The following is an 83,458-nucleotide window of genomic DNA, read 5'->3' as shown; positions in this document are numbered from 1 at the left end:
TTGCAAGGACTCTACCAACTCCTGCAGAACAGCTCGGGCCATGAAGAGCGGATAGCGTTTAGAGTCTATGCAATCGTCCGGGATGCGACACTTAGATACTCACGGCATGAATCAAGCCAGTTCTCGTGCGCCGCCTTGTAGTTCTCGATCTTTTTCTCGGAAGCAGGCTCGAACATTTCCCGGCCGATGCCATAGAGTGCAGTGCCGCCCCCAGTCAGAGAGGCAGACCGGGGCGGCGCCTCTCTGGGGCCGAAGTCGCTTGCGACCGGATTCTCTTCGGCCAAGCAGGCCATCAGGCCTTCCACTTCCGCATCTGTTAGCGATGCGAAACACTGCATCGCAGCTTCTATTCGCTTCGACGCGGGCTCGATGACCGTCAACTCGAACTGCGGCTCAGCTTGCTTGTATCGTGCGAGCTGGTCGCGCAGTTCTTTCTCGCGCTTGTCGTTCTCGTCAGACTCTGGCTCAAGTAGCCAGTTCTCCGGCACCTCGACGAACTCGAGGCCCACCATGTTTGCGCTTGCCATAGGCCCTGTGTCGTTTGTCAACAAACGCACGGCAACATCCGGTCGAGCATTCTTGAATGCTAGGGCAATTCCTACGAACTGATCGTCGCGCTCGCTGTAGTCAAGGTCTTGAGCGGCGCTTTCGTCCCGTCGGAGGTCGTGGCGCAATATAAGTCGAACAGCAGGCGCGCGCTCGCGAAGAGCCTTCGGCTCGGCGAGCAGCTCGCGGATGACAGAAGAAGTGAGGCGCGAGCGCTTAGCCCTGCGAGTGTTTCCACCCTCTTTCAGCGCGTCGATTTCGCTCTGCACAGGCCTGCAGAGCACCACGTCTATCCGCGCCTAATCCGCGAACGGCGACCAGTCCACGTTCTCTAGTGGCTTGCATTGGAGGAACACGTTGGTGTCCGCGAAAAGGTAAAGGTCGGCGGAATTGCTCACTGGATGCTCAAAGGTGTTGTTCGCGCCAGTTTAAGCGGCTCGGGCTCGAGCTCGTCGCCCCACGCTACAGGCCACAGCCATGCAGCTCGTGGGTCTCTCACAGCTTCAGCTCAACGCAATTGCGAGACAATTGAATGCGACGCCGCGCAAGACGCTCGGTTTACACACACCGGCTGAGATGTTCAGCGAAAATGTTGTATCGACCGGTTGAATCCGCCGCCTGAAGTCGACTTTCAGCGGTTCCAGTCAGTCAGATTGTGGTGATTTCCCGGTAACGAGATGCTATAAAAGCCGTAGCTTGAATCGGAAGCGTGCCAATAGCGGGATTCTGCAAAACGAAAGACAGTGTCTTACGGAGTACGCCAGCCTATAAGGCCAAAAGTCATGGAGGAGGTTAGGCCTGGATTATGGAGAACATAGACGAACGCGATATCGACGCCGCTCGCTTTGAGAAGCAGATTTTGACTATCTGGCGCGGACTGCCTAGCCAGACACCAGCAGGAGGACTCAAACTCGCTGTATTTCTGCTGTTCACGCACCTGACCGCAGAACGCCCACAGTTCCCTTGGTCATGGGCCGATACAGAGACGACTGACGGCTTGGTGGAGGCCAAGTTTAGCGCCACCGCGTGGTTAGGTATTAGAGACGATGATGGAGCGCGGTCAGAATGGGGGCGCCTACCTCAACTCGCGCTGGATCAGCTACGTCACCTTGTATCTGATAGCGACAGTACCCTGGTGACCCTGAAGCGCTTGGATTTTCTTGTCACAAGCTTGGGGGTCATAAGGCACTCAAATAGCTGGGCACGGCGGGTAGAAAGCTTCGTCGCCGATTTTTCTCAGGGCTGGTCGGCTCGCGGTAGGTTAGTCGTCGACCTGAACACGATGACCTCTGGTGAACTCGGAGTGCGCCTCAATGACGTTGAGGCCGCCAACGATTACGTATTACCAGATGAACTTCAGCCCCATCTCTTCGAGGTCTGTCTTCGCCTTCGTGCTCATGGTGTGCGATTCAGTTTCTCCCGAGAACAGGGATCAGACAGTTCTTGGGTCAACGTTGGGGCAGCCTACAAGTTTGCTTGGCCAACTCGCAATCGTCTGACGAGGGACTCGTATGAGAGCGAGCGGCCCTTGCAACTCGGAGGCCTTGAGTTCGCTCAATGGTTCCTTGACGGCGGGGATGGCCTGCGCGTCACGATTGTGGTCCTTCCTACATCTGATCTACGAGCCAAAGGCTGGCGCGCGCAAGTTCGGCGTGATTTGCTACGGCGTAGGCGTGTTCTGGGTGTCGTAGATATTCCGGCTCGGGTTTCCGGTTCCGCACGACTTTCGATGATGATCATGGCGACCGAGCGGTCTAGTGTCGGTGATCCCGTCCTGATGATGAACGGTCGCGCGATCGACGGACTACGGGACGAACCTCTGGACCGCTTGGCGCGATTTCTCAGCGTCCCATTCATGGGGGCAATGATGCGTGACGGAACTAGCTCACGACGTCATGACGACTATCTTGGCGATGCGTTGTCAAATCGGGCTCGGAAGATGTATGGGTCAGACTCACGCGAAGTACCAGGACTTTTCCGCTACGTGATGTCGGAAGAAATTCAGGACAGCCAGCACGCGGTTCTCGACCCGTCTCAGTGGGTTCCGAAGCGTGAATCTATGGTCGCCAGCGATCTGCTGGATGGCTCCCCTGTATACAAGTTGCTGGAAGAAAGAGGACGAGCCTGCTGCGTGTACGTCATCGGCAACAACGGTGCAGGAAAGAGCATGCTCTTGCGTCAGCTTGCCAAGGCATATGGTAGTTCCGGGCGGCCCGTGCGTGCTATAGCCTCCGCGACCAGCGACAGATTCGAGTCCAGAATGGGGGCTACTGCCGACTACGTCTACTTGGGTGCGCGTACCAGCGAGACGTCCACGCAGCCACGTAGGCTTGGACGAAAGTTGGCAGAATTGATGGTCGCCATCCACGCCGATAGCGATAAAGTCACAACGGTGAACAGAGTCCTCGAGCAATTGTCATTCGAGGGTCAGCACTACCTACTGCCGGAGGCCGCTACCTCCGATGTCCTTGAATCTGTGCGTGCACTCGGTAATGAAGCCGCTCCAGCCAACCTGAGCGGATGGAAGCTAGGCTTTCGAAAAAAAAGTGAGAATTCGATTGTTCCCTTCGATCATCTCAGTACAGGCGAACAGCAATTGCTGCTTCTCACGGCACGGCTTGTTGAATACGCCCAACCCGGCGTTGTCTTTCTAGTCGATGAGCCTGAGACGAGCTTGCATGTCGCTTGGCAGCGAGCGCTGCCTTCGGTCTTTCAGACCATCAGTCGGGACTTCACCTGTCAGATTGTCATCGCAACGCACTCACCGATTCTGATTTCGACCTCACGCGGGAGCGACACCTTCCGATATATGGCAGACGGTGGTGTGCTAGAAGCCATCGGCGAGCAGGCCTCGAGCAGCGTCGAGCGAGTCCTTTTCCAGGGATTTGACACCTATACCGGGAACAACAGAGAGGTCCACGAACGCTGCGCCGAGTTGGTCTCGCGGGCGATCGAGCTTGTCAACACTGAGCGATCTGAAATGCTGCCGAACGTCTTGGATGAACTAGAGCAGATGGAGAAGAAGGTCGCTAGATCCGTCCCAGCGCTTGGCTTCGAGGTGCCAGCATTGCACCTTGATCTCATCCGAAAAGCTACGCTCGTAATAGCGGAACTGGCTCGCCCCAATCAATCCGAGGGGGCCAACCCGTGAACCCGTTGGTGATTGCGGAGAAGGATTTCGGAAAGAACGTGCTGACTTCAGTGGAGGCTCGCGCTTTCTATCGTGAATGGCGCAAACTCGCGTCAAGCAGAGCCGGGACGTGGTCAGCCATCCGAGATGCTAAGTTTACGGTAGCGGGCAAGAAGAGCTCCGGCATTGCTATCATTTCAGCGTTGCGCAGTCACCTTGCGGCGCTGCAGGCCGAACGCTGCTGCTACTGTCGGCGCCGTCTTGATGGAATCGCCTATGCGCGGCCCATCGAGCACATCCTGCCCAAGGATACCTTCAATCAGTACACGTTCACATACCGAAATCTTGCCGTGGCGTGCTTCGACTGCAACCACGTCAAGACCAACGACAACTGGTCAAACTGGCCACCAGCGCGTAGGCGGTACCTCAAGGAAAAGAGCTGTGGTGGCTTCTTTCATGCCCGCCTCCATGAATACGACTCCCACGTCCGATATCTTCATCTGGAGACGAACGGCGCTGCGATCAGCGTCTACGCTGGCTTGACTCCGCAAGGACGGCACCTATGCGTCGAGCTACTGAGGAAGTCTTCGGAAAGAACCCTCTCGGTAAGCGCCAACCCACGATTCTCTGCGGCCATGGACAAGCTTCGTGGCCAAGTTCAGCAGATTGCTGCCACTCACGACGACGTCAAGTTGTTGGACTTCATGGAAGCACTGGAACTTGCCGCTGACCCGACGTGATCGAGGAACAGCCTAACGGCGCCGGTCTCGGATGTCCGCTTCATGGCAGTCTGGACGGCAAGGCGACCTGCTTTCATGGGTCAATAGTTGCCAGTGAGAAGTGTCCCATCGAAAGACCGGATTCAACCTCAAGCAGACCAGCCAATGTCAAAGTCGGCGTAGCAGCGATTGCGGTCACCCGAACATGATGGACTCAGCGTCCTCTGTCCGGCGGAAAGCGGTCAGCGCCCTTCATACGCCATCGTGATCAGCGGCTTAACAGCATCAACGTCTATTTGATTCGCGAGCGCGATCTCCGGGTCGCCTGTTCCCCAGCGTCCAGCCTTGAGTTCGCGTTGCGGTTCACGTGAGAAATCACACAGACCTTCGTGACCCCAAGAATGAGAATTTCCTCAGCGCCTAAAGCAGCAATTTCACGAAGACGGTCCATAGGCACGATGCCATAAACGCACTTTCTGTGGAGCGAGACACTTTCGGCGCGCATATTCACTGAGGAACCATCATGAACACGACCCTTCGCATTCTTTCTATCTCTGCAATCGCGGTATTCACATCCTTTGGCGCTCAGGCTGACGAAGCAGATGCTTCGCAGTACGCGCTGAAATTTGAGACCCAACGCACGCGCGCGGAAGTCGCTGCCGAGGCCGCCACTGTGGTCAAGACACGTAGCGTGCATCCCGCAGGCTCTCAGGCTTTGGCATATCAATCAAAGGCTGACCGTACAGCGGTCAGCGCTGCTGCCGCCGAGGCTCTGCGACAGGGCCGGATTTCGTCCGGCGAACTTTGACCGGTACGTGAGAAGCGGGCTTTGGACCGCTTCTCACTGCCCGTACTCCACTCAAAGATTCTGAAGTCGCAGCTCCAACGCTGCTACATCGTTCAGCAAGAGTTTTTGGCGTGTGGACGTGATGAGACCCAGCTTGCGTAGCCGAGCCAATTCGCGACTCACCTCTTCGCGCGACGCCGCAATCCGGGTCGCCAGTTCAGAGTGGTGCGGCGCTGGCACGATGGCGGCACAGTTGTCCGTAATGCCAGTCTGTCGTGCCATCTCCAGCAAACAGCTATAGAGTCGCCCTGCGATGTTTAGGACGCCCATCTCGACAAGCCGACTCATCAATTGCTCTGCGGCGATCTGAAGCGATTCGCGCACACGCTCAGCCAACAGGGAATTCTGCTGAACCAGCCTCATGAAGTCGGCACGTTGCAGACAGGCCAATAACGACGGCTCCATGGCATGAGCCTGTAACGAGGCGGCACTCGCCCCCAGCACGCCGATGACCCCGAAATGCTCGCCTTGGTCAAAGTCCGCAATGAGTAGCTCCCGACCGTTCGGAGACAAGGCTGAAACGCGCATCTTGCCTTGGCAGACGATAAAGAAGGTTTCCTGTGATCGGCCTCTCGCAATGTGTCCCGTGTCTAGTTGTTGCCAACTGCACTGGCGAGCTACCTCGGAGAGCTTCGATTCATCCATTCCGGCGAAGAGGTGGCACACCTTGAGCCTGCGTACTGCAACCTCCAACGGACTGTCTTTCACGAATAGCATGGCTGTCTCTTGGCTGCCGAGCGAACTCCGGCTTGGCGCGTGGGGCGATCCGGGCACGAACGTGACGCCGGCCTAATAGACCAAATGCAAACTGCGCTAAGCATCGCGCTTCGACAAGTCGAAGACTAGGCATGTCGTCGTGGCGTGGGCATACAGTTTGCCGTGCTCATCCTCGACGCGGGCCTCGGCAGTCGCGAGCCGATCACCGCAATGAACCAGCCTGCCAGTGGCCCGCAGCGGGCCGGTTTTGTGGGACGCAGACCGCACGATCTTGATGCTGAGTTCGGCCGTGGTGTAAGACTGCCCCTCAGGCAGCGCGGACTGAATTGCGCAACCCAGTGCAGAGTCCAGGAGCGACGCAAACCAGCCCCCATGCACGCTGCCCAGCGGGTTGTAGTGCGCCAGCAACGGGATGCCCTGAAACACGGCGCGGCCATCGCCCACCTCCAGCAAAGCGAGGTTCATGGTGTCGCTCATGGGCGGGTAGGGCAGCTCGCCAGACACCATGGCTTCGAGGATCTGGCGGCCGCTCCTTCCTGCGATCTGCTCTGCGCGGGCCAGGTCTGGCTGGCCACCACCTTCGCGCATGCGGTGTACAGCGTCAGACTGCTGCGCCGCCCAGTTCATGGGCTCGTTTTCGTTGATCATGATGCTCTCCAGTTGAGTCACAAGGCAGTGCACTTGCCGCATACCGTGGCGGGCTTGCCGCCAGCGGCTGCGGGAGGGGATCGGTGTCAGCTCTTACGCCAGCCCGAAAGATTTGCGCAGGCCCTTTCCCACAGGGCCTGCAGGCATGAAACGGCGCAGCTTGGCCAGCAGCGATGCCTCGCCTTTGGGTGTGTGGCGCATCTTCCAGGCCCCGAGTGAGGCTCGGACGATGGTGTCGGCTACTCCCTGGGGCGGGGGCGCCTTCTGCACATTGCTCTGGATCGCTTTCGACACGATTTCCAGTTCGTCGCTGTAGTCAGCGATCCGGGCGACCGTTTGGGGCGCGTTCAGATCCAGGTTGGTCTTGGTGAAGGAAGGCTCGACCAGCGAGACGCGGATACCGAATTGGCGCACCTCATGGTCCAGCGTCTCGGCCAGCCCTTCAACCGCGTGCTTGGACGCCGAGTAGAGCGCCATGTAGGGCGCGGGCAGAAAGCCGAGCACCGAACTTACATTGACGATGCGGCCGGAGCGCTGTGCGCGCATGTGGGGCAACACGGCCTTGATCACGCGCAAGATGCCGAAGAGGTTGGTGTCAAACAGCGTCTTGGCTTCCTCGACCGAGGTTTCTTCCGCTGCCCCCAGCAGGGTCACGCCCGCGCTGTTGACCAGCACGTCGATGCGCTGGGCTTGCGCGATGATGGTCTGGATGCCGCGCTCCACCGATACCTCGTCGCGGATGTCCATTTCAATGAGCGTCACGTTGGGAATGGCGTGCGCTTTGGCCGTGTTGCGCACGGTGCCAAAGACCCGGCAGCCCTGCTGGGCAAACTGTATGGCCGCAGCACGACCGATGCCCGAGGACACGCCGGTGACAACGACAACTTTGGATTTCGACATGGCAGTTCCTTTTTTGTAGGAGGGATGTGCAGGGGGGAATCACACGGATGCTGGGGACGCGGAGGAAGAACGAGCGGGCCGGATACCGAACCAGATCGAATACATCGCAGGAAGGAACACGAGCGTTAGCACCGTGCCGGCCAGCGTTCCGCCGATCAAGGTGTAGGCCAGCGTTCCCCAGAACACTGAGTGCGTGAGAGGGATGAACGCCAGGATCGCGGCCAGGGCGGTGAGGATCACCGGGCGGGCACGTTGCACAGTGGCCTCGACCACGGCGCAGAAGGGGTCCAGCCCAGCCTCCTCGTTTTCTCGGATCTGCCCGATCAGGATCAGCGTGTTGCGCATCAAGATGCCAGACAGCGCAATCAAACCCACCAGCGCATTGATGCCGAAAGGCTGCTGGAACAGGAGCAGCGTGGGCACCACGCCGATCAGGCCCAGCGGGCTGGTCAGGAAGACCATGACCATGCCCGAAATCGAGCGGACCTGCAGGATGATGATGAGCAGGGTCGCCGCCAGCATGATGGGGAAGATCGGCAGCATGGCGACGGTGGCCTTGCCAGCTTCTTCGATGGAGCCCGCTTCGACGATGCGGTAGCCGCCCGGCAACTTGTCCATGATGGGCTGGAGCTGCTGGGTGATGGCGGTGGACACGTCTGGCGGCTGCAGGCCCTCGGCAATATCGCCACGCACCGTGATCGTCGGCGTGCGGTCGCGTCGGCGCAGGATGGGGTCTTCCATGCGCACATCGACCTTGCCCACCTGCGACAGCGGGATGCGCTGCCCGCCCGACCCCACCAGCGACAGGCCAGAAATCTTCGCGGGGTCCAGGCGAACATCGCCAGCGGCCCGGCCCATGACCTGCACCAAGCGGATGTCCTCACGCACCTCCGTCAGCGGTGCGCCGCTCAGCAAGAACTGCAGCTGCTGGGCCACGGCGCTGGAGCTGAGTCCCACGGCCGTCAGGCGGTCTTGGTCGAGTGTGAAGTGCAGGGTCGGGACACGCGGGCCCCAGTCTGTGTTGACCGTACGAATCATCGGGCTGGCCTGCAGCACGGCCTCAACCTCGGCGGCGATTGCGCGCAGCTTGTCGGGGTCGGGGCCCATGACGCGGTAAGCCACCGGGAAGGGCGAGGGTGGGCCAAACACGATTTGCGTGACCCGCACCTGCGCCTCTGGCGCCAGGCCATCGGCCACGGCATGGCGCAGCCTGAACTTGAGAGCTTCCCGCTCCTTGTCGTTGCCCGTGAGCACCACGACCTTGGCGAACGATGGGTCCGGCAGCTCGGGCGACATGGCCAGGAAGAAGCGCGGCGCACCCTGGCCGATGTAGGCGGTCACCACCTTGGCCTCGTCCTGCTTCGCGAGCCAGGCCTCGACCTTGGCCGTGGCGGCGCTGGTTTGTTCGATGGACGTGCCATAGGGCATCTGCACCTCGACCAGCACTTCTGGCCGGTCGGATGTGGGGAAGAACTGCTTCTTGACCACGGCCATGCCCAGCACCGACACCACAAAGAGCATGACGACAGAGGCCGCCACGATCCACTTGCGCGCAATGACGCGGCCAAGCAGCTGGCGAAACCGGTTGTAGCGCGGCGTGTCGTAGATGGCGTCGTGCCCGCCCTCTACCTTTTTGAGGTTGGGCAACAGCTTGACGCCCAGGTACGGCGTGAACACCACGGCCACCACCCACGACGCGATCAATGCAATGCCCACGATCCAGAACATGTTGCTGGTGTATTCACCTGCCGTGGAGCGTGCAAAGCCATTGGGCATGAAGCCAATGGCCGTGACCAGCGTGCCCGAAAGCATGGGCGCCGCCGTATGGCTCCAGGCATAGGCCGAGGCGGCCACACGGTCGTAACCCTCTTCCATCTTCACCACCATCATTTCGATGGCGATGATGGCGTCGTCCACCAGCAGGCCGAGGGCCAGGATGAGTGAGCCCAGCGTGATGCGGTCAAAGTTCTTGCCAGAGGCAGCCATGACCACGAACACTGCCGCCAGCGTCAGCGGCACAGCGGCTGCAACGACGATGCCCACACGCCAGCCCATGCTGACAAAGCACACCACCATCACCACCAGCAGGGCGACGAAAAACTTGACCATGAATTCGTCTACCGCCGAGGCGATGTTGACGGCCTGGTCGGTCACCTTGGTCAGCGTCATGCCCATGGGCAGTTGAGAGTTGATGTGGGTGACCTCGGCCTCCAGCGCCTTGCCCAGGTCGAGCCCGTTCCAGTCGTCACGCATCACCACGCCCAGCAGCAGGGCTGGCTCGCCACCGTTGCGCACGAGGAACGTGGCGGGGTCTTCGTAGCCGCGCTCGACGGTTGCCACATCCGACAATTTCAGCGTGCGCCCCTGCGCGACGATGGGGGTCTGCCTTATCTTCTCCAGCGTGTTGAGGGCGCCGTCCACGCGCAGGAAGACCTGCGGCCCCTGGGTTTCGATGGAGCCTGCGGGGGCCAGTACGTTCTGGCTGTTGAGGGCGGCAAAAATGTCTTGCGGTGACACGCCCAGCGTGGCCAGCCGGTCGTGGGAGAAGGAGACAAAGATCCGCTCGGACTGCTCCCCGATGATGTTGACCTTCTTGACGCCCGCCACGTGCAGCAGTTGCTGGCGCAGCACCTCGGCATCGCGCACCAGTTGCCTCTGGGGCTCACCCTTGGCCTTGAGGGCGAACAACGCAAAGGTCACATCGGCATACTCGTCGTTGACCATGGGGCCGATAACGCCCGCAGGCAGCCTTCGGGCCTCGTCGCTGATCTTCTTGCGGGCCTGGTAGAACTCTTCCTGCACCTGCGAGGGCGGTGCGCTGTCGAGCAGCGACACCATGGTGAACGCCAAGCCAGGGCGGGTGAAGGTTTCCGAGCGGTCGTACCAGCGCAGTTCCTGCATGCGCTTTTCCAGAGGTTCCGCGACTTGGTCTTGCATCTCCTGTGCTGTGGCGCCGGGCCAGGCCGTGACGATCGTCATCTGCTTGATCGTGAAAGGCGGGTCTTCTGCGCGCCCGAGCTTGGCGAAGGCCAGAATGCCTGCCGCTGAGATCAGGAAAATCAGGAACAGGGTGATGGCGCGCTCGCGCACTGCCAGCGCCGACAGGTTGAAACGGCCTTGGCTCACGGACGTGCTCCTTCGGTCACGGCGGCGGAAGCCGCCAGATCGGCCAGCCGAACCGCATCGCCTTCACGGAGCAGGTGCGCACCCAGGGCGACAACACGCTCCCCAGGCTTGATCTGGCCCGTTACATAAGCACCCGCATCGTCCAGGCGCTGGACGGCCACCGGCTGCCAGGCCACCTTGGCCGGTTCACCGCGAATCACCCACACACCCGGGCCCTTGCCCGCGTCGAACAAGGCGCCGATGGGCACTTGCAGGCCCGCCGCCACAGAGGCTTTGTCGTCTGCGATGCGCACCACCACCGTGGTGCCCAGGGGCGCGTTGGCCAAATCGCCTTCCAACACATAGCGCGCCTCGAAGGTGCGCGTCACCCGGTCTGCCGCGCTGGACAGCTGGCGCAGCCTGGCCGGCACGGCGAGGCCCTCTTTGCCGAACAAGGTGGCTTGCGCCTGCGAACCGATGGCGGGGCGCAAGGTCTCGGGCAACTGGATGAGCGCCTCGCGGCGGCCTTCGTGGGCCAGGCGGACCACGGGTTGTCCGGCGTTCACCACCTGACCGGGCTCGGCCAGTGTTTCCACGACAACGCCATCTCCATCGGCCACCAACTCGGCGTAACGGCTGGCATTGCGGGAGACATCGGCCTGGGCTTCAGCAGCGCTGAGCTGCGCCTGGGCGGCGTCTGCGGCTGCCTTCGCCTGGTCGTAGGCCGTGACAGAGATGGCACCCGTGCCGCGCAGGTCGCGGTAGCGCGCTTCATCGTCCGCCGTCTGGCGTGCACGGGCACGCGCAGCGGCCACGGCCTCTTGCTGCGCATGGGCTGCCAGCTTCAAGTCCGCCGCATCGATGCGCATGAGCGGCTGGCCGCGTTTGACGGTCTGCCCAGCATCCACTAGCCGCTCCAGCACCTTGCCCGGGACGCGAAAGCCCAGGTCGCTCTGCACCCGCGCCGCTACGGTGCCAGTGAACGCCCGGGTGGAAGCAGCGGCCTCCTGAACGCCGGCGGCCCGCACCAGCGGCGCCTGGGTGCGAGGATCGGAAGATGCCTTTTCGCCGCAAGCGACCAGCGCCAACGGCAAGGCTGAAACGAAAAACAGGGTGGCGAGGCGAGGCCGAAGCATGAAAGTCCCTTGTGCGAATGAATCGGGACTTTCATTGTGATTCTTGTGACCAATTTAGTCAATAGTCACAAATGATTTGTGGATCACGGGGAGAGGCTGCGCAGAACCAGACTGGACAACTGGGCGGGCGCCTCATTGGCGTAGTCCAGGCTGTGCTGGAGGATCAGGGGGTTGAGGTAGGGCCGCATCACCAGATGGATGGCGGCAGTGGTTTCATCCAGCGGCGTCTTGCGCTCGAAGTCGCCAGTCTGTCGGCCTTCCTGCAAAACATCCCGCAACAGCGCCTGAAGCCGCTCCTCGTAAACGATGGTGGACTGCCAGCGTTCGGTCGCCGCCGAGGTGGCAATCTCGTAGAGCTTTCTGTCCTGAAAAAAGAGACGCAGGCTCGACTCCACAATGGCCTTGAACATGCGCCGCAGCTTCTCGGGCGGCCGATCGGCCTGGGCCACGGCCGCCCGGACCTCGCTCTCGATATCGCTCAGGCAGTTCGCACAAATCATCTCGCCAATGGCCTGCTTGGACTCGAAAAACTTGTAGATATAGGCCTTGGAAAAACCGATTTCCTTGGCCAAGTCAGACACGGTGGTTTTTTCGTAGCCGTAACGGCTGAAGTGCTCTGTGGCGGCGATCACGATCTGGTTTCGCACCTCGTGGTCCGCAGGGCCCCGGCCTGCGGCGGTGGGATGGCTGGTTTTGGTCATGGGTGCAGCTTACGACAGTCTCACACACTAGACAACCAGTGACCATTTGGTATTATGGTCACAATTTAACGCACTGATGACCGGAAAACACCATGCTGCACAAACGCACCCTCGCCGCCCTTCTTGTGGCCAGCCTGTCCGCTGGCTGTGCCGTGGGGCCGGACTATGTTCGCCCCCCTATCGCCCTGCCTGGGCAGTTCCAGGAGCGGGCCATCAGAGAGCAACCGCTGGAGAAGGCACCCCCAGAGCTGGCCCACTGGTGGTCCAGCTTTGGCGACCCGCAGTTGACGCAATTCGTGTCGCTGGCGCTGCAGCAAAACCTGGATCTGGCGCAAGCCGCTGCTCGTGTGGCCCAGGCGCGTGCGGGACTGGGCGCTGCCGACGCCGCACTGCTGCCGTCTGCCGCCGCGTCAGGGCAGGCTGCACGGGCCTACCAGTCCGCGCAAACGCCTTTGGGGCAGGTCCTGAGTTCGATGCCAGGCTTTGACCGGTATGGCAGCGCCTACGAGGCCAATCTGGGCGCCAGCTGGGAACTGGATGTGTTTGGGGGCTTGCGCCGGGGGCGGGAAGCGGCCACGGCCGAATACCAGTCCTCGGAAGCAGGCGCGGTGGCCACCCGGCTGGCCGTGGCGGCACAGACGGCAGACATCTACATCACCGTGCGTGGCCTGCAGGCCCGCCGGGACGTGGCCCGCCAACAGGTACAGACTCAGCAGGACCTGCTGTCCAAAATCCGGCTGCTGCATAGCAAAGGCCTTGCGGCAGAACTCCAGGTGCGGCAGGCGGAAGGCGCGCTCTCACAAGCTCAAGCAGCCATTCCTGTGTTGGATGCGTCCCTGGACACAGCGATGAATGCCATGGATGTGATCTTGGGAACGCCCCCAGGCACCCACCGCGCAGAACTCATCGCACCGGGCAACATCCCCAGCACGCCCCAAAGCATCGCGACGGGGTCACCGAGTGACCTGCTCAGACGCAGGCCGGACCTCATCGTTGCCGAGCGCCGCCTGGCGGCATCCAATGCACGCATTGGCGCTGCCATCTCGGAGTACTACCCCAAGCTGTCTCTCAGCGGCCTGGTGGGTAGTGCAACGTCTGTCTCCAGCGGCAATTTGTTCTCGGGCGGCGCTAGCCAGGCCACGGGCGTGCTCGGGCTGCGTTGGCGCCTTTTCGACTTCGCGCGCATCAATGCGCAGATTGAACAGGCCAAGGGGCAAGAGGCAGAAATGCTGGCTGCCTATCGGCTGGCAGCGCTCAAGGCCACGGAGGACGTCGAGAACGCTCTGTCTTCCCTTGCCAGGCGGCAGGAGCAGGTGGCGGTGTTGACAAGCGGTGTTGACGCGCTGGGCCGCGCGCGCGCCGCATCATTCTCGGCGTACCAAAAAGGCGTCGTCAGCTTAATCGAGGTTCTTCACGCTGATGAGACCTTGCTGCGCGCGGCCGAGGCGCGCGTGCAGGCACAGACGGAATCCGCCCGCTCGGCCGTGGCCATCTTCAAGGCGCTGGGAGGCGGGTGGGAGGCAAATTTATATACAACAACGCCTCCCACGGTTGAGGTGCCCGCCTATTCGAGCGTCAAAACCCGCTCATGAGCAGCCGTTCGTAGTCCATGCTGCGAACGACTGCAATCAGCCTGAAGGCGACGGCTGAGATCAATGGGCGCCCAATTCAAATGCGATTTCCAACCCAGAAATCAGAACGAACATATTGTTGACGGGGAAGCGCTTGAAATCGGCTACTGTGTGGGGTCAAAAAATCCTGCATAGCAATCCGGATGAGTAACAGCCCCACCACAGAGACCCGCGTTGCGGTGCTGGTCGACTGCGACAACGTCTCGCCTGAAATCCTTGAACATGCGCTGCGCATGGTTGCCCAGTTTGGTCGTGTCGTGCTGCGTCGCGGCTATGGCAACCAGTCCACGCTGGCGAACAAATGGCAGGATGCCTTGGTGCGCCTGGCGTTCACGCCGTGCCTGCAGTACCAGTATGCGGCCGGCAAGAACACCGCTGACATCGCCCTGGCGCTGGACGCGCTGGAGGCGCTCTTCGATGAAAGGGCGGACACCTTCTGCCTGGTCACCAGTGATTCCGATTTTGCCTACCTGTGCCGCAAGCTGCGTGAGCGTGGAGCGACGGTGTGCATCGTCGGTGAGCCCAAGACGCCCGATGCGTTGCGCAACGCCAGCGACCAGTTCTTCGAATGGGTCCGTCCCGCGCCGCCGGTCGAGCAGGTCCTCGACTCCGCTCAAAAGCCCGCGGCGAAACCGGAGCCTCCCCACGCCGATCAGGCCAAGCAGGAGCCTCCCAAGTCCGTGGTCAAGCGCAGGCCACGCTTCCTTGTGGAAGCCGTGGCGCTTCTTGCCAGCGACACCTCGGAGGGCAAGGTGGGCCTTGGCGCCCTCGGCCAATACCTCAAGCGCACCGATCCGGCCTTTTCTCCACAGACTTACGGGCACTCCGGGTTGCTGAACATGGTCAAGACGTACGACCTGCTGGCGCCGCAGCAGGAGCCGGGAGGGCATTGGTCGCTGAGCCTGCAGCCCAAGACGGAGAGTGCGCCGGAGACGGAAGCACCGCGCGTGTAGGGCTCTGGCCTGGGTAGTGCTGGTGCGTTCTTTCTTGCCATGTCTGAGGAGATGTCGGTGAAGCGTTCAGAACTTTATGGGCTGGTCTGGAAAACGCCGCTCAGGCATCTGGGACCTCAATTGGGCCTGTCGGACGTCGGCCTGTCCAAACTCTGCCGCAGGTACAACATTCCTGTGCCGCCTGTCGGCTTCTGGACCCGCCATGCGGCTGGAAAGCCCAGTCTCCCCACACCATTGCCGCCGGCTGAAATGGACTCTGTGATCCCTTTGCCGGACAAGGACACAACGGTGGATCGGTCGGAGGACGCGACGAGACTCCAGCAGGTCCGGCAAACCTTCTCCCGCGCGAAAGACGGCATCGCCGTGTCGCCCATCGAAATACCAACCTCACTCGACAATTGCCATCCGCTGGTGGCCAAGACGGCCCGCTTTTTCCAGTCCATCGAGCGTGAGGAACAGAAGCGGGCGCGGGACAGGGAGCGTGCTGCGGCTCAGGGGAGGCCTTTCTTCGGCGGCATCACGGGACACCATATGTCGATGGGACGGTACATCACCGACGGAGGCTGCCTGCGCATCACCGCCACGACGGCCAACATTGACTGGATTCTTCGTTTCCACGAGGCGCTGCTTCGTGGACTCATCGCGGGAGGCTGCCAGATCGTTGCCAGCGGCAAGGGTTCCCGAAACACGGTCGAGATCCGCAGGGCAGGAGGCTCGATTTGCCTGAACTTCGCCGAGCAGGCGGAAAAGATCATCAAGCCCCCGCGCAAGGGCGTCCTCTATGAGCCAGCGGAGTACAGGGCCCTCGATGCCTACAAGCTGAAGCTGGAGCGAGACTGGAGCGCCATTGCCCGCCAGTGGTCGGGGACCCGGGAGCAGATGGAGAAACGTCTCCCCGAGATCACGCAGGCCCTGATTGCATTTCCTGAGGCAGAGGCGCTTCGCTCGAAGCTGGTGGCCGAGGAAGCCGCCATGCGGGCGAAGGCGCGGCAGGAAGCCGATCTCGCACGCCGTATCGCGGCCGCCGCCGAAGAGGCCCGCGCCAAGCGCCGGGAAGCCCGGGCATCCCAGCTACCGCGCGCGCTTGCCGTTGGGGAGGCGCTTGGAGACTATCACCGTGTCCTGGACATGCTGTCCTACTTGGAGGTGATCGCAGGTGACAAGTCAGAGGACGAGGCCCTGCATACGTGGATCGCCCTGGTGCGAAGCAGTCTTAAGGATCCCGTGCATGGGCTTGCCGACGCGTTGCGCGCCGAAGGCGTTGCGCCGGATCGGCCGCTGTGGTGGCCCGAGTGAGGTTTTCTGAGGTTTGCCTTGTGCACCTCTGCGGAACGGATCGGAGTCCGGTGCTCTCCCGTACGAGATGACCTGAGGTCCGGGCATCCGCCTGCTCCGGCGCCTGGCTGCAAGCCCTGGTTGGGTTGCTCTCTGGTGACGGGGGACGGGTCTCTGCGAAGTCTGTTCCCGTCGAGCCTGATGATTGCCGAGGCATCGACTGGCTGGTGATCGGCTGTTCCTGGCTGCGCTGGTCTTTTGCTGATGTGGGGATGCAGTGGTTCAAGGCACTCGGCGCTGCTCAGTCCTTACGGTAGCTCTCCCAGCACGCGCACCTCTTTGAGCGAGTGCTGCGTCTCGGCTTGGGGATTGCCAAACCGCCTGCGCACTTCGCGCTCCAGCTCGTGCGCCATGCCGCGTGCTTCCTTCTCCCCGCGCAACGCCCGCAGCCGCCATTCTTGGGCCTGGGCAATCAGTTCATCGTCCTGCAATTCTTGTATTTCCATGGCAGGTGTCATTGTGCCTAGGCGGAGAGCAAGTGACTCTCATACGGCTATGGTCCCATATCGTAGGGAGCCGGATGCATGGTCTGTGCGTCGCTGGCCGATCGCGCTGTCGTGCTTGCGCATCGAGCCACCTGCGGCGTCTCGCCCCCTACGGGCTTCCATCGTTCCCTCACTTCGCTCGGCTGACGCCTTCGGCCCGGCTCGTTGACCCGGGCCTGCGCGCTGCGCTTGCCTCCAGGGGATCGGCTTGCAGCCCATCCCCGCCGCGCTGGGCTTGGCGCCCCTGGGATACCGCCGAACCGGCCGTGTCGGATCGGCCTTCGCGCCTGCGGCGCTGCGCGCTTTCGCTTGCGTGGAGTCGGCGTGGAAAGCGGGCAGTTGCCTGTCCAGCCATCTTTCCTGAATCCATCACCTTGCTCGCGACTGTAGCCCGCAGCCGGGTGCCGTCAAGGCGCGCAGGGCCGTGTCCTCGGCTGCGCCTGCGGGCCGCACCAACCCTGCGCTTGTTTCCTTGACGGCACCCGGCAGCGCGCTCCTGACCGTCGCGGGCGATGAACTCAGGAAAGACGGTGGCAACGAGGCCAACCGGGTTCTTCGTGCCGACCCCACCGGAAGCCCGAAGAGGGCTCTGAATCTAGGAATCCGGTGAGGCTTTTTCGACAGCCAACTTCGTCAGGAGAAATCACCATGCAACTCGCATCCCGTTTCGCGCCGCAATCACCGGTGCTGCGTTCCGAGCATCCCTTGTCGGACGACCAGATCAGGGCCGTGGCCCCGTCCATCTTCGCGCAGGCCCCACATGGCAGCCGATCCGAGCGCTACAGCTACATCCCCACGGCCACCGTGCTGCAGGAGCTGAGGGGGGAGGGCTTCCAACCCTTCATGGTGTGTCAGACCCGTGTGCGCCAGGAGGGGCGGCGCGACTTCACCAAGCACATGATCCGGCTGCGCCATGCCAGCCAGATCAATGGCCGCGAGGCCAACGAAATCATCCTGCTCAACTCGCATGACGGCACGAGCAGCTACCAGATGCTGGCGGGCATGTTCCGCTTCGTCTGTCAGAACGGATTGGTGTGCGGCGACACCGTGGCCGATGTGCGCGTGCCCCACAAGGGCGATGTGGCGGGGCAGGTCATCGAGGGCGCGTATGAAGTCCTGAATGGCTTCGGTCAGGCCCGGCAATCCCGCGAATCCATGCAGGCGATCACCCTGGACGCCGGGGAGTCGGAGGTGTTCGCCCGTGCTGCGCTGACCCTCAAGTACGACGACCCTGCCAAACCAGCACCCATCACGGAAACGCAAATCCTGATGCCCCGCCGCACGGACGACGACCGCCGCGACCTGTGGAGCGTGTTCAACCGCACCCAAGAAAACCTCATCAAGGGTGGCCTGCGCGCCCGCGCCGCCAACGGACGCCGCCAGAGCACGCAGCCCGTGCAGGGCATCGACCAGAACCTGCGCCTTAACCGCGCCTTGTGGCTGCTGGCCGATGGGATGCGCCAGCTCAAAGCCTGAGTTCCGGCTGGAGGGGGCTACCCCTCCTGTCATCCCTTGTTTGTCTCGCTTCCCCTTTTTTTCCTTTTCCCTTTCTTTGACCGATAGGAGCTTCATCATGAACACCGCTACCTTTCAAGAAACCCAAGCTATCGCCACGGGCAGTACCGCCATCACCATGGCGGCTTCCCAGGAACTGCTGCTGATCCCGCTGTCCAGGCTGCGGCCCTCCAGCCGGAACGTGCGCAAGAGCGGCGGAACGTCGATTCCCGAACTGGCATCCAGCATCGCCCGTGTGGGCCTGCTGCAAAACCTCACCGTGGTGGCAGCGCCCAATGGCGAGCATTACGATGTGGTGGCCGGGCGGCGGCGCCTCGCAGCGCTCAAATTGCTGGTCAAGCGCCGCAAGCTGGCGAAGGACCATGAGGTCTATTGCCTGCTGGTGCAGGACGATGCGGCCCGCACTGTGAGCCTGACGGAGAACGTCCAGCGCGAGGCCATGTCGCCCATCGAGGAACTGTTCGCCTGGAAAGGCCTTGTGGCAGAAGGCCGCCCCGTGGAGGACATCGCTGCAGATTTTGGTGTGACGCCGTTGGTCGTGCAGCGGCGCCTGAAGCTTGCCAATGTCTCGCCCCGGCTGCTGGCGGATTTTGGGGTGCAGGCCGTGACGCTGGAGCAGTTGATGGCCCTGGCCATCACCGACGACCATGCAGCGCAGGAGGCAGCGTTCTACGACGCGCCGCAATGGCAGCGCAGCCCGGACGCGCTGCGCGACCACCTGACCAGCGAAGAGGTCGACGCGAGCCGCGATGCGGTGGCACGCTTCGTCGGGCTGGACGCTTATGAGCGGGCAGGCGGTGGCATCCGGCGTGACCTGTTCGCGGACGAACACAACGGCATCTTGCTGAGCGATGGGGTGCTGCTGGACTCCCTGGCGCGGGACAAGCTCGCCCCACTGGCCGAGCAGGTGCGTGCCGAAGGCTGGGCCTGGGTGGATGCGGCACCGCGTGCAACCGCAGCCGACCTGTACCAGTTCCAGCGGGCGCGCAGTACACGCCGGGAACCCACCAAGACCGAGGCCAAGCGCATTGCCAAGCTGGAAGACCAGCAAGCGAAACTGCAGGAGCAACTGGACGACGAGAACGAGGACATGTCTGACGAGCAGGCGCAGGCGCTGCACGACGCCATGGACGCACTTGGCAATGAACTGGAGGCCATGGAGCGCCAACTGGTCAAGTACCCGCCCGCCGTGGTGGCACTGGCTGGTGCCATCGTGTCGGTCGATTCCATGGGCGGGGTCGTGGTGCACCGTGGCCTGCTGCGGGAGGAACAGGCCAAGGCACTGCGGGATCAGGCGCGGCAGGAAGAGGGCGGGGCGGGCGGCAACCCGGATACCGACACCGACGAGCCCGCCAAGTCAGGAATCTCGGAGAAGCTGGCCAAGCGCCTCAGCGCGCACCGCACGGCAGCGTTGCAGGCCGAGGTGGCGCGGCATCCCCACGTTGCACTGGTGGCCCTGGTGCATCGCCTTGCGCTGCGGGTGATCGTGGAGAGCTATGGATCGGGTGATTCAGCGCTCAATATTTCTGCAACACCCCAGGATGGGCTTGGACTGCATGCGCCCGACATGGCCGATGCCCCCGCAGCCGTGGGCATGCGCAAGGTGCGGGAGGCCTGGGCCCACCGCTTGCCCAACGACTCGGACGCGTTGTTCGCGGAACTGCTGGCCTTCCCGCAGCAGGAGTTGCTGTCATTGTTGGCGGTGTGCGTGGCCTGCACAGTCAGCGCCTTGGCGTCGCAGGAAGGGGAAATCCCCGCCACCGCGCTGGCGCAGGCCGTGAATCTCGACATGCACGACTGGTGGACCCCGACCGCTGCAGGCTACTTCGAGCATGTCTCGAAAGCCAAGGCGCTGGAAGCGGTGCAGGTATTTGCGCCCGATCAGGTGAACCGGCTGGGCAAGCTCAAGAAGGCCGAGATTGCGAGCGAGGCCGAACGGCTGGCAGCAGGGATGGGGTGGCTGCCCCTGATGTTCCGGGCGCAGGCACTGGCAGTCGAAGTTGTAGCGGCGGCTCGGCGGGAACGCGAGACTGATGCCGATGCCAGCGACAGTGCCGATTCGGATGTCCACGAGGACGCACACGCTGAGGCGTGAACATGAAGCCCCGGCCGTTGGGCCGGGGCATTTTTTTGAATGGGCGCGACGCGCGCGGCAGGTCTGCCGCGCGCGTTGGGACTTCCGGCTCACCAGGTCCGCTGAGCCCGGAGCGGCGCGTTACGCCAGAACTCGCTGCGGTGGGTGGAAGGAGTCTGCGGGACACGGGAGCATCGACCAGCACCGATCACCCGCAATCCTGCGCTGATCTGGCTTGTGACAACGCACCCAGACAACCCATGAACCACCAAGGCGTCAGCGAAATATTCTTTGAAGAGTCCTATACCGTACCGGCGGACCAGACGGCGAAGTCGCTGTTTGCACGGCTGCCTCACGGCAGCGGGTATGCAGAGCGGCTAATTGAATGCCTTGCCACCGGCTACTTGGTGGCGGTGATCGAATCCATCTGCATCCGGGAGATGCAGCAGCATGTCGATGAAGCTGAAGTGGTGGTGGGCCGAACGATCCGCATCGACCACCGATGCCCGATCCCGCCGGGGTCTTCTCTGCGGCTGCGCGGATGGCTTGAACGGATGGGGGAGCGGAGCGCGACGTTCCGTGTGCAAGCCTGCGACACGGGCGAAGTCGTGTGCGAGGCCGCTGTCACGCTGGTGGCGGTGCAGCGGGCGACTATGGAGACGCGTATCGCGGCCAAGGTCGAGGCGCTGCAGCGTGGGCATTGGCCGGTGGGAGTGGTGGAATAGCCCGTGGCGGTGGGCATGCGTCCGTACTGCCAGGACGACTTCGTGACCTTCTACCGCAGCTGTGCGCAGGACATGCTGCCGTACCTGCCGCAACGTGAATTGCTGGGCGCTTGAGCGTCGGTGACGGCTGGCGTGAATCGCTTCGGGCGATGTGCCGTAAGCGCTGCGCGATGGTGAGATGGCCAGGTGCCGGGGGCCATGAACCCTTTCTGCACAGGATCACCCCCACAGCAGCCTTGTATTTGCCGTGAATCCTGACTCGGGCACGGCGGTGCGGCACTTCGTTTGCGCCGCCTCGGGCTTGTTCGCCGCAACCGTCCGGCCCGACAAATTTCCCCTCCGCTGCGCGGATTCCTCGCGCGGCAAATTTCTCGGGCCTCCCGGTCCTTCGCTGCGCTGCGGCCCCTGTGCTTCGCTGCGGGATGCGGCGCGCCCGACCCTCGCCCATCGGATCACGCCAAGGCCGCGATGGGCGCGACCTGGACAACCTCGAAAGGACTTCATCATGGCCAACATCGGCACCTTCACCGCACAGAACGGCAACTACACCGGCACGGTTCGCACCCTGACGCTCAACGTCAAAGTCAGGCTCGTGCCCAGCGACAAGGCAAGCGAGAACGCTCCGGACTACCGCGTCGTCGCTGGCAATGGGCTGGAGATCGGCGCGGCGTGGAAGAGGCTCAGCAAGGCGGAACGTCCCTACCTGTCCGTGACCCTGGATGACCCGTCGTTCCCTGCCACCCTCTATGCCCGCCTGGTCGAAGGCGAGGACGGCGCGCACAACCTGATCTGGTCGCGCAGCAAGGGCGACTGACTTCGCCCTCGGCGCCCCGCTTCGGCGGGGCGCTTTTGTCTCATGGCTTTGGAGAGGAGGGTGGTGCGTAAGTTGTTTCGCCCCGTAGTACGGAAGTACGAGAAAGCGTTCATCCGTCTTTGAGGGTGGGCGTATTTTTGGGTCTGTGGATTTGCTGCTTTGCGGGTTTCCGTAGATCCGTCGTGATGGGTTTACGGAACTGGGGTTTTGCGTCAATGTGTCTTTGTGGCTTTATGGAGTTGTGCGTCTCCGGCTTGGCCGGACCGCGCTGGCGTGCTCTGCACCGAGCCGCCGGTGGCGTCTCGTCCCTGTGGGCTTTCATCGCTGACGCCTTCGCACCTGCGGTGCTGCGCGCTGCACTTGCCTCCCGGGGATCGACCTGCGGCCCATCCCCGCCGCGCTGGGCTTGGCGCCCCCTTCGATACCGCCGAACCGGCTCGCCGGATCGGCAAGGAGGGCTGCGTCTCCGATGATCGGCTTGTGTGGAGGACGAGGCTGGCTTGCTGTTCCCTTCACCGTATCACGCCGTTCTCGCTGTCAAGGTCTGCGCGTGCGGTGCACGCTGGCGTCCTGGAGGCCGTCTTCGAACCCTGACGGCTGCGCTGCGCCGTGCTGCTTCCGGTCTCGGGCAATCCCGCCCTGATTCCTTCCAAGGAGAAGACCATGACGAAGCTCATTACGGACGAACAACGCGCGCAACTGCTGGCCAACGGCCGGCAGTCCCTCGAACAAGAAGGCTTCGACCCTGCTCCAGTGCTCAAGCTGTTCACCCCGGACGCCGGTGCGACCTGGCTGCTGAGCGAGATGGACCCCCATGATCACGACCACGTGTTTGGGCTGTGCGACCTGGGTCTGGGCTATCCCGAGTTGGGCTGGGTCAGCTTGGCAGAACTTGCGACTGTGCGCGGCCGGCTGGGACTTCCAGTGGAACGGGACCTACACTTCACTTCGCAGAAGCGGCTGAGTGCCTACGCGCGTGAGGCGCGCCTTGCGGGGCGCATTGTGGCGTAGCAGTCACGGGCGCCGCTTCGGCGGTGCCCCTTCACTGTGGAGTCGGCGGTCGCTTCGGTTCTTTGCAAAGAACCGAAGCGTTCGCAATGTTCGCTTGCTAAATGCCCGCAGTGGCAAGAAGCGTGGATGGGCGAACCTCAAGAGCATCGGCGATCTTGCTCAGGTTGATCACTGCCACGTTGTGCTCACCTCTCTCGATCCCACCCATGTAGGACCTGTCAATGCCAGCGAGGTCGGCCAAAGCTTCCTGAGAAATATTGCGGGTGGCACGTGTACGTCTGATCGCATCGCCTATTGCGATGAGGATCGGGTCCTTTGCGAAAGACGGAGACGGTTTGGCCACAACCGCCACTGTCTTTGGTGACGGGAAATAACACCACGGGATAAGATACCCAATATGGAATGCCTTTTGAAGTCCATTCGTAGGAGACGGTGGACGCACTTGGCATGAGATGAAGGTCACGCAAGCCCTTAAACGAGATAGCTGGTGAAGTGTTTGCGTTCTGTACTAGGATGTAACTCGACGATACGATCACAATGACCTTTCTCACCAACGAACAGCAAAGTCAGATGCAGGCCAACGGCACCGCGCGTGCGCGCGGTGAGGCATTGGATCCTCTGCCGGTCGTCAAGCTCTACACATTGGATGCAGGGGCCGTGTGGTTGCTGACGGAGCTGGATGCGGATGGAGACCGGGCATTCGGGTTGTGCGACGCAGGCACCGGGAGTCCCGAACTGGGGTATGTCAGCCTCTCCGCCCTTGAGGGCGTCCGGGGCCCACGAGGCATGCGCATCGTGGCCGATCCGCATTTCAAGCCGCGCCAGACGCTCTCGGGCTACCTGGCCGACGCGCAGCGCGACGGCTCGATCAACGACTGATTGACACAGTCCTTTCTCGATCGCCCGGCGCGCGACCTGACGTCGCCGCGACAGCGACCCTGTAACTTTCTCTCTGTGGCAGGTTTCCCCTTTTTCTAGGAGGATTCCGTGACCACGCCAACCCCCGAAGATCTTCACCATGCCCCGTGGGGTGTGTCGGCCGCCTATCTCTACGTGCTGGACCTCGACGATCCAGCCCTCGCTTGGGAGTACCTGCGTCGCCATCCCGGCTACCGCGCCGATTGGGCTCGACGCAAGCGCGTGGTGTCCTTTGCCCGCTGGGGGTTGCGATGTCGCCGAAGATCCAGAGTGGGACGGACGGGTTGCGCAACCGTTGTGGCTGTCGTCCTCTGACCGGCTGCTGCATGTGCGTGCCGTGCATGCGCACGGTGCGGCAACCCGCCGGTTCGATCTGTGGCGCATCCCCGGCCGCAAGCGCCTGGTGATGGACGGCCACGACCTGGCGCTCATTGCAGATCTCAGCGCGCTGCGCATGCGCTTGTCGCTCTCAGGCACTCTGGAGGATGGCGACGCCTATGTGAGTACTGTGCCGCTGACTCAGGGGCTTCGCGGTCAGCTCGACGGGTATCGCGAACAGGCACAGGCCCCGGAAGGCCTTGCGCCTCAGATCCCGCCCGTACGGGCTGCCACCCGCGCTGCTTTGCTGCACCTGCGCGCCCTGCAGGCGCTTGATGCTTCGCAAGCGGGCGCATCCCATCGCGACATCGCCCAGGCCCTGTTTGGTTTGGAATCCGTCGTCCTGCGCTGGCACGAGGACGGTGAACTGCGCGCGCAGGTGCGCCACTTGCTGCGGCGCGCCCAGGCGTTCATGAACGGCGGCTACATGGCCATGGCGGGTGTGCTGGAGCCTGCTCCCAAGGCCCCCGGAGACGAACCGGTGCGCTGAATCTCTCCCTGCCTGGATCCGGCCCGATTCACGAGACTGCCTCCATCGGGCTGCGAATGGTTTGCGGCCCATCGACAGCGATGGAGTCCGTCATGGCCATTGGCAGTTCTTTCCCGTCCCGCACAGCCGCAGCGGCTGCTCTCCAGCCTCCTCTGGGGGGTGTCCCCGCAGCTTCTGCAAATCCTGAGTTCCTGACGACCGAGGAAGCGGGCGCCTTCCTGCGGCTCTCGCCGCGCACCTTGGAGAAGCAGCGCGTTCTGGGTGGGGGGCCGCGCTTTCGCAAGTTCGGTGCGCGGGTGGTCTATGCGGCCACCGACCTGCGTGCCTGGGCCGATGGCCGTGCCTACGGCATGACCTCGGACCCCGGCTACGTGCAGCGCGACTCCGTCCGCTGATCAGATTGGACGAGGGAGCACCCACAATGTCGAAGCGAGTGGGCGAACGGGAACAGCTATCGCTGTTCCGCGCTCTGCCGGGCAGCGACATGGCGCTGCGCGACGTGCAGGATCTGATGGCCTATCCGTTCTTCTCGCTTGCCAAGTCGCCGCGTGTTGTGCCGATCCGATTTGAAGCGGGGGGAATTTCTCTCACGGTGGAGGGGGTGCCCGAGCACGGCATCGCCACTATCTGGGACGCCGACGTGCTGATCTGGGCTGCGAGCCAGATCATCCAGGCCAAGAAGGAAGGCATTGCACCTTCGCGCCTGATGGTGGCCACGCCCTACGAGATCCTGCGCTTTGCACAGCGGGGTACCGGCCGCAGCGACTACCTGGCGCTGCGCGCAGCGTTGGACCGGCTGCAGTCCACCACCGTCGCCACGACGCTGCGCCAGCGCGAGCGCCCGAACGGCGGTAAGCGCGTGCACCGCTTCTCCTGGATCAACGAGTGGAAGGAGTACGTCCAGCCCGGGGGGCGTTCCGACGGCATCGAACTCATTCTGGCCGACTGGTTCTTTACCGGCGTGATGGATGAAGGGCTGGTGCTCACGCTCGATCCGACGTACTTCCGGCTTTCCGGGGGGATTGAGCGTTGGCTTTACCGGCTTGTGCGAAAGCACGGCGGTCGGCAACAGGCGGGATGGCGCTTCGACATGCGCCACCTGCACCTGAAGTCGGGAAGCCTGCAGCGCCCATCCGACTTTGCGCTGCAGGTACGTCAATTGGCGCGGCGCCAGGCGCTGCCGGGTTATTGGCTGTCCATTGAACGCAGTGGCGGCATCGAGTGGCTGGCCTTCCTGCCCGATCCGGACAACCGATCCCGGAGCGACTTGTCCACAGATTCTGTTGAAGAACCTGTGGATGGTTTGGGGATGGGCTCGGTGGATCGCCCGCACGGCCCTCGGGGGATCACCCGCAGAAGTATCGGTGGATCGCACGCACCGATCGCCCGCAAAACCACGCCCAGCAACGGTTTGGGCCCTCCCTAAACATCTAAAGGGATACATAAATGGAAGTCACGCGCGCGCGAACAGCAGGTGCTCAAAATTTGGGCAATGGTTCTGCGATGGCAAATCAAGCAGGCCCAGAGCCCCAAAGCCTTCCACCAGGAAGGCAAGGCACCCGCCTCGGCAAAGTCATCGCCTTGCTCAACCAGAAGGGCGGGGCAGGGAAGACCACACTCGCCACGCACCTGGCGGGCGAACTGGCCCTGCAAGGCAGCCGTGTCACGCTGCTGGATGCCGATCCGCAGGGGTCAGCCCTCGATTGGGCACAGCGGAGGCTCCAGAGCGGGCAGGAGAGGCTGTACGGGGTGTTCGGGCTGGCCCGGGATTCCTTGCACCAGGAGGCGCCGCAGATCGCCCTGCAGGCGGATTTTGTGGTCATTGACGGACCGCCAAGGGTCGCAGCGCTGGCGCGCTCCGCGCTGCTGGCTGCCGACCTGGTGCTGATACCAGTGCAGCCGAGCGCCTACGACGTGTGGGCGAGTCATGAGGTGGTGCAGCTCATCGCGGAGGCCAAGGTGTTCCGGCCGCAGCTGCGCGCAGCCTTTGTGATCAACCGGCGCGTGGTCGGGACGGTGATAGGGCGTGAAGCGCGTGCAGCGCTTGCCGATCAGCCGTTCGCCGCATTGGAGACGGAAGTCTCGCAGCGCATCGTGTTTGCCGACAGCGTGGCTGCAGGGCGGCTGGCGTGCGAAGTTGCGCCGCAATGTGCAGCTGCGCGCGAGATCGCTGCGCTCGCTCAGGCCGTGCGGGAGGTGCTGCGATGACCATCCCCCAGCCAGCGGCGAAGCTGCACCGGGCACCGATCGGACGCAGGCCCGGTGCGGATCCTGCATCAACCTGGGTGCGGCAGGCGGATGCTCCCGAGATCCCCGTCAAGGCCTCCATCTACACCGCACGGCTCACCATCGATGTGACGCCGGTGCTGCGCGGGCGCATCAAGGTTGTGGCGTTCCGGCGCGGCATCACAGCGGCGGACATGCTGCGCGAGTTGCTGGAGCGCGAGTATCCGGAGGACGGGGCATGATGGCGCGGGGATCCCATCCGGTGTCAGCCATTCGGCAGGCTCCGCTGCAGGCGATGGTGCCGCAGCGCCCCACCCGCATGCGGGTGTCGCTTGCATTCGTCGAGGATCGGGTCAACATCTGGCTGCGGTTTGGCCAGCCGACGGTGGAGATCGTGCTGGACCGCTGGCGGCGCGTTGCGATGTTCGTGCCTGGCAACGTCTGCTGCCGCGTGAAGTGGATCGGCAATGTCTCTGGCACGGCGCTCTGGCAGCTCCTGGTGATGCAGGCGCCGGCACCCTTTGAGGACGCGCAGCGCGTGGCGGGTGTGCTGCCGGGTGCGCGCTTACTGTTGCGTTCAGATGGCGAGGCGCAGGTCGAGGCGGTGTTGGCGGTGATCGATGCCATTGAGGCGCTGGGCATCGATCCCTGCACTGTGGCTGCCAGCTACTGGCGCAAGGTGGGCCATCGGCTTGGTGCAGGCTTGCCGCTGCCGGTCTACACCGCCGAGCGGCACGCGGCGCACCTGGCGCGTGGAGGCAGGGAATGACGCAGCCCGCCGTACCGCTTCCCATGCTGCTGGCCGGCATGGCGACCGCCGTGGCCCTCGTGGTCGGGCCGATGCTGGTGCCAAGGGAGCCTCGGTTCGTCTACAACCCGAGCGCCAGCGTGGCACCCGGCTGGTACCACATTGAACGCATGGAGCGCGCGGACTTCTTGCATGTGGGCAGCATCGTGCTGGTTCGGCTTCCTGCCGATGTGGCTGCGCTGGCGGCGCAGCGCGGCTACCTGCCCAGCGGCGTGCCTATCCTCAAGCGCGTCGGCGCATTGGCGCCGCAATCCGTGTGCGTGCACGAGCAGACGGTGCGCATCGACGATGCCGTGGTGGCGGGCGTTCGGCTGCAGGATGGCATGGTCCGCCCGCTGCAAGCCTGGGGACAGTGCCGGGCTCTTGTGGAGGGGGAGATTTTTCTGTTGAGCGATACCCATCCGGCGTCGTTCGACAGCCGGTACTTTGGGCCAGTCCAGGTGTCGGCAGTGCTTGGCATTGCGCACCCTTTGTGGATCTGGAGTGCGCCATGAACCATCCTTTCCGGCGCCAATGGGCGGCAATGGACGCGGCGCTCGCACCGCAGTCGGCGGTGCAATGTGGAGGCCGTGAGCCCGCAGCATTTGCGCCGCTGCTCGGGCCGCCCTGGTGGTGTCATGGCGGCCGCGCAGGTTCGGCGGCAGGTGGGAGTTGGGTGCCAATATGGGAGACGCAGATGGAGTGCAAGATAAAAGGACCGGCACGTATGTGCCTGCCAAGCCAGTCTGCACGTGGGTTGGGCACGGCACCAGGCCGGGCGCATGCAGTGCCGTGCTGGGGCAGGACCCAGCCCGCAGCGGGGGCTTGGCGCGTGCCGTTCCCGATCCCTTGCGCCCTGGCGCGCTGGAGTGGGCACCATGGCCACGCGTAAGGACGGACCGGAGGAGGGGCAGTTCAGGGTCCGGCCGGGCGCGCCGAAGTCGCGTCCTGGACCACGGTCGCCGCGCCTGATCAGCCAGGTGCTGAAGGAGGTTTCCAGGGCCGGGGCCAAGGCGTCGGGGAAGCAGGGCATGCGTCCTGCATCCACGTTTGGCCGGGGGCGTGTGGCGGCTGGCATCTCGGGCCAGGGGCTAGGTAGGAACGCACGGCGTGTGGTCATCAAGTCCCGGTTTGTGGTGCTTAAGAAAGCGGGTGCTCGATCGGTTTCCACCCACCTGCGTTACATCGAACGCGACGGTACGACCCGTGATGGGCAGAAGGGGCAGGCTTACGGGCCGGACACGGACACCGCAGACCTGCAGGCGTTCGAGGAGCGGGGCCAAGGGGACCGCCACCAGTTCCGCTTCATCGTGTCGGTGGAGGATGCCGGGGAGCTGGAAGACCTGCGCGATTACACGCGCACGCTGATGGCGCGCATGGCCGTCGATCTGGAAACCCGCCTGGACTGGGTGGCCGTAGACCACTGGGATACGGACAACCCGCACACCCATGTCGTGCTGCGCGGGCGTTCGGGCGAGGGCAGGGGAGCGGACCTGGTCATCGCGCCCGACTACATGGCCCATGGGATGCGCCAGCGTGCCTGCGAGCTGGCCACGGAATGGCTGGGGCCGCGCACCGAACTGGAGATGCGGCAGAGCCAGCAGCGCGAAGTGGACCAGCAGCGATGGACAGGGCTGGATCGGCAACTGCAGCGCCAGGCTGTGGCGGATGTTGTGGACCTGACGGAGACTCCCGGCCGCATCCCTGTGCCCCAGGGAACGCAGCGCCTCAACCTGCTGCGCGCCCGGCTGCAGCGCCTTGAAGCCATGGCACTGGCCGAGCGCCTTGATGCCCACCGGTGGCGCCTGGTGCCGCGGATGGAGCAGACGCTCACCGCCATGGGGGAGCGCGGCGACATCTTGCGCACCATGCACCGAGCGATGAAGGGAGAACAGAGGGAACTGGTTACCGATGCGCAGATGGATGTACCCGTGGTGGGGCGCATTGCGGCCAAGGGGCTGGATGGCGAACTGCACGATCGGCCCTATCTGGTAGTCGATGGTATCGACGGTCGGGCGCATTACCTCCGGCTGCAGCCAAACACCGATCTGGCGGAGCTGCCGGTTGGTGGCATCGTCGAAGGCAAACCACAGGCGCTGGAGCGTGCTGTGGACCGCACGGTCCTGAACCTGGCCCAGGAGGGGATCTACACCACGGCCCATCATCGCGCGCAGCTCCTGCAGGCAGGAGATCGGGATCCACAGGCAACGGTCGAAGTCCACGTGCGTCGGCTGGAGGCGCTACGCCGCAAGGGGATCGTGGAACGCGTGGCCGATGGCGTTTGGGCCGTGCCACCGGACCTACTACAGAGGGCGCGGCAACAGGGGGCGCAGAAGGGCGCGGGGCATGCAGTCGAACTGCGCTCGCACCTGCCCCTGGAGCAGCAGATCCATGCTGTGGGATCCACCTGGCTGGACCGGGCGCTGGTGGTGAGCGGCTTACCCCAGCCAGTAGATCAAGGGTTCGGGGCGCAGGTGCGTGAGGCAATGTCGCAGCGCGTGGATTTCTTGGTGGGGGAGGGGTTGGCAGAGCGCCGGGGGCAGCGCGTTGTCCTGGCCCGCAGTCTATTGGCGACCCTGCGGGATCGTGAGCTGGGGGTGGTTGGGGAAAAGCTGCAGCAGGAGATCGGGAAGACTTGGAGACCGATGCGGGAGGGGGATACAGCCAATGGCTTCTATCGCCAGTCTGTTCAATTGGACAGTGGGCGGTTTGCCATGCTGGATGAGGGAAGGGCGTTTTGTCTTGTTCCGTGGAGGTCCGTCATCGATTCGCGGTTAGGCCAGCGACTTAGCGCCGAAATTAGGGGAGCGAATGTTAGTTGGAACTTGACACGTCCGCAGGAGATAGGTCGATGAATTCGAGCTTACCCGCAGTTCCGGCTGCACGGATTGAGGAAAGCAAGCTATCAACGGGGAATGGCCATTGCAGACTTCTGAGCAGGGGCGGGCTAGGGAAAGCCTTACATGGACGTCTCCAGAAGAGCAAGATTGGGCGGCGCGAGGGTCTGAACCCGAAAAGTGGATTGCGCAGGCATCAGGTGATCTGTCGGGAGTTCGGCATCGCTGTTCCTGTAGGTGCGCGCACGGGCATCGAAGTCATCGGCCGCGTGTTGGCCGACCCACAGTCTGCTGTGCCTGAGCTGATCCGCCACACGGCATCGCAATTGCTCGAAGAGATCTGGCTCTTGGAAGCTCGCATCGCCCAGGTGGAGCGGCAGTTGAGCCAAGCCTCACGGCAAAGCCCAGCCTGCACCCTGCTGCTGTCGGTGCCCGGTATCGGGCTGCTCACGGCCACTGCGATGGTGGCGGCCACCTCGGGGGATGTGACGCACTTTGCGGACGCACGCCACTTCTCCTGCTGGTTTGGCCTGACGCCCCGCGAGTACAGCTCGGGCGGCAGCCGTTACCTGGGCCGCATCTCCAAGAAGGGCGACCGCTACCTGCGTATGCTGCTCACGCATGGCGCGCGCAGTGTGCTGCGAGCAGCCAAGGTGGCGCAAGGGGCGGGCAAGGAGGTACAGGGTGTGCGCCGCTGGGCGCTGGATGTGCAGGGGCGAAGCAACCACAACAAGGCGACCTGCGCGCTGGCCAACAAGCTCGCGCGCATCTGTTATGGGACGCTGCGTGATCACAAGCCGTTTGATGAGGCAGCCCGACTGATCCGGAAAGAAAACCGCCAGAGCTTTGCGATGCCAGACTGATAAGGCCGCAGAGAACGTACACCACGCCAAAGCCAGTATTGATTCACCACTTGCGACGAGATGATCGACCATCATGGCCAATCGGGTTCCTCCCACACCGCGCTACGCCGATAACTCTTCCGGCAGCTTGCCTGCGGCTTGTAGCGTGTGGCGACGTGGTGATGCAGATTCCATGTCGGCACGGACCACCACAGAGTCCACGACAGATGCCGGATATACGACTGCAGGTGCTTTACCCGCTGGTCCCCAATCGGTCAGGCTCTTGTTGTTGTGGGGGAGTCCATATACGAAGGTTTAGGTCATGCAGACCGGCATGCGGTGATTCGGCGCATCTTGTGCATGCAGCCATGCACTCATCCCGAATGATGCCGCGACTCACCCTACAGACCTATCTTCAAACGAAGCGTTGCAAGTAGGGGGTGCGTTGTGTCAGTTCCGCGGCCCAGTCCACAAACGCTCGTACCTTGGCGCTGAGGTGCCGGTTGGGCGGGTACACCACATAGATCGGCAGCAGGGGGCGTGTCCATTCGGGAAGAATGCGAACCAGTGCCTTGTTCTCGAGGTGAGGCATGGCCTGGTCGCTCGTGATTTGGACGATGCCCAGGCCCGAGAGGGCTGCCGTCACGTAGGCATTGCTTTCGTTCACGCTCACCTTGTAGGGCCCATTGATACTGATGGACTCTTCGCCTTTCCGGAATTCCAGGGGGTAGTGGCGGCCGGTCTGTGGCGACATATAGACCACGACGGAGTGGTTCTCCTCGATCGCCAGCGGATGCTTCGGCGTGCCGTGGAGCGCCAGATAGCCGGGCGAGGCCACGGTGATGAATTCGAAGTTGCCGATGCGCCGCGCCACCAAGGACTGGTCGGTCAACTCGCCGGCGCGAATCACGCAGTCCACGTTGTCGCTGATCAGGTCCACCATGCGATCACTCACGCCCAGCTCCACCTGAATGTCGGGAAATCGCGCATGGAACTCTGCAAGGTTGGGCAATATGAGTAGCTGCGCTGTGGACGAACCCACGTCGACGCGCATTCGCCCGCGAGGGTTCGAACGGGCATTGCTCATGCTCGCTTCGATGTCATCAAGGTCCATCAGAAGGCGTGTCGTGCGCTCGTAGTAGGAAGCGCCCTCGGGAGTCACGGTGACGCGCCGTGTGGTGCGGCTGAGCAGCTTGACACGCAGCCGATCCTCCAGCACCTGCACATGCTTGGTGACCGTCGCCTTGGGCAGGCTTAACGAACCCGCAGCTTTCGTGAACGTGCCGGCCTCTACCACCCGCATGAATATGCGCATGGCCTGTATCTGGTCCATGGGTCTCCCTTAGTTAGCCATTTGAGATTGATTGATAAAACTTGTTTGAGGAGATTTGCAGCAGCAGGGGCTGACAAGTCCGCCATGTGCGCAGGTTGTGCTGCCGAACATGTGCGAGAAGTCAAGCGCTGGCACTGCGATGTGGCTTTTCACTTTGTTGCTCGATGGTGTGTCGTGTCAAAAAGAGAAGCCGTTGCCCGGCGGATGCCTCGGGACGATATCTCAGCATCCAACCTCAGAAACACCCAATCGGATCATTGACTTGCCTAATCGCCTCGAATTGATATTGACAAGCGTACCGGTTCCCGGGCTTGCCCTCTTCTCCGCCGTGCTTCGCGCAACTACTGACTGGCTTACGGCCAATGTAGGTTGGCGGCACGCGACCCTTGAAAGCTATTCATCTACGCCTGGATTCGCCGAATGAACGTGTCTCAACTGCACGCGCGCCCCTGGCTCCGAGCACTTCAACAAAATGACGATGTGAACAAGGTCGCAAGCGTGGATCCACGCCGCCTGTCCCAGGCAACATCTACAAGGCCTTGCGTTGGAAAATTTCGGACGTACAGCGGACGATGCGTGGAAAGTCGGCGGCTTGTGGTTGTTGCGCCGCCGGGCAGCCTGCAGAAAAACTAGGGCGCCGTGCAGGTGAAGCTTGATTCAGCGTTCGGATCTCCGCTCCCGTTGTACTTTGCGTATTGCGGGTATTTGCAAAGAGGTCGCTGCATAGCCTTGGTTCCCGGCGCTGCCAGGCTGTCGGTAGCGACAATTTTTTTGCTCGATGGCTTCACGCCTCTTTCGATCCAGTCGAACATTGGCCCCACTAGATCAACCGCGTCAGCACCCTGTCCCACGCCAATCCTGACGCCGGAGAATGCGTTGGAGCAGTGATCCACGCCAGGTGCCTGGTAGTACTCAACAAACTGATCCGCTGCGGCTTGGCCGCCCGCAGATGCAACCACTTTGTTGTAGTAGTCCGTGGTGTTTTGGGGCGTTATCAGCCAATCCGTCATGCCATGCCAAAGCAAGAGCTTGCCCCCGCGCGCGGTGAACTGTGATAGATCCGGATTCACTGCATCGATTAAGCCGACGAGATAGTCAAGCCGCGACGTGTACTGGGTTGGATCGATTTGCAAAGGGTCCGCTGTGGCGCTTTGCGCAACGAAGTACTTCATGAAGTCGCCGCCGAGTTGCATCTGACCGAATCCTCCCCAGCCTTGCAGGTGTGCAGGGTCGGCCGACTCTCCCCCAAAAGGAAATCCCGGCCATGTGTAGCGGCCACCAGCCACGCTGGTGGGTTCATACATCGTCTTGACCGATTCCAGTTGGGCATCCGTCAGGCACGAATCCGACTCAGCGCCCGTGCACCTGAGCGCGGACAGGTTGACCGTGCAAAGGTCGGGCCTGCCAATCACGTTGTCCTTGAGCCCGTCGAGTCCGTCGCACTGGCCCATCACCGCGTTCGCAAGAGTCTGCACCTTTGCTTTGGTGAGGCTCGAGCCAGGCTTGGCCAGTTGCTTCATGACCTTTTGGTAGTACAGGAACTGCGGCGTATAGGCGTTGGCAGGCGCGCGCGAAATGACACCATCGAATGCGTTTGGAAAGCGCTGTGCCTGAATCAGGCCTTGGCGGCCACCACCGGAGCAACCTTCGTACACCATCTTCGAGTTGGCTACTTCCGCGCTGCCCAGATGGGATTTCATGATCGCCTTTGCTGGGGCAAGCACACGCGGCACAGCCAGGTACGCATAGTCGTTGAGCATCTCGGCGTTCAGTGCAAAACTTCCATCGCCGAACGGCGGCACTGCGGTGTGCCCGTGGTTGGTGGCGATCGTTGCATAGCCCTGCTCGGCAACGCCGGGGCTATATGCGCTGGCGGTGATGACTCCATCGAATCCGCCGCCACCCATGAAGACAGTCCGATGGTTCCAGACCGTTGGCATTCTGACCTCGAAGACTAGGTCCTGGGGCATTTCGCCGCGTATGAGGCAGTTCTCGGGCATGTTGCCTGCCGTCGGAAAGAACTGCGCCTTGGTGACGATGGCGCCTTCGAAAGTTTGGCCCTGCAGTTGCATGCATGCGGCCTCGGCCGATAGCGCCGGAGTCGATGGTACCGAGGAGCCGCCGCCACAGCCGACCAGTGAGAGAGAGGTCATCAGCGTCAGGGCGAACGTGTTCACCGCAGTGAGTCCGGTCACGCGCCGGCCGTAGCGATAGGGTGTGGCGGCGACGGCCGCTGCGGAACCGCGAGGTGGTCTGTTGAATGCGATCATTTTGTCTCCGATAGCTCGTTTGGAAGTGAAGCAAACGCCTGCTTGCCCCCCGAGCAATGTGTCATTGATCAACGGGTCTGACTGTCCTGATACAGACATTTGAGATCAGCTCCAACCTGCACAGGCTGTCTTTAGAACCACTTCAACAGATGCTATTCGGCACACAATTCACCGTCGTGGGCGGGCCCAGCTTACTCCCCGAAATGCGTCGGTGAGCCGAGCGCAAGCTGGTCGTGGCTGCCCTTCCCGTGAGGAAATGCGATCAGTAATGGTTGATGGCCAAGCTATCTCCAAGATCCATTTGGGGAAATATTGGCGCCTCCGCCGCATGAGGTGGGGGGACAACCTCTGTCCGATGCGTCGCTTGGATTTATGGCAATCGAGGCAACTCATCGCGGACGTTGAGTGCTGGAACCCTGGAGAACGCTTCGGCGATGAAATCCATGAAGACGATGGCCCGCTTACCGAGAAGTCTGTTCGCCACATAAATGATTTGTATCGGCACCGGCGGGGCGTCATATTCTGTCAGCAGCAATTGCAAATTCCCGTTCTTCAGCCCGTGTTCAAACAACCATTCCGGGCCAAGGCCGACCCCTAGCCCCGCGTTGACAGATTCGCGTGCGGCCTCGGGTGAGCTGACCCGGATCCTGCCCGTGACCGGAACCTCGATATCCCTGAAACGCCAGGTGGCGCCAGACGACAGCAGGGTGTAGACCACGCAATCGTGCCCGCGTAGATCGTCGGGGGTAGCGGGAACTCCACGTTTGGCCAGATATCCCTTGCTGGCAACGCACACGCGCTTGAACAAACCGATGCGCCGCGCGCGCAGTGCGCTGTCTTCCAAGTGGCCGATCCGAATCGCGAGTTCAGCCCCCTCATCGACCAGATTCACATAGCGGTCACTGGTCTGGAGGTCCAGTGTCAATCCTGGATAGCGCTCCAGGAAGGCAGGCACATGCGGCAGCACAAACGCATAGCTCAGTGCGGTTGGACAGGCGACACGCAGCAAGCCGGATGGGGCGACGTTCTCCCTGAAAGAAGACTCGGATTCCTCCACGGCATCAAGAATTCTCCGAGCTTCCGCATAGTAGCGTTCCCCCTCTGGCGTGAGGGCTAGCTTGCGTGTCGACCGGTGCAGCAGCCGAGCTTGCAGATGGTCTTCCAGTGCCGCCACATAACGGCTGACGTTCGGTTGGCCCAGCCCCAAGTCGCGGCCCGCAGCGGAGAAGCTGCCTGTCTCTACGGCACGAGCGAAGCAGGTCATTAATAAGAACCGGTCCACGACAAGCCTCCAATTCATGCTTCCAATGAATGAAATATATTCGAAGTTGCAAACTTATCTTTCTTTGGGCATGAATTTATAGTTCTTCACAAGGCAAGTCAGCCAGTCTGCTGACCCCGAAAGAACTATAGGAAAACACCATGTCCCGCTTGCAAGGCAAACGCACTCTCATCACCGGCGGCACCAGCGGCATTGGCCTGGAAACGGCCAAACAGTTCCTGGCCGAAGGCGCCCGCGTCATCGTCACTGGCGTCAACCCGGATTCGATCGCCAAGGCCCAGGCAGAACTGGGGAGCGAGGTTCTGGTGCTGCGTGCCGACTCTGCCAACGTGGCCGCTCAGAAGGAGTTGGCGCAAGCCGTCCAGGCCCACTATGGCCAGCTTGACATCGCCTTTCTCAACGCCGGCGTCTCGGTCTGGATGCCGATCGAAGCGTGGACGGAAGAGATGTTCGATCGCTCGTTCGACATCAACGTCAAGGGTCCGTACTTTCTGATCCAGGCTTTGCTGCCGGTCGTTGCGAACCCCGCATCGGTGGTGCTGAATACGTCGATCAATGCACACGTCGGCGCGGCGAATTCTTCGGTTTATGCCGCGACCAAGGCCGCGTTTCTCAACATGTCGAAAACGCTTTCGAGCGAATTGCTAGGGCGTGGCATTCGTGTCAACGCCGTGAGCCCTGGCCCCGTCGAAACGCCGCTGTACGACAAGCTCGGCATTCCTGATGCCTACCGCGCGCAGGCCAACAAGGACATCGCCGCAACCATTCCGTTCGGCCGCTTCGGCACGCCGGAGGAAGTCGCCAAGGCAGTGCTGTACCTGGCTTCCGACGAGTCCCGGTGGACGGTCGGCTCCGAAATCATCGTTGACGGCGGCCGCATGCTGAACGGCTGATCTCCCACGACCCTGACACCACACGCAAAACGAGACGCTCCTATGAACACGCTTTCCACATCCGTACAGACCCACGAATCTCGCAAGAGTGCGCTGATCCTCATCGAATACCAAAACGACTGGGTGGCCGCTACCGGCAGCATCAATCCTCAATTCCAGGATCGCAAGCAGTTCGACGATTCGGTTGTGAATGCCAAAAAGGTGCTCGCCGAAGCCCGTCGCCGCAACTTGGAGGTGATCCACGTTGCCATGGTGCTGGAGCCCGGCTACAAGGCGCTGGGCAAAGGCAAGTACGGCCTGCGCACGATGATCCCCGCATACCAGTCCTTCCTCGGCAAGCAGACGGAGTTTTTCCCGGGCTTCGAGCCAGCTAATGGAGAGCATGTGATCAGCGAACGCACCGGAGGCAGCAGCGCCTTTGCAGCCACCACGCTGGACAGCTACCTGCGCAACAACAAGATCGAAGACATCTATCTGATGGGCTATGCGCTGCGCCAGTGCGTGGAATCCACGCTGCGCAATGCGCACGACCTTGGCTACCACACCAACGTCATCCACGACGCGTCGGCTGCTTTCACGCAGGAGCAGCAAGCCTCGTTCCTGACGGACATCTTGCCCTTTTACGGCAACGCGGTGACGACTCAAGAATTTTTGAAGTCATAAAACCAAAACTACCCGCTACCGGGCCACCCTCCCGCATGGGAGCTCATCTTTACAGGGCGTCTTCTTATGTCACAACCACAGCTGACACTTATCAGTCACCCCCTCTGTCCTTTCGTTCAGCGGGTCGCCATCGTGTTGCACGAAAAGGGGATCGCCTTCGAGCGGGTGAATGTAGATCTTCACGACAAACCTAGCTGGTTCCTTGCTATTTCGCCAACGGGCAAGGTTCCTTTGCTCAAGGTCTTGCACGCCAACGGGCGCGAGTCCGTTCTGTTTGAAAGCGTAGCGATCTGCGAATATGCCGAGGATGTGCAACCCAGCCCTGCTTTGCATCCGCAGGATGCGCTACTGCGTGCACAACATCGCGCGTGGATTGAATTCGCGTCTGCCACGCTGACGGATGCATGGGGATTTCTGAATGCCTCCGACCCCGAGACAGCCGGTGCCAAAGCTACTGCTTTCAGGAAAAAGCTGGAGCGGTTTGAGGCCGATATGTCGGACGGCCCCTATTTCGCCGGAGAAGGTTTCAGCATGGTCGATGCTGCCATGGCCCCGGTCTTTCGCTACTTCGACATGCTCGGGTTTGAGCCCAGACACCCTGTGTTTGATGGGCTGAAACGGGTGGCAAATTGGCGTCTCGCTCTGGCTCGGCGTCCGAGCAGCCAGGGGGCTGTCGGGAAAGACTATGCCAGCCTGTTCCGCCAGCATTTGCAGGAGAGGGGGGCACTTTTGGCGACTGCATAGGTATTGCATCCCCAAATGGGCGGAGGGTCGCTTTTTCGGAACCGAAGATCACGTTGGTGGCGGTGTTGATGCGAGGGGGGCGGCATGCATGGTTTCCGTGCAGACCTAGTCAAATCCACCCTGGGTTTGGCGTCGAAAGGTAAAGCAGAAACTTCTGGCGACGGAACTCAACGGCCTTGTAGAACGTCAGCTCAGCATTCTATCGGGCGAGAACTCCAGGCTTTCGATCGTTTGGCCTCTATTTCCAAGCCTTGGCCCAGGCGTCGGCCATGGTCGGCGTGTGGTAGCAGGCGGCCTAGAAGCTCTTGGTGCAGACTGCGCGCTCCAGCAGCTGGATGTCCGCCTCGTGCTGGCGCGCGACATGCAGATCCTCGAAGAACAGCGACCTTGTCGCAGCGCTGGGCGAGCACCAGCTCGGCAATCTGCGCATCGCCGCCCAGCAGACCGCTGCGCAGGGGCTGCACCCACGGCCGCTCCCGCGGCCAGCCGCGTGACCAAGCCATCTCTTTGAGCCTCCCGCCCGTGGTGCCGGTGGCAAAGCGCTCTTGCATTTGCGGGTGCAGGTCGAAATGGCGGTGCGCAAAGTCCACCATGGCCGACTTGAGAGATCGCTACATCTTTGCAAACTCATGACGGATCATTAAGCTGCCGTCATGTCTCTCACCTCTGACACTTGGCTGGCCTTCGTTGTCCGCCTTCCATCTGCGGCGGCCATGGTACGCATGCGCATTTGGCGTGCCGTCAAGGCTCTGGGCTGTGCCGCTTCAAACGCTGGCCGATGAGGCGTTACAGGACGGCGGGCAAGCTTGGCTGCTGGGAGTTCAAGCGAAGGACATGGCTGAGTAAGCAGACTCCAGGATCAATGGTTGCGAGAGCGGTCACTCTGGCACTTTGCAACTGAAATAGCGACATCGACCCCGGCTTTACGGGATGACGGCCACACGTCTGAGCCAGTGGCAGAGGTGGGCGGACCATGCCGTCTCAGAAACCGCGGCGATTCACTATTTTGGGTGTGACAAGATTGGCGCAAGCCGCTATCTGCCGCAAAATCTGAGCGAAGCACCGTGCGCTTGAATAAACATGACTCCAGACCCGCTTGACTCGTTTCTTTCCCAGTCGTCCTGGATGTCCTCTCTGACCGGCGAGGAAGCTAAACGCGTGCGCAGTGCCATCACGGTGCGCAGCTTTGCTGCTGGCGGCACGGTATTTGCACGCGGTATGCCCCCTGCGCATTGGGCCGGCGTGATGGAGGGCATGCTCAAGCTCGACAACATTACCGAAGAAGGTCGGATCGGCACGTTCGCAGGCGTGCCATCGGGCGCATGGTTCGGCGAAGGCTCGGTGCTCAAGGATGAGCCTCGGCCCTATGCGGTGACGGCATTGACCGACAGCGTGGTGGCACTGCTGCCGCGCACCGAGTTTTTGCGGCTGCTACACGAGAGCCATCCCTTTGCGCTGTGGCTGATCGGGCAGCTCAACGCGCGCCTGGCCCACTATGTAGCGCAGGTGCAAACCGATCGGCTGGGTGACACCACGGCGCAGGTGGCCTACAGCCTGTCGGGGCTGTTCAACGATGCGCTGTTCCCCAACACCGCGCGGCGCATCACGCTGTCGCAGGAAGAGCTAGGGCGCCTGTCGGGCGTGTCGCGCCAGGTGGCCAACCGGGCGCTGCAGGAGCTGCAGGACCGGGGTGCCATTCGCCTGGGCTATGGGTCCATCGAGGTGATCGACCTGAAGATACTGCAGTTGATTGCCCGCGAAGGCTGAACGCTCAGCCTGCAGGCTCGGTCTGAACTTGCGCCAGCTTTGTGATGGCCTCGCGGCTGCCCGCGATCTCGCGCAGGCGGAACTTCTGTATCTTGCCGGTGGCGGTCTTGGGCAAGACCTCGAATACGATCTGGCGCGGGCACTTGAAGCGCGCCAGATGCTCGCGGCAAAACGCGATCAGTTCGTCGGCGCTGACCGTGCCCACCGCATCGGGCTTGAGCTCCACGAAGGCGCAAGGCACCTCGCCCCAACGTTCGTCGGGCTGTGCCACCACGGCGGCCAGCAGCACGGCAGGGTGGCTGTGCAGCACGTCCTCTACCTCCACCGAGGAGATGTTCTCGCCGCCCGAGATGATCACATCCTTGGAACGGTCGGTGATCTGCACATAGCCATCCGGGTGCAGCACCGCGATGTCACCGGTGTGGAACCAGCCACCCGCAAAGGCCTTGGCCGTGGCGCCGGGGTTCTTGAGGTAACCTTTCATCACAGTGTTGCCGCGCAGCATGATTTCGCCGGCCGTCACACCATCGGCTGGCACGGGCTCCAGCGTGTCGGGGTTAAGCACGCGCAGGTGCTCTAGCGCAGCGGCTCGCACGCCCTGGCGCGCCTGCAACTGGGCGCGTCCGGTGTCCGGTAAGGACGCCCACCCCGACTGGCGCACACAACTCACGGGCGTGCCCGAGACCTCGGTGATGCCATAGACATGGTCCACATCGAAGCCCATCGCGGCAATCGCCTGCAGGATGGCGGCCGGCGGTGGCGAGCCCGCTGTGAGCACCCGCACCGGGCGCGGCAGCGCGATGCGCTCGTGCGCCGGTGCATTGGCCAGCATGGCCAACACCGTGGGCGCGGCGCAGAAGTGGTCCACGCCATGCTCGGCAATGGCCTCGAAGATGGCCTTGGCCGTGACCTTGCGCAGGCACACATGCGTGCCCGCCGCCGCCGTGATGGCCCAGGTGAAGCACCAGCCGTTGGCGTGGAACATGGGCAGCGTCCACAGGTACACCGGGCGGCGCGGCATCGCCCAGTCGGTCAGTTGCAGCAGGCTCATGAGGTAGGCGCCGCGGTGGCTGGGCACCACGCCCTTGGGGTCGCCCGTGGTGCCCGACGTGTAGTTCAGCGCGATGGGGTCCCACTCATCTTCGGGCCACAGGCCTTCGAAGGCCGGGTCGCCCTCGGCCAGCAGGGCTTCGTAGTCCATTGCTCCAATGGCCGGCTGCGCGGGTAGGCCCGCATCGTGTACGACGACCACCTGCGGCGGCTGGCCCAGGCCCGCGACGGCCTTGTCTGCCAGCGCCGCGAATTCGCTGTCCACCAACAGGGTGCGCGCCTCGCCGTGCTGCAGGATGAAAGCAATGCCCTCGGCGTCGAGCCTGCAATTGATGGCGTTGATGATCGCACCGCAAAGGGGAATGCCCAGGTGCGCCTCCAGCATGGCGGGCGTGTTGGGCGCCAGGATGGCCACGGTGTCGCCGCGCCGCACGCCGCGCTGTGCGAGTGCACTGGCCAGGCGGTAGGCACGATCGCGCGTCTGCGCCCAGGTTTGCTTGGCACCCGCATGTACCACAGCAATTCCGTCAGGGTGGACCAGTGCGCTGCGGTCGAGGAAACCGAGAGGCGTGAGCGGCAGGTGGTTGGCGGGTGTACGTTCCAGGCCATTCTGGTAGGGACTGCGTGAGGGGCTGCTTGCCGTAGTGGGGTTCATGCTGTTGTCTCCATAGCTGCTATTCGTGATAGGTGGTGAAGGATTCGACGTTCTCGCGCTCAGTCACCAACGTGTTCTCGATGCGGGCTGGATCGGCATGGCCCAAGCTCATGCCGCAGACCACCATGTGGGTGTCGGGTATGCCCAGCTCGGCATGGATGATCTGGTGAAACTTGGTGAACGCTACCTGAGGGCAGGTATCAAGCCCGCGTGCACGGGCTGCCACCATCACGCTCTGAAGGAACATGCCGTAGTCCATGAGGCTGCCAGCCTGCATGACACGGTCCACCGTGAAGATCAGCCCTACCGGCGCATCAAAGAAACGATAGTTGCGGCCGTGTTGCGCGTGCATGCGCGCCTTGTCACCCTTGGCAATGCCAAGCAGGCCGTACAGGTCCCAGCCCACTTTGCGGCGTCGATCCACATAAGGCGATACCCATTCGAGTGGGTAATAGTGGTAGGGCTCTGTGAGTGCCGTGGACGCTTCCCCATCGTTGTCCGCCGTAGCGATGGCTGAACTCAGCCGTTCCTTGGCGCTGCCCGCTAGCACATGCACGCGCCAGGGCTGGGTGTTCATGCCAGAGGCTGCATGGCGCGCCACGTCCAGGATGGCATGGACCTCTTCGCGGGGGACCGGCGTAGGCAGGAAGGCGCGAATGCTGCGCCGCGAAATGATTGCCCAATCTACGGCTTGGGCTCTTTGGGGTGAGGCACCAGGGGCAGCCAACCGCCGGTGGTTGGCATTTTCTGGCGCAGAGTAGGAACTGTTCATGCTCGCATGCTAGGCATTGAGGCCGATCATGACTGTCGATTCAACGACACTTACAAGTTTGGCCAGAGTCATTCACCGACGAGCTCCTTCTCTAAACGCCCTAGGCGGCTTGGGCCGTTCGTCGCAGGTCCTGGCTAGGGCTAACTTCGAAGTGCCTGAGATAGTCGCGACTGAACTGCGATGAACTCTCGTAACCAACAGCGAACGCCGCACCGGATACGCTGTGCTCGCCGCCGATCAGCAGGCGGCGTGCCTCCAGAAGCCGAAGCTGCTTTTGATACTGCAACGGGCTCAGACCCGTGATTTCCCGAAAACTGCGATTCAGGCTCGCCCGGCTCATCCCGCAGGCTGCGCCGACGTCATCGATCTTGATGGGCCGGTTGAAGTTCTGGCCAATCCAGCCGATGGCCTTTCGGACCTTCGGCAACGGCCCCTTGGCACTTGCAATCTGGCGCAGCAGCGTTGCCTGGGGCCCTGACAACAATCGATAGAGCAACTCCCGCTCGACCATCGGGGCCAGGATGGGGATGTCCTCTGGCCGCCCCATCAGCACCAGGGCGCGGGCCATGAGATCTTCAAGCTCCCGGGTCATGGGGGCGGTCGATAGCCCCGGCTCGCTGCTTTCGCTGCCGCGCGAATCCGGCATCGACAGGATCAACTCATTGAGAAGCGCCGGGTCCAGCACCAGCGTCAGAGCAACATAGGGCCGTTGGCGCGCATCGCTGTAGACCTGCCCCATGAGCGGCAAATCCAGTGCGCTGATCAGGTAGTGGCCCGCCTCGTAGCGAAGCACCTTGTCACCCAGAGAGACGCGCTTGCTTCCCTGCAAGACGAAGCACGCCATGGCACGGTACTGGCAAGGGCTCTCGCTTTCTTGCCCCTGATCGACATGCAGCTCGATGCGGGGAATGCGCGACTTCAAAGTCCCGGGTTGGATGTTGTGCAACACAGTTTCCAGTTGGGTCGAAAGGTGGGTTTCCATGGGGGACTCGGCGGGTATCAAGTGGGTGATTCGATCGTGCAAGAGAACAAGCGCATCAGGCAAGCCCTGAAAAGCGCTTCGCCATAAATTGTGAGCTCTTGGCGATATCCGCCATTTCAAACATGGAAATGAAATGAGTTCAGTGATGACTACAAAAAAAATTGCCCTGATTACCGGCGCAAGCCGCGGGCTCGGCCGCAACATGGCCCTGCATCTGGCCGAGCGGGGTGTCGGCATTGTCGGGACCTATCGCACGGGCCACAATGAAGCCGAGGCGCTTCAAAGGGAGATCGAGGCAAAGGGCGGCAAGGCGGTGATGCTCCGGCTGGATGTGGCCGACACCGCGTCCTTTGCAGCATTCGCCGAGGCGGTCAGCGCGTCCTTGCAAGATCGTTTTGAGCGCGCTCGCTTCGACCACCTCATCAACAACGCCGGCATCGGCTTGCATGCCCCGTTTGCCGACACGACCGAAGCGCAGTTCGACGCCCTGGTGGACGCCCATCTGCGCGCACCGCTGTTCCTGACGCAACGGCTGCTGCCCCTTCTCGAAGACGGTGGCAGCATCCTCAATATGTCCACGGGCTTCACGCGCTTTACGCTGCCCGGCTACAGCGTGTACGCGGCGGTGAAGGCCGCCGTGGAAGTGCTGACCCGCTACATGACGGTCGAACTGGGCGAGCGCCGTATCCGGGTGAACACCATTGCCCCGGGCGCTATCGCAACCGACTTCATGGGTGGAGCCGTGCGGGACAACGAAGGGGTCAACGCCTATGTGGCCCAAGGCATCGCGCTGGGGCGCGTGGGCCAGCCGGACGACATCGGGCGAGCGGTCGCAGCCATTCTTTCGAGCGACCTGGCGTGGGCCAATGGCACATCGTTCGATGTGTCAGGTGGGCAGCTGCTGTAGCACACGCATCGCATAGCAAACCTAAACCATCGAGAGGCCATTCAAATGAAGCATGTGCTGGCAGCAATGGCTGCCGTAATGTTCTCCACGGGTGCCTGGTCTCAAACCTGCCACACATTGAGCAAGGCCGGGGGCAAAAAAACTCCGACACCTATCGAAACCGTGACGGCCTTCAGCGCGGCCTTCGCCAAAGACAACGGAAAAGCAGCTATTCAGCGATGGTTCAACCCCAGCACTGTCTGGGTAAATGAAGGCGTATCTAGCACTACAGGCATTGAAGAGGCGATAGCTTTTCTAGAGCGGCCCGGCAGATCGCCGGACATCGCAGCAGTCCATTTCGACTTGCTTGCTATCGCTGCGGACGGCAATCGCGTGCTGACCGAGCGGCTGGATCGCTTCGTGCGCGCGGATGGGAGCGCGATCGCCGCAGTGAAGGTCATGGGCATCTTCGAAGTAGACGGTGATTGCATCGTCGCCTGGCGTGACTACTTCGACGTCAACTTTGCTAAAAAAATATCGAGAGATCAGCGATAGGTTCAACTGCGCCCCTAAAAGTCACCAGGTGAAAGTTTCGTCGAGCCATATGCTCCATATCATTCCACGACAACTGTCGTTGAATCCGCCAATGTATTGAAGCCTGCCATGTCGACCGATGCACTCGGCCTCATGAGCCACCCCTGTGTCCAAACGTACAACGCACCGCTATCGTGCTGCCGAATTGCACCGGGTGAGATTCACGAGACGCAACGAAGATCGCGTCCTGAGCCGGATCAGCTTAGGCATTTTTGAGCCGCCATCGCTTATGGAAGTTGTTGGCAACTACGAACGCAGAGAGGTACTTTTTTAGAACCGCGCTGGCATCGTTCTCTTGAGGCGCCGCAATCTTTTCGCTCGTGGTATTGGGCGGAGCAAATGCGGAGGTTCTTTGGGGAAATTCATAGAAATTGTTATTGGTATCGATTTGTGTATTTCGGGCTGACTTGTCGTTGATTCAGCTTTGAACGCCAGAGACGGATTTATAAAGTTGACGTCGCGACGTCCGTTGCGCAAAGGACCTGCACACGTCGCTGGCGTTTGCACAATTAGGTGTTGGCGGAATAAGACAATGGACATCCGACATTTACGCTACTTCATCGCTGTCGCTGAAGAATTGAGCTTCCGCCGCGCCGCAGAGCGCGTCCACATCGATCAGACTCCTCTCTCTCGCACAATCCGTGATTTGGAAGAGCGCCTGGGCGTAGTTCTGTTTGTCCGCAAGCCGCGCAGGTTAGAACTTACCCCAGCTGGCGAAAAGCTGCTCGACCATGCGCGCAGACTTCTCATACGAATAGAACGCACAAAACGTGTTGTGCGCGAAACCGATGCGCGGCACCGGGAGCCATTGCGCATCGGTGTGGACGAGAGCACTGCGCAGCCGAAACTGGCTGAGTGCCTGGTCCGCTGGCGGACGATTTCTCCAGACGTTCCTTTAGAGATTACAGAGATGCGCACGATGGAACTGATGACCGCGCTACGCAGCGAGGAAGTGGATGTGGGGTTTTCTTTCGGTTTTCCGGAGGAGGATTCCGTCGTTCAACAGCCTGCCTGGGAAAGCCTGGCCGTAGCAATTCTGTCGCCGAGACATGAGCTCGCTCGACGCGAAGAGCTTTCTCTCTCCGAGCTTCTGAGTTTTCCTGCCATTGCTTGCGATGCGGCATTTCATCCAGGTTTGTGTCAGCAAATGAACGAAATTCTTCGGCTGTATTCTCTTTCTCACACTCCAGTTGCTGAGGCTCGGACGTTGACCGGCTATCTGACCCGAGTGGCTGTCGGCCTAGGTGTGGGGGTCGCTAGCGCAGATCACATGCGAACTCTGAAGCGCACAGACATCGCGGTGGTTCGACTTGCTGAACCGATCCACTTCACCACCTACGTGCTGCACAAACCTTGGACGGCGTCTTCGCAGCCGGCTGTGCAACGGTTCATTACTCACGCTACATCTTTGCAATGAGAGTTACGGCGTAGTGCTCGCTCAGTCCGCCCCTCCGCGCCAATAGCTTTGGACGCAGCAGACGTCTACTGCGAAGCTCTGGCCGCTTGGCGGCTCATGCTTTGAGCTATATCGCGTCGCGAACCAGCTATCTCCGCCAGCGTACGCTGCCCCACGCCTCCATAGGTGTGAGTCGCGGCAGTTCGATTCCAGACTTGATGCCTGCATGCCGTTTGGCGCATGCGTTCTGGAAACCATACGCCAAGGAGGTGGCCCTTATGCCTACGGCAGCGACCGGCATCCTGTTCGGACAGATTTTCGTGGTGCTCGGCGTGGCCTTGGGCGGCGTGTGGGCGGCCACGCAATGGACGGCGAATGCTTTGGGCTATCAGCCACGGCTCGGGCTTGCTTGGTTCGACCTCTCCGGAATGCCGGTCTACGAGCCGTGGAGGTTGTTCGAATGGTGGTACTTTTACGACGCTTATGCGCCACAGGTCTTTGAACGCGGGGGAGTCATCGCCGCGTCGAGCGGAATGCTGGCGACCGGCGCAGCCATTGTGATGGCAGTCTGGCGAGCGCGTCTGGCCAAGCGTGTGACGACCTATGGTTCCGCGCGCTGGGCCGAGCCCGAGGAGATTGCGAAGGCGGGCCTGACGAAGTTCCGTGGTGTCTTTCTGGGCAGGACAACTTCCAAGAATGGCGAGTACCTGCGGCACGAGGGCTCGGAGCATGTGATGGCCTTTGCACCTACCCGCTCGGGCAAGGGCGTGGGCCTAGTGGTGCCCACGCTGCTGTCCTGGACAGGCTCGGCAGTGATCCACGACATCAAGGGCGAGAACTGGAATCTCACTGCAGGCTGGCGCGCGCGTTTCTCACACTGCCTTCTTTTCAATCCCACCGACGCTAGGTCGGCTGCCTACAATCCTTTGCTCGAAGTCCGGCGCGGCGATCACGAAGTCCGCGACGTGCAGAACATCGCCGACATCCTGGTCGACCCCGAGGGGGCGCTCGAGCGCCGCAACCATTGGGAGAAGACCAGCCATGCATTGTTGGTCGGTGCGATCCTACATGTGCTCTATGCAGGCGAAGACAAGACCCTGCGCGGCGTCGCCAACTTTCTGTCCGATCCAGCATGCCCCTTCGAGGTGACGCTGCATCGCATGATGACCACTCGCCATCTAGCGGAGAGCGTGCATCCCGTGGTGGCCTCTGCCGCCCGCGAGGTGCTCAACAAGAGCGAGAACGAGCGTTCGGGCGTGCTGTCCACAGCCATGAGCTTCCTGGGCCTGTACCGCGACCCCACGGTGGCCGAAGTCACTTCGCGCTGCGACTGGCGCATCGCCGACCTGATTGCCTCCGCACATCCGGTGTCGCTGTACCTGGTTGTGCCGCCCTCGGACATCAGCCGCACCAAGCCGTTGATCCGCCTGATCCTCAACCAGATCGGCCGACGCCTCACCGAGTCGCTCGATGGTTCCGACGGCATCGAGCGCCGGCACAAGCTACTGCTGATGCTCGACGAGTTCCCCGCCTTGGGGCGCCTCGATTTCTTCGAGTCGGCGCTGGCCTTCATGGCGGGCTACGGGCTGCGGGCCTTCCTGATCGCGCAGTCGCTCAACCAGATCGACAAGGCCTACGGTCCGAACCACGCGATCCTGGACAACTGCCACGTGCGCATTGCCTTTGCCACCAACGACGAACGCACGGCCAAGCGCATCTCCGACGCACTGGGCACGGCCACCGAACTGCGCGCCCAGCGCAACTACGCCGGCCACCGGCTGGCACCTTGGCTGGGCCACCTGATGGTCTCGCGGCAGGAGACGGCCCGCCCGTTGCTCACGCCGGGCGAGGTGATGCAACTGCCGCCCGACGATGCCGTGGTCATGGTCTCTGGCCACGCGCCGATCCGGGCGCGCAAGCTGCGCTACTACCAGGATCGGAACTTCCTGGTAAGGGTGCTGACTGCGCCGGTGTTGGTGGGCGGCGGCTATGCCGATCGCCCAGCGGGGCGGTCGGATGACTGGAGCATGTTGCCGGTGTTGGCGGCTGCTTCGGCCACCATGGGCGGTGGTGCGGGCGGTGTAGCCGATGAGGGTGGACACCAGCTCAAGCCGGAGCTGGAAGCCGCGTTCGCGCCTTCGCGCGACGACGGGGCGCAGGACCTGATCCTGCTGGACGATGAGCGCGATGACAATGGCGCGCCCTTGCTGCCGCGTGACCGGGATTGCCAGCTGGTGCGTAACGCGCGCCTGGCGGCTCTGGATCCTGACGACGGGATTGTCCTGTGACGCGCGCCCGCCTGAACATCTTCGTCGAGCCTGAGCACGCTCGGCGCCTGGAGGACTTCTCGGCCCACCGGGGTGTCTCCAAGTCCTCGGTGATTGCAGCGGCGCTGGCGTCCTTCCTGTCACCCGATGCGACGGACCAGCGTGAGGCGGCGACGGCCAAGCGCCTGGACCGGCTCTCGCGCCAGTTCGAGCGCCTGGAGCGCGACCAGGCCATCCTGATCGAGACCGTGGCGCTGTACCTGCGCCACTACCTGACCGTGGCCTTGCCGGTGCCCGAGCAGCAGCAGGAAGCCCTGCGTGCCCAGGGGCGCGCCCGCTATGCGCAGTTCATCGAACAACTGGCCCGCCACATCCAGCGCGGGCGCAGCCTGGTACGTGAGATCCATGAGGAGAACGCTCCCCTGGATGGGGATGTTCCGGCGCCATCGGCTTCGGTTTCGCCTCAGGGTGGGGAGGGCGGCGCATGACCGGCTCCCGCCCTTTATCCGCCGAACCTACGCAGCGCCGCATCCGCATGCTGCGCACCGCCATGGGGCCGGAGATCGCTGCCGCACTCGAAGACCTCGAGGTGGTCGAAGTGCTGCTGAACCCTGACGGGTCGCTTTGGGTGGATCGGCTCGGTTCCGGGCGTTGCCCCACGGGGCATCACATGTCGGCGCCGGTCGCCGAACGCATCATCCGCCTGGTGGCGGCCCATGTGCGCGCCGAGGTACATGCGGGTCTGCCCATTCTCTCGGCCGAGCTGCCCGAGACGGGCGAACGCTTCCTGGGCGTATTGCCGCCCGTTGTGCGCTCGCCTTCGTTCGCGATCCGTAAACGGGCGCTGCGCATCATGACGCTTGCACAGTACGTGGACGACGGCATCCTGACCGAGGAACAAGCGGCCTTCCTTAGCTCCGCAGTGCGCGAGCGCCTGAACATCGTCGTGGCAGGTGGCACGAGCACCGGCAAGACCACGCTGGCCAATGCGCTGCTCGACGAGATCGCCGACACCGGCGACCGCGTGCTGATCCTCGAGGACACGGTCGAACTGCAGTGCCGCAGCGACGACCACGTGGGCATGCGCTCCGAGCCGGGCGTCACCACCATGGCCGACCTGGTGCGTGCCACCCTGCGCCTGCGGCCTGACCGCATCGTGGTTGGCGAGGTGCGCGGCGCCGAGGCGCTGGACCTTCTCAAGGCCTGGGGTACGGGACACCCGGGCGGCATCGCCACGGTGCACGCGGGATCATCGGCGGGCGCGCTCACGCGGCTGGAACAACTGGTGCAGGAGGTCAGCCTGGCCGTTCCGCGCGCCCTGATCGCCGAGGCGGTGAATGTGATCGTCTTTATCGCCGGGCGCGGCCATGCGCGCCGGGTGCGCGAGATCGTGCGCGTCATTGGCCATGACCGCGATGGCTACCAGCTCGATGGCTCGCTCGGGCCGCCGTTTCCGCCAATTCAGCAGGTCTTCGCACCGCATTCGCCATCTTCAACTTCATCCACCAAGGGAGAATCTTCATGACGCATCCACGTCTTTCCGTACATCCGTGCCTGCGGGCAGCGGCCCTGGCCGCCCTGCTGCTGGCCCTTGCGGTTCCGGCGCAGGCCGCCGGCTCCAGCATGCCCTGGGAGGCGCCGCTGCAGTCCATCCTGGAATCCATCCAGGGGCCGGTGGCGCGCATCATCGCGGTGATCATCATCATCGCCACCGGGCTCACGCTGGCCTTTGGCGACACCTCGGGAGGCTTCCGGCGGTTGATCCAGATCGTGTTCGGGCTGTCGATCGCCTTCGCGGCCTCGAGCTTCTTCCTGTCCTTCTTCTCGTTCTCGGGCGGGGCGGTGCTGGCATGAACCTGCCCCACAGCCTGCCACCGGGTTTCGAGGTGCCGCTGCACCGCTCGCTGACCGAACCCATTCTGCTGGGCGGCGCGCCGCGCACCGTGGCGATTGCCAATGGCACATTGGCCGCTGCCGTCGGCCTGGGCTTGCAGCTGTGGGTGCCGGGCCTGGTGCTCTGGATCGCGGGGCACACGCTGGCGGTCTGGGGCGCGCGCATGGACCCGCAGTTCTTGCCGGTGTTCGTGCGCCACATCAAGCAGCGGCCGCTGCTGGACGTGTAGGGCGGGGAGGGCAGGCGATGCTGAACCTCGCTGAATACCGCAGGCGCCCCGCACTGCTGGCCGACTGGCTGCCCTGGGCCGGTTTGGTCGCGCCCGGGGTCGTGCTCAACAAGGACGGTTCCTTCCAGCGCACCGCGCGTTTCCGTGGGCCGGACCTGGACAGCGCGACACCGGGTGAGCTCATTGCGACCTCTGCCCGGCTGAACAACGCGCTCAAACGCCTGGGCTCGGGCTGGGCGCTGTTCGTCGATGCCGAGCGGCGCGAGGCTGCGGGCTACCCACGGTCCCGTTTCCCGGAGCCGCTGTCCTGGCTGGTGGACGAGGAGCGGCGCGCCGCCTTCGAGGAGGCGGAGAGCCATTTCGAGAGCGGATACCACCTGACGCTGCTGTACCTGCCGCCCGAGGAGGCGCGTTCGCGCGCGGGCAACCTGCTCTACGAGCACCGCAAGGCCGAGGGCGTGGACTGGCGGGAACGGCTGGGGGCCTTCGTGGCCGAGACGGACCGCTTCCTGGACCTGCTCGATGGCGTGGTGCCGGAGCTGGGCTGGCTCGCTGATGGCCAGACGTTGACCTACCTGCATGGCACGGTGTCCACCCGCTCCCAGGAAGTGGCCGGGCCCGAGGCGCCCATGCACCTCGACGCGCTGCTGGCCGACGAGCCGCTGGTGGGTGGACTCGCGCCCATGCTCGGGAACCAGCACCTGCGGGTGCTCACGGTGCGGGGTTTTCCGACCTCGACCTGGCCGGGGATCCTGGACGATCTCAATCGACTGGGCTTTGGCTACCGCTGGTGCACACGTTTTCTCTGCCTGGACAAGGCCGAGGCGGAGAAGGAATTGGCCCGCCTGCGCCGCCAGTGGTTCGCCAAGCGCAAGAACATCGTGGCGCTGCTGCGCGAGACCGTGTTCCAGCAGGAGAGCCCGCTGGTGGATTCGGATGCCGCCAACAAGGCGCATGACGCCGATGCGGCGCTGCAGGCGCTGGGCGGTGACCAGGTGGCGTTTGGCTATGTGACGGCCACGGTCGTGGTGTTCGATGCGGATGCCACGGCCGCCGACGAGAAGCTGCGGGCGGTGGAGCGGACCATCCAGGGGCGGGGCTTTGTGACCATCCCCGAGACCTTGAACGCGGTCGAGGCCTGGCTGTCCTCCCTCCCGGGCCATGTGTACGCCAACGTGCGCCAGCCCATTGTCTCGACGCTGAACCTCGCGCACCTGATGCCAGTGTCGGCCGTGTGGGCGGGGCAGGAGCGCAATGCGCACCTGGATGGCCCGCCGCTGATCGTGACACGCACCGACGGCGCGACGCCGTTCCGGCTGGTCACGCACATTGGCGACGTAGGCCACACGCTGGTGGTTGGCCCCACGGGTATGGGCAAGTCGGTGTTGTTGGCCACCCTGGCGCTGCAGTTCCGGCGCTACCCAGGCGGGCGCATCCTGGCCTTCGACATGGGGCGCTCGATGCGGGCAACCGTGTTGGGACTGGGCGGCGAGCACTACGACCTCGGGCCTGACGGGCGGATCGCATTCCAGCCGCTGGCGCGCATCGACCAGGATGGCTACCGCGCCTGGGCGGCGGAGTGGGTCGAGGGGCGCCTTGCGCACGAGGGCGTGGCCGTGGGGCCGGCCGAGCGCGACGCCGTGTGGTCGGCCCTGGCCAGCCTCGCCAGTGCCCCGTTGGAGCAACGCACCCTCACGGGCCTGTCAGTGCTGCTGCAGTCGAACGCCTTGCGCCAGGCACTGCAGCCCTATGTGCTGGGCGGTGCGCATGGGCAACTGCTCGATGCAGACGCTGACCGGCTCGGATCTTCGCCCGTGCAGTGCTTCGAGATGGAGGAGCTGATGCCCAGCCGCGCGGCCACGCTGGCCGTGCTGTCCTACCTGTTTGCGCGCTTCGAGGAGCGCTTCGACGGTGCGCCCACGCTGCTGATCCTCGACGAGGCCTGGCTGTTCCTGGACGACCCGGTGTTCGCGGCGCGCATTCGCCAGTGGCTCAAGACGCTGCGCAAGAAGAACGTGTCGGTGGTCTTCGCCACGCAGTCCTTGGCCGACATCCGCGATTCCAGCATCGCGCCGGCCATCGTGGAGAGCTGCGCGAGCCGGATTTTTCTGCCCAACCCGCAGGCCTTCGAGCCGCAGATCCGCGCGGTCTACGAGGGCTTCGGGCTCAACGGGCGGCAGATCGAGATCGTGGCCCAGGCAACGCCCAAGCGCGACTACTACTACCAGTCGCGGCTGGGCAACCGGGTGTTCGACCTGGGGCTGGGGCCCGTGGCGCTGGCCTTCGCGGGGGCGTCCTCGCCCGAGGATCAACGCGCAATGGACCGGATCCAGGAGTCCCTCCTTGATTCTGGCACGCCGTCCGGCTTCGCGGCCGCCTGGCTGCGCCACCGGGGCCTGGACTGGGCCGCCGACCTCATTCCCACGTTTCCACCGTTTCCAACCACCTGAAGGAGTCCTGCCATGCTTTTGAAGTCCCTGTTCCTTCGCCGCAAGGCGGCGCTGGCGCTGGCCGCCGCGCTGGCCCTCGGCACCGCCATGCCCGCCCAGGCCTTCCTGGGCGGCGGGCGCATCGTGTTCGATCCCTCGAACTATTCGCAGAACGTGCTCACGGCCGCGCGCACGCTGGAGCAGATCAACAACCAGATCAAGCAGTTGCAGAACCAGGCTCGCAATCTCGCGAGCCTGGATCACAGCGCGCTGGGGGAATTGCGTGCGGCGCTGGCGGCGACGAACGAACTCATCCGCCAGGCCCAGGGGCTGGCGTTCGATGTGGCCCACATGGAGGCCGAATTCCGCCGGCTCTACCCGAAGGAGTACGCCGCCACCGTCTCGGGCCGGCAGATGGCGCTGGATGCGCGTGAGCGCTGGCAGCAGTCGCTCGAAGCGCTGCGCACTGCCACCCTGGTGCAGTCGCAGGCGGTGCGCAACTTCGCGAGCGATGAGCGCACGCTCACGGATCTGGTGAACCGAAGCCAGTCGGCCGTGGGTGCGCTGCAGGCGATGCAGGCCACGAACCAGCTGCTCGCGCTGCAGTCGCGCCAAGCCATGCAGGCGCAGCAGCTGCAGATCACGCAGGACCGGGCCGCTGCGCTGGAGCAGGCCCGCCAGGTGGCGGTGCAGGAGCGGGCGCGCGAGGTGCGGCGGCGCTTCCAGGGCGAGGGCACGCCCTACACCCCGGTGGCCGTGGGTTTCTACGGGCAATGAGGGGAAGGCCATGAACAAGCTGTTCCTTCTGGGCGCTGTTGTGTTGGTGCTCGCCGGCTGCAGCAAGCCGGTCCCCATCGAATCCGCGGAGTCCCTGGTCGCCGATCCTGCGCGGCTCAAGGAACTGCGCGCGCAGTGCAAGACCAACCATGCCAAGGTGGGCGACGCCCAGTGCAACGCCGTGGCCGACGCTACGCGCCAGCGCTTCATGGGCGGAGGGACGCCGTACACGCCGGCTCAGGCTCCCGCGCCCGAGGCATCGGCCGCGCAGGACAAGGCTCCATGAACGACGTCGCGGTCATCGACCGCTTCCTGGATGTGTTCTCGCGCTACATCGACTCGGGTTTCGGGTTGCTGGGCGGCGAGGTGCGTTTTCTGACGGCCACGCTGGTGGTGATCGATGTGACGCTGGCGGGGTTGTACTGGGCGATGAGCCACGCGTCGGGGCAGGGCGACGACGTGATCGCGCGGCTGGTCAAGAAGGTGCTGTACGTGGGGGCGTTCGCCTACATCCTGGGCAACTTCAACCAGCTGGCCGGCATCGTGTTCCGGTCCTTCGCCGGGCTGGGGCTCACAGCCTCGGGTTCCGGGATGACACAGGCGCAGCTGCTGCAGCCCGGGCGCCTGGCCAAGGTCGGCATTGATGCCGGGCGGCCCATCATGGCGCAGATCAGCGAGCTGGTGGGGTTTCCCGAGGTGTTCGCCAACCTCGACACCATCGCCGTGCTGTTCTTGGCCTGGCTGGTGTTGATCGTGGCCTTCTTCGTGCTTTCGGTGCAGCTTTTTGTGACGCTGCTGGAGTTCAAGTTGACCACGCTCGCGGGCTTCGTGCTGGTGCCGTTCGCGCTGTGGAACAAGACCAGTTTCCTGGCGGAGAAGGTGCTGGGCAACGTGGTGTCCTCGGGCATCAAGGTACTCGTCCTGGCCGTGATCGTGGGGATTGGTTCGGGGCTGTTCTCCGAATTCACCACGGCACCGGGAGCCGAGCCATCCATCGACCATGCGCTGGTCATCATGCTGGCGGCGCTGGCGATGCTGGGCCTGGGGATTTTCGGGCCGGGGATCGCGACTGGACTGGTGTCCGGTGGTCCGCAACTGGGTGCTGGTGCGGTGGCGGGCACCGCGCTGGGAGCGGCAGGGTTGGCCGTTGCTGGTGGCGCGGCCGTGGCGGGTGCGGGTTCTGCGGTGGCTGCCGGTGCGCGCATGGCGCCTGGAGCAGCGAAGGCGGCCATCGGTGGAGGTGCCACTGTGGCACGGACCGCTCAGTCTGCGGCGGGCAGTGTGAAGTCGGCTTACCAGACTGGTGCCGCCGCTTCGGGAGCGGAGGGCGTCCGCGCGGCCGGTGCTGGCGTGGCCCATGCCGCGAAGACTGGCGCCAGCGCGGTGGGCCAGCGGGTGGCGGCCGGCGTTCAGGCGATGAAGGACCGGGCTGCGGGGTTTGTCACCGACGCTGCATCGCCCCCTGGGGAGACCGGTTTCGCAGGCAGTGCCGAAGAAGCGGCGCCACCGGCGCCTGTGTCTGAGCCGGGCTGGGCCCGGCGCATGCGGCGGCGCCAGCAGGCCACGCAGGCAGCCACCACGGCGGTGCATGCCATCCGTGCCGGCGACCATGCGGGCGGCGGTGTTGCTCCCAGCCTGCGCGATGAATCCAATCCTTGAGGAGGGCTGCCATGCGATTCCAACGACCCCAGCGGCGGTATTCGGAGACCCCCGAGCCCGTCACCCCCTACCAGGCTGCCGGACAGGCCTGGGACCAGCGCATCGGCTCGGCCCGGGTGCAGGCCCGGAACTGGCGGCTCATGGCCTTTGGTTCCCTGGCGCTGGCCCTTTTGATGGCGGGCGGCCTGGTCTGGCGCTCGGCCCAGTCCATCGTGACACCCTACGTCATCGAGGTGGACCAGGCCGGGCAGGTGCGCGCGGTGGGCGAGGCGGCCACGCCGTACCAGCCCAGCGATGCGCAGATTGCGTTTCACCTGGCGCGCTTCATCACCGACGTGCGCTCGCTGTCCATCGATCCCATCGTGGTACGGCAGAACTGGCTGGAAGCCTACGACTACACCACGGACAAGGGGGCGGCGACGCTCAATGACTACGCGCGGGTTGCGGACCCGTTCTCGCGCATCGGGCAGCACTCGGTGACCGTGGCCATCAACAGCGTGGTGCGCGCCAGCGATGCCTCGTTCCAGGTGCGCTGGACCGAGCGGCGCTACGTCAATGGCGAGGCGGCAGGGCTGGAGCGCTGGACGGCCGTGCTGTCCATCGTGTTGCAGGCCCCGCGCAGCGAGGAGCGCCTGCGCAAGAACCCATTGGGCATCTACGTCAACGGCCTGTCCTGGAGCCGCGAACTTGATGCCAGCGAAGGAGTGAAGAAACCATGAATGCACGAATCCCCTACCGCGCCCTGCCGCTGGTCCTGCTGGCTGTCCTGGCCACGGGCTGCGGAACCCAGGGTAAGCCTCCCCCATCGATCGCGCTCGATGAGCCCATCCAGGCCCAGGCCTTGCCCGAGCCGCCCAAGCCCATCGAGGTCGTGGCCGTGCCCGAGGTGCTGCCTCTGCCGGCGCAGATGAAGCCCCTGCCCAAGGGCGGCGAGGCCCAATCCACCCCCGAGCCCGCCGATGAAAAGGCCCGCGTAGCGCGCGCCAACGCCGAGGCCCGCGTGGCACCCACGCGCGAGGGCTACGTGAATGCCATCCAGGTCTGGCCCTACACCGACGGGGCGCTGTACCAGGTCTATGCGGCGCCGGGCAGGGTGACGGCCATCGCGCTGCAGCCCGGTGAGGAACTGGTGACGGTCGCGGCCGGCGACACCGTGCGCTGGATCGTGGGCGACACGGCCAGCGGGACTGGCGAGACGCTGCGCGTGAAGGTGCTGGTCAAGCCGATCCGATCCGGGCTCAAGACCAACCTGGTTATCACCACGAGCCGGCGCACCTACTTGGTCGAGCTGACCTCCACCGAGAAGGCCTGGATGGCCTCGGTGTCCTGGGAGTACCCGAAGGACAAGATGCTGGCCCTGCAGCGCCAGGCGCAGGCGGCCCAGGCGGCTGCGCCCATCGAGAGCGGTCTGTCGCTGGAGAAGCTGCGTTTTCGCTACGCCATCGGTGGTGGCAATCCGGCCTGGAAGCCGCTGCGTGCCTTCGATGATGGAGAGAAGGTCTACATCCAGTTCCCGGCGGGCATCGCCCAGGGCGAGCTGCCGCCGCTGTTCGTGATCGGAGCGCAAGGGGACGGGCAGCTGGTGAACTACCGCTTCCGGCCGCCGTACTACATCGTGGACCGGTTGTTCGGCGCGGCCGAGCTGCGCCTGGGTGGAGGCGGGGGCCGGGATGGCGACGTGGTGCGCATCGAGCGCACGGACGGTGTTGGTGGACGGCTTTGACCATGGACAGCCGCGACCCTTCCAACGCCGCCGCTCCGCCGCAACCCGCCAAGGTTGCTCCCGAATCGGTGGCGCTTCGTGCCGCGCCGCGACCCGTGACGCGGCTGAACCGGCGCATGCTGGCGGTTTTCGTGGGTTCCCTGGCTGCGGCCGTACTGGGCGCCACCATATGGTCGCTGCAGGGCAGCCACCGGCGTGGCGCGAATCCCTCGGAGCTTTACAACGTCGATCGGGTGTCGAAGTCCGAAGGGCTGGACCGGTTGCCGGCCGACTACGGCGGACTGCGGCCGTCAGAGGTGCCCAGGCTCGGGCCTCCGTTGCCGGGGGACCTGGGATCGGCCATCGTGAAGGCGCAGGGGCCGATGGAGCCGGGCTATGCGCCACCAGGTCATGATCCGGCGGATGCGCTGCGCAAGGAGGCCGAGGCGGCAGCGGGCTCGCCGGTGTTTTTCCGCACGGGGGGAGCGCAGGCGGGGCAGGGTGCCATGCAGTCCGTGGCGATGGTGGCGCCTGCGGCATCCGGGCTGGCGGGGTTCGATCCATTGGCGGCGGGGCCTGCCTCGACGGCGGCGCAGCCTGCGGATCCCGCGGCTGTTCAGAACCGGCAGGAGCAGAAGGAAGCCTTCCTGAAAGGCGGTTCCACGGAAACCCGGAATTCAGGAAACCTGCAGATGCCTGCCTCACCCTACCAGGTGATGGCCGGGACGGTGATTCCGGCGGCCCTGGTGACGGGGATCCAGTCGGACCTGCCGGGCGACGTGATTGCCACGGTGACCGAGCCGGTCTACGACACGGCCACTGGGAGGCACCTGCTGATCCCGCAGGGCTCGCGCATCCTGGGTCGCTACAACAGCCAGGTGAGCTATGGGCAGAGCCGGGTGCAGATGGTGTGGAACCGCATTGTCCTGCCGGACACTTCATCGCTCACGCTCGACAACCTCGTGGGCATCGATCCGGCAGGGCGCGCTGGACTGGAGGATGGGGTGGACTGGCACTGGGGGCGGGTTGTGGCGGGGGCGGCGCTGACGACCTTGCTGGGGGTAGGCGCTGAGCTGGCCGCTCCCGAGAACCGGCAGAACGGCAACCGCGTCGTGATCGCGGGGCGCGATGGGCTGCAGGACAGCGTGAATCAGGTGGGGCAGGAGATGACGCGACGCAATCTGAACCTGCAGCCCACGCTGACCGCGCGGCCAGGGCTTGCGGTGCGGGTGATCGTGAACCGGGATCTGGTGCTGCGGCCTTATCAGCCGTTGTTCGTCAATGGCGGCAGAGGAGGGGCGCGATGAGCACTCCGAGGAAATTGCGGCTGGGGCCGCTGCCCAGGATGGAGAGCATCAAGCTGACATTCACCTGCACAACAAGTCTCAAGGCGGATCTGGACCGGTACGCAGTACTGCATGCGCAGACCTATGGGGAGGCGGTGGATGCAATGGCACTCGTTCCGCACATGCTGGAGGCGTTCATGGCGCGGGACCGGGGTTTTCGCAGAGTGGGTCCGTCCAGCGAGGTGACTTCCGCGAAGCAGCAGCCCGATGAACAGGGGGAGGAGCGGCGCGAACTGGATGTGTAGAGCAATGCTCCATGCGTGCGTTCTGTACCCCTTGAGATGGACTATTAACCCCAGGCTTCCGCTTTAGAGGCGCAGGCATGCGACCCGCTCAGCGGGTGAATCGCCCCGCAACTCATTCAGTACTTATGTTGAGTTTTGCCTGGAGCTGTACAGGGCGCCGGGGAATTGCCTTGGCCGTTTGTGAGGCGCCCTTGCCGCATGGCAGCCAAGGTCTGCGCTTCGACTTGGGCCCGGGGTTCTCGCTTTTGAGGGTTCCGGGTGCTCGCTCAAGGCTGAGAGCGGAATCCACCAGCATCCGCTTTTCGGCGACGCGGTACTGGCCTGCGAATCCAAGGGACTGTGACGGTTAAATGAGCGGCAAGGGGATCTCCTGTCGCAGATAGCCATCGGCGACTACACTTGAAGCACTGCGAATTTTCCCCAATGCGCCCTCTTGCCTACAACCCCTCCTTTGCGCTAAACGCCATCTGCCCGTACTTCACGATGTTCCCTTTGGAATACCCGCTGAAGGTTCTTCGGAAGCATCGGGCGGCAAAGCCGGTAGTTGTGGATCCATTTTGTGGTCGGGGTACGACGCTATTCGCCGCACGCACTCTTGGACTTGAAAGCTGGGGCATCGATACGTCGCCGGTCGCTGTGGCAATCGCGAAGGCAAAGCTTTCCAACTCCACGGCCGAGGACGCGCTGTGTCTGGCCCAGTTACTGATTCTTGCGATCAAGCCCGAGCATGTTCCGCAAAGCAAGTTCTTCAAGGCGGCGTATCACCGCAAGACGCTGCAGCAAATCTGCGCGTTACGAGAGGGGCTTCTCGAGATCGAGGACACCGATGAGACGGTAATGCTGAAGGCCGCCGTCTTGGGGTGCCTGCACGGTCCGCTATTGGTTAGCGGCGCATCCTCGTATTTCTCGAATCAGATGCCGCGCACCTTTGCGCCCAAGCCCGACTATGCGGTGGACTTCTGGGCCAAACGGAATATGGTCGCCCCTGAGGTTGACGTTGTCGGGGTCCTTGAGCGCAAGCTAAAGCTCATCGCCGCATCCAAAGCGTTGCCCAAGGCCGCACACACTAATGTCGTGCGCGGCGACTCGACGGTTGCAGCGAGCCTTCCATCGGGTCGAAACCATTCAGTGGTGGTGACATCTCCCCCCTACTATGGAATGCGCACCTATGTGCAAGACCAGTGGCTGCGTAACTGGTTCTTGGGTGGACCTGCGACCGTGGACTACAGCGCTGGCGTGCAGCTGGAACACACGGGACAGGACGTTTTTGCCAGTTCCTTAGGCAAGGTATGGGCCAACATGGCGGACACGGACGCTGATGAGCTGCATATGTACATCCGCTTTGGTGTGATTCCTTCGGCGAAGGTCGATGCAAAAGTGTTGATGCACAAGTCGTTTGAGTCCTCAGGCGTTGCCTTCAAGGTCAAGTCAGCCCGAAACGCTTCCTCTGCGCACTCCGGCAAGCGACAAGCTCAGCAGATGCGTGCGGGGTCGGGTGCCTGCGACGAGTACGATTTCCACGTCGTCAGACATTGATTGAGCCGCACGGGGCATGCACGGCTACGGCGTCATTGCTCCTATTCGTCGAGAAGCTTCGGAAGTGAAGGTAGCGGGGCGTGTCCGAATTTTTGTGTAATCGGCTCGGACTTCAGTTGACGGAGATGCGATCTCCAAACTGAATGGTAAAGCGGGTCAGCGCTGCCTTCCAATCCCGGATGGGCATGGTCCACTTCTGGCTGATGTTGCGCAGGGCCAGATAGAACAGCTTGGTCAGCGCCTCGTCGCTGGGGAACGAGCCCCGGTTCTTGATCAGCTTGCGCAAGCTCATGTTCACCGACTCGATGGCGTTGGTGGTGTAGATGACCTTGCGGATTTCCGGCGGGTAGTCGAAGAACGGAATCAGCCGGCTCCAGTTCCTGCGCCAGGATTGACCTATTGGCAGGTATCCGCGTCCCATTTGACTTCGAATTCACCCAGGCGAAGCTCGGCCTGCTCGGCGGTCGCAGCCTGGTAGATGTGCTGCAGATCGGCGGCCACCTCGGGGCGGCGCTTCCACGAGACGTAGTTCAAGCTGTGGCGCACCATGTGCAGGATGCATAGCTGAACCACCGCCTTGGGGAACACCGCCTCGATGGCGTCGGGGAAGCCCTTGAGCCCATCGACGCAGGCGATGAAGATGTCCTGCACGGCCCCGGTTGCGCAACTCGGTCACGACCTGCAGCCAGAACTTGGCACCCTCGGTCTGTGCCAGCCACAGGCCCAGCACCTCCTTCTCGCCGTTCATGGTGATGTCGATGGCCAGGTACACCGCCTTGACCCGCACAGCGCCCTCGCGTACCTTCACGTGGATGCAGTCCAGGTAGACGATGGGATAGATGGGGTCCAGCGGCCGGGCCTGCTAGGCCTTGACCTCGTCGCTGACGGCGTCGGTCACCGAGGAGATCAGACTGGGCGAGACCTCGGTGCCGTACATCTCCTGCAGGTGGGCCTGAATCTCACGAACCGTCATGCCGCGCGCGTACAGCGAGATGATCTTGTCGTCGAAGCCGCCCCAGCGGGTCTGGTGTTTGGGGATCAGCTGCGGCTCAAAGCTGCCGTGGCGGTCGCGGGGTACCTCGATGGGCAGTTCGCCAAACTCGCCCTTGAGCGTCTTCCTGCTCTTACCGTTGCGGGTATTGCCGCCAGGGTTGGCCACCGTCTGGTGGCGTTCGTGGCCGAGGTGCTCTGTCAGCTCAGCGTCCAACGCCTTCTCCACCAGCAGCTTGGTCAACTGTTTGAGCAGGCCGTTCTCGCCAATCAGGTATTCAGGCTTCTTGTAGTCGGCCAGCAGGCTGGCCAACAGTTGTTCGGGTACTTCGTGCTTCTTGGATGTCATTGTGCTTACGGACAAGCCGGCTCGCGCCGGCGGTGGATTGTCCGTTTACACAAAATTCTGCACACCCTCCCACCCGGATTTGACCTTGTTGTTGGACAGCCGATCTTCGTGGATAGGCCATCAGGGGCCGCTAGGTGGGGCGAATTCAAAGTCTTCGGTTGCACGGGGCAGACCACGAAACAATTGCGGTAGGAACCCCGGCTCCGGATGGTATTGGGGTCGGCTTGGACTTCGCATGCCCAAAGATGGCCAATCCAGTCGTGTTTCTTGTGGAAGACGATTTGATCTGGGCTCCGAGGAGACAAGGCCGTCAATGACGGCGGTACATCCGTTTGAGTTGGAGAAGACTGCACTCGATCCCACTGCGTCGCAGACGTTCTGAGCGTTTGGCGTGCAAGGCGTCCAGCAACGGCTCTCTGGCAGTTTTGACAGCAAGGTGGATTTTTGCGTGACAGCCAGCGCAGAGCGCCACGACGTTCGCAGGCACATCGAGGCTCGCATCCGGAAAGCTTCCTTGCTGGCTCAACGGAATGAGGTGGTGCGCTTCGATGTACGGAAGTCCTGTGGCGCTGGCGACAAACGGACTGGTCCCGCAGTCAGCCTCGCAGCAGTGTCCAGCCAAGTGCAGCGCAGTCGCGGCGACTGACGGATTGCGCTGATACACAAAGCGAGAGTCAAGCATCAAGCGCTTGGGTGGTGGCTTGATCACATCTTGAATTTCGATTGACGGCACCGTGGACGACTTTTGATTCGCCATCTCCTGAAACACCCGCTCGTCGTCGGCTGCAGCGCCTACGGCGCCGGCAAACGACGGATCTTGGGCGAGTTCCAGGGGCATGGTCTCGTAGAGGCCAAGCAGGTTGCCCAACGCTTCTGCGAAGGTTCTGGCCCGCGATTCATCGAATCGCTCGAGCTCGAAGCAACGGCCATACACCGCGCCCACTTCATAGGCCTGGCCATAGGGGTATCTGGCAGCAAGGTCTACCGGGCCTCGATCAAAGCCGTCGGGCGCCGACATAAGCTCCGCAAGCAGGCTGGCCCCCTGGCGTAGCGCTTCGAACGACCGGCTTGGCCCGAAGCGATCCCGAAACTGAGAAATACCCTGGTTCAACGTGATCCAGAGGTGCCGGCAGTGCTCGTCGAACAACAGTGCGATGTAGACACCATGTGTCGGTGACTGGGTAACGTCCCGGCGCAAGATCATTGCATACGGGATAAGCGTATAGCGTCGGCCTAGCTGTCCAGCGGAGGACTTGACCACGTAAGCAGCGGCTCGCGAAGAAATGGAATCGCGTAACCAGTCTTGGAAGATACTTTCCAGGGCTAGGACACTGGATGGAGTGTCCTCGCCTCGGCGGCGCCATCTCTGTTGGCTGAGACCCGTCTCGTCAACCTGCCTTGTATCGGCAAGGTATCGGCTGCTGATGGTGTTGAGCGCCGTGACGAGGTGGCTCATGCTAGTGCCAGTGCTGGTAGCGGTGACGTCGTTCATGGTCGGCCCTGCGCTCAAGCTTTAAAGCGAAGCTTCCCCCCGCGCGTAGTGCCGTTCGGCAGTTGGATGTTGATGAGCTGCTCCTGGTTGCAGAAGTCGTCCACGTAGTCCTTGATGGCGTGAGCCGTCAGAAGCGCCTTCTTGTCCTGCGGCACGTGGCCAGCCAGGGTGGTCGGCATGATGACGATGCACTTGGCCATCGCTCGGGAGATCGCGACGTTCGTTCGTTGCAGCTGCATCAGGAACGCTTCTTCGCCGGCGATGACGTCGGCATCTGCGACTCCGAACGACACGATGATGACGTGGCGCTCCCCACCCTGGAACTTCTCGACGGTATCGACGGCTTCGTCAATCAGCGCCGCCTCGCCAGGCCACAGCTTCGTCAGCTCCCTGATGACCAAGGCACGCTGGGCACGATGCGGCGTCACGATGCCGACCGAATTTGCCCAGAACTGATCGGCCATTGGCGCGGCATGAGTCACGCTCGGCTTCTGCCCGTCCAGCTCAGCACTGAGCGTCTCACGCAGGCTCCAGACCAGCGAGGCAACAAGCAATGCTTCAACCTCGTTGCCTTGCGATGAAAGGTCGTCGTCGTGGAGCAGTGTCATTACCGCCGGTGCCGTACCCACCATCTTCTGCAGCTCCGGCCAGTAAGGCAGCGTCGCGGGGAACCCGAACGATGGACCGGGGACCACTGAAAGAGGATGGACTGCGGTCTGCTTAAAGTGTGCCGACAGCTGTGGCGGGTAACCGATGCCGCGTGCGTACGCGACGATGTCCTCGTGGGAGCGGTAGTTCTCGGTCAGGTTGCAGGTGGTGACCTTCGTACCGAAGTCGCGCCCGAGAAGGTACGCCTGGATGCTACCCACCAGGTATTCGGCTCCCACCGGAGGCTCGAGGGACGCGATCGGCGGCATTTGCAAATGGTCTCCGGCGATGACGGCTCGGCCGCCACCCTTCAGCGCGCCAAGCGGTGCGATGGCTCGGGTGACCTCCACCTGCGAGCTTTCGTCAATGACCACGACGTCGAAAACGGGCGCCACCATCTTCTTGTCGTACAGCGTCTGGCCGAACTTGTAGGCCTGCATCGCACCTGTTGCGATGATGGTGATTGCGCCTGGTGTCGCAAGGCTTGGTAGGCACTCGTCGTTATAGACCTGATCGTCTTTGTGAATATCCAGCGTCCTGGCTCTCAGATGTGCGCCGGTCGGGGAGAGCGACAAGTGCTGACGTCCCTTCGAGTAGCCGACAAACACCGAACTGTTGAACGAAGCGTCCGCGTCGAGGAGTTTGATGACTCGCCCCACGAGCTCTTCGACGGCCTTGAACGTGAATGCGCTCAGCAGAATCTTGATGCCCTTGCCGTTCGACGCAGCATGCGAAGCGAGTGCATGGACATACGCCGCAAGCGTCTTAGTCTTGCCGGTGCCAGGCGGTCCCCACACGACAGTGAGCGCGCGCTCAAGTGCATGGGCAATAGCCGCTTCCTGGCTGGGGTTCAGACCGTGTGTCAGTGCAGCAGCCTTGGCCAGTCCCCCGGCTTGTGCCGCAGGCAGCACTGCCTCGGCCTGCATGGTTGGCGCGTCCCACAAGATCCTGGCAAGCGGCTTTGCCCCGTCATTGCCGGACGGGCCTGTTGAAGTCGCCCCCATCGCCTTTGCTGCGATTGGGTCTGGCTTCGCGATTGCGGGCCTGCCAAGCTCCTTGAAGATCTTGGTGCTGTACTCCGACCAATCGAAGCTGGACTTGCCGGTCGTCAGGAAGATCTCTGACGACAGGTCAAGCACCTTGTGCTTCTGAAGGTACGGAAGCATCGCCCCAGCCCTAGGCGCTTGGAAAAGAACTCGCGCCCGCTTGGCAACCCGATCCAAGGATATGAGCGTTGCCTGGATGATGCTGTATAGCGGCATCGACATGTCCCCTTGCTCCCCGCCGTAGTAGGGATAGACCCCCTGGAAGTGGTCCTTCGCTGACGTCAGAGGGAAGCCTGGTCCGGATTCCAGGCCGATGGCCAGATAGCCCGTGCCGTCTTCCAGCTTGGTTTCGGTAGAGGTGGGCCGAACGTCAAACTCCCAGATGTCCGTATTTGGGACCCTGACGCCGTTGCGCAGTCGAAGAGCCTCGTAGTTCGCCTCCAAGGCCTGCGCGTCCAAGGCCAGTCGTTGATGAGCTTCGGCGCGTTGAGTGGCCAGGCTGAGCTTGTCCCACCAAATCCACATCTTTGCGTCGAAGGCCACGCTCGTTGCACCCTTGGGGTTGGACAGGTCAATCTTAGGGTTGCCAGCTTTGATATTTCCTTTGAAGTCGGCTCGCAGCTTGTCAGCAATGGTGGCGATGGAGGCAGACTGCCTGGCCAGTGCGCTGACGTACTCGGCAATGACCGTGTTCCGCGTCTTCATCTGCTTGCCGCGATGAATCTCCGGCTCGTTGCTCCAGATCTCGTAGATGCGCTCCCTGGGAATGCCGTTGGTCAGGAACTCCCGATAGAACGCGTCCTTCTCGACAGGGTTGAAGGTCGACGCGCGATAATGCTCTGCGGTGTCAAAGAGGGTGATCACATGCGGCACAGGCGCAAAGATGACCCGACGCACGATCTCGTCAATGAAGACGATGCAGGGCGGAACCGCTCCTGCCTCCTTCTCCATGAGATCTTCCGGCGGGAACATCCAAGCAAGGGCGCGCTGCTTCTGATCGGTCAAGGCCAGTACCTTGGGTAGATGCCGACCGACGGCGTTACACAGCTCTTGGTACTGACGGGCTTCCCAGAACGCGATCTGACCCTTCAGCGATGTCTTGCCGAGCCCGAGGACGTAGGTGTTGGCTTGGTCGATGTAGTCCGACAGGGTCGACAGGAAGGACTTCAGTTCGGTCCACTCGGCGGCGAGAGACTTCTGGTCGACCACGAAGCCCTGGTGCTTCCAGAATAGCGGCGACTTGCCAGGAGCGAAGGCGGTCGCTCCGCCACCAAGGCCGAGTCCCGTCAGCAGGCCGGAGCTTGGGTCGAAGTTGACCGCCACCGATAGCGTCAGGTTCGGGAAGGGCGCTAGCGTCGCGAGCAGCGCGGCAGTATCGACATCCAGGGTGTTGTTAGCCAGAGCGTTCGCTCGGGCTGGAAGCTTCGCGCCTTCCCGTTTCAAGAACGTGTGCATGGCGTACACGGGCTCCAGACCAGTGGTCGCCGCAATTGCCTGTGTCGTACTGATGGACGCGGTGTAGAGCATCTTGCGGCCACCGCGGGTCATGCCTGCAATGCGACTCAAGTGCTGCGTGAGCTCAGCGCCCGGATGGCAGTAGTGGTCTGGCTTCGCTGCGAGCTTGAGCTTGAAGTCGGATGGCACCCAGCGGGCATATCCAAGGAAGTCGCATGATGAACAGCGGGAGTCGACATGCCACTCCAGGTTCCTCCAGCCATCTGCCTTGGCGTCACCGGTGGACACGACCCGCGGCAGATCTTCGCGGAAGAAGCGCAAGACCGTGGGAAGGTAGAACCTCAAGTTCGCGTCTTCGCAGTCGGCCGTCAGCGCCTCGAGAAGCTTGGCCGCTGGCGGGACAGGAGTCTTGGAGCACTCCACGTCGAAGACTGACTCGCCTTCTTTGAACCGTGTCCAAAGCGCGCACCCGGTTGCGACGAAGAAGTGCTTGTCGTTGCCCGTCTCCTCCAGCCAGTTCGCGATCATCACGGCGTAGAGCGCGACCTCCGCCGAGTAGCTGGGGTTCGCTTCAGAGGTGTGCTTGACGTCGATGACGACGAGCGCTCGGCGGTTGTTGTCGTCAGCACCAAGGGGGCGGCGCCCACCTTTGGGCGTGACTGCCTCTTCTCCAGGCCGGGGCTGTCGAACGATGACGATGTCCGGAATCAGGCCGTCCATCGGCGGAATCAAGCCCTGCTGATGCGCAGGAACTCCTAGGTTCGTGAGTACTCTTGTCTGGAAGTGCTTGGGCTCAATCTTCCCCTGCAGCAGGAAAGTCGGATTGGCGGACGCCGAGGAAAGCAGGTCGCCCAAAGGCTCCTGTTTCGGTTGGCCGTTCTTGCCCTTCGAGAACAATACTGCGGAGCCGAAAGCTGCGATCAGCTTGTCGTTTCGCAGCTCCTCGAAGTTCCGACCCTCGGTCTGCAGCACGCCCACGCTTGGACGAGCTGGCATCGGCTCGGGAAGCCCCGCATCCTCGAGTACCTTGGGAATGTGCAGGGACAGGAAGAGCTGCCTGTCGCACTTGGTGCGCAGGTACTGCGACAGGGTGGTTTTGGTTATCCGCTTGGGCAACCCGAACGTAGTTGACATGGGTGATACCTCCTCGTATCGCTGACCTGCGAGCAGCTCTTTGTCCTTGCGATATGCCGCGCTGATGCAGCCTGGCGCAGGGCGCGACCTTCGCTCTAAATAGATTTCTTGACGTCTTCCACGAGCTGCCGCTCGAATTGACTCAGCTGGGGCACGGTCTCCAGGCGCAGTGCAGCCAGCTTGCGCAGTGATGCATCCAGGGAACCACCGGCCGCCAGCCTTGACTCAAGCTTCTTCGCTAGCGGGAAGGGCAAGCCGTACTCATCGAGGGCGCTCAAGGCTGGGTCTGAGAACAGGCTCTCCAGCTGACCGACGTAGGCGGCGTAGTTGGCGAGCTTGGTCCGGCCCTTGCGCTGAGCTACTTCGTGGTGAATCCGGCTGACCGCCATGGCCAGTTTGGGGAAGCGGTAGGTTGGCCACTGACGGATGAACTCCAGCACATCCTCGACCGCGTCGTCGGGCTCCTTTTGCTTCTTGCCGTTCATCTCATTGGCTATCAGCTCCTTCAACGGGGTGTTCCGGAGCTGCCACAGCCGGAATGCCAGCTGCCGTCCTGAGCTGACGCCATTCACGCGGCCGCTTTCGTGGACAAGATGCTTCCAGATGACCTCGCACAGCAGCACCAGCTGCTCCCAGTCCGGGAACCCCGACCATCCCAGTTCATTCAGCGTCCGGGGTGTATCCAGGATGTGCCTTGCGAGCGAGAGCTGATCCGCCGGCTCGATGCCCGAGTTCTGACGCAGAACGTCCCAGCTCAGAATCTGCTGCTGCCTCAGCGGCTCCAGGCGCTTGCTTGCAGCCTCTGCTAGGTCCGGCTCCTCAATCTGGATCAACAGGCCGTCCGTCGCCAGATTCTCCTCCTGAGAGAAGACAGGTATTTCGACGAAAGGCAGGTTGGGCTGCGGCGGGTCTTCGAAGACGAAAACCTTGCCAATGAAGTGCTTGAACATCCGGCCCGACCGGCCGCGGATGTTGTTGAACGTGAAGTAGTCCAGGGTTCGGGCGGGGGCGCCAATCTTGTGGTCAAAGATGACGACGTTCTTGGCCTTCGTGTTGACGCCTTCGATCAGCGTGGAGGTGCAGACAAGGAAGTCCAGCTCGCCTTCGTTGAACCCTTTGACGCTGAGCTGTGCCAGCGCTCGCGGCATACGCCCGTGATGCATACCGACGCCGCTCTTGAAGCCTTTGACGAGGGTCCAGTCAGGGTGGTAGTGCTGAGCAGTCCACTTGGCTGCGTCCGCCATCCCAATCTTCCAGTTGGGGCGCTCTTTCGCCAGCAGCTCGGTGACCTTGCGCACACGTCCCGGTGACGAGCAATAGACCAGCGTGGGGCCCTTCAACTCCCTACACAGCGACAGCAGCCGCTCCATCTCCTGCCCGGGCTGTGAGGTGACAGGGATCAGCTCTGTCACGACGGTGGCGAAGTCGGTGCGGATGAATTGGCTTCGGAAGCGCTGGGGGAAACCCGGTGGCACGCCGTCGATGTTCGGACCGAGCAGGTAGAACTGCTTGGCCTTCTTAGTCAGCTTATAAAACGCGTGGTTGAGCGTCATCGCCCGCTGCGCGTCCCCTCGAGGGTCCAGCTTGTAAAACTCATCTAGGACGAATAGGTCGATGTCCGGCAGGTCGGGAAAGTCGACTGCGCGCTCCTGCGTCAGCACGAAGACGTTCTGCCGGGCTAGCGCTTGGCTTGCATGGGTGATGACTTTGTGCGTCTGCTTGTATGCGACCAAACGCCGGCGTGTCTCGTCGATGAGAGCGATCGTCGGCACTACGATGACGATGTTGGAGAACTTGCCGGTGTCGATGAGCGCGTCGATGAGGGTGCTCTTGCCGAAGCTGGTGGGCGCGCTCAGGATGACGCTCTCACCGTTCAGCAGCAGGCGAAACACCTCTGCTTGAACCCGGTGGAACACCAATCCCTTCTCGCTCTCCAGATTCTCTTCCTGCCCGTCTTGGAGCTCGCCCGCCATGACTGAGGGTCGATGAAGCTCGCGCGCGATTGCGTCCTTGAGCCCCAGCTCTTTGGCGTCCAGGTACGGGTAAAGACCCAGGTGCCGCACCAGGCCATTGAGCATGTCACCGCAGTTCCGAAAGGCTTCGCGCTGGTCAAGCGCACGGAGAACAAGCTCCTGCACGTGCGGCTGTGCAGATTCCTGGACGCGGCTCGCCTGCCAGCACAGTGACTGAAGGATCTCGAATGCGTTGTCTGGCTTCGCTTCGCCAGCACGAAGGATCCGGGTGACCTCGTTCTCGCTGAGCATCACTGGAGCCTTTTCAACTCGCCGTCAAGCTGCTTGACCAAGCTCGCCTTGGAGTTCAATGGAATGACGAACAAATGGACGCGGACCGGCAAATTCATCGGCTTGAGCTTTGCACTCAGCTTCGCTTGAATCGAACTTGCCTCCGCCTTCAGCGCTTGAACATACTGCGCCGTTGTCTTGGTATGGCTCTTTAGGGCCGCGCTGTCGTAGGTGATTAGCACCGGGACGCACGCGGCGTCAAACACCTCGTCAATCGAGGTGTTCTTATGCAGCAGTTTCGAAAGCTTCGCGTAATGAGGCGACGACTTGTCGAGCTTGTTTGCGATCAGCGCGACCTCGTTCTCCATATAGTTGATGCGCGTGTGGTCCAAAATCTCCTTGGCAACATCTCTAACCGCGCTCGTAGCGTTGTCGTAGAACTTCACCTCACCAATCCAGAGCTCGAGCTTCCCCCCAACCTCGACCACGTGGACGGCGTCGTAGCCTTTCACTGTTCCGTTCACGGAATCTTTCCAGTACATCTTGCTAATCGCCGGCACCGATTGGTAGATTTGGCGCAACGCGATGTGTAGAAAAAGCTCACCGAACTCGCCGCGATGCTTGTACTTGTCGGTCTGGTAGACAAGTCCAGCAGCTTTCCGGATCAGACGAAGAGCGTTTCCAGGCTTAAGCTGGTCGAGTTCATCAGCGGCGAGGCAAAACTCCGGCAGCCACTCCATAGCGTGTTCCGCAAGAGCCTCTCCACGCCACTTTGTGCCCGCATACCCGGCGCAAAGGGCAGAAAGAGTCGGGTCCAGTGTTAGATCACTCGCAGCAATGGTGAGAAAAGGATCCGGCGGAGCAGGATACGGCATGTACGAAGGCTCTAGGAGTCTGGATTACTTATTGTCTACTACGTGTCCACCTGTAACGGTCAATTTAGGTTGATCCCTCTCAAGATGAGTATGAACACTCGCGGGGACATCTGGCCGCTGATCGCGATGTTTGGTTTCATGGTTCTCCAGCTTAGGGTACGTCCCGCCAAGAGGCCAATCCATATGGGACTGGACCCACGCTGTCGGCCGGTGCAGTGCCACCAGTGCTATGAGCCGCACGAACGATTGGCGCAACCATCAATGGAAGGCTAAGCGTACTGCGGGTGGCCGCTGCCATCGCGCTCGGACAGCTTTAGATAGACATGGCCGCGCACCCGCGCCTCGACCACCTCCACCAACGTCCACACCCCTTTGGAAAACGCTTGGGCCACGGTACTGGCTACGCCGTTGAGCAGGCGCGAGAGCGGAATGCCCTTGGCGCGGGGGAGGGCGAGTGCCCCTTCAGACAAGGGCAGGGCCAGATCCGTGGATGAAGGTGAGGGCGGGGAGGGCGCCTCTATGGGTGTCGGCAGCCACTGGGCGAACACCGCCAGATCCCGCCCCTCATCGACATACCAGCGGTTGACCGCGTCATCGAAGCGCGCGCCCAGGCGCCCAGCGACTTGGCGGCGTCTTTCTGCGCGAAGGGAACGTTCAGGTACTGCCGGGACATGGGAAATCAAGGGACTGCCAGGCAGCGCCATTGTGGTCCAAGGGGCCGGGGCCACGGAGCGCATCGGCTATAAACCGGGATTCACCACTTCTCACAAGCATCCACACCATGAACCGCGCCGACCTCGTGGCAACCCTCGCCGCAAAGAACGACCTCTCCAAGACGGCCGCCAACGCCGTGCTTGACACGCTGATCGAGACCATCCAGACCGCCGTGAAGAAGGGCGATGCCGTGCAACTGGTCGGCTTCGGCACGTTCAAGGCTGCCAAGCGCGCTGCGCGCACTGGCAAGAACCCCTCCACGGGCGCTGCCATCAAGATCCCAGCATCCACCGTACCCAAATTTGTGGCCGGTGCGAAGTTCAAGGCCGTGGTGGACCCCAAAGCCGCCAAGCGCAAGGCCGAGAAGGCTGGCAAGTAAGCAGCCAGGCCGATCCGCAAGCCGCCCGTGTGCAATAGCCCCGGGCGGCTTTTTGTTGGAGCCGCGAAGCTCCAAACCTTCTACAGATTGGGTGAAACGATGACCGCTTTCTCCGACGCATTCCGGGCCGAAGTCCTGCGCATGGCGCGCAAGGAGATCAAGGGTGAACTGGGCAGCCTGCGTAAGACCGTCACGGCGCAGCGCTCCGAGATCACTGCGCTCAAGCGGGATGTGAAGGACCTGGTGTCGCAGGTGAAGGGGTTGCACAAGGCTGCTGCCCGTCAGGCCGCTCCGGGCGATGCGCTGGCCCAGGATGCTGAAGCTCCGGCACGTCACGGGCGACGTTTCCTATTCAAGGCCCAGGCGCTGGCGGCCAAGCGAGAAAAGCTGGGTCTTTCGCCGCAGGCCATGGCGGCGCTGCTGGAAGCCTCGACGCTCTCCGTGGCTCGATGGGAGGGCGGGAAGGCGATGCCGCGGGCGGCACAGCTTGAGCGCATCCAGGTGGTATTGAAGATGGGGAAGCGGGAGGCGTTGGCCCAGTTGCAGGAGTGAGGCCTTTTGAGGGGGATGAAACCTGGCTGCGGTTTCCCTAGGGTTGCTTGAAAGCCTTGAGCAGAAACTCGGGGACAAACGTCAGATTGCCCTTTGCCCCCAACGGCTCAAAAGTGTCTAGGAATGCAGGGGCGATTCAGTCTGCTCTGTGCACTTAGTAGTTGGACAGCTTGCGTATGCCCGAAATCTTTCGCTCTGCAGATGACAATCTGTTACCGTGATGCACTCTTTTGGGTCGGCGCAGATGCGCCTTTCAATTGCGAGGGAACGGGATGGCGGAAAAGACAAAGGCAAGTAGCGGTGTTATAGCGGCCATAGCCGCATTGGTTCTTTGTATCGTTTTCCCCCGAAGCACATGGGGCTACATCGTTTTCATCGTCGGCGGTATTTGGGCCTATCGAGTGTTTTTTTTCAACGCGTCGAAACAGCCGATTGCTGACACGCCTTCTCGAGCCAAGACGGCCACCGCAACGAAGACATTGGAAGCCTCGGCCCGAGCAGCGTCGCGAGCTGAGACGCTTCAAGTGTCAGAGTCCAGCTCACCGCCCGCCTCAGTTGTTGCAACCTCTAGGTTCGTCCCAGATGACCACCCTGTGTCATTGGCCCAGAAGGCACCCATGTCGACAGCTGCCGTGCCACCGCACCCAGCACCTCCTACTGTCCCCCGGCGATTCGTGGATGACGATGCTCCGGTTTCTGTCGTCGCAAAGGAGCCTTCAAAGCCAGCACACTACGCGATACCTCCTGCGCCAACTCAACCTCAGGCCTACACAGGGCCTGGGCGCTGGATACCTCCGGGAGAAGACGTCGTCATTGGAGATAGCCACATCAGCGGGGGGATGATCTATGTGGGCAGAGACCTGAAAGCCCTCTCGGGCTCAACTGACCCGTGTCTTATCAATCCCGCGCTGTCCATCGCTGCGCACGCCAACATCAGCGAACGTGAGTTTGGCTATTGGCCGTCATACTCTGAAATCACGCCGCGTGCTCGCAGGGCCTACCTGAGCTGGCTGGCAGAAGGGCGGCGCGACCCCGAAGCCGATATCGGATACGTCTTTCTCTTCTTCTACGGCCTGGAGCGCAGGGCCATTGCAGAGGGATTGAAGGACGCGCAGGCGCAGAAAGATTGGCCCCTGATTGCGCAGGAGATCCGCAGACTCCTTGAGATCTACGGCGAAAAATCCTTTTCTTTCAAGCGCTATGCCAGCGAGCTTTTGAGTTGGCTGGAGGTATCCCATTACTCCAAGACGCTCTACAACGAACCCGTTCCGTCTTTCCCGACGACCTTCGAGGTGCCGCTCTACATTCGCCTTGCACTTGGCCTCGCCGCAGTGGATGGAGTCCCAGTGCCAGCCCATCTCGCGTTGGCTTGGGCACGCCTGGACCCGGCCAGCTATTTGCGAACTTCAGCGACCAGGTGCGCAGAGCAGTTCGACAAGCTTTTCCAGCAGCGCTACGCGGAAACCTTCAAGCCGGGCATCGTTCTTCCCCGCAATAAGACCAAATTGAAGCTGGTGTACCAACCAGCATCTGCTGGTTTCAGGGGCGTCAACGAGATCAAGCTGACCTTCGGTGACACGCCGGATGTGACAGTTCTGACCGCTCCACAAAAGCAGCTGAAAAAGATCGTAGACGCTGTCACTGACCAGTTGGATCCCTACAGCCGATATCTCGGCCGCAACCCAGACAGTCCCAATGCGCTGGAAGGTCTGCTGTTGCTGCCGCCAACAGTTTGGCCTGACGCGGCAGGGGATGCCTTAGGGGCTCTGCGGGACAGGGTCTCGGAAGGCTTCGTTGTTATGAAGCTTCAGGAATTGCTTGATCTGTTCCAGGCGAAGACTGCTTTGAACAAAGAACGTGCATTGACGCTGGTCAAGACACTGGAGACTGTTCAGATTGGCATGGAACCTGACGTCCTGGGTGGAGCAAGGACACCAAAAGGCGCAGACCATGTGGTGCTGTATTCGTCCGTGGAATCAAGTGATGCTTCGGCCCGAACGGCTGCCTACCAGGCGGCGACGCTTACGCTCCAGTTGGCGTCTGCCGTTGCCAGTGCCGATGGGGAGTTCAGTGACCACGAGATGGAGCATCTGAGCGATCAGGTCCAAGCATGGTCGCATTTGACTGCCAGTGAGTCGGCCAGGCTGCTAGCGCATCTGCGTCTGTTGGCTGTGGAGCCCGTCTCCCTGGCTTCCCTCAAGAAGAGGTTGGATCCGCTTGACGCGAAGTCCAAGGAAACGATCGCTGCCTTCATGGCAACCGTTGCCCAAGCGGATGGCACGGTGACGCCGGCGGAAGTGAAGATGCTGGAGAAGGTCTACAAAACGCTGGGACTTGATACCAAGAGGGTCTTCACAGACGTGCATGCTGTTGCGGCCGGAACAAGCCCTCAGCCAAGCATCTCTGCGCAGCCTGCGGCCAAGGGTTTTCAGCTGGACACGGCAAAGATTGCTGCACTGCAGAAGGATTCCGAGCGCGTGTCCGCATTGCTGGCCGATATCTTCAAGGAAGAATCTCCGCAGCCGACCGTCGTAGCAGCCGTTCCCGAGGCGGCACCCCCTCTGGACGCCGAGGCCGCAGCGGCTACGGGTTTGTTCGGTCTGGACGAGGCACATTCGGCTTTTGCACGCATGCTGTTGTCGCGGCCACAATGGACTCGCGAAGAACTCTTGGATGTCTCCTCAGACTTGGACCTGATGTTGGATGGTGCCCTGGAGCACATCAATGAAGTGTCGTTTGACACCCATGACATACCGTTCACTGAGGGCGACGATCCTATCGATGTGAACCCTGAAATTCTGGAGAAGCTGGAAGCATGAACGCACCCATTCGCCCCAAAGAGCGTGACGCAGTTGTTCAATCCCTGCGTGCAGGCGTCGTCCCTCGAGCAGGACAGCACCTCATCCAGGTAGGGCGCATCCGTGAGATTGAGACCTTGGTGAGCGACATGGTCCGCGTGGCCGATGGCGGTTCGTCGTTTCGCCTGGTCATCGGCGAATATGGCGCGGGTAAAACGTTTTTCCTGAATCTGGTCCGCTCCATCGCGATGGAGAAGAAGCTGGTCGTGGCCAGCGCCGATCTGAACCCTGACCGTCGGCTACACGCCAGTGGTGGGCAAGCCCGATCTCTCTATGCTGAGTTGATGCGCAATCTGGCAACTCGTACCAAGCCCGAAGGCGGGGCTCTGGGAGGCATTGTCGAGAAGTTCATTGCCACCGCCAAGGCTGAGGCCAAGGAGGGGGGTAGGTCGACTGAAGATGTCATTCGCCACAAACTGGAGCACCTGACGGAGCTGGTCAATGGGTATGACTTTGCAGACGTCATTGCTGCCTATTACCGCGGCTTCGAAGAAGGCAATGAACAACTGAAGTCTGACGCTGTGCGCTGGCTGCGCGGTGAGTTCACGACCAAGACCGATGCAAAAGCAGCCCTTGGCGTGCGCACCTATGTGGACGATGCTGCAGTCTATGACCAGCTCAAATTGATGGCCAGGTTCGTGAGGCTTGCGGGCTTCAGCGGGTTGCTGGTCAGCCTTGATGAGCTGGTCAATCTCTACAAGCTCGCCAATGCGCAGGCGCGTAACTCCAACTACGAACAGATTCTGCGCATCCTGAATGACTCGCTGCAAGGTACGGCAGTTGGACTGGGTTTCACCCTCGGAGGAACACCCGAGTTCCTTCTGGACACTCGGCGCGGTCTCTACAGCTACCCCGCACTTCAAAGCCGTCTGGCCCAGAACACGTTTGCCAGCAGTGAACTCGTCGACTTCAGCGGCCCCACGGTTCGACTTTCGAGCCTGAGCCCCGAGGACTTCTACGTACTCCTCCAGAAACTGCGCCACGTCTATGCGGCAGGGGATACAGCGAAGTACCTGTTGCCAGACCAAGGCATTGCGAGCTTCATGGAGCACTGCTCCAAGCGCATCGGTGAGACCTACTTCCGGACGCCTCGCACCACCATTACTTCCTTCATCAACCTTCTTGCGGTCTTGGAGCAAAACCCAGGCACTGAATGGCAAACGCTGCTTGGCGGCCTGGAGGTGGCGGCTGATACAGGCGCAACAGGAGACCTGGCTGTGGAGGTTGAGGAGGGTGACGAGTTTGCCTCCTTCAAACTCTGAACTCTGAGCGCTGCATGTCCGGGGCGAGTTCGTCTTTTCACCTTCTTGATGAGCGCATTCAGCGATTCATTTGGGCGGAAGGCTGGGAGTCATTGCGGGACGCCCAGGAGCAGTCCATTCCATTGCTCATCCATGCCGACCGCGATGTCATCGTGGCAGCGGCGACCGCAGCAGGTAAAACCGAGGCGGCTTTTCTGCCAGCGCTCACGCATCTATTGCAGAGCGAGGAACCTCGGCTCATCGTCTACATTAGCCCGCTGAAGGCCCTCATCAACGACCAGTTTGGTCGACTCGACAAGCTCTGCGAGCAGCTGGATATCCCCGTGTGGCCATGGCATGGCGACATTGGTGCGACGTCCAAGGCCAAGTTCTTGAAGAAGCGGCACGGAGTGCTGCTCATCACTCCAGAGTCCCTCGAGGCATTGCTGTGCAATCGAGGGACATCTATTGCGGCTGTGTTTCAGATGACCGCATTTTTTGTGGTCGATGAGCTGCATGCGTTTATTGGATCTGAGCGAGGAAAGCAGCTTCAATCCTTATTGCACCGCATCGAGAATGTCCTGCGCCGCAAAGTACCTAGAGTGGGCCTCTCGGCCACCTTGGGTGACATGGGCCTTGCCGCTGATTTTCTTCGGCCAGGACATGGAACTGGCGTCAGCATGGTCGTTTCTGCCTCTGGGGGAAATGAACTCAAGATCCTCGTAAAGGGATATGAGGAGCCTTTGGTTGTGTGGCAGGGTGGTGAGGAAGAGGCGCCCGAGCCTGCCACGCCCGGACTCATCGCGGCGCACATGTACAAGGCGCTGCGAAGTTCCAACAACCTTGTGTTCCCAAACTCCCGGCGCGAGGTTGAGCGCTACACCAATCTGCTGAACGGCCTTTGCGAGCGCAACAAAGTGCCTCAGGAGTTTTGGCCGCACCACGGTAGCCTATCCAAGGAGATCCGGGCAGAGACCGAGGCAGCCCTCAAGCAGAAGGAAGTGCCTGCCACTGCCATCTGTACCAATACCCTGGAGCTGGGGATCGACATTGGGGCGGTCAAGAGCGTTGTGCAGATTGGACCGCCGCCCTCAGTCGCCAGTTTGCGTCAACGACTGGGAAGGTCTGGGCGGCGAAAGGGCGAACCCGCTATTCTGAGAGGCTACTGCATCGAGGGCGCGATTGATGTGCACTCGGGCTTTGGCACGAGATTGCGCCTGGGACTGGTGCAGACCGTTGCCATGATTTCTCTCTTGCTTGAAGGCTGGTTTGAGCCGCCTGTCACGCAGGGCGCCCATCTCTCCACGCTGGTGCAGCAGATGTTATCCGCCGTAGCCCAGAACGGTGGTGCCACGATTGGTCAGTTGTACGCACTGCTGTGCGCTACGGGAACACCGTTCGAGGGAACGACCAAAGAAGACTTCATGTCGCTGGTACGTCACCTGGGAACAAAAGAGCTTTTGGTTCAGGACTCATCTGGGTTGCTGCTGCACGGCCCTCTCGGTGAGAAGTTCGTCAACCACTACACCTTCTATGCGGCCTTTGCGTCGGACGAGGAGTTTCGACTGGTCGCTGGGACCCGGACTCTTGGTACGCTGCCGGTTTCTCAGATGCTGTCTATAGGGCAGCGGATCCTCTTTGCAGGCAAGACCTGGATTGTGGAAATGGTGGATGAGGCGCAGAAGGTCATCGTCGTCAAACGCGCCAGCGGCGGTGCTCCGCCTTTGTTTTCAGGAGGCTCAGGGCGGGTGCACACGAAGGTAAGGCAGAGGATGCGCGAGCTGCTGGAGTCGACCGAAAGGATTGTGTTTGTCGATGAGGTAGCTCAGCGCTTCCTGGAGGAGGCGCGGTCCAACTTTCGAGCGCTGAATTTGACATCAGAGTGCCTGGTCGATCAGGGACACGAACTCCTCGTAGTCACATGGCTCGGGGATGCCGCCAACGAGGCGTTGGCTTGCTTCATGAATCAGCGAGGCTTCTCTGCAGCACCTTCTGGCCCTGGCATAGAGGTGGTGAAAGGCGGTCACACCATTGACAACATCCTTGACGCACTCCTCGACGCTGCGCTCGTAGAGCAGCCATCCGTGAGCGAACTGCTTGAGGGCGCGAGAAATCTTGAACGAGAGAAATGGGACTGGGCACTGCCTCCTGAGTTGCTCAAGAAAGCGTATGCGAGTCTCAACCTGGACGTTGAGGAAGCCAAGAAATGGGTGACTTTGAATTTCTCTGGTACTTGAACGTACTACCCTTACTTCGGTCCTGAAGTTGAAAGAGACCGGCGTCCATTCTGCAGCGTGAGACGTCGGTGGTTATCAACCTACGATCGCAACATGCGCTCGAAGGCGTAGCTGCACGTTGCCTGGATTTGTTCAGGGGGTAGGTCGCGATCAGCAGGAATACGTGCGGCGTCGCGGATCATGTCGTTGACTTTAGCGAATGTCTGCGTGCTGATCTTTCGCACGTCATCGGCCAGACTACCAAGCGCCGGTGCAACTCGCGCCTTCCAGTGCACATTGAACTCGTCCAGCAGCGCACCGAAGAGTTCGATCGTGTCGTAGATGTACAGCACGTCCTGGGCTCGTTTGTTCGCCGGTCGATATTGCTGAATCAGGAACTTCTGGACCATGAAGCACAAGGGGTGGGCTACCTGGACATCAATTCGCTCCGGCAGTGGAACGCCCTCTTGCTGTCCCAGACTGATGATCCAGGGATCGACCAGAAGGACGTCCAGGTGGCGGATCTTCTGAGCCGAGATCCCAGCCTTCGTCATGGTTGCATCCGCTTCTCCGCTTCGTTTGCGGCCGCTTCCCGCCAAAGGTGTCAGGAACTCGGCATAGAAGCCGCCGGCCTCGTCGCCAAGCGTGTAATGGGCCGCCGGTGGTCGATGGTCGCCGCTCAACTCTTCCTGGAAGCCATGCTGCAGGAGCGATTGCTTGATGTCTCCCTCAATGGGCTCCCTATTTGCAAAGGCGAGGTCCGTGTCACGAGTGAACACAGGCTGATAGTCAGGCCGGTTGGCCCTCGGATCCAGTCGGTGGAGACGATGGCCCCAACCGCCGATGAAGATCAGCTGCTGGCGCCAGGCTGCCAGGGCCTGAACCAGTTTCGCGAAAGCTTCTAGATCGTTCATCAGAGTCAGTTGCCGACGAGTGGCAGGAGATATTTCTTGTAGATCAGACCAGCTTGTTCAGATCCTCTTGTTGGGTGGTTCATCACGTCCAACCATACTTGGAGGATGTCCGTGACCAGGATTCCGTCGTGATTGACGGCTCCCCTGAAGGTGGATTGCGGAAAAGATGCCTGCCGCAAGATCAAGTCTGGTCGATCAGATGGATACGCCATCAACCCTGGCCAGTCCGATGCCCCCACTTTGGGCAGCTTGGGAACATATATATACGGAGGCACACCGCTGACGTGCCCGATGCCCAGCTCATCGGCAGCGGAAAAAAGTCCCAGACAAGCGTTTTTGGAATGGTGGCTTAGCAAGCCTCGAATTTGCTGAGCAGCAGGGGCTCGTAGAAGAAAGCGGCATGGCATTTCCGGACACGCGCGCATCGCGGCGGCGCCCCAACGGCGGAAAAGCTCTTCGCGACGAACGAGCTTCAGATGAGGCGATGAGTCGCTCAGATATCCTTCGCTGCGCAGTTGCTGCAGGAATCGGGAAGCGCTCATGGCGGACACCTGCGCAGCTTCGGCCAGGTCGGATCCGTTCTTGAACTGCCTTTTGGGGGCGTTCAGCAAGCCGCTTGGCAATTCCCACGCCAGGAGGAGTTTCAGCATCCACTGGTTGAGGTCCGAGAACAGGTTGATGGCTTGCGATGGGCGGCGGGCTGAGAGGCGGCTTGGCTCCTCTGGCAATCGGTTCAGCTGCTGGAATACCTCATCACTGAAATATTGTTCGCCGCGTCCCGAGATTATTCCGACAGACACATCTTTCGCGAACTTCTGCGCAAACACCTCCACATGCTTAGCCAAAGACAGAGATGCTTCCGGCACGAAGATGATTGCGAGGGGGAGGGCATTGCCGGACAGCTCGGCTGCAGCTTTGGCTTGGAGAATCGCCATAGAGAGAACCGGCAGCACGCGGTCTGGGCGACCTTCGGATAGTGCCTTGATTTCGACGATGAATCGGTGCTTTCCGTGCCGAATGAGCAAGTCGGCGCTGAGCGAGTCTTCTTGCTGCATCTCCACAGACCAACCGTTGGACCGGAAGAAGTTGGCCACGTACTGCTCTGCATGCACGTGCTTGTTGGGTGAAAGGGGTGCGCGCATATGGTGGTTCTTAACATGGCCATTTTATTTAACATGTCCATGTTGTCAACCGTGGCCATGTTATTCATCAGCTAATTGTGCTGATCAGCTCATCGGGGCTGGTTTTCTCGTCAGCGCAAAAAATGCACCGGGCAGTTCGCTGATCATTTTTGATCAAACATGGCTTGGGCACCATCGAGTGATGAGCATCCATCAGGTTGCATCAGCGCACCTTGAAGCGCATTGTGTTTACCAGAATTAGTTGACTTTCAGGTATTTGACTAATATCTGTTTTTGAGATATTTTGCGTTTATCTGAATTCCAGGTATCAACCATGGCGTCGACATCACATCCGCTGGTCACTGCCGGCCAACTGGGGACGATGCTGCAGGCCGCGCGTAAGGCGCAGGGGTTGACCCAGTCGGCGTTGGCCAGCCGTATCGGCCTGAGTCAGTCACGGGTCTCTCATTTGGAACTCAACGCCCATGAGCTGAGCGTGGAGCAACTCCTTGCATGGTGTGCCGCGCTGGGCCTGGAACTGGCCGTTGGGACCCGGGGTAGCGCGGCGGTATCGGCGGCGCCGACCACGGATTGGTGACATGGGACGTCGATCGCACAGCCGCAGCCTGTCTATCTGGACCAACGGTGTCCGCGTGGGCCGGTGGACGATTCCCGCTCGCGGGGAGATGGTGTTGCAGTACGACGCGGATTGGCTTGCTGCCGATATCGGCCGGCCGCTGTCGTTGTCCCTGCCGTTCAACCTGCAGAACCTGCCGGCCAAGGGGGAAAAGGTCTCCAACTACTTCGACAACCTGCTTCCGGACAGTGACGCGATCCGTCGCCGCGTGGCCGAGCGATTCCGTACGGGCTCGACCGAACCGTTCGATTTGCTGAAGGCCATCGGGCGCGATTGCGTGGGTGCCGTCCAAATCCTGGATGAAGACGAGGTGCCCACCGGTTTCGATCGAATCGAGGGCGAGCCCCTGTCCGAGGAGGCTATCGAGCGGCACCTGATCGAAACCGTTTCGCCGCAGGCCTTCGCTGCGGGCCGAGACCCGGATGCCGATTTCCGCATCTCGCTGGCCGGTGCGCAGGAGAAGACGGCTTTCCTGTGGTGGGGCGAGCGATGGCTGGCGCCGCGTGGTGCCACACCGACGAGCCACATCTTCAAGCTTCCGCTCGGCCTGATGGGCGGGCGGCAGATGGATTTCAGCACGTCCGTCGATAACGAGTGGCTGTGTTTGCGGCTGCTGAAGGCCTATGGCTTGCCGGTGGCCGATGCCAGCATTGCGACCTTTGGTGGGCAGCGCGTGTTGGTGGTGGAGCGGTTCGACCGGCGCGTGGCATCCAGTGGGCAGTGGCTCATGCGTCTGCCGCAGGAAGATTTTTGCCAGGTCGAGGGCTGTTCGCCATTCCGCAAATATGAGAACGACGGCGGCCCAGGGCTCAAGGCGTTGTTTGGCACGCTGCGGCAATCGGTGAATGCCGAAGCCGACATGAAAACGCTGATGGCGGCTCAGGTGTTGTTCTGGTTGCTGCGAGCACCCGATGGCCATGCCAAGAATTTCAGTATCCAGCTTCTGCCACGCGGGCGTTTCCAGTTGACCCCGTTGTACGACGTAATGTCGGTCTATCCGGTGTTGGGCAATGCTCCGAACCAGTGGTCGCCACATGAAATCAAGTTGGCGATGGCCTTGCTTGGCAAGAACCGGCACTACGAGATGCAAGGTATCCAGCGAAGGCACTTCAATAGCACCGTACAGAAGGTCGGATATGCCTCGACCGCCGAGCCGATCGTCGAAGAAATCCTTGCCCGGACTCCAGCGGCCATCGCCGAAGTGCAAGCCGAATTGCCACAGGACTTCTCACCACGCGTTCTTGACGCCATCCTGGGCGGACTTGAGCAGGCGGCCCGAACACTCGGTGGGATGCCGCCGTAAGCGGTAGAAGAGGGGGGGCAAGCGCGCTTGGATGTAGTGTCTCAACAGGTTGTGCATCCGAATGGGTGTTGGCGCTGGAGTTGCCCCGCTTCGGGATCACGGAGAAATCCCACCGGATGAACAGCCATGGGAGTATTTGCCCTGATGCGCTGGGCTGCGCCTGCATGGATGGAATGGGTCGGATGTCCCTGGCACTCTACGGAATCGGCGACAGGTGTCGCAGGATCGGAAAGGGAGTCATATGAGACCAACCGCACAGAATCGCAAGGACCGCGGGAACCAACGGGAGGCTGTCGATAGAGAAATCACCGACCGTGCAGCCCAGTTGATGAGGCAGGCGTTGTCGCTGCTGGAGAGTGGTAAGTCGATACGAAGGCCGCCTTTGGAAGATGGAGGCGACGAAGACCGCCTGTTGCGGTTGCCAGAGGTGCTGCGCTTGACGGGGATGTG

The 83,458-nt window shown here is 62.1% G+C and carries 73 protein-coding genes and 4 pseudogenes (1 of these 77 running past the window's edge); 52 read left to right on the top strand and 25 right to left on the bottom strand.

Features of this window, described 5'->3' with window-relative positions; all coding sequences use genetic code 11:
* Positions 1-65: 65 nt before the first annotated feature.
* Entirely contained in the window at positions 66-830 is a 765-nt protein-coding gene (locus ACIGHN_RS17485) for a PIN domain-containing protein (RefSeq protein WP_396505345.1), read from the bottom strand.
* A gap of 521 nt (positions 831-1,351) precedes the next feature.
* Between ACIGHN_RS17485 and ACIGHN_RS17480 the strand changes: the two genes are divergently transcribed.
* The 3 genes from ACIGHN_RS17480 (at position 1,352) to ACIGHN_RS17470 (ending at position 5,203) form a co-directional block, all read left to right on the top strand.
* Positions 1,352-3,697: an AAA family ATPase gene (locus ACIGHN_RS17480; protein ID WP_396505344.1), complete on the top strand. Its 2,346-nt coding sequence runs from the start codon at positions 1,352-1,354 to the stop codon at positions 3,695-3,697.
* A complete protein-coding gene (locus tag ACIGHN_RS17475; protein ID WP_396505343.1) occupies positions 3,694-4,416 on the top strand; it encodes an HNH endonuclease in 723 nt (240 codons plus the stop codon). The genes ACIGHN_RS17480 and ACIGHN_RS17475 overlap by 4 nt, the downstream gene beginning before the upstream one ends.
* 502 nt (positions 4,417-4,918) lie before the next feature.
* Positions 4,919-5,203 (top strand): DUF4148 domain-containing protein, encoded by a 285-nt coding sequence (locus ACIGHN_RS17470; RefSeq protein WP_137747127.1) that lies wholly within the window; start codon positions 4,919-4,921, stop codon positions 5,201-5,203.
* A 51-nt stretch (positions 5,204-5,254) separates the two neighbouring features.
* Here the strand turns inward: ACIGHN_RS17470 and ACIGHN_RS17465 are convergent, their stop codons facing one another.
* The 6 genes from ACIGHN_RS17465 to ACIGHN_RS17440 form a co-directional block, all read right to left on the bottom strand.
* Positions 5,255-5,959 (bottom strand): Crp/Fnr family transcriptional regulator, encoded by a 705-nt coding sequence (locus tag ACIGHN_RS17465; RefSeq protein WP_288851598.1) that lies wholly within the window; start codon positions 5,957-5,959, stop codon positions 5,255-5,257.
* Between the two features lie 96 nt (positions 5,960-6,055).
* Positions 6,056-6,607 carry a PaaI family thioesterase gene (locus tag ACIGHN_RS17460; protein ID WP_396505342.1) on the bottom strand — a complete coding sequence of 184 codons (552 nt, stop codon included), beginning with the start codon at positions 6,605-6,607 and terminating at the stop codon, positions 6,056-6,058.
* A gap of 93 nt (positions 6,608-6,700) precedes the next feature.
* Positions 6,701-7,507 (bottom strand): oxidoreductase, encoded by an 807-nt coding sequence (locus ACIGHN_RS17455; RefSeq protein WP_288851596.1) that lies wholly within the window; start codon positions 7,505-7,507, stop codon positions 6,701-6,703.
* Positions 7,508-7,546: 39 nt separating this feature from the next.
* On the bottom strand, positions 7,547-10,633 hold the full coding sequence (locus tag ACIGHN_RS17450) for an efflux RND transporter permease subunit (protein ID WP_396505341.1): 3,087 nt from the start codon (positions 10,631-10,633) through the stop codon (positions 7,547-7,549).
* Positions 10,630-11,748, bottom strand: a complete 1,119-nt coding sequence (locus ACIGHN_RS17445; protein ID WP_396505340.1) for an efflux RND transporter periplasmic adaptor subunit — start codon at positions 11,746-11,748, stop codon at positions 10,630-10,632. The genes ACIGHN_RS17450 and ACIGHN_RS17445 overlap by 4 nt, the downstream gene beginning before the upstream one ends.
* An 83-nt stretch (positions 11,749-11,831) precedes the next feature.
* Positions 11,832-12,449 carry a TetR/AcrR family transcriptional regulator gene (locus tag ACIGHN_RS17440; RefSeq protein ID WP_288851593.1) on the bottom strand — a complete coding sequence of 206 codons (618 nt, stop codon included), beginning with the start codon at positions 12,447-12,449 and terminating at the stop codon, positions 11,832-11,834.
* A 92-nt stretch (positions 12,450-12,541) separates the two neighbouring features.
* Between ACIGHN_RS17440 and ACIGHN_RS17435 the strand changes: the two genes are divergently transcribed.
* The 3 genes from ACIGHN_RS17435 (at position 12,542) to ACIGHN_RS17425 (ending at position 16,329) form a co-directional block, all read left to right on the top strand.
* A complete protein-coding gene (locus tag ACIGHN_RS17435; RefSeq protein ID WP_396505339.1) occupies positions 12,542-14,041 on the top strand; it encodes an efflux transporter outer membrane subunit in 1,500 nt (499 codons plus the stop codon).
* A 182-nt stretch (positions 14,042-14,223) separates the two neighbouring features.
* The gene (locus ACIGHN_RS17430; protein WP_396505338.1) at positions 14,224-15,033 is read left to right on the top strand and encodes an NYN domain-containing protein; all 810 of its coding nucleotides are present in this window, start codon (positions 14,224-14,226) and stop codon (positions 15,031-15,033) included.
* Positions 15,034-15,090: 57 nt separating this feature from the next.
* Positions 15,091-16,329, top strand: a complete 1,239-nt coding sequence (locus ACIGHN_RS17425) for a hypothetical protein (RefSeq protein ID WP_396505337.1) — start codon at positions 15,091-15,093, stop codon at positions 16,327-16,329.
* Positions 16,330-16,616: 287 nt separating this feature from the next.
* Here ACIGHN_RS17425 and ACIGHN_RS17420 read toward each other — a convergent pair whose 3' ends face one another.
* Complete coding sequence (locus ACIGHN_RS17420) at positions 16,617-16,814, bottom strand: hypothetical protein (protein ID WP_218299976.1); 198 nt, start codon at positions 16,812-16,814, stop codon at positions 16,617-16,619.
* A 687-nt stretch (positions 16,815-17,501) separates the two neighbouring features.
* Between ACIGHN_RS17420 and ACIGHN_RS17415 the strand changes: the two genes are divergently transcribed.
* From ACIGHN_RS17415 to ACIGHN_RS17395, 5 genes are all read left to right on the top strand, one after another.
* Positions 17,502-18,329, top strand: coding sequence for a DUF932 domain-containing protein (locus ACIGHN_RS17415; protein ID WP_396505336.1), 828 nt, complete (start codon positions 17,502-17,504; stop codon positions 18,327-18,329).
* Positions 18,330-18,426: 97 nt separating this feature from the next.
* Entirely contained in the window at positions 18,427-20,463 is a 2,037-nt protein-coding gene (locus tag ACIGHN_RS17410) for a ParB/RepB/Spo0J family partition protein (protein WP_396505335.1), read from the top strand.
* A gap of 239 nt (positions 20,464-20,702) precedes the next feature.
* Positions 20,703-21,167, top strand: coding sequence for a thioesterase family protein (locus ACIGHN_RS17405; RefSeq protein ID WP_396505334.1), 465 nt, complete (start codon positions 20,703-20,705; stop codon positions 21,165-21,167).
* Between the two features lie 505 nt (positions 21,168-21,672).
* Positions 21,673-21,981 carry a DUF736 domain-containing protein gene (locus tag ACIGHN_RS17400; RefSeq protein WP_396505333.1) on the top strand — a complete coding sequence of 103 codons (309 nt, stop codon included), beginning with the start codon at positions 21,673-21,675 and terminating at the stop codon, positions 21,979-21,981.
* A 663-nt stretch (positions 21,982-22,644) separates the two neighbouring features.
* Complete coding sequence (locus tag ACIGHN_RS17395) at positions 22,645-22,992, top strand: DUF2958 domain-containing protein (protein ID WP_396505332.1); 348 nt, start codon at positions 22,645-22,647, stop codon at positions 22,990-22,992.
* Between the two features lie 97 nt (positions 22,993-23,089).
* Here ACIGHN_RS17395 and ACIGHN_RS17390 read toward each other — a convergent pair whose 3' ends face one another.
* A complete protein-coding gene (locus ACIGHN_RS17390; RefSeq protein ID WP_396505350.1) occupies positions 23,090-23,335 on the bottom strand; it encodes a helix-turn-helix domain-containing protein in 246 nt (81 codons plus the stop codon).
* Between the two features lie 194 nt (positions 23,336-23,529).
* On the opposite strand from ACIGHN_RS17390, the gene ACIGHN_RS17385 reads away from it, so the two are divergent.
* From ACIGHN_RS17385 to ACIGHN_RS17335, 11 genes are all read left to right on the top strand, one after another.
* Entirely contained in the window at positions 23,530-23,871 is a 342-nt protein-coding gene (locus tag ACIGHN_RS17385; protein ID WP_396505331.1) for a DUF2958 domain-containing protein, read from the top strand.
* A 108-nt stretch (positions 23,872-23,979) separates the two neighbouring features.
* Positions 23,980-24,225, top strand: a complete 246-nt coding sequence (locus ACIGHN_RS17380) for a transcriptional regulator domain-containing protein (RefSeq protein ID WP_396505330.1) — start codon at positions 23,980-23,982, stop codon at positions 24,223-24,225.
* Positions 24,206-24,778 (top strand): DUF2285 domain-containing protein, encoded by a 573-nt coding sequence (locus ACIGHN_RS17375; RefSeq protein ID WP_396505329.1) that lies wholly within the window; start codon positions 24,206-24,208, stop codon positions 24,776-24,778. Before ACIGHN_RS17380 ends, ACIGHN_RS17375 begins: the two co-directional genes overlap by 20 nt.
* Before the next feature lie 92 nt (positions 24,779-24,870).
* A complete protein-coding gene (locus tag ACIGHN_RS17370) occupies positions 24,871-25,173 on the top strand; it encodes a helix-turn-helix transcriptional regulator (RefSeq protein WP_396505328.1) in 303 nt (100 codons plus the stop codon).
* A gap of 26 nt (positions 25,174-25,199) precedes the next feature.
* The gene (locus ACIGHN_RS17365; RefSeq protein WP_396505327.1) at positions 25,200-26,204 is read left to right on the top strand and encodes a replication initiator protein A; all 1,005 of its coding nucleotides are present in this window, start codon (positions 25,200-25,202) and stop codon (positions 26,202-26,204) included.
* A gap of 20 nt (positions 26,205-26,224) precedes the next feature.
* On the top strand, positions 26,225-26,986 hold the full coding sequence (gene parA / locus ACIGHN_RS17360; protein ID WP_396505326.1) for a ParA family partition ATPase: 762 nt from the start codon (positions 26,225-26,227) through the stop codon (positions 26,984-26,986).
* Complete coding sequence (locus ACIGHN_RS17355; protein ID WP_396505325.1) at positions 26,983-27,246, top strand: chromosome partitioning protein ParB; 264 nt, start codon at positions 26,983-26,985, stop codon at positions 27,244-27,246. The genes parA and ACIGHN_RS17355 overlap by 4 nt, the downstream gene beginning before the upstream one ends.
* A complete protein-coding gene (locus ACIGHN_RS17350; RefSeq protein WP_396505324.1) occupies positions 27,246-27,773 on the top strand; it encodes a DUF2840 domain-containing protein in 528 nt (175 codons plus the stop codon). The genes ACIGHN_RS17355 and ACIGHN_RS17350 overlap by 1 nt, the downstream gene beginning before the upstream one ends.
* Positions 27,770-28,306, top strand: a complete 537-nt coding sequence (locus tag ACIGHN_RS17345; protein ID WP_396505323.1) for a S26 family signal peptidase — start codon at positions 27,770-27,772, stop codon at positions 28,304-28,306. The genes ACIGHN_RS17350 and ACIGHN_RS17345 overlap by 4 nt, the downstream gene beginning before the upstream one ends.
* Before the next feature lie 363 nt (positions 28,307-28,669).
* On the top strand, positions 28,670-30,646 hold the full coding sequence (locus ACIGHN_RS17340; RefSeq protein ID WP_396505322.1) for a DUF3363 domain-containing protein: 1,977 nt from the start codon (positions 28,670-28,672) through the stop codon (positions 30,644-30,646).
* Positions 30,643-31,491 carry an IS110 family transposase gene (locus ACIGHN_RS17335; protein WP_396505321.1) on the top strand — a complete coding sequence of 283 codons (849 nt, stop codon included), beginning with the start codon at positions 30,643-30,645 and terminating at the stop codon, positions 31,489-31,491. Before ACIGHN_RS17340 ends, ACIGHN_RS17335 begins: the two co-directional genes overlap by 4 nt.
* A 394-nt stretch (positions 31,492-31,885) precedes the next feature.
* Here the strand turns inward: ACIGHN_RS17335 and ACIGHN_RS17330 are convergent, their stop codons facing one another.
* The 3 genes from ACIGHN_RS17330 to ACIGHN_RS17320 all read right to left on the bottom strand — a co-directional run bounded on the left by ACIGHN_RS17330 (position 31,886) and on the right by ACIGHN_RS17320 (position 36,355).
* Positions 31,886-32,803: a LysR family transcriptional regulator gene (locus ACIGHN_RS17330; protein WP_396505320.1), complete on the bottom strand. Its 918-nt coding sequence runs from the start codon at positions 32,801-32,803 to the stop codon at positions 31,886-31,888.
* Positions 32,804-33,432: 629 nt separating this feature from the next.
* Positions 33,433-35,073, bottom strand: coding sequence for a tannase/feruloyl esterase family alpha/beta hydrolase (locus tag ACIGHN_RS17325; RefSeq protein ID WP_396505319.1), 1,641 nt, complete (start codon positions 35,071-35,073; stop codon positions 33,433-33,435).
* Between the two features lie 370 nt (positions 35,074-35,443).
* A complete protein-coding gene (locus tag ACIGHN_RS17320) occupies positions 35,444-36,355 on the bottom strand; it encodes a LysR family transcriptional regulator (protein ID WP_396505318.1) in 912 nt (303 codons plus the stop codon).
* A 140-nt stretch (positions 36,356-36,495) separates the two neighbouring features.
* Here ACIGHN_RS17320 and ACIGHN_RS17315 point away from each other — a divergent pair, with 140 nt between their 5' ends.
* From ACIGHN_RS17315 to ACIGHN_RS17305, 3 genes are all read left to right on the top strand, one after another.
* Positions 36,496-37,248: an SDR family oxidoreductase gene (locus ACIGHN_RS17315; RefSeq protein WP_396505317.1), complete on the top strand. Its 753-nt coding sequence runs from the start codon at positions 36,496-36,498 to the stop codon at positions 37,246-37,248.
* A gap of 42 nt (positions 37,249-37,290) precedes the next feature.
* On the top strand, positions 37,291-37,911 hold the full coding sequence (locus ACIGHN_RS17310; RefSeq protein ID WP_396505316.1) for an isochorismatase family cysteine hydrolase: 621 nt from the start codon (positions 37,291-37,293) through the stop codon (positions 37,909-37,911).
* Between the two features lie 66 nt (positions 37,912-37,977).
* Positions 37,978-38,655 carry a glutathione S-transferase family protein gene (locus ACIGHN_RS17305; protein WP_396505315.1) on the top strand — a complete coding sequence of 226 codons (678 nt, stop codon included), beginning with the start codon at positions 37,978-37,980 and terminating at the stop codon, positions 38,653-38,655.
* Positions 38,656-38,950: 295 nt separating this feature from the next.
* On the opposite strand, the pseudogene ACIGHN_RS17300 reads toward ACIGHN_RS17305, so the two are convergent.
* A pseudogene (locus ACIGHN_RS17300) lies at positions 38,951-39,263 on the bottom strand (methylglyoxal synthase); the annotation flags it as partial.
* A gap of 45 nt (positions 39,264-39,308) precedes the next feature.
* On the opposite strand from ACIGHN_RS17300, the pseudogene ACIGHN_RS17295 reads away from it, so the two are divergent.
* Both ACIGHN_RS17295 and ACIGHN_RS17290 read left to right on the top strand, forming a co-directional pair.
* Positions 39,309-39,498 (top strand): annotated as a pseudogene (locus ACIGHN_RS17295) (hypothetical protein); the annotation flags it as partial.
* 282 nt (positions 39,499-39,780) lie between these two features.
* Entirely contained in the window at positions 39,781-40,422 is a 642-nt protein-coding gene (locus ACIGHN_RS17290) for a Crp/Fnr family transcriptional regulator (RefSeq protein WP_396505314.1), read from the top strand.
* Between the two features lie 4 nt (positions 40,423-40,426).
* Here the strand turns inward: ACIGHN_RS17290 and ACIGHN_RS17285 are convergent, their stop codons facing one another.
* From ACIGHN_RS17285 to ACIGHN_RS17275, 3 genes are all read right to left on the bottom strand, one after another.
* A complete protein-coding gene (locus tag ACIGHN_RS17285) occupies positions 40,427-42,127 on the bottom strand; it encodes an acyl-CoA synthetase (RefSeq protein ID WP_396505313.1) in 1,701 nt (566 codons plus the stop codon).
* Between the two features lie 19 nt (positions 42,128-42,146).
* Complete coding sequence (locus ACIGHN_RS17280) at positions 42,147-42,899, bottom strand: nitroreductase (RefSeq protein WP_396505312.1); 753 nt, start codon at positions 42,897-42,899, stop codon at positions 42,147-42,149.
* 100 nt (positions 42,900-42,999) lie between these two features.
* Positions 43,000-43,881 (bottom strand): AraC family transcriptional regulator N-terminal domain-containing protein, encoded by an 882-nt coding sequence (locus tag ACIGHN_RS17275; protein ID WP_396505311.1) that lies wholly within the window; start codon positions 43,879-43,881, stop codon positions 43,000-43,002.
* A gap of 133 nt (positions 43,882-44,014) precedes the next feature.
* On the opposite strand from ACIGHN_RS17275, the gene ACIGHN_RS17270 reads away from it, so the two are divergent.
* The 17 genes from ACIGHN_RS17270 to ACIGHN_RS17190 all read left to right on the top strand — a co-directional run bounded on the left by ACIGHN_RS17270 (position 44,015) and on the right by ACIGHN_RS17190 (position 60,841).
* Complete coding sequence (locus tag ACIGHN_RS17270; protein ID WP_396505310.1) at positions 44,015-44,788, top strand: SDR family NAD(P)-dependent oxidoreductase; 774 nt, start codon at positions 44,015-44,017, stop codon at positions 44,786-44,788.
* 45 nt (positions 44,789-44,833) lie between these two features.
* Complete coding sequence (locus tag ACIGHN_RS17265) at positions 44,834-45,322, top strand: limonene-1,2-epoxide hydrolase (RefSeq protein ID WP_396505309.1); 489 nt, start codon at positions 44,834-44,836, stop codon at positions 45,320-45,322.
* Positions 45,323-45,893: 571 nt separating this feature from the next.
* A complete protein-coding gene (locus ACIGHN_RS17260; RefSeq protein WP_396505308.1) occupies positions 45,894-46,778 on the top strand; it encodes a LysR family transcriptional regulator in 885 nt (294 codons plus the stop codon).
* A 257-nt stretch (positions 46,779-47,035) separates the two neighbouring features.
* Positions 47,036-49,045: a conjugal transfer protein TraG gene (locus ACIGHN_RS17255; protein WP_396505307.1), complete on the top strand. Its 2,010-nt coding sequence runs from the start codon at positions 47,036-47,038 to the stop codon at positions 49,043-49,045.
* Positions 49,042-49,512, top strand: coding sequence for a CopG family transcriptional regulator (locus ACIGHN_RS17250; protein ID WP_396505306.1), 471 nt, complete (start codon positions 49,042-49,044; stop codon positions 49,510-49,512). Before ACIGHN_RS17255 ends, ACIGHN_RS17250 begins: the two co-directional genes overlap by 4 nt.
* Positions 49,509-50,549: a P-type conjugative transfer ATPase TrbB gene (gene trbB / locus ACIGHN_RS17245; RefSeq protein ID WP_396505305.1), complete on the top strand. Its 1,041-nt coding sequence runs from the start codon at positions 49,509-49,511 to the stop codon at positions 50,547-50,549. Before ACIGHN_RS17250 ends, trbB begins: the two co-directional genes overlap by 4 nt.
* Positions 50,546-50,878, top strand: coding sequence for a TrbC/VirB2 family protein (locus tag ACIGHN_RS17240; protein ID WP_396505304.1), 333 nt, complete (start codon positions 50,546-50,548; stop codon positions 50,876-50,878). Before trbB ends, ACIGHN_RS17240 begins: the two co-directional genes overlap by 4 nt.
* A complete protein-coding gene (locus tag ACIGHN_RS17235; RefSeq protein WP_396505303.1) occupies positions 50,875-51,147 on the top strand; it encodes a VirB3 family type IV secretion system protein in 273 nt (90 codons plus the stop codon). The genes ACIGHN_RS17240 and ACIGHN_RS17235 overlap by 4 nt, the downstream gene beginning before the upstream one ends.
* Positions 51,148-51,164: 17 nt before the next feature.
* Positions 51,165-53,597, top strand: coding sequence for a conjugal transfer protein TrbE (trbE, locus tag ACIGHN_RS17230; protein ID WP_396505302.1), 2,433 nt, complete (start codon positions 51,165-51,167; stop codon positions 53,595-53,597).
* A gap of 12 nt (positions 53,598-53,609) precedes the next feature.
* Positions 53,610-54,353 (top strand): P-type conjugative transfer protein TrbJ, encoded by a 744-nt coding sequence (trbJ, locus tag ACIGHN_RS17225; RefSeq protein WP_396505301.1) that lies wholly within the window; start codon positions 53,610-53,612, stop codon positions 54,351-54,353.
* A 10-nt stretch (positions 54,354-54,363) separates the two neighbouring features.
* Positions 54,364-54,639, top strand: a complete 276-nt coding sequence (locus tag ACIGHN_RS17220) for an EexN family lipoprotein (protein ID WP_396505300.1) — start codon at positions 54,364-54,366, stop codon at positions 54,637-54,639.
* Complete coding sequence (gene trbL, locus ACIGHN_RS17215) at positions 54,636-56,012, top strand: P-type conjugative transfer protein TrbL (RefSeq protein ID WP_396505299.1); 1,377 nt, start codon at positions 54,636-54,638, stop codon at positions 56,010-56,012. The genes ACIGHN_RS17220 and trbL overlap by 4 nt, the downstream gene beginning before the upstream one ends.
* Before the next feature lie 11 nt (positions 56,013-56,023).
* The gene (gene trbF, locus ACIGHN_RS17210; protein WP_235105359.1) at positions 56,024-56,731 is read left to right on the top strand and encodes a conjugal transfer protein TrbF; all 708 of its coding nucleotides are present in this window, start codon (positions 56,024-56,026) and stop codon (positions 56,729-56,731) included.
* Positions 56,728-57,735 (top strand): P-type conjugative transfer protein TrbG, encoded by a 1,008-nt coding sequence (gene trbG, locus ACIGHN_RS17205; protein ID WP_396505298.1) that lies wholly within the window; start codon positions 56,728-56,730, stop codon positions 57,733-57,735. The genes trbF and trbG overlap by 4 nt, the downstream gene beginning before the upstream one ends.
* Before the next feature lie 2 nt (positions 57,736-57,737).
* Entirely contained in the window at positions 57,738-59,021 is a 1,284-nt protein-coding gene (locus ACIGHN_RS17200; RefSeq protein ID WP_396505297.1) for a TrbI/VirB10 family protein, read from the top strand.
* Positions 59,018-59,305 (top strand): DUF2274 domain-containing protein, encoded by a 288-nt coding sequence (locus ACIGHN_RS17195; RefSeq protein ID WP_396505296.1) that lies wholly within the window; start codon positions 59,018-59,020, stop codon positions 59,303-59,305. Before ACIGHN_RS17200 ends, ACIGHN_RS17195 begins: the two co-directional genes overlap by 4 nt.
* Positions 59,306-59,728: 423 nt before the next feature.
* Positions 59,729-60,841 carry a DNA methyltransferase gene (locus ACIGHN_RS17190; RefSeq protein WP_396505295.1) on the top strand — a complete coding sequence of 371 codons (1,113 nt, stop codon included), beginning with the start codon at positions 59,729-59,731 and terminating at the stop codon, positions 60,839-60,841.
* A gap of 112 nt (positions 60,842-60,953) precedes the next feature.
* Here the strand turns inward: ACIGHN_RS17190 and ACIGHN_RS17185 are convergent.
* The 7 genes and pseudogenes from ACIGHN_RS17185 to ACIGHN_RS17155 all read right to left on the bottom strand — a co-directional run.
* Positions 60,954-62,180 (bottom strand): annotated as a pseudogene (locus ACIGHN_RS17185) (IS256 family transposase).
* 310 nt (positions 62,181-62,490) lie between these two features.
* Positions 62,491-63,672, bottom strand: a complete 1,182-nt coding sequence (locus ACIGHN_RS17180; RefSeq protein WP_396505294.1) for an MrcB family domain-containing protein — start codon at positions 63,670-63,672, stop codon at positions 62,491-62,493.
* 14 nt (positions 63,673-63,686) lie between these two features.
* A complete protein-coding gene (locus ACIGHN_RS17175) occupies positions 63,687-67,955 on the bottom strand; it encodes an AAA domain-containing protein (protein ID WP_396505293.1) in 4,269 nt (1,422 codons plus the stop codon).
* Between the two features lie 95 nt (positions 67,956-68,050).
* Complete coding sequence (locus tag ACIGHN_RS17170; RefSeq protein ID WP_396505292.1) at positions 68,051-70,219, bottom strand: DEAD/DEAH box helicase; 2,169 nt, start codon at positions 70,217-70,219, stop codon at positions 68,051-68,053.
* On the bottom strand, positions 70,219-71,073 hold the full coding sequence (locus ACIGHN_RS17165) for a DUF1837 domain-containing protein (protein WP_396505291.1): 855 nt from the start codon (positions 71,071-71,073) through the stop codon (positions 70,219-70,221). Before ACIGHN_RS17165 ends, ACIGHN_RS17170 begins: the two co-directional genes overlap by 1 nt.
* 269 nt (positions 71,074-71,342) lie before the next feature.
* On the bottom strand, positions 71,343-71,543 hold the full coding sequence (locus ACIGHN_RS17160) for a hypothetical protein (protein WP_396505351.1): 201 nt from the start codon (positions 71,541-71,543) through the stop codon (positions 71,343-71,345).
* Between the two features lie 69 nt (positions 71,544-71,612).
* Positions 71,613-71,690 (bottom strand): annotated as a pseudogene (locus ACIGHN_RS17155) (hypothetical protein); the annotation flags it as partial.
* A 164-nt stretch (positions 71,691-71,854) separates the two neighbouring features.
* Between ACIGHN_RS17155 and ACIGHN_RS17150 the strand changes: the two are divergent.
* The 5 genes from ACIGHN_RS17150 to ACIGHN_RS17130 all read left to right on the top strand — a co-directional run bounded on the left by ACIGHN_RS17150 (position 71,855) and on the right by ACIGHN_RS17130 (position 79,054).
* Positions 71,855-72,166 (top strand): HU family DNA-binding protein, encoded by a 312-nt coding sequence (locus ACIGHN_RS17150; protein WP_235105350.1) that lies wholly within the window; start codon positions 71,855-71,857, stop codon positions 72,164-72,166.
* Positions 72,167-72,265: 99 nt separating this feature from the next.
* The gene (locus tag ACIGHN_RS17145; protein ID WP_396505290.1) at positions 72,266-72,718 is read left to right on the top strand and encodes a helix-turn-helix domain-containing protein; all 453 of its coding nucleotides are present in this window, start codon (positions 72,266-72,268) and stop codon (positions 72,716-72,718) included.
* Between the two features lie 272 nt (positions 72,719-72,990).
* Positions 72,991-75,537 carry a TerB N-terminal domain-containing protein gene (locus ACIGHN_RS17140; protein WP_396505289.1) on the top strand — a complete coding sequence of 849 codons (2,547 nt, stop codon included), beginning with the start codon at positions 72,991-72,993 and terminating at the stop codon, positions 75,535-75,537.
* Positions 75,534-76,838: an ATP-binding protein gene (locus ACIGHN_RS17135; protein WP_396505288.1), complete on the top strand. Its 1,305-nt coding sequence runs from the start codon at positions 75,534-75,536 to the stop codon at positions 76,836-76,838. The genes ACIGHN_RS17140 and ACIGHN_RS17135 overlap by 4 nt, the downstream gene beginning before the upstream one ends.
* Before the next feature lie 14 nt (positions 76,839-76,852).
* On the top strand, positions 76,853-79,054 hold the full coding sequence (locus ACIGHN_RS17130; RefSeq protein ID WP_396505287.1) for a DEAD/DEAH box helicase: 2,202 nt from the start codon (positions 76,853-76,855) through the stop codon (positions 79,052-79,054).
* Between the two features lie 80 nt (positions 79,055-79,134).
* Here ACIGHN_RS17130 and ACIGHN_RS17125 read toward each other — a convergent pair whose 3' ends face one another.
* On the bottom strand, positions 79,135-79,947 hold the full coding sequence (locus ACIGHN_RS17125) for a GSU2403 family nucleotidyltransferase fold protein (protein ID WP_396505286.1): 813 nt from the start codon (positions 79,945-79,947) through the stop codon (positions 79,135-79,137).
* Positions 79,948-79,952: 5 nt separating this feature from the next.
* Complete coding sequence (locus tag ACIGHN_RS17120) at positions 79,953-81,089, bottom strand: hypothetical protein (protein ID WP_396505285.1); 1,137 nt, start codon at positions 81,087-81,089, stop codon at positions 79,953-79,955.
* Positions 81,090-81,402: 313 nt separating this feature from the next.
* On the opposite strand from ACIGHN_RS17120, the gene ACIGHN_RS17115 reads away from it, so the two are divergent.
* The 3 genes from ACIGHN_RS17115 to ACIGHN_RS17105 form a co-directional block, all read left to right on the top strand.
* A complete protein-coding gene (locus ACIGHN_RS17115) occupies positions 81,403-81,666 on the top strand; it encodes a helix-turn-helix domain-containing protein (RefSeq protein WP_396505284.1) in 264 nt (87 codons plus the stop codon).
* A gap of 1 nt (position 81,667) precedes the next feature.
* Positions 81,668-83,008, top strand: coding sequence for a type II toxin-antitoxin system HipA family toxin (locus ACIGHN_RS17110; protein ID WP_396505283.1), 1,341 nt, complete (start codon positions 81,668-81,670; stop codon positions 83,006-83,008).
* A 241-nt stretch (positions 83,009-83,249) separates the two neighbouring features.
* Positions 83,250-83,458, top strand: partial view of an AlpA family phage regulatory protein gene (locus ACIGHN_RS17105; RefSeq protein WP_198403248.1) — the 5' portion only. It continues 130 nt past the right edge of the window; 209 of the gene's 339 nt are visible here — the first part of the coding sequence; it begins with the start codon at positions 83,250-83,252; its stop codon lies beyond the right edge, outside the window.

The sequence above is a fragment of the Acidovorax sp. NPDC077693 genome (assembly GCF_044542805.1).
GTDB lineage: Bacteria > Pseudomonadota > Gammaproteobacteria > Burkholderiales > Burkholderiaceae_C > Acidovorax.
Note: the sequence above shows the minus strand (reverse complement) of the source record. Positions and strands in the feature narration are given on the sequence as shown.

Excerpts from the sequence above, each read along its gene's own strand:
- ACIGHN_RS17480 (WP_396505344.1), top strand. The coding sequence starts at position 1,352 with ATGGAGAACATAGACGAACGCGATATCGACGCCGCTCGCTTTGAGAAG.
- ACIGHN_RS17470 (WP_137747127.1), top strand. The coding sequence starts at position 4,919 with ATGAACACGACCCTTCGCATTCTTTCTATCTCTGCAATCGCGGTATTC.
- ACIGHN_RS17465 (WP_288851598.1), bottom strand. The coding sequence starts at position 5,959 with ATGCTATTCGTGAAAGACAGTCCGTTGGAGGTTGCAGTACGCAGGCTC.
- ACIGHN_RS17460 (WP_396505342.1), bottom strand. The coding sequence starts at position 6,607 with ATGATCAACGAAAACGAGCCCATGAACTGGGCGGCGCAGCAGTCTGAC.
- ACIGHN_RS17455 (WP_288851596.1), bottom strand. The coding sequence starts at position 7,507 with ATGTCGAAATCCAAAGTTGTCGTTGTCACCGGCGTGTCCTCGGGCATC.
- ACIGHN_RS17445 (WP_396505340.1), bottom strand. The coding sequence starts at position 11,748 with ATGCTTCGGCCTCGCCTCGCCACCCTGTTTTTCGTTTCAGCCTTGCCG.
- ACIGHN_RS17440 (WP_288851593.1), bottom strand. The coding sequence starts at position 12,449 with ATGACCAAAACCAGCCATCCCACCGCCGCAGGCCGGGGCCCTGCGGAC.
- ACIGHN_RS17435 (WP_396505339.1), top strand. The coding sequence starts at position 12,542 with ATGCTGCACAAACGCACCCTCGCCGCCCTTCTTGTGGCCAGCCTGTCC.
- ACIGHN_RS17430 (WP_396505338.1), top strand. The coding sequence starts at position 14,224 with ATGAGTAACAGCCCCACCACAGAGACCCGCGTTGCGGTGCTGGTCGAC.
- ACIGHN_RS17420 (WP_218299976.1), bottom strand. The coding sequence starts at position 16,814 with ATGGAAATACAAGAATTGCAGGACGATGAACTGATTGCCCAGGCCCAA.
- ACIGHN_RS17415 (WP_396505336.1), top strand. The coding sequence starts at position 17,502 with ATGCAACTCGCATCCCGTTTCGCGCCGCAATCACCGGTGCTGCGTTCC.
- ACIGHN_RS17410 (WP_396505335.1), top strand. The coding sequence starts at position 18,427 with ATGAACACCGCTACCTTTCAAGAAACCCAAGCTATCGCCACGGGCAGT.
- ACIGHN_RS17405 (WP_396505334.1), top strand. The coding sequence starts at position 20,703 with ATGAACCACCAAGGCGTCAGCGAAATATTCTTTGAAGAGTCCTATACC.
- ACIGHN_RS17400 (WP_396505333.1), top strand. The coding sequence starts at position 21,673 with ATGGCCAACATCGGCACCTTCACCGCACAGAACGGCAACTACACCGGC.
- ACIGHN_RS17395 (WP_396505332.1), top strand. The coding sequence starts at position 22,645 with ATGACGAAGCTCATTACGGACGAACAACGCGCGCAACTGCTGGCCAAC.
- ACIGHN_RS17385 (WP_396505331.1), top strand. The coding sequence starts at position 23,530 with ATGACCTTTCTCACCAACGAACAGCAAAGTCAGATGCAGGCCAACGGC.
- ACIGHN_RS17370 (WP_396505328.1), top strand. The coding sequence starts at position 24,871 with ATGGCCATTGGCAGTTCTTTCCCGTCCCGCACAGCCGCAGCGGCTGCT.
- ACIGHN_RS17365 (WP_396505327.1), top strand. The coding sequence starts at position 25,200 with ATGTCGAAGCGAGTGGGCGAACGGGAACAGCTATCGCTGTTCCGCGCT.
- parA (WP_396505326.1), top strand. The coding sequence starts at position 26,225 with ATGGAAGTCACGCGCGCGCGAACAGCAGGTGCTCAAAATTTGGGCAAT.
- ACIGHN_RS17355 (WP_396505325.1), top strand. The coding sequence starts at position 26,983 with ATGACCATCCCCCAGCCAGCGGCGAAGCTGCACCGGGCACCGATCGGA.
- ACIGHN_RS17350 (WP_396505324.1), top strand. The coding sequence starts at position 27,246 with ATGGCGCGGGGATCCCATCCGGTGTCAGCCATTCGGCAGGCTCCGCTG.
- ACIGHN_RS17345 (WP_396505323.1), top strand. The coding sequence starts at position 27,770 with ATGACGCAGCCCGCCGTACCGCTTCCCATGCTGCTGGCCGGCATGGCG.
- ACIGHN_RS17340 (WP_396505322.1), top strand. The coding sequence starts at position 28,670 with ATGGCCACGCGTAAGGACGGACCGGAGGAGGGGCAGTTCAGGGTCCGG.
- ACIGHN_RS17335 (WP_396505321.1), top strand. The coding sequence starts at position 30,643 with ATGAATTCGAGCTTACCCGCAGTTCCGGCTGCACGGATTGAGGAAAGC.
- ACIGHN_RS17330 (WP_396505320.1), bottom strand. The coding sequence starts at position 32,803 with ATGGACCAGATACAGGCCATGCGCATATTCATGCGGGTGGTAGAGGCC.
- ACIGHN_RS17325 (WP_396505319.1), bottom strand. The coding sequence starts at position 35,073 with ATGATCGCATTCAACAGACCACCTCGCGGTTCCGCAGCGGCCGTCGCC.
- ACIGHN_RS17315 (WP_396505317.1), top strand. The coding sequence starts at position 36,496 with ATGTCCCGCTTGCAAGGCAAACGCACTCTCATCACCGGCGGCACCAGC.
- ACIGHN_RS17310 (WP_396505316.1), top strand. The coding sequence starts at position 37,291 with ATGAACACGCTTTCCACATCCGTACAGACCCACGAATCTCGCAAGAGT.
- ACIGHN_RS17305 (WP_396505315.1), top strand. The coding sequence starts at position 37,978 with ATGTCACAACCACAGCTGACACTTATCAGTCACCCCCTCTGTCCTTTC.
- ACIGHN_RS17290 (WP_396505314.1), top strand. The coding sequence starts at position 39,781 with ATGTCCTCTCTGACCGGCGAGGAAGCTAAACGCGTGCGCAGTGCCATC.
- ACIGHN_RS17285 (WP_396505313.1), bottom strand. The coding sequence starts at position 42,127 with ATGAACCCCACTACGGCAAGCAGCCCCTCACGCAGTCCCTACCAGAAT.
- ACIGHN_RS17280 (WP_396505312.1), bottom strand. The coding sequence starts at position 42,899 with ATGAACAGTTCCTACTCTGCGCCAGAAAATGCCAACCACCGGCGGTTG.
- ACIGHN_RS17275 (WP_396505311.1), bottom strand. The coding sequence starts at position 43,881 with ATGGAAACCCACCTTTCGACCCAACTGGAAACTGTGTTGCACAACATC.
- ACIGHN_RS17270 (WP_396505310.1), top strand. The coding sequence starts at position 44,015 with ATGAGTTCAGTGATGACTACAAAAAAAATTGCCCTGATTACCGGCGCA.
- ACIGHN_RS17265 (WP_396505309.1), top strand. The coding sequence starts at position 44,834 with ATGAAGCATGTGCTGGCAGCAATGGCTGCCGTAATGTTCTCCACGGGT.
- ACIGHN_RS17260 (WP_396505308.1), top strand. The coding sequence starts at position 45,894 with ATGGACATCCGACATTTACGCTACTTCATCGCTGTCGCTGAAGAATTG.
- ACIGHN_RS17255 (WP_396505307.1), top strand. The coding sequence starts at position 47,036 with ATGCCTACGGCAGCGACCGGCATCCTGTTCGGACAGATTTTCGTGGTG.
- trbB (WP_396505305.1), top strand. The coding sequence starts at position 49,509 with ATGACCGGCTCCCGCCCTTTATCCGCCGAACCTACGCAGCGCCGCATC.
- ACIGHN_RS17240 (WP_396505304.1), top strand. The coding sequence starts at position 50,546 with ATGACGCATCCACGTCTTTCCGTACATCCGTGCCTGCGGGCAGCGGCC.
- ACIGHN_RS17235 (WP_396505303.1), top strand. The coding sequence starts at position 50,875 with ATGAACCTGCCCCACAGCCTGCCACCGGGTTTCGAGGTGCCGCTGCAC.
- trbE (WP_396505302.1), top strand. The coding sequence starts at position 51,165 with ATGCTGAACCTCGCTGAATACCGCAGGCGCCCCGCACTGCTGGCCGAC.
- trbJ (WP_396505301.1), top strand. The coding sequence starts at position 53,610 with ATGCTTTTGAAGTCCCTGTTCCTTCGCCGCAAGGCGGCGCTGGCGCTG.
- ACIGHN_RS17220 (WP_396505300.1), top strand. The coding sequence starts at position 54,364 with ATGAACAAGCTGTTCCTTCTGGGCGCTGTTGTGTTGGTGCTCGCCGGC.
- trbL (WP_396505299.1), top strand. The coding sequence starts at position 54,636 with ATGAACGACGTCGCGGTCATCGACCGCTTCCTGGATGTGTTCTCGCGC.
- trbF (WP_235105359.1), top strand. The coding sequence starts at position 56,024 with ATGCGATTCCAACGACCCCAGCGGCGGTATTCGGAGACCCCCGAGCCC.
- trbG (WP_396505298.1), top strand. The coding sequence starts at position 56,728 with ATGAATGCACGAATCCCCTACCGCGCCCTGCCGCTGGTCCTGCTGGCT.
- ACIGHN_RS17200 (WP_396505297.1), top strand. The coding sequence starts at position 57,738 with ATGGACAGCCGCGACCCTTCCAACGCCGCCGCTCCGCCGCAACCCGCC.
- ACIGHN_RS17195 (WP_396505296.1), top strand. The coding sequence starts at position 59,018 with ATGAGCACTCCGAGGAAATTGCGGCTGGGGCCGCTGCCCAGGATGGAG.
- ACIGHN_RS17190 (WP_396505295.1), top strand. The coding sequence starts at position 59,729 with ATGCGCCCTCTTGCCTACAACCCCTCCTTTGCGCTAAACGCCATCTGC.
- ACIGHN_RS17180 (WP_396505294.1), bottom strand. The coding sequence starts at position 63,672 with ATGAACGACGTCACCGCTACCAGCACTGGCACTAGCATGAGCCACCTC.
- ACIGHN_RS17175 (WP_396505293.1), bottom strand. The coding sequence starts at position 67,955 with ATGTCAACTACGTTCGGGTTGCCCAAGCGGATAACCAAAACCACCCTG.
- ACIGHN_RS17170 (WP_396505292.1), bottom strand. The coding sequence starts at position 70,219 with ATGCTCAGCGAGAACGAGGTCACCCGGATCCTTCGTGCTGGCGAAGCG.
- ACIGHN_RS17165 (WP_396505291.1), bottom strand. The coding sequence starts at position 71,073 with ATGCCGTATCCTGCTCCGCCGGATCCTTTTCTCACCATTGCTGCGAGT.
- ACIGHN_RS17150 (WP_235105350.1), top strand. The coding sequence starts at position 71,855 with ATGAACCGCGCCGACCTCGTGGCAACCCTCGCCGCAAAGAACGACCTC.
- ACIGHN_RS17145 (WP_396505290.1), top strand. The coding sequence starts at position 72,266 with ATGACCGCTTTCTCCGACGCATTCCGGGCCGAAGTCCTGCGCATGGCG.
- ACIGHN_RS17140 (WP_396505289.1), top strand. The coding sequence starts at position 72,991 with ATGGCGGAAAAGACAAAGGCAAGTAGCGGTGTTATAGCGGCCATAGCC.
- ACIGHN_RS17135 (WP_396505288.1), top strand. The coding sequence starts at position 75,534 with ATGAACGCACCCATTCGCCCCAAAGAGCGTGACGCAGTTGTTCAATCC.
- ACIGHN_RS17130 (WP_396505287.1), top strand. The coding sequence starts at position 76,853 with ATGTCCGGGGCGAGTTCGTCTTTTCACCTTCTTGATGAGCGCATTCAG.
- ACIGHN_RS17125 (WP_396505286.1), bottom strand. The coding sequence starts at position 79,947 with ATGAACGATCTAGAAGCTTTCGCGAAACTGGTTCAGGCCCTGGCAGCC.
- ACIGHN_RS17120 (WP_396505285.1), bottom strand. The coding sequence starts at position 81,089 with ATGCGCGCACCCCTTTCACCCAACAAGCACGTGCATGCAGAGCAGTAC.
- ACIGHN_RS17115 (WP_396505284.1), top strand. The coding sequence starts at position 81,403 with ATGGCGTCGACATCACATCCGCTGGTCACTGCCGGCCAACTGGGGACG.
- ACIGHN_RS17110 (WP_396505283.1), top strand. The coding sequence starts at position 81,668 with ATGGGACGTCGATCGCACAGCCGCAGCCTGTCTATCTGGACCAACGGT.